The organism is Parafrankia discariae (assembly GCF_000373365.1).
Lineage (GTDB): Bacteria > Actinomycetota > Actinomycetes > Frankiales > Frankiaceae > Parafrankia > Parafrankia discariae.
In genome coordinates this window covers 42123-157465 of the sequence record NZ_KB891219.1, presented here as the reverse complement: position 1 = coordinate 157465, position 115343 = coordinate 42123, and the positions used below count along the sequence as shown (strand labels likewise).

Annotated in this window: 96 protein-coding genes; 41 read left to right on the top strand and 55 right to left on the bottom strand. The window is 72.8% G+C overall.

What is annotated here, in order from left to right:
- Positions 1–79 precede the first annotated feature (79 nt).
- Positions 80–1786, bottom strand: a complete 1707-nt coding sequence (locus tag B056_RS0117770) for a sensor histidine kinase (protein ID WP_154677109.1) — start codon at positions 1784–1786, stop codon at positions 80–82.
- A 994-nt stretch (positions 1787–2780) separates the two neighbouring features.
- Between B056_RS0117770 and B056_RS0117760 the strand changes: the two genes are divergently transcribed.
- Complete coding sequence (locus B056_RS0117760; protein ID WP_020572562.1) at positions 2781–3332, top strand: NUDIX hydrolase; 552 nt, start codon at positions 2781–2783, stop codon at positions 3330–3332.
- A 321-nt stretch (positions 3333–3653) separates the two neighbouring features.
- The gene (locus B056_RS0117755) at positions 3654–3980 is read left to right on the top strand and encodes an FDXHR family putative zinc-binding protein (RefSeq protein ID WP_456095368.1); all 327 of its coding nucleotides are present in this window, start codon (positions 3654–3656) and stop codon (positions 3978–3980) included.
- A gap of 291 nt (positions 3981–4271) precedes the next feature.
- Here B056_RS0117755 and B056_RS0117750 read toward each other — a convergent pair whose 3' ends face one another.
- Entirely contained in the window at positions 4272–5336 is a 1065-nt protein-coding gene (locus B056_RS0117750; RefSeq protein WP_018503210.1) for an Rv2578c family radical SAM protein, read from the bottom strand.
- A 69-nt stretch (positions 5337–5405) separates the two neighbouring features.
- Positions 5406–6398, bottom strand: a complete 993-nt coding sequence (locus B056_RS0117745) for a helix-turn-helix transcriptional regulator (RefSeq protein WP_018503209.1) — start codon at positions 6396–6398, stop codon at positions 5406–5408.
- Between the two features lie 61 nt (positions 6399–6459).
- Between B056_RS0117745 and B056_RS0117740 the strand changes: the two genes are divergently transcribed.
- The 6 genes from B056_RS0117740 (at position 6460) to B056_RS0117715 (ending at position 11408) form a co-directional block, all read left to right on the top strand.
- Positions 6460–7056 carry a pyridoxamine 5'-phosphate oxidase family protein gene (locus B056_RS0117740; RefSeq protein WP_018503208.1) on the top strand — a complete coding sequence of 199 codons (597 nt, stop codon included), beginning with the start codon at positions 6460–6462 and terminating at the stop codon, positions 7054–7056.
- 148 nt (positions 7057–7204) lie between these two features.
- Positions 7205–8398, top strand: coding sequence for a thiolase family protein (locus B056_RS0117735; RefSeq protein ID WP_018503207.1), 1194 nt, complete (start codon positions 7205–7207; stop codon positions 8396–8398).
- 97 nt (positions 8399–8495) lie between these two features.
- A complete protein-coding gene (locus B056_RS0117730) occupies positions 8496–9605 on the top strand; it encodes a CaiB/BaiF CoA transferase family protein (protein ID WP_018503206.1) in 1110 nt (369 codons plus the stop codon).
- Positions 9578–10216, top strand: coding sequence for a TetR/AcrR family transcriptional regulator (locus tag B056_RS0117725; protein WP_018503205.1), 639 nt, complete (start codon positions 9578–9580; stop codon positions 10214–10216). Before B056_RS0117730 ends, B056_RS0117725 begins: the two co-directional genes overlap by 28 nt.
- A complete protein-coding gene (locus B056_RS0117720) occupies positions 10123–11025 on the top strand; it encodes a sulfite exporter TauE/SafE family protein (protein WP_407672388.1) in 903 nt (300 codons plus the stop codon). Before B056_RS0117725 ends, B056_RS0117720 begins: the two co-directional genes overlap by 94 nt.
- Positions 11026–11195: 170 nt before the next feature.
- Positions 11196–11408, top strand: coding sequence for a hypothetical protein (locus tag B056_RS0117715; RefSeq protein ID WP_020572560.1), 213 nt, complete (start codon positions 11196–11198; stop codon positions 11406–11408).
- A 196-nt stretch (positions 11409–11604) separates the two neighbouring features.
- Here B056_RS0117715 and B056_RS37005 read toward each other — a convergent pair whose 3' ends face one another.
- A complete protein-coding gene (locus B056_RS37005; RefSeq protein WP_230203048.1) occupies positions 11605–12198 on the bottom strand; it encodes a DUF4232 domain-containing protein in 594 nt (197 codons plus the stop codon).
- Positions 12199–12971: 773 nt separating this feature from the next.
- On the opposite strand from B056_RS37005, the gene B056_RS0117705 reads away from it, so the two are divergent.
- Positions 12972–14600 (top strand): CNNM domain-containing protein, encoded by a 1629-nt coding sequence (locus B056_RS0117705; RefSeq protein WP_018503201.1) that lies wholly within the window; start codon positions 12972–12974, stop codon positions 14598–14600.
- A complete protein-coding gene (locus B056_RS0117700) occupies positions 14597–15643 on the top strand; it encodes a hemolysin family protein (protein ID WP_018503200.1) in 1047 nt (348 codons plus the stop codon). Before B056_RS0117705 ends, B056_RS0117700 begins: the two co-directional genes overlap by 4 nt.
- Positions 15644–15720: 77 nt before the next feature.
- Here B056_RS0117700 and B056_RS0117695 read toward each other — a convergent pair whose 3' ends face one another.
- From B056_RS0117695 to B056_RS0117680, 4 genes are all read right to left on the bottom strand, one after another.
- The gene (locus B056_RS0117695) at positions 15721–17076 is read right to left on the bottom strand and encodes an ABC transporter substrate-binding protein (protein ID WP_018503199.1); all 1356 of its coding nucleotides are present in this window, start codon (positions 17074–17076) and stop codon (positions 15721–15723) included.
- A 254-nt stretch (positions 17077–17330) separates the two neighbouring features.
- Entirely contained in the window at positions 17331–18050 is a 720-nt protein-coding gene (locus B056_RS0117690; protein ID WP_018503198.1) for a VC0807 family protein, read from the bottom strand.
- Complete coding sequence (locus B056_RS42860) at positions 18047–18193, bottom strand: hypothetical protein (protein ID WP_018503197.1); 147 nt, start codon at positions 18191–18193, stop codon at positions 18047–18049. Before B056_RS42860 ends, B056_RS0117690 begins: the two co-directional genes overlap by 4 nt.
- Positions 18194–18206: 13 nt before the next feature.
- On the bottom strand, positions 18207–19025 hold the full coding sequence (locus B056_RS0117680; RefSeq protein WP_018503196.1) for a class I SAM-dependent methyltransferase: 819 nt from the start codon (positions 19023–19025) through the stop codon (positions 18207–18209).
- Between the two features lie 450 nt (positions 19026–19475).
- Between B056_RS0117680 and B056_RS0117675 the strand changes: the two genes are divergently transcribed.
- A complete protein-coding gene (locus B056_RS0117675) occupies positions 19476–22235 on the top strand; it encodes a WD40 repeat domain-containing serine/threonine protein kinase (RefSeq protein WP_018503195.1) in 2760 nt (919 codons plus the stop codon).
- Between the two features lie 211 nt (positions 22236–22446).
- Here the strand turns inward: B056_RS0117675 and B056_RS0117670 are convergent, their stop codons facing one another.
- The 16 genes from B056_RS0117670 to trpC form a co-directional block, all read right to left on the bottom strand.
- The gene (locus tag B056_RS0117670; protein ID WP_018503194.1) at positions 22447–25275 is read right to left on the bottom strand and encodes an Hsp70 family protein; all 2829 of its coding nucleotides are present in this window, start codon (positions 25273–25275) and stop codon (positions 22447–22449) included.
- A 284-nt stretch (positions 25276–25559) separates the two neighbouring features.
- Positions 25560–26558 carry a methylmalonyl Co-A mutase-associated GTPase MeaB gene (gene meaB / locus B056_RS0117665; RefSeq protein WP_018503193.1) on the bottom strand — a complete coding sequence of 333 codons (999 nt, stop codon included), beginning with the start codon at positions 26556–26558 and terminating at the stop codon, positions 25560–25562.
- A complete protein-coding gene (scpA, locus tag B056_RS0117660) occupies positions 26555–28777 on the bottom strand; it encodes a methylmalonyl-CoA mutase (RefSeq protein ID WP_018503192.1) in 2223 nt (740 codons plus the stop codon). The genes meaB and scpA overlap by 4 nt, the downstream gene beginning before the upstream one ends.
- Positions 28777–30681 carry a methylmalonyl-CoA mutase subunit beta gene (locus tag B056_RS0117655; protein ID WP_026239813.1) on the bottom strand — a complete coding sequence of 635 codons (1905 nt, stop codon included), beginning with the start codon at positions 30679–30681 and terminating at the stop codon, positions 28777–28779. Before B056_RS0117655 ends, scpA begins: the two co-directional genes overlap by 1 nt.
- 70 nt (positions 30682–30751) lie before the next feature.
- Positions 30752–31834, bottom strand: a complete 1083-nt coding sequence (locus B056_RS0117650) for a type IV toxin-antitoxin system AbiEi family antitoxin domain-containing protein (RefSeq protein ID WP_230203047.1) — start codon at positions 31832–31834, stop codon at positions 30752–30754.
- Between the two features lie 527 nt (positions 31835–32361).
- Positions 32362–33279 (bottom strand): sulfite exporter TauE/SafE family protein, encoded by a 918-nt coding sequence (locus B056_RS0117645; RefSeq protein WP_018503189.1) that lies wholly within the window; start codon positions 33277–33279, stop codon positions 32362–32364.
- A gap of 217 nt (positions 33280–33496) precedes the next feature.
- A complete protein-coding gene (locus tag B056_RS0117640) occupies positions 33497–33952 on the bottom strand; it encodes a tellurite resistance TerB family protein (RefSeq protein WP_026239812.1) in 456 nt (151 codons plus the stop codon).
- A gap of 265 nt (positions 33953–34217) precedes the next feature.
- A complete protein-coding gene (locus B056_RS0117635; protein WP_018503187.1) occupies positions 34218–34826 on the bottom strand; it encodes a L,D-transpeptidase family protein in 609 nt (202 codons plus the stop codon).
- A 387-nt stretch (positions 34827–35213) separates the two neighbouring features.
- Entirely contained in the window at positions 35214–37532 is a 2319-nt protein-coding gene (locus B056_RS0117630) for a PI-PLC domain-containing protein (RefSeq protein WP_018503186.1), read from the bottom strand.
- A 184-nt stretch (positions 37533–37716) separates the two neighbouring features.
- Positions 37717–38316: an adenylate kinase gene (locus B056_RS0117625; RefSeq protein WP_018503185.1), complete on the bottom strand. Its 600-nt coding sequence runs from the start codon at positions 38314–38316 to the stop codon at positions 37717–37719.
- A gap of 223 nt (positions 38317–38539) precedes the next feature.
- Positions 38540–39985, bottom strand: coding sequence for a glutamate synthase subunit beta (locus tag B056_RS0117620; RefSeq protein WP_018503184.1), 1446 nt, complete (start codon positions 39983–39985; stop codon positions 38540–38542).
- A gap of 235 nt (positions 39986–40220) precedes the next feature.
- Entirely contained in the window at positions 40221–44855 is a 4635-nt protein-coding gene (gene gltB / locus B056_RS0117615; protein ID WP_018503183.1) for a glutamate synthase large subunit, read from the bottom strand.
- Between the two features lie 474 nt (positions 44856–45329).
- Entirely contained in the window at positions 45330–46487 is a 1158-nt protein-coding gene (gene lgt / locus B056_RS37000) for a prolipoprotein diacylglyceryl transferase (protein WP_035751817.1), read from the bottom strand.
- Positions 46488–46613: 126 nt separating this feature from the next.
- Entirely contained in the window at positions 46614–47468 is an 855-nt protein-coding gene (gene trpA / locus B056_RS0117605; protein ID WP_051105662.1) for a tryptophan synthase subunit alpha, read from the bottom strand.
- 116 nt (positions 47469–47584) lie between these two features.
- Complete coding sequence (gene trpB, locus B056_RS0117600) at positions 47585–48901, bottom strand: tryptophan synthase subunit beta (protein WP_230203071.1); 1317 nt, start codon at positions 48899–48901, stop codon at positions 47585–47587.
- Positions 48902–49130: 229 nt separating this feature from the next.
- Positions 49131–49937, bottom strand: a complete 807-nt coding sequence (trpC, locus tag B056_RS0117595) for an indole-3-glycerol phosphate synthase TrpC (protein WP_026239811.1) — start codon at positions 49935–49937, stop codon at positions 49131–49133.
- A 983-nt stretch (positions 49938–50920) separates the two neighbouring features.
- On the opposite strand from trpC, the gene B056_RS0117590 reads away from it, so the two are divergent.
- A complete protein-coding gene (locus tag B056_RS0117590) occupies positions 50921–51163 on the top strand; it encodes a hypothetical protein (RefSeq protein WP_018503178.1) in 243 nt (80 codons plus the stop codon).
- Between the two features lie 3 nt (positions 51164–51166).
- On the opposite strand, the gene B056_RS0117585 is transcribed toward B056_RS0117590, so the two are convergent.
- The 7 genes from B056_RS0117585 to priA form a co-directional block, all read right to left on the bottom strand.
- Entirely contained in the window at positions 51167–51805 is a 639-nt protein-coding gene (locus B056_RS0117585; RefSeq protein ID WP_018503177.1) for a Trp biosynthesis-associated membrane protein, read from the bottom strand.
- Positions 51802–53370 carry an anthranilate synthase component I gene (locus B056_RS0117580; protein ID WP_018503176.1) on the bottom strand — a complete coding sequence of 523 codons (1569 nt, stop codon included), beginning with the start codon at positions 53368–53370 and terminating at the stop codon, positions 51802–51804. Before B056_RS0117580 ends, B056_RS0117585 begins: the two co-directional genes overlap by 4 nt.
- Positions 53370–53858 carry a phosphoribosyl-AMP cyclohydrolase gene (hisI, locus tag B056_RS0117575; RefSeq protein WP_018503175.1) on the bottom strand — a complete coding sequence of 163 codons (489 nt, stop codon included), beginning with the start codon at positions 53856–53858 and terminating at the stop codon, positions 53370–53372. Before hisI ends, B056_RS0117580 begins: the two co-directional genes overlap by 1 nt.
- A 127-nt stretch (positions 53859–53985) precedes the next feature.
- Positions 53986–55752: an ABC transporter ATP-binding protein gene (locus B056_RS0117570; protein ID WP_018503174.1), complete on the bottom strand. Its 1767-nt coding sequence runs from the start codon at positions 55750–55752 to the stop codon at positions 53986–53988.
- Positions 55749–57872, bottom strand: coding sequence for an ABC transporter ATP-binding protein (locus tag B056_RS0117565; RefSeq protein WP_018503173.1), 2124 nt, complete (start codon positions 57870–57872; stop codon positions 55749–55751). The genes B056_RS0117570 and B056_RS0117565 overlap by 4 nt, the downstream gene beginning before the upstream one ends.
- 321 nt (positions 57873–58193) lie before the next feature.
- Positions 58194–58958: an imidazole glycerol phosphate synthase subunit HisF gene (hisF, locus tag B056_RS0117560; protein WP_018503172.1), complete on the bottom strand. Its 765-nt coding sequence runs from the start codon at positions 58956–58958 to the stop codon at positions 58194–58196.
- A complete protein-coding gene (gene priA, locus B056_RS0117555) occupies positions 58955–59707 on the bottom strand; it encodes a bifunctional 1-(5-phosphoribosyl)-5-((5-phosphoribosylamino)methylideneamino)imidazole-4-carboxamide isomerase/phosphoribosylanthranilate isomerase PriA (RefSeq protein ID WP_020572557.1) in 753 nt (250 codons plus the stop codon). The genes hisF and priA overlap by 4 nt, the downstream gene beginning before the upstream one ends.
- A gap of 109 nt (positions 59708–59816) precedes the next feature.
- Between priA and B056_RS0117550 the strand changes: the two genes are divergently transcribed.
- From B056_RS0117550 to B056_RS0117540, 3 genes are read left to right on the top strand one after another with little or no spacing between them, the layout of a single operon-like run.
- On the top strand, positions 59817–60701 hold the full coding sequence (locus B056_RS0117550; RefSeq protein WP_018503170.1) for an ABC transporter permease: 885 nt from the start codon (positions 59817–59819) through the stop codon (positions 60699–60701).
- Positions 60702–60703: 2 nt separating this feature from the next.
- Positions 60704–61618 (top strand): ABC transporter permease, encoded by a 915-nt coding sequence (locus B056_RS0117545; protein WP_154677092.1) that lies wholly within the window; start codon positions 60704–60706, stop codon positions 61616–61618.
- Positions 61619–61623: 5 nt separating this feature from the next.
- Positions 61624–62610 (top strand): ABC transporter ATP-binding protein, encoded by a 987-nt coding sequence (locus tag B056_RS0117540; protein WP_018503168.1) that lies wholly within the window; start codon positions 61624–61626, stop codon positions 62608–62610.
- 46 nt (positions 62611–62656) lie between these two features.
- Here the strand turns inward: B056_RS0117540 and hisH are convergent, their stop codons facing one another.
- The 4 genes from hisH to hisD are packed head-to-tail and all read right to left on the bottom strand — an operon-like array spanning position 62657 to position 66615.
- A complete protein-coding gene (hisH, locus tag B056_RS0117535) occupies positions 62657–63271 on the bottom strand; it encodes an imidazole glycerol phosphate synthase subunit HisH (RefSeq protein WP_018503167.1) in 615 nt (204 codons plus the stop codon).
- Complete coding sequence (gene hisB / locus B056_RS0117530; protein WP_018503166.1) at positions 63268–63855, bottom strand: imidazoleglycerol-phosphate dehydratase HisB; 588 nt, start codon at positions 63853–63855, stop codon at positions 63268–63270. The genes hisH and hisB overlap by 4 nt, the downstream gene beginning before the upstream one ends.
- Before the next feature lie 34 nt (positions 63856–63889).
- Entirely contained in the window at positions 63890–65323 is a 1434-nt protein-coding gene (locus B056_RS0117525) for a histidinol-phosphate transaminase (protein ID WP_018503165.1), read from the bottom strand.
- Positions 65320–66615, bottom strand: a complete 1296-nt coding sequence (gene hisD, locus B056_RS0117520) for a histidinol dehydrogenase (protein ID WP_026239808.1) — start codon at positions 66613–66615, stop codon at positions 65320–65322. The genes B056_RS0117525 and hisD overlap by 4 nt, the downstream gene beginning before the upstream one ends.
- Before the next feature lie 122 nt (positions 66616–66737).
- Here hisD and B056_RS0117515 point away from each other — a divergent pair, with 122 nt between their 5' ends.
- A complete protein-coding gene (locus B056_RS0117515; RefSeq protein WP_018503163.1) occupies positions 66738–67472 on the top strand; it encodes an O-methyltransferase in 735 nt (244 codons plus the stop codon).
- A 2-nt stretch (positions 67473–67474) separates the two neighbouring features.
- On the opposite strand, the gene B056_RS36995 is transcribed toward B056_RS0117515, so the two are convergent.
- From B056_RS36995 to B056_RS0117490, 5 genes are all read right to left on the bottom strand, one after another.
- Positions 67475–67978, bottom strand: a complete 504-nt coding sequence (locus B056_RS36995) for a DUF2071 domain-containing protein (RefSeq protein ID WP_051105656.1) — start codon at positions 67976–67978, stop codon at positions 67475–67477.
- Between the two features lie 69 nt (positions 67979–68047).
- Positions 68048–69475, bottom strand: coding sequence for a hypothetical protein (locus B056_RS42855; protein WP_154677091.1), 1428 nt, complete (start codon positions 69473–69475; stop codon positions 68048–68050).
- Between the two features lie 51 nt (positions 69476–69526).
- A complete protein-coding gene (locus B056_RS36990) occupies positions 69527–70408 on the bottom strand; it encodes an SAM-dependent methyltransferase (RefSeq protein ID WP_230203045.1) in 882 nt (293 codons plus the stop codon).
- A 316-nt stretch (positions 70409–70724) separates the two neighbouring features.
- Entirely contained in the window at positions 70725–71696 is a 972-nt protein-coding gene (gene ppk2, locus B056_RS0117495; RefSeq protein WP_018503159.1) for a polyphosphate kinase 2, read from the bottom strand.
- A 216-nt stretch (positions 71697–71912) separates the two neighbouring features.
- A complete protein-coding gene (locus B056_RS0117490; RefSeq protein WP_230203044.1) occupies positions 71913–72383 on the bottom strand; it encodes an NUDIX hydrolase in 471 nt (156 codons plus the stop codon).
- Positions 72384–72602: 219 nt separating this feature from the next.
- Between B056_RS0117490 and B056_RS0117485 the strand changes: the two genes are divergently transcribed.
- The 7 genes from B056_RS0117485 to B056_RS0117455 are packed head-to-tail and all read left to right on the top strand — an operon-like array spanning position 72603 to position 79646.
- Positions 72603–73613 carry an acyl-CoA desaturase gene (locus B056_RS0117485; RefSeq protein WP_018503157.1) on the top strand — a complete coding sequence of 337 codons (1011 nt, stop codon included), beginning with the start codon at positions 72603–72605 and terminating at the stop codon, positions 73611–73613.
- Between the two features lie 27 nt (positions 73614–73640).
- A complete protein-coding gene (locus tag B056_RS0117480; protein WP_018503156.1) occupies positions 73641–73904 on the top strand; it encodes an acyl carrier protein in 264 nt (87 codons plus the stop codon).
- A 2-nt stretch (positions 73905–73906) separates the two neighbouring features.
- Positions 73907–74836, top strand: coding sequence for an SAM-dependent methyltransferase (locus B056_RS0117475; protein WP_018503155.1), 930 nt, complete (start codon positions 73907–73909; stop codon positions 74834–74836).
- The gene (locus B056_RS0117470) at positions 74833–76155 is read left to right on the top strand and encodes a cytochrome P450 (RefSeq protein WP_018503154.1); all 1323 of its coding nucleotides are present in this window, start codon (positions 74833–74835) and stop codon (positions 76153–76155) included. Before B056_RS0117475 ends, B056_RS0117470 begins: the two co-directional genes overlap by 4 nt.
- Positions 76152–77939, top strand: a complete 1788-nt coding sequence (locus B056_RS0117465; protein ID WP_018503153.1) for a fatty acyl-AMP ligase — start codon at positions 76152–76154, stop codon at positions 77937–77939. Before B056_RS0117470 ends, B056_RS0117465 begins: the two co-directional genes overlap by 4 nt.
- A gap of 1 nt (position 77940) precedes the next feature.
- Positions 77941–78414: a PaaI family thioesterase gene (locus B056_RS0117460; RefSeq protein WP_018503152.1), complete on the top strand. Its 474-nt coding sequence runs from the start codon at positions 77941–77943 to the stop codon at positions 78412–78414.
- The gene (locus tag B056_RS0117455; RefSeq protein ID WP_018503151.1) at positions 78411–79646 is read left to right on the top strand and encodes a cytochrome P450; all 1236 of its coding nucleotides are present in this window, start codon (positions 78411–78413) and stop codon (positions 79644–79646) included. The genes B056_RS0117460 and B056_RS0117455 overlap by 4 nt, the downstream gene beginning before the upstream one ends.
- Before the next feature lie 72 nt (positions 79647–79718).
- On the opposite strand, the gene B056_RS0117450 is transcribed toward B056_RS0117455, so the two are convergent.
- Positions 79719–80534: an alpha/beta fold hydrolase gene (locus tag B056_RS0117450; RefSeq protein ID WP_018503150.1), complete on the bottom strand. Its 816-nt coding sequence runs from the start codon at positions 80532–80534 to the stop codon at positions 79719–79721.
- 476 nt (positions 80535–81010) lie between these two features.
- Here B056_RS0117450 and B056_RS0117445 point away from each other — a divergent pair, with 476 nt between their 5' ends.
- Entirely contained in the window at positions 81011–82264 is a 1254-nt protein-coding gene (locus tag B056_RS0117445; protein WP_026239806.1) for a cytochrome P450, read from the top strand.
- Between the two features lie 30 nt (positions 82265–82294).
- Here the strand turns inward: B056_RS0117445 and B056_RS0117440 are convergent, their stop codons facing one another.
- Genes B056_RS0117440 through B056_RS0117425 form a run of 4 tightly spaced genes read right to left on the bottom strand, consistent with a single transcriptional unit; the run spans position 82295 to position 86693 of the window.
- Entirely contained in the window at positions 82295–83515 is a 1221-nt protein-coding gene (locus B056_RS0117440; RefSeq protein ID WP_018503148.1) for an ABC transporter ATP-binding protein, read from the bottom strand.
- Between the two features lie 43 nt (positions 83516–83558).
- Positions 83559–84470 (bottom strand): carbohydrate ABC transporter permease, encoded by a 912-nt coding sequence (locus B056_RS0117435; RefSeq protein WP_018503147.1) that lies wholly within the window; start codon positions 84468–84470, stop codon positions 83559–83561.
- On the bottom strand, positions 84457–85401 hold the full coding sequence (locus B056_RS0117430; RefSeq protein ID WP_018503146.1) for a carbohydrate ABC transporter permease: 945 nt from the start codon (positions 85399–85401) through the stop codon (positions 84457–84459). Before B056_RS0117430 ends, B056_RS0117435 begins: the two co-directional genes overlap by 14 nt.
- A gap of 2 nt (positions 85402–85403) precedes the next feature.
- On the bottom strand, positions 85404–86693 hold the full coding sequence (locus tag B056_RS0117425; RefSeq protein WP_018503145.1) for an ABC transporter substrate-binding protein: 1290 nt from the start codon (positions 86691–86693) through the stop codon (positions 85404–85406).
- 573 nt (positions 86694–87266) lie between these two features.
- On the opposite strand from B056_RS0117425, the gene B056_RS0117420 reads away from it, so the two are divergent.
- Entirely contained in the window at positions 87267–88370 is a 1104-nt protein-coding gene (locus B056_RS0117420) for a winged helix DNA-binding domain-containing protein (protein ID WP_026239804.1), read from the top strand.
- Positions 88371–88453: 83 nt separating this feature from the next.
- Here B056_RS0117420 and B056_RS0117415 read toward each other — a convergent pair whose 3' ends face one another.
- Positions 88454–89065, bottom strand: a complete 612-nt coding sequence (locus B056_RS0117415; RefSeq protein WP_084647178.1) for a PaaI family thioesterase — start codon at positions 89063–89065, stop codon at positions 88454–88456.
- Positions 89066–89248: 183 nt separating this feature from the next.
- Here B056_RS0117415 and B056_RS0117410 point away from each other — a divergent pair, with 183 nt between their 5' ends.
- A complete protein-coding gene (locus B056_RS0117410) occupies positions 89249–89860 on the top strand; it encodes a TetR family transcriptional regulator (protein WP_035751881.1) in 612 nt (203 codons plus the stop codon).
- 393 nt (positions 89861–90253) lie between these two features.
- On the top strand, positions 90254–92302 hold the full coding sequence (locus tag B056_RS0117405; protein WP_018503140.1) for an MFS transporter: 2049 nt from the start codon (positions 90254–90256) through the stop codon (positions 92300–92302).
- A gap of 45 nt (positions 92303–92347) precedes the next feature.
- Here B056_RS0117405 and B056_RS39540 read toward each other — a convergent pair whose 3' ends face one another.
- Positions 92348–92791: a patatin-like phospholipase family protein gene (locus B056_RS39540; protein WP_230203042.1), complete on the bottom strand. Its 444-nt coding sequence runs from the start codon at positions 92789–92791 to the stop codon at positions 92348–92350.
- Between the two features lie 271 nt (positions 92792–93062).
- A complete protein-coding gene (locus B056_RS44490) occupies positions 93063–93791 on the bottom strand; it encodes a pyrophosphohydrolase domain-containing protein (RefSeq protein WP_230203041.1) in 729 nt (242 codons plus the stop codon).
- 131 nt (positions 93792–93922) lie between these two features.
- Between B056_RS44490 and B056_RS0117385 the strand changes: the two genes are divergently transcribed.
- Positions 93923–94564, top strand: coding sequence for a CatB-related O-acetyltransferase (locus B056_RS0117385; protein WP_018503139.1), 642 nt, complete (start codon positions 93923–93925; stop codon positions 94562–94564).
- Between the two features lie 115 nt (positions 94565–94679).
- Here B056_RS0117385 and B056_RS0117380 read toward each other — a convergent pair whose 3' ends face one another.
- The 4 genes from B056_RS0117380 to B056_RS0117360 form a co-directional block, all read right to left on the bottom strand.
- Positions 94680–95678: a LacI family DNA-binding transcriptional regulator gene (locus tag B056_RS0117380; RefSeq protein ID WP_018503138.1), complete on the bottom strand. Its 999-nt coding sequence runs from the start codon at positions 95676–95678 to the stop codon at positions 94680–94682.
- Between the two features lie 75 nt (positions 95679–95753).
- Complete coding sequence (locus B056_RS0117375) at positions 95754–96884, bottom strand: NAD(P)/FAD-dependent oxidoreductase (RefSeq protein WP_018503137.1); 1131 nt, start codon at positions 96882–96884, stop codon at positions 95754–95756.
- Between the two features lie 141 nt (positions 96885–97025).
- Complete coding sequence (locus tag B056_RS0117370; protein ID WP_018503136.1) at positions 97026–98150, bottom strand: CaiB/BaiF CoA transferase family protein; 1125 nt, start codon at positions 98148–98150, stop codon at positions 97026–97028.
- A gap of 339 nt (positions 98151–98489) precedes the next feature.
- The gene (locus tag B056_RS0117360) at positions 98490–99212 is read right to left on the bottom strand and encodes an HAD family hydrolase (protein WP_035751866.1); all 723 of its coding nucleotides are present in this window, start codon (positions 99210–99212) and stop codon (positions 98490–98492) included.
- Between B056_RS0117360 and B056_RS42850 the strand changes: the two genes are divergently transcribed.
- On the top strand, positions 99205–99369 hold the full coding sequence (locus tag B056_RS42850; protein WP_018503133.1) for a hypothetical protein: 165 nt from the start codon (positions 99205–99207) through the stop codon (positions 99367–99369). The two genes, B056_RS0117360 and B056_RS42850, sit on opposite strands and share 8 nt — an antisense overlap.
- Positions 99370–99578: 209 nt before the next feature.
- Here the strand turns inward: B056_RS42850 and B056_RS36970 are convergent, their stop codons facing one another.
- Complete coding sequence (locus B056_RS36970) at positions 99579–101129, bottom strand: vanadium-dependent haloperoxidase (RefSeq protein ID WP_018503132.1); 1551 nt, start codon at positions 101127–101129, stop codon at positions 99579–99581.
- A 431-nt stretch (positions 101130–101560) separates the two neighbouring features.
- Here B056_RS36970 and B056_RS42845 point away from each other — a divergent pair, with 431 nt between their 5' ends.
- A complete protein-coding gene (locus B056_RS42845; RefSeq protein WP_018503131.1) occupies positions 101561–101716 on the top strand; it encodes a hypothetical protein in 156 nt (51 codons plus the stop codon).
- On the opposite strand, the gene B056_RS0117340 is transcribed toward B056_RS42845, so the two are convergent.
- Positions 101703–102851 (bottom strand): PP2C family protein-serine/threonine phosphatase, encoded by a 1149-nt coding sequence (locus tag B056_RS0117340; RefSeq protein WP_018503130.1) that lies wholly within the window; start codon positions 102849–102851, stop codon positions 101703–101705. The genes B056_RS42845 and B056_RS0117340 overlap by 14 nt on opposite strands.
- A 324-nt stretch (positions 102852–103175) precedes the next feature.
- Here B056_RS0117340 and B056_RS0117335 point away from each other — a divergent pair, with 324 nt between their 5' ends.
- The 9 genes from B056_RS0117335 to B056_RS0117295 all read left to right on the top strand — a co-directional run bounded on the left by B056_RS0117335 (position 103176) and on the right by B056_RS0117295 (position 112146).
- The gene (locus tag B056_RS0117335; RefSeq protein WP_018503129.1) at positions 103176–104018 is read left to right on the top strand and encodes an alpha/beta hydrolase family protein; all 843 of its coding nucleotides are present in this window, start codon (positions 103176–103178) and stop codon (positions 104016–104018) included.
- A 303-nt stretch (positions 104019–104321) separates the two neighbouring features.
- Positions 104322–105425 carry an AvrD family protein gene (locus B056_RS0117330; RefSeq protein WP_076784717.1) on the top strand — a complete coding sequence of 368 codons (1104 nt, stop codon included), beginning with the start codon at positions 104322–104324 and terminating at the stop codon, positions 105423–105425.
- A gap of 64 nt (positions 105426–105489) precedes the next feature.
- Positions 105490–106203, top strand: a complete 714-nt coding sequence (locus B056_RS0117325) for an AAA family ATPase (RefSeq protein ID WP_026239802.1) — start codon at positions 105490–105492, stop codon at positions 106201–106203.
- 44 nt (positions 106204–106247) lie between these two features.
- Positions 106248–107315: a beta-ketoacyl-ACP synthase III gene (locus B056_RS0117320; protein ID WP_018503126.1), complete on the top strand. Its 1068-nt coding sequence runs from the start codon at positions 106248–106250 to the stop codon at positions 107313–107315.
- 18 nt (positions 107316–107333) lie between these two features.
- Complete coding sequence (locus tag B056_RS36965; protein WP_018503125.1) at positions 107334–107594, top strand: acyl carrier protein; 261 nt, start codon at positions 107334–107336, stop codon at positions 107592–107594.
- Between the two features lie 371 nt (positions 107595–107965).
- Positions 107966–108595: an FMN-dependent NADH-azoreductase gene (locus B056_RS0117310; protein ID WP_018503124.1), complete on the top strand. Its 630-nt coding sequence runs from the start codon at positions 107966–107968 to the stop codon at positions 108593–108595.
- A gap of 46 nt (positions 108596–108641) precedes the next feature.
- Entirely contained in the window at positions 108642–109709 is a 1068-nt protein-coding gene (locus B056_RS0117305) for an NADPH:quinone reductase (protein WP_018503123.1), read from the top strand.
- A gap of 53 nt (positions 109710–109762) precedes the next feature.
- The gene (locus B056_RS0117300) at positions 109763–111103 is read left to right on the top strand and encodes an MFS transporter (protein WP_018503122.1); all 1341 of its coding nucleotides are present in this window, start codon (positions 109763–109765) and stop codon (positions 111101–111103) included.
- Complete coding sequence (locus B056_RS0117295) at positions 111100–112146, top strand: TIGR03560 family F420-dependent LLM class oxidoreductase (protein WP_018503121.1); 1047 nt, start codon at positions 111100–111102, stop codon at positions 112144–112146. Before B056_RS0117300 ends, B056_RS0117295 begins: the two co-directional genes overlap by 4 nt.
- 29 nt (positions 112147–112175) lie before the next feature.
- Here B056_RS0117295 and B056_RS0117290 read toward each other — a convergent pair whose 3' ends face one another.
- Entirely contained in the window at positions 112176–112586 is a 411-nt protein-coding gene (locus B056_RS0117290; protein ID WP_026239799.1) for a VOC family protein, read from the bottom strand.
- A gap of 95 nt (positions 112587–112681) precedes the next feature.
- Here B056_RS0117290 and B056_RS0117285 point away from each other — a divergent pair, with 95 nt between their 5' ends.
- Positions 112682–113728 (top strand): helix-turn-helix transcriptional regulator, encoded by a 1047-nt coding sequence (locus B056_RS0117285; protein WP_018503119.1) that lies wholly within the window; start codon positions 112682–112684, stop codon positions 113726–113728.
- A 190-nt stretch (positions 113729–113918) separates the two neighbouring features.
- On the top strand, positions 113919–115343 hold a 1425-nt coding region (locus B056_RS40750), incomplete at its 3' end, for a WD40 repeat domain-containing serine/threonine protein kinase (RefSeq protein ID WP_076784716.1).

The following is a 115343-nucleotide window of genomic DNA, read 5'->3' as shown; positions in this document are numbered from 1 at the left end:
GTCCTCGGACCCGTCGGCGACAGCCCGGACGGCCGGTGCTGGACGTCCTCGCCGCGCCCGCGGCGGGGGGCTGGCGGGGCTACGGCAGCGGAACCGCCCAGCGCAGCCGGGTGCCACCGGAGGGACCGGGGGTGATGTCGAAGGTGCCGCCGAGCTCCTCGGCCCGGCTGCGCAGATTGCGCAGGCCGCTGCGCCGGCCGGTGTCGCTCAGCCCGACCCCGTCATCGGTGACCTCGGCGCACAGCCAGCCCTGGCCGACGGTGACCGACAGCTCCACCCGGCTGGCCTGGGCGTGGCGCGCCACGTTCGACAGGCTCTCCCGCGCGACGGCGAGGAGGTGGTCGGTGACGTTCCCCTCCACCGCGGTGTCGAGCGGGCCGTCCACCCGCAGACGCGGGCTGAAGCCGAGCGCCTCGGCGATCTCCTCGACGATCTCGCCGAGGCGGGCCCGCACGCCCGGCCCGCCGGTGCTGCGCCGCCCGCGCAGCTCGAAGACCGTCGAACGGATCTCCCGGATGGTCGCGTCGAGGTCGTCGACGTAGGTGGTGAGCCGGCCGGCGGACTGCGGGCGGTCCTCGGCGGCCGCCATCCCCTGCAGGCCCAGCGCGACGGCGTAGAGCCGTTGCATGACGTGGTCGTGCAGGTCGCGCGCGATCCGGTCGCGGTCCTCCAGGACGAGCAGCCGGTCACGGGTCGCCCGGGAGGCGGCCAGGCCGAGGGCGACCTGGACGTGCCCCGCGAACGTCGCCGCCATGTCGAGGTCGCCGTCGGCGAACGGCCGGCCCGAGCGCCCGCGGGCCAGCATCACCGCGCCGGTCCGGACCTGGGCCCCGACCAGGGGGATGACCATCAGCGGACCGATGTCGAGGTCACCGAAGCCGGTGCCGCCCGGCTCGGCCGCGGCGTCGTCGACCAGCAGGGGCCGCCCGGCCGCGACCGCCCGGCCGACGAGGGTTCCGGCCGGCGGCGCCGACTCGCCCACGAGGTGATCGGCCCGTAGGCCGTCGGCCGCGTCGACGAGCAGTTCCCCGCTCGCCCCGTCGGCGAGCAGGACGCACGCCAGGTCGGCGTCGGCGACCTCGCGGGCCCGCCCGACGATCAGCGCGAGGGGATCCGGCCCGTCCGCCAGCAGGTGGCGCATGATGTCCGCGGACGCCTGGAGCCACTGCTGGCGGCGCTGCGCCGCGCCGAACAGCCGAGCGTTCTCGATCGCCACGCCGGCGCTCGCGGCGAGGGCCAGGACGAGCTCCTCGTCCTGCGCGGTGAAGCGGCGCCCGCCGCGCTTCTCGGTCAGGTAGAGGTTCCCGAACACCTCGCTGCGCACCTTGATCGGGACACCGAGGAACGTGCGCATCGGCGGATGGCCGGGCGGGAAGCCGACCGCGTGCCCGTGCGCGGCGATGTCGTCGAGGCGGACGGGCCGGGGCTCGGCGGTCAGCAGCCCCAGCACCCCCTCGCCGCGGGGCAGGTGGCCGATCCGACCCACCAGGTCGGCGTCCATTCCGACGTGGATGAACTGTTCGAGCCGGCCGTCGCGGGCGATCACGCCGAGCGCGCCGTAGCGGGCGTCGACCAGCTCGCAGGCGGCCTCCGCGATCCGCCGGAGGACGATCTCCAGGCTCAGGTCGGAGGCGACCGCGCGGTGCGCCCGCAGCAGGCCGCGCAGTCGGCCCTGGGTGGTCATCACCTCGTGCGCGCGCTCGACGAGCTGCGCCATCAGCTCGTCCAGCTCGAGGCGACCCGGACGCTCGGCCCCGAACTCGTCGAACTCGTCCGGGACATCCATGATCTTGAGGCTCCCGGTGGTCTCCTCGGCGTCCCGAGCCGTGAGGATCTCCTGGATCTCGCGTATTTCCCGGATCTGCTGAATTTCGTGGATCTCCCGGATCTCGTCGATTCCGGCGCCGGTGCCGGCACCGCCGGCGGCACCAGCGGCACCGGTGGCGGCGCCGGAATCACCACCGAGGCGGTGATCGCCGCCGACGCCCTCGGGCCACGGGTCCATGGTCTAAAGACGCTATCGAACATCAGCGCACCGCCCGCCCCGACCGATCACCCCCGAGACGGCCGAGCGGACCGGGCGCGGACGTCCCGTCCCAGGTGGGGGCGCTGTCGACCGGGCCACGACCGGTCACGGAAACGGATACCGAACAGGCTCATCGCGTGGGGCCTTTCGGCACCCCCGGTGGCGGTCGGGCCGAACTGTCGGAGGTCGCGCCTCCCGTGCTCACCGCGGTGGGTCGACGGCGACCCCATACCCACACGAGCCGATCACCCACACGACGAACGCCTCCCGCGGGCTGGTGCACGCCGCCGCCACCGCCGAGCAGCTCGGCTGGGTCGCACTGTCGTGCGGGCTCCCGCTCGCCGTGTTCGGCCACTGACGATGCCGGATGTACCGCGGCCGGAGTCGACCGATACCCGAGGTGGTCCGACGGGCCCGGAGGAAGGCCTCGAGCGCACGTGCAGCGACCTCTTGCATCAGTTTCTGCATCCGTCCTCTTGCAACTGCACGTACGGACCTCGATGATCTGTTCTCAGCCTGAAGTACCGGGAACCGAGCCAGACGGTCCGTGGAGGCAGTTTTGACCCTTGATCAGCCCGTCGTTCGCCGCGGACAGGCCGCCGTTCCCGGGGCAGCCGCCACAGCCGAAGGACGACCGGCGGCGAGGGCCCGACATGTGCGTCACCGGCGGGGCCGGCACGGTGCGCGCCGGTAGCCGGCCTTGTATCCGTCGCGTTCCCTCTGCCTCCCGGTCGACCTTCATCTGATCATCGTCATGGATGACACGGTGCTCCTCACCACCCGCGACGCACGAGCCGGGCGGGCGGCCATGACGGCCCGCGACGCCATGCCCCGGCAGCCGCGGCCACCCGCGGACTCAGCCCGCCCGGAGCCGCCGGCGCCGGTGTGGCGGCTGCCCGGCGGGCCGCTACGGCTGGGCGAACCCGCGCGGGAGACGGCTGTGCGCCTGGCCGCGGAGATCGCCGGCCTCCGGGCCGACGAGGCGGAGCTGACGCTCGCCCACGCCGCGCACCACCGGCTCGCCGGCGAGGAGCGGGTGTCCCTCTACTTCACCGCGCGCCACTGGGACGAGGCCGTCGGCCAGCCGGCGGGCGGGCCCGCGGGCGAACCCGGCGAGGAGGTGCCGGAGGCGGCCCGGACCTGCTGGCGCCCACTGGCCGGACTCCAGGCGGACCTGGACCCGCTCGACCGCACCGCCCTCGCCCACTGGCGGCACGGCGAGCGGTACTCCGAACCCGGGTGGCATCCCGTCCGCCCGCCGACACCCGGGGGGCTCTCGCCTCTCGACGCGCTGCGGGCCCGCTGACACCCACGCGACCCGCCGGTACTCCGCCCTCCGCCGACACCCGCGCCATCCACTGACACCCGCGCCGTCCGCTGCGGCCGTCGCACGCCGCGGCGGCGGCCTGCGGCACCCCGACGCGCCCAGCGTCCCCACCACCCCCGACAGCCACACACTATTTGGATTCGAGTGGATACGAAGAGTCATATTCCTGGCAGACTTGCCCGTTAGTAGCCCCCCGCATGGTTGGCCGGCCGACGAAATCGTTACGGTCGATCCCGCATATGCGGCCCGGAGTACTGGGCAAGCGTAAAGAATCGGCTCGACGGCGACGGGCCGCGCGAAGTGCGGATTCGTCCGCAATCAACGAGGGGGGGTTGGCTCTTGGCCGGCCGCGACATCGACTATGACCGTCCGACGCTCATCGGATGCGGTCGCTGCGATGTGCGTTGGACGGCGCTGACCGCGGCGCACTGCCCGACCTGCCACGAGACCTTCGTCGGCTACGCCGGCTTCGACGCGCACCGCGACAGCGGGCGATGCCTCGCCCCCGGTGAGGCCGGCCTGCGCTCGGACGGCGGCTACTGGCGCAGGGAGGACGAACGGTCCCCGGGCCGGCTGGTCACGATTCCGCGCCAGGTCACGACCGACACGGTCGCCCGTCCCGCGTGATCCCTCAGGCAGGTACCGGCGACACCGGTGGCGGCCGCCACCGGGGCGGCGTTCGGCGTTCGACGCCGGGCCTTCGGGCGTCGAACGCCGAACGCCGGCCGGGTTTCCTGCCGATCCCTGCCCACAAGAGGTGATTCCCCACCGGTTGCGCAGGACGATCAGTCATAGGCCGTGGATTCGGCGCAGGTTAGGCTCGGCACCGCATTACGTGCCGCCCGCGGTTCGACAGAAGAATCACGCAGCGTGGAACCGGGGTGGCCCGAGCCCGCGCGTCGGGAACGGGTGGGCCGGTCAGGACCCGAAGCCTGGCAGGAGAAGCTGATCCTCCACCGGGGCCCGGCCGGCCGCCGCTGTGGACACGGCTGTAACGGCACGTGTCGGAGTACGGCGGACGGCCGGCGCGGCCGCACCGGCGAGACCGTGGCGACCGGCCAGGTCCCGAACCTGAGCGGAGATCCGCTCGGTGTAGGCGCGCCGCGCGTAGGAGCCCCCGCCGTAGAGGGATCGGTACAGCGGAAGGAGTTCGGGATGGTGCTCCCCGAGCCAGCCGAGGTACCACTCCCGCGCCCCGGGCCGCAGATGCAGCACGATCGGCGTCACGCTGGCCGCGCCCGCCGCGGCGATGCCGCGCACGGCGCGCTCCAGCGCCGCCGGCGAGTCACTCAGGCCGGGAAGCACGGGCGCCATCAGCACCCCGCACTCGATGCCGGCGGCGCCGAGCGCCGCGCAGACCTCCAGCCGGCGTCGCGGGCGGGGCGCACCCGGCTCGACCGCGCGCCACAGGTCGTCGTCGACGAAACCGACCGAGACCGCGGTGCGGACCTCGGTGACGGCGGCCGCCTCGGCCAGCAGGTCGAGGTCCCGCAGGATGAGCGTGCCCTTGGTGAGGATCGAGAACGGGTTCGCCGCGTCACGCAGAGCGTCGAGCACCCCCCGCATGAGCTGGTAGCGCCCCTCCACCCGCTGATAGGGGTCGACGTTCGTGCCCAGCGCCACGGACTCGCCGCGCCACCCGGGCGCGGCCAGCTCGGCCCGCAGCCGCTCGGCCACGTTGACCTTGACGACGATCCTGGAATCGAAGTCGAGGCCGGTGTCGAGGTCGAGGTAGGAGTGGCTGTTGCGGGCGAAGCAGTACCGGCAGGCGTGTGAGCAGCCCCGGTAGGGATTGACCGTCCATCGGAACGGGACGCGCGACGCCGCCGGGACCCGGTTGAGCGCGGACCGCGCGTGGATCTCGTAGAAGGTCATTCCGGCGAAGCCCGGGGTGTCGAACGTCCGGGTCACCGAGGCGCGGTCGAGCAGCCCGCGCCTCGGGGCGTCCGCCGGCTCGACGAGGCTCAGATTCTCCCACCGCACCCCACCATTAGAACACACGTTCGACATTCGTGGGGCCGGCGGTGGGCGGGACCGGGCCGCGCGGGCGGCTCAGCCGGGCGCCGGGGCGACGTTGTTCTCCGCCGTCCGCCGGGCCGCCCGCACCAGGGCCGCGCGCAGGGAGTCGGGGGCCAGCACCCGGACATGCGGGCCGAGCGCCCAGAGCTGGCTCTCGGCGACCTCGGGGCCCTCGAACCAGACCTCCAGCTCCCGCCAGCCGTCGGCGTCGGGCTCGCCGGCCGTGGTCAGTGCCCGCTGGCCGGCCGGCGGCCCGAGCACCGCGGGCAGGCTCCGCAGGCCCCGCGGGGACAGCGACAGCCGCGCCGGCCAGCGCAGCAACGAACGCGCGAAGTCCTCGTTCGACGACGCCCACCACCGCGCCAGGTGGAAGTCTGCCGGCCGGACGAAGCGGCCCGCCGGCCCGGCCAGGACCACGGCCTCGACGATCCGGCCGATCCGGTAGCTGCGCACGGCGGACCCGCAACGGGCCACGAGATACCAGACACCGGCTTTGAGGACCAGGCCCAGCGGCTCCAGACAACGCTCCACCGTCCGGTCGGGCCGCCCATAGCGGACGGTGACCCGCTGCCCGGACCAGACCGCTCCCGCGACGACCGCCAGGTGCGGCACGGGTTCCGCGGAACCGAACCAGCCGGGCGCGTCGAGGTGGAAGCGTTCCCGGACCCGGCCCGCCCGCGCCCGGAGCTCCGGGGGCAGCGTCGCGAGGATCTTGGTCTGGGCGGCCGCGGCGACCGCCTCGAGGCCGAGACCGCCGAGCACGTCCCCGCCGGCCCCGGCGAGCAGCAGCGCGGAGGCCTCGTCGCCGGTCAGCCCGTCCAGGTTCGTCCGCCAGCCCTCGACGAGGCGGATCCCGCCACGCGGACCAGGCTCGGACCACAGTGGAACACCCGCCTCGGCGAGCGCGGCCACGTCCCGGCGCACCGTACGGACGGACACCTCGAACCGGGCGGCGAGCTCCCCCGCCGTGGCCCGGCCATGCGCCTGCAGATGGAGCAGCAGAGCCATCAGCCGGCTGGAACGCATCAACCGAAGGTAACCGCGGACCCGGACAGAAGATGTCAGGGTCCGCGGTGACGATGGGCCCATGACGACGAACACGAACACGACACCAGGCACGAGCAGGGACACGGACACGGACACGGCGAAGGAACGGCCGGCGCACCCGGCGGCCCCGGCGGGGGTGAGCTGGGGCGAGGTCGAGGCCGCCGAGCCCGAGTTCGCGCGGGCGGTGCGGGCGCGGTTCGCGGCCTTCCGCCATCACGTGCTGGCGACGCTGCGGGCCGACGGCTCACCCCGGGTGAGCGGGCTCGAGGCCGAGTTCCGGCTGGGTGAGCTGTGGCTGGGCGGGATGCCGGGCGCGCGCAAGTCCGACGACCTGCTCCGTGACCAGCGCTTCGCGTTGCACGCGAACCCGGGCCCCGGAACGGACATGCACGGCGGGGACGCCCGGATCGCCGGCCAGGCCGGATGGGTGGACGACCCGGACACCCGCCGGCGCTTCGTCGAGGAGGTCCACCCGCCGACCCCGTTCGACCTGTTCCGCGTCCGGATCACCGAGGTCGTCCGCGTCTGGATGGATGACGAGGAGATGGTCGTCGAGACCTGGCGGCCCGACGGCCGCGGCCTGCGGGTGCTACGCCGGGGCAACGACACCCCGGTCCGCGAGCAGTCCGGCCCGTGAGCAGGGGCGGCGCCGCGGCGCACCACGGGTGGCCGGCAGCCCGGCGGCGTACTCCTTGACCCTGGAGACGGGGCGCTCGTAACGTCCGAGAAGTCCCACTGAGCGAGCGCTAGAAAAGCATCGTGCCGGCGGCCGGTGAGGGAGTCCCATGGAGAACGCAGTCATCGTCGACGTCGTGCGCACCGCCTCAGGGCGAGGCAAGCCGGGCGGCGCGCTGTCCGAGACCCACCCCGTGGAGCTCCTCGCCACGACGCTGAAGGCGCTGACCAGTCGGAACGACTTCGACCCGGCGCTCATCGACGACGTCATCGCCGGGTGCGTCGGCCAGGCCGGCGAGCAGTCCGCGAACATCGGCCGCAGCGCGGTGCTCTCCGCCGGCTACCCCGAGTCGGTGCCGGCGACCACGGTCGACCGGCAGTGCGGCTCCAGCCAGCAGGCCCTGCACTTCGCCGCGCAGGGTGTGATGGCCGGCGCCTACGACGTCGTGGTGGCCTGCGGCGTCGAGTCGATGAGCCGGGTCCCGATGCGCTTCGCCGCGGTGGGGAAGGACCCGCGTGGGCCGGGCATGGTCGCCCGTTACCCCGAGGGCCTGGCCAACCAGGGCATCGGCGCCGAGCTGATCGCCGCCCGCTGGAAGCTGACCCGCGAGGAGCTCGACGAGTTCTCCGCGCTGTCGCACCAGCGGGCCGCGGCGACAGCCGAGGCCGGCGGCTTCGACAACGAGATCGTCCCCGTCGAGGCGCTCGCGCCGGACGGCAGCACGTTCACGCACACCGTGGACCAGACCGTCCGGCCGGGCACCACGGCCGAGGGCCTCGCGGGCCTCAAGCCGTCCTTCTACACCGAGCAGTTCGCGCAGCGGTTCCCGGAGATCGGCTGGCACATCACCCCGGGCAACTCCTCCCCGCTGACCGACGGCGCGTCCGCCGCTCTGATCATGAGCGAGTCGAAGGCCGTCGAGCTCGGGCTGCGCCCGCGGGCCCGTTTCCACGCCTTCGCCCTCGCCGGCAGCGAGCCGCTGATCATGTTGACCGGCCCGGCCCCGGCCACCCGCAAGATCCTCGCCCGGTCCGGCCTGCGGATCGACGACATCGACGCCTACGAGGTCAACGAGGCGTTCGCGTCCGTTCCGCTGTTCTGGGCGAAGGAGTTCGACGCCGACCCGGCCAGGCTGAACCCGCGTGGCGGCGCGATCTCGCTGGGCCACCCACTGGGCGGCTCCGGCGTGCGCCTGATGGCGACGATGGTCAACTACCTGGAGGCCACCGGCGGGCGCTACGGCCTGCAGACCATGTGTGAGGGTGGCGGCATGGCCAACGCCACCATCATCGAACGCCTCTGACGGCGCCGTTCCGCGGCGCCGTCCCTCGGCAGGCGTTCCCGCCGGCGAATCCGCATGTTCGCAGGCGTCTCTGTTCTCAGTCATCCCTGGAGGAAGCGTGACCGGTCCGCTGAGCGGATTGCGGGTCGTCGAGCTCGCCGGCATCGGCCCCGGCCCGCACGGCGCGATGATCCTCGCCGACCTCGGCGCGGACGTCGTACGGATCCAACGGCCGGAGCTGGGTGACGGACCCGCGGATCTGCAGTTGCGCGGCCGGCGCATCGTGCAGGTGGATCTTCGCTCCGCCGAGGGACGCGAGCAGGTGCTGGGTCTGGTCGAACGGGCCGACGTGCTCATCGAGGGCTACCGGCCGGGCGTGGCCGAGCGGCTCGGCCTCGGCCCGGCGGACTGCCAGGCCCGTAACCCCCGCCTGGTCTACGCGCGGATGACCGGGTGGGGGCAGACCGGCCCGCTGGCCGAGCGCGCCGGTCACGACATCAACTACATCTCGCTGACCGGCGCGCTGCACGCCATGGGCGAGGCCGGGCAGCGCCCGCCGCTGCCGTTGAACCTCGTCGGCGACTACGGCGGCGGTTCGATGTTCCTGCTGGTGGGAATCCTCTCGGCGCTGCTGGAACGGGAGCGGTCCGGTGCCGGTCAGGTGATCGACGCCGCGATCGTGGACGGCACCAACGTCCTGGTGCAGATGATGTGGGCCTGGCGTGGCATGGGCGACTGGCACGGGTTCGGGGACTGGTCCGACGAGCGCGGGGTGAACCTGCTCGACGGCAGCCGGCCGTTCTACGACACCTACATCTGCGCCGACGGCCGCTTCGTGGCCGTCGGGCCGCTGGAGCCGCAGTTCTACGCCCGACTGCTGGAGGTGCTCGGTCTCGCCGACGCGGACCTGCCCGGCCAGTTCGACCCGACCGGGTGGCCGGTGCTGCGGGAGGCCTTCACCACGGCCTTCGCCGCCCGCACCCGCGACGAGTGGGCGGAGATCTTCGCGGACACCGACGCCTGCGTCACGCCGGTGCTGAGCTTCGCCGAGGTGGCGGACCACCCGCACATGGCCGCCCGCGGCGCCGTCGTGCACACCGACGGGACGGCCCAGGCCGCACCCGCGCCCCGCTTCTCCCGCAGCACCACCTCGTTGCCGGGCCGCGCGGTGGTCGGCGATCCGGCTGCCATCCTGGACGAATGGGCGAAGTCACCGTCAGCGGTCTGAACCGGGCCGGGGCGCCCGTGGACTGGCGCAGTTACGACCCGCCGGACCTGCACCCCATCCTCGCCGGCGCGCTCGCCGCCTTCTACGAGCACGGCTACCACGGGACGACGGTGCGTGACATCGCCCGCCGGGCCGGAGTGACCGTCCCCGCGCTGTACTACCACTACGCGAACAAGCAGGGCATCCTCGTCGCGCTGCTCGAGATCACCGTCGTCGAGGTCAACGAGCGGGCCGGCGCCGCCGTCACCGAGGCCGACGACGGGCCGGTGCCCAGGTTCGCCCGGCTCATCGAGGCGGTCGTCCTGTTCATGTCGAACCGGTTCGCCCTCGCCTATCTGGACACCGAGCTGCGCTATCTGGAGCCGGTGAACCGCCGCCGGTACGCGACGCTGCGCAAGAAACTCGAGAACCTGCTCCTGGAGATCCTCGCGGACGGGAAGACGACCGGTCAGATGACGGTCGACAGCCCCCGGGACACCGCCCGCGCGCTGCTGGGGATGTGCCAGGCCATCGCCGGCTGGTACAACCCGGCCGGCGAGCTGTCCCCCGCGCAGATCGCCGCCCGCTACGTCGACATCGCGCTGCGGACCGTGGGCGCGGTACCGCGCTGACCGGGGCCGACGTCGCGCTGCTGCTCGGGGCGGGTGTCCTCGCCGGGATCACCAGCACGGTGGCGGGCCTGGCGTCGCTCGTCTCCTATCCGGCGCTGCTCGCGGTGGGACTGGAGCCGCAGGACGCGAACATGACGAACTCGGCCGCGCTCATCTGCGTCGCGCTGGGCGCGGCCGCGGGTTCCCGTCCCGAGCTCGCCGGGCAGACGCGGCGGATCGCCCGGTACGGCGCGGCGACGCTGGCCGGTGGGGCGACCGGGGCGGTCCTGCTGCTGACCACCCCCGCCCGGGCCTTCGAACTCGTCGTCCCGTGGTTGATCCTCGGCGCGGCCGGACTCCTCCTGCTCTCGCCGCGCATCATGAGCACGGCCGGCGGCAGTGCCGGCACGGCCAGGGACGGCGGAGCCCGCGCGGCCAGGGATGACGAAGCCGGCGGACCGGCCCGGGGTGAGCGCCCGGCGATGCTGCTCGCCGTGTTCGGCGTCGCGATCTACACCGGGTACTTCGGCGCGGGCGCGGGCGTCGCACTGTTGGCGATCATGGTGATCGCGATCCCGGAGTCACTCGCCCGGGTGAACGCTGTGAAGAACGTCGCGTCGGGCTTCTCGAACGTGGTCGCCGCCGTGATCTTCGCCGCGCTCGGGTCGATCGCGTGGGGAGCGGCCGTGCCACTGGCCGCCGGGCTGCTGGTCGGTGGGGCGGTCGGGCCCCGGATCGTCCGGCTCCTGCCGGCGCCGCTGATGCGCTGGATCGTCGCCGCGGCCGCGACCGGACTCGCCGTCTCCCTGGCCCTCGACGCCTACACCTGAACGGGCACAGACCGGACACGCGCCCCGGCTCTCCTCGAACCCGCCCGTCACATGAATGCACGATGGAACGGCCGTGGGTGACGTCAACCAGGATATGAGGATTAGAGCGGACGCGACCGGGTATTCGGCAGCGCAACGGACAACCAGCCCCGCCGAAGAAGGAGCCCCCGATGGCAACCCGGGTCCGCACCCGTGCCTACAGCAGCGTGAGCCTCGGATTTCTCGTCTACCTGGCCATCGGCCTCATCATCACCATCAGCCAGGACTACTGGGATGTGACCGACTGGGACGGCGCGACGCTGCGTCATTTCTTCACCGCGGCGGTGGCGACGCTCGCCTGGCCGCTGTCCATCTTCTACTCTTTCGGCCTTACTCCGCGGTGATTGCGGGAGTCCGGACGGGTCGCGCCCGTCCGCGGCTCCGCCGACGTCCGGCCCAGGGCGGTGGGAGGTCCGCGGGGTCACGCCGAGCAGGGTGGTGACCCCGCGGGCATCGCCGCCGCACCCGACCGCCGCTCCCGCGGCCACCCGACCGGAATCCGGTCCGGTGGCCGGGAGAGACCTCAGGTGGAACAGAACCTCAGGTGAACGGGCCGATCCCGGCGAGCGGGTCGACGGCGAGCGGGCTGTCGATGACCGGGTGAAACGCCGTGACGCGCAACGCGGTCCACTCCCCCACGGTGAACCCGCCGGCCTCGGTGAACCCGGCGACCTCGAGCGCCTCGTCCCCGTCAGGCGGGATGACGGACAGGCCGGCGGCTGCCGCCCCGGCCGACCGGGCCGCCACGAGACCCGCGCTGGTCCCGGTGAGGCCCGCGGTGGCCCGACCGCCAGGCCGGAGAGTCACTGACCGACCGCGTGAACCGTCGGCCACCGCCGGCTCCCCCACCGCCGCGCCGGCCGCGTCCACCTGGAAGACCGCCGGATACCCGGCGAGCGCGCACGCCCCGACTCCCTGGTTCACCAGCACGAGTTCCCCGTGCAGCTGGCCCGCGCCACCCTGCGCGGCGGTCAGCTCCGCGAACAGATCCGTCGACGAGCAGGCCTCGAGCCGCCCGGCGGCGCCTGGCACGGCGTCGGCGGACACGGCGTCGGACGGGCGGGCGGTGGCCACGGCCCGGGCGGGAACACCGAGCCCGCTGGCGAGACCGACCGCGAGCCCGGTGACGAGCACACCGACCACGGTGGACGACCTGGCGGTACGAAAGCCCCGGTCCGACGCGGAGCATTCCTTTTCCGGACCGCATTCCGGCACCATGACGAATCTGGCTGTCTCCCCGACGGGGTCGGATTCGAATCCGACCCCGTCGGGGAATCCGCCGGTCGCGGCGACGGATTGCGCTGCCACGGGAAATTCGCTGGTCCGGGCCGGGAGAACCGCCCCGGACCGCCGGAGGGAGATCCCCGGCCGACACATCGTCAACCGGCCGTGGGTGGATGAAGAAAGACGCATGACGCCCTCCCGGATCCCCCGATCTGTGGGCTCCGCACCGGCATGCCGCGCGTGCCGATCACTTTCCCCGTTCCGGGCCGCGCCACACCCGTCCGGCGGCGATCCCGGCCACGCCGCGCCAGGACAGATCCGTCCGGACCGGGCTTCGCGGCCCCCCGGACGTCCGACCGGAAACCCCCGGAGGTCCAACCGGCGCCCCCGGACGTCCGACCGGTCGCGGCCCGCGGCAACCGCCGCCGGCCCCGCCCACGCACGCTCTGCGCGCCGTACCACGGCGTAGCCCCCTGGACCGACGTACATCCCACAGGCCATGGTGAAACGGTCCGCTTCCGGCGCGCGTTGAACCAGCGCGACGGGGGTAGGCAGGTCCGCAGGGCGGCCACCGAGGACGGGCGGCCGCCCCACCCGACGGAAGGGATCATGAAAAGCTCCGAAGAAGCCGGATGTAGTTCCGGCCGACCCACGCGTAGGGAAGCGCCCGCGGGGGTCGATCGGTGACAGAGGCGCTCCTCCTGCTCCTCAGCTTGGCGCTAGTCATCATCTGCGGCATCTTCGTCGCGGCCGAGTTCGCGTTCGTGACGGTGGACCGGCCCACGGTCGAACGTTCCGCGGCGGACGGCGACAGTCGCTCGGCAGGCGTACTCACCGCACTGCGAAGCCTGTCCACTCAGCTCTCCGGCGCGCAGCTGGGCATCACCATCACCAACCTGGCGATCGGATTCCTCGCCGAGCCCGCCATCGCCGATCTCCTTGAGGGCCCCGTCACGGGTCTCGGCGCCTCCGCGGGCCTGGCACGTGGCCTCTCCGTGGCCCTGGCGCTGGTACTCGCGACCGCGTTCACGATGCTGTACGGCGAACTCGTCCCCAAGAACCTGGCCATCGCCAGGCCGCTGGGGACGGCGCGCGCCGTCCAGCGCCCGCAGCGGCTGTTCACCCGGGCGACCGGGCCGGTGATCCACTCACTGAACAACACCGCGAACGCGCTGCTGCGGCGGGTCAACGTCGAGCCGCAGGAGGAACTGGCGTCGGCGCGTTCGCCGCAGGAGCTGTTCTCGCTGCTCGGCCGGTCGGCCGAGCACGGAACGCTGCCGCGGGAGACAGCGACGATCATGCAGCGCTCGCTGACCTTCGGCGACCGGGTCGCCGAGGACGTGATGACCCCCCGGATGCGCATGCAGTCGATCGACGCGGACGCTCCCGTCGCCGAGGTGATCAGCGCGGTCCGGCGGACCGGGCACGCCCGCTTCCCCGTCATCGGCGACGGCAGTGACGACGTCGTCGGACTGATCCACGTCAAGCACGCGGTGAGCGTGCCGGAGGAGCGGCGCGACACGGTACAGGTGCGCGCCGTGATGATCCCCGCGGCGACCGTGCCCTCCTCGATGCCCCTCGAGCCGCTGCTGGAGACGCTGCGCTCGGGCGGCCTGCAGATGGCGATCGTCGTCGACGAGTTCGGCGGGGTCGACGGCCTGGTGACGGCGGAGGACCTCATCGAGGAGATCGTCGGTGACGTCGTCGACGAGCACGACCGGGTCAGCCCCCGGGCACTGCGCCGCCGGGACGGCAGCTGGCTCGTCTCCGGGCTGCTGCGCCCCGAGGAGGCCAGCGAGGTCACCGGCCTGCCGATCCCGGCCGACGACGCCTACCAGACGCTGGGCGGCCTGATGTCGCGCACCCTCGGGCGCATCCCCGGCACCGGCGACACGATCATCCTGGACGGCCTGCGCTACGAGGTCGAGCGGATGGACGGCCGCCGCGTCGACCGCATCCGGCTCGACCCGCGCGGCGACACCGCGACGGACCCGGCACGGGCCGACATCGCGGAGCAACCCTCCACGCGGCCGCCGGACATGACCCCGCCGGCCCCGGCGTCATCGGACACAACGCCGTCGAGCACGGCCCCGGCAGGCACGACCCCGGCGGGCACGGCGCCGTCGGACACAGCACCCGCGGGAACGACATCGCCGGACACAGCACCACCGGCGGACACAGCACCACCGGCGGGCGCGAAGCCGCCGGGCGCCGGGTCCGGACGGGCCCGCGGCCGGGACCGCGTCGACGACGCGGGCCGGCGCGGGCCGGCGTCGTCCGTCTCCGCCGGGGTCAGGGAGGCCGAGCGATGAACGACGTCGTGGCACTGGCCGTCACCGTGCTGCTGCTCGCCGGCAACGCCTTCTTCGTCGGGGCCGAGTTCGCGATCATCTCGGCCCGCCGGGACACCATCGAGCCGATGGCGCTGGCCGGTTCCCGGGCGGCGAAGGTGACCCTGAAGGCGATGGAGAACGTGTCGCTGATGCTGGCCGGGGCCCAGCTCGGGATCACGGTCTGCACGCTGGGTCTGGGCGCGCTGAGCGAGCCGGCCATCGCGCACCTGCTGGAGGGGCCGTTCGAGGCCGTGGGCCTGCCGCTGTCGCTGCGCCACCCGGTGGCGTTCGCGATCGCGCTCACCGCCGTCACCTACCTGCACGTGGTGATCGGCGAGATGGTCCCGAAGAACATCGCGCTGGCCATGCCGGACCGGGCGGTCCTGTTGATGGCCCCGCCGCTGGTCGCGGTCGTCCGGGTGGTGAAGCCGGTGATCTCGATCCTCAACCGGATCGCGAACCTGTCCCTGCGGGCGGCGCGGGTCGAGCCCAAGGACGAGGTCACCAACGTCTACACCCGCGACGAGGTGGCCGGGCTCATCGAGGAGTCACACCGCGAGGGCCTGCTGGCGGAGGACGAGCACGACCTGCTGACCGGCGCGCTGTCGTTCGACGAGCGCACCGCGCGCAGCGTCCTGCTCCGCCCGGACAGCCTGGTCACCGTGCCGCCGTCCATCACCCCCCGCGAGGTCGAGCGGCTCGCCGCCGACACGGGCTTCACCCGGTTCCCGGTCCGCGGGGACGACGGTGACCTCGTCGGCTACCTGCACCTCAAGGACGTCCTGGAGAACCGCGAGGACCGGCGCTCGGCGCCGGTGGCGGCCAAGTGGATCCGGCCGCTGGTCCGGGTCGGGGCGGATGACAGCCTGCGCACGGCGCTGGCCACCATGCAGCACTCGGGATCGCACCTGGCCCGGCTCTCCGACGGTGAGGGCCGGATCCTCGGCCTGGTGGCCCTGGAGGACATCCTCGAGGAGCTGGTGGGCGAGATCCGCGACGAGGCGACCCGCCAGCGCGTCTGAGACCGGCGCTGGGCCGGCCTGGCGCCCGGCCCAGCGCCCGGCCCCCCGTCAGCGCGACCCCCGTCAGCGCCCGGCTGTCAGCTCAGCGCCTCGCCGCACAGGGCCATGGGCATCTGGACCTGGAACGCGTCCGCGGCCGGGGACACCCGGACCACACTCACGCAGGCGGTGGGTGAGGACTTCACCGCGAGGTCCACCGGCCTGGGCAGCAGGCCGTCGGCGTCGTAGTCCGCCACCTTGCGCAGCGCGGCGATGTAGCCCGCACGGGTGGGGCACGGACCGGCCTCGGCCAGGCCCCGCAGGAAGAGGTCGGCGGTCATCCAGCCGACCAGGCCGGTGGTCTGCTCCCGGCGCTCGATCTGGGGGGCGTAGCGCGACATCGCGTCGAGGTAGCGCTTGTGCGCCGGGGTCCCCGCCTCGAAGGGCACGAAGTCGACGAGGAAGAAGCTGCCCGCCAGGCCCTGTGGACGGCGGTCGAGCAGGCCGGGGTCGTACCCGATCGGCACCATCACGACCTTGACGGTCGCCCCGGCCTGCCGGGCCGCGGTCGCGACGTCCGCGAGCGCCTGCGGGGGCACCACACCGGTGATCATGTCGGCGTTGGCCGCGCGGACCCGGGCCGCGGCGGCGTTCAGGTCGAAGCCGGTCGGCGTCCAGTCGATCGTGTCGACGACCTCCACCGAGCCCGCGCGCAGGCTGTGGCCGATCCGCTCGTCGATCTGCCCGGAGGCGGGGATCTGATCGGTCCGCAGCAGGACCGCCCGGGTGGCGCCGTGCGCACGGGCGAACACCCCGAACACCGAGTTGCCGAGCTGGCCGCCGAGGACGTTGGAGTAGCCGAAGGCGTTGTCGCCGCTGGCGGTGAGATCCTGGCCGATGGTCGGCACGCCGCGCTCGGCGAGGTAGCTCACCGCCTCGGCCGCGATACCGCTGGTCCCGACGATCGCGAAGACCTGGTCCCGGTCGACGAGCAGTCGGGCGCCGCGCAGGGCGCCGTCGGACGTCGACTCGTCGTCGCGCCAGTCGTACCGCACCTGCCGGCCCTCGACGCCGCCGGCGGCGTTGACGACCCCGAGCCTGGCGTCGATGCCGGCCCGGAACGCGCGGGACAGCGGCGAGCCCGAGCCGGTGTCCGGGTAGAGGGCTCCGAAACTGACCGCGCCGGAGGTGACCCCCGGCGTCGGCGCGCACGAGGCGGGGGCCCCGGACGTCTCGTCGGCGCCGCCGGCGACGCACCCGGTGAGCAGGATCGACCCGGCCAGGCCCAGCCCGGCGGCGACGGCGGCGATCCGCCGCGGTGGGCGGCGCCGGCGCGCCCGGTCGGCCCGCGGCACGCCGACCGGAGTGAGCCGAGTGACCGGGCCGACCGGAGCGACCGGGCCGACCGGGCCGGCTTCTGGCGCGCGCCCGGTGGGAGTCGGTCGGGTCGTCATCGGCTCTCCTGATGTCCGGGCGCCGCGACAGGTGCGGGCGCCGCGATGCGCGGGCGGGCGGAACCTCCTGGGCCGGTCCCGTCCGAACGCGGCTCCGGCACACCGTGCGGGCGGTACACCGGGCAGCCGACGCACCCGGAAAAGGGGTATACCGGGACACTAGGTACGGCTATGGGCAAACCGACTCGGCAAACCGTACAACATCACGGCAGCCAGGCCCAGCGACCGCGACCGGACCGGCCCGCGCCGGCCTCTCAGTCCGCGGGCCCGACCGGGCGCGGACCCGCCAGCGAGGCCCACAGGCCGACCCGGGCGAAGTAGACCTGCTGGATCACCTGCAGCCCGACGAAGGTGACCACGGACAGTGCGGACCCGAGGGCGGGAACCGCGTCCACCGGCAAGGTGAGCGCCATCGCGAGCCGCACCGCGGCGTCGGCGAGCATCCCGGCCGCCCACAGCCCGGTGGCGAACCGCCAGGCCCGGCGGAACACCGCGTCACCTGCCCAGTGGACATCCCAGGAACCGACGTCGAACCTGGCCCCCCACGGCGTGCGGCCGAGCATGTCGCGGGCCAGCACGAAGGCGAGTGGACGGCGCGCCAGGAACGAGCCGAGGAACACCAGGCCGATCGCGGCGGTGAAGAACGCGCCCTTCGCCAGCAGGAACCGCGGGCTGCCGGTGATGGCCGAGATCAGCACGCTCCCCGCCAGCACCGCCAGGACGAAGGCGGCGAGCGCGTCGACCCGGCGGTGCCGGACGATCTGGTGCAGGCCGAAGACGGCGGTCGGCACCGAGGCGAGCAGAAGCGCCGGGCCGGGCGCGCATCCCACGCCGCGGAGCAGGTAGTAGGCGGCGACCGGAACGACCAGGTCGACCGCGATGGCGGCGATCTCCCGGCCCGGCGTGGAACGCGGCGCCACGGGCTCCGGCCGCGCCTCGGGTGGCTCGGCCGCGCGTGCCGGCTCGGCTGTCACGGTGGGGCCGGCCCGGAATCGGCGCGGGTCGCGCGTTCGAAGAGGGTCGCCAGCTCCCGCGCGTAGGCGGCGACGTCCAGCGCGGGGTCGCCGGCCAGCAGGAACGTCGGGCCCCTCACCGAGCGCTGGATCGTCGTCGCCATGACCCGGACCAGGTCAGCGGCGCGGGCCGGAGGCGACGACCACCGCCATCGACGGGGCCCACCAGTAGCTGCAGTCCGCCGGCGGCCGCAGGCCGTCGACGACCCGGACCGAGAACGTCTCGAAGTGCTTCAGCAGCGCCCGCTGATGCCGGCGGGACAGCGAGTCGATCTCGTTCGAGTAGTAGGTGAACGACCCGTCGTCGGTCAGGTGCGCGGCGGCGTGCGGGAAGAAGTGCTCGGCGAACGTGGCGTCACGCACCACGTAGTCGTCCACCTCGTGCTCGTCGAGCGGGTAGGTGTCGAACAGGATGCCGTCGAACCGGCCCAGCCCCGGTAGCGCGTCCTGCCAGCGCCCCGGCACGATCTCGACCCCCCGCCGCCCGTCGGCCCCGGCCCAGGCGCGCGCCGTGCCGGCGACGTCCGCGTTCGCCTCGATGATCGTGTGGGTGGCCGGCCGCAGCTCCTGGACGAAGCCCGCCGAGATGCCGAGGCCGAAGCCGACCTCACACACCGAGCCGCCGGGGCGGGTGGCCGCGCGCGCCAGCGCCAGCATCAGCGGGCGTTCCCAGGTCTGCATCACCTCCTGGCCGGAGACGAGCAGGGTCCCGTCGGCGACGGTCGGGGTGGCCTCGTCGACCGCGGTGTCGATCTTCGGACGGGTCACGCCCGGGACCATCCGCGGGGCGACCTCGTCGAGCGCGCCGATGTCGGCGACGAAGTCGTCCAGCGCCCGGCCGAGCAGCCACTGTCGCGGCTCGTCAGCCACCGGCGCCAGCAGCGTCTCCGCCGTCGGGGTGAGCGTGACCTCGAACTTCGCTGCACGGCGGAGCACGTGACCTCCCAGATCGACATCGTCGGGGCGAACCGGCCGGCGGCCCGCGCGCACGAACGCACCGGCGACCGGCCGGGATGCACGGTATCCGGCATCAGGCACCGATCCGACCGGTTCGGTCGGGTCCGCGCGGCGAACAGGCCTGCCAGACCTGGGATCTCGCCAATCAGCGTGCCGTAGGATCGACTCGGTGCGGTGTGCACTGATGATCTTTGTTGAGTGACCGCTGTCGATCGAGCGGCCGGCGGCACGCGACGATCATCGGTGTGGCTCGCGGGTCGGAAGATCGGCGGGTGGCGCACTGGCCGACCGGGTGGGGGCGGCGCTTGGGTCCGGCGCGCCGGACGGCGGCGTCGGGCCCGCCCGCGCCGGGTCGTCGACCTCGGCAGCCCGCGGCTGCCGTGACAACCGCAGGAGTGGGGCCGCGTGACCGGAGCTACACCACCACCGGTGTCCGGGAACACCGCGCGCCCGTTGCGGTCCGAGGACCCGGTACAGCTCGGCGCCTACCGGGTGGTGGGCCGACTCGGCCAGGGTGGGATGGGTGCCGTCTTCCTCGGGCAGGCGCCGGACGGCACCGCCGTCGCGATCAAGGTGATCCGCCCCGAGCTGGCCTCCCGGCCGGAGTTCCGCGCCCGCTTCGCCCGTGAGGCCGAGAGCGCCCGCCGGGTCCGCCGTTTCACCACCGCGGCCGTGCTCGACGCCGACCCGAACGGGCCCCAGCCGTACCTGGTCACGGAGTTCGTCGAGGGCCCGACGCTCTCCCGTCACGTGGCCGCGCGGGGCCCGATGCGGCCGGCCGATCTCGAACAGCTCGCGGTCAGCGTCGCGACCGCCCTGTCGGCCATCCACGCCGCCGGCATCGTGCACCGCGATCTCACGCCGGCCAACGTGCTGCTCTCCCCGGTCGGCCCGAAGGTGATCGACTTCGGGCTGGCGCGTGAGTACGACACGATCAGCGACCTGTCCCGCAACGTGAAGCAGGCGATCGGCACCCCCGGTTACATGTCACCGGAGCAGATCCTCGACCTGCCGATCACCGCCGCGGTCGACATCTTCGCCTGGGGATCAATCATGATCTTCGCGGCGACCGGGCACCCCCCGTTCGGGCAGGGCCGGATGGAGGCCGTCCTCTACCGCATCATCAACGAGCCGCCGCAGCTCGACGGCGTGACCGGCGAGCTGCGTGATCTGGTCGAGCTCGCGATGGGCAAGGATCCGGCCAGCCGGCCGAGCGCCGAGGAGCTGCGGGTCTCGCTGATGGGCGGGGTGGCGATCCCCGACCGGAACGCGGCGCCCGGGTCACCGGGCGGCGCCGAGGGCACGGCGGAGGCGTCCCGCGGTCGTCGCTGGTCCCGCGGCGGGCGCCGCGACCGCTCGGCGGCAACCCCGGGAACCGCCGGCGGAGCGGCCGCGGGCAGAGCCGGTCTGAGCGGGCCGGTCGGACCAGGCGACGCGACCGGAGCGGGCGGCCCGGCCGGAGCAGGTGCCGGCGGAGGCGCCGCCGGGAGCGGAATCGGGGGCGCGGGCGGAGGCCGTGGCGGGAGCGGAACCGCGGCGGCGGCGCACGGGCCGCTGACCCACGCGCCCCGGGCCGGTGCCGGGCCCGCGCTGGGCACCCCGCCGCCGGCCTCGTCGTTTCCCGGCGTCTCCTCGCCGGGTTCCGCCCAGCCCCGCACACCGTCGGGACCGATCTCCCAGCCGCCTCCCTACCCATTGTCTCCCGCGCCCCACGGCCAGGGCGGTCAACCGGCCGGCGGGCCGGGAGCCGGTGGGCGGGGGTGGCCCGGAGGGCCGGCGTCCGCGGGGCCGCTCGCGCAACCACCCGGGTCGTCCGGGCCGGTGTCACCGGCGCCGGGTGCCCCGACCGGATCGGAGGAAGGCGCCGGAACCGGTCCGCCGCAGGGCGCGGAGTCCGGGCCCGGCTCCAGGCGCCGCACCATGGTCCTCGCCGGGTTCGCGGCGCTGCTCGTCGCCGCCGTCGTCGTACCGGTCGTCGCCCTCGGCGGTGGCGGTGGCGGCGATGACGTGTCGAGCGCGGACCGCGAGGCCGTCGCCGCGCGCCTCGCCGCGACCGCCGCGGCCAGCCGCGCGCAGGACCCGGCGCTCGCCGCGCGGCTGAGCCTCGCCGCCTACCGGATCGCGCCCGTCCAGGCCGCCCAGGACGCCATGGTCGCCTCGTTCGCCGGCGCGTCCGCGGTGCGCACGCCGGCCTCGGCCGTCCCCCATCAGGATGTGGCCCTCAATCCCGCCGGCACCGTCCTCGCCGCCACCGGCGCGGACGGCGCGTTGCGGCTGTTCCACCTGACCGACGGCGGCGAACCGACTCTGATCAGTGAACGCCCCTCGGACGATTCCTCCGAGGGCATCGCGTTCACCGGCGACGGCGCGCGGATCGCGACCGGCGGAACGCAGAGCGCGGCCCACCTGTGGAACGTCACCGATCCGGCGAACCCCCAGCAGGTCGCCCAGCTGGACGGGCTGTCCCGTCCCGTGCAGGTGGCGTTGTCCGCGGACGGCTCGCTGCTGGCCGCCGCCGCCGAGGACGGCACGTTCGGCCTGTGGAACGTCTCGAACCCGGCCGCGCCCGTGATGCTGCGCCTCCAGCTCAGCAACACGGTGATCACGGACATGGCGCTGACCCCGGACGGGAAGCTGCTGGCCACCGCGGGGATCGGTGGTGATGTCCAGTTGTGGAACATCACGGACCCGCGCAAACCGAGCCGGGTGGGGGTGGCGTCCGGAGCGGTCGGCGCGGTGAACGCCGTCGCTTTCAGCCCGGACGGCCGCCGGATGGTCACCGGTGGCGACGACCGCACCGTGCGGGTCTGGGATGTGGGCGACCCGACGGCCATCCACCTCACCAGCGAGCTGCACGGCCACACCACCCCGGTCAACGCCGTCGTGTTCGGTGCCGGCGGCCAGCCCGTCAGCGGTGACCAGGCGGGTGTCGTCGCCTACTGGGACATTTCGAGTTCCGCGCCGATGGTCCAGGTGGGTGCTCTGAAGAGCCCGGTCCTCGCCCTGGCGACGGACGCCGCGGACGACCGGCTCGCGCTGAGCACCGAGTCCGGGCAGGTCTCGGTGTGGTCGACGGACGCCGCGAAGCTCACGACGATCGCCTGCGCCGACCCGGGCGCCCGCATAAGCCGGGCCGAATGGGATCAGCGGATCAGCGAGCTCCCGTTCCGGGACCCGTGCACCACCTGATCTCCGCCACCACGTGATCTCCCCCACCGACTGATCGACGACGCCCCCGCGGGAACGCGACAACCTCGCGGGGACGGCGAAGGGCGCCCGCCGCGGGCATCGGGTGCCTGCGGCGGACGCCCTTCGCGGCGAGCCGGTGGAGCCGATCAAGCTGTGGATCTGTGGATCTGTGGAGCTGTGGAGCTGACGGAATGGAACCGAACCGCGCGGATCAGGCCGGGACGGCTGGCACGCCCTTCGTCAGCTCGTCGACGCGGGCCACGTTCTCGTCGATCGTGCTCTTGGTCCGCGGGACGTAGTGCGCGTCGAAGGCGATCTTCTCGCCGTTCTCCATGTAGTAGCGCATGAAAGCGGCGGCCGCGGGCTTCTGCAGTGAGTCCTTGCGGGCGTAGACGAACACCGGCTTGCACAGCGGGAGGTAGAACCCCGTTCCGGCCGTCACCGCGTTCGGCTCGACGCAGCCCTCACCGTTGTCGATCTCCAGGCCCTTGAGTCGGGGCCCGAAGGTCTCGAAGGTCGGGAAGTCCAGGAAGCCCATGGCCAGCCGGTCCCCGGCGACGTCGTTCGCGACCCCGCTCAGGTCGGTCTCCTGGTACGGGCGGGACCGGGAGCTGGAGTCGTTCACGGTCGAGTTGAACACCTGCGCCTGGACGGTGTTCCGGGACGGCCCCACGAACGTGATCGGCTCGTCCGGGAAGGACGAGTCGATCTGGTTCCACCGGTTGATCGTCGAACCGGCGTCCCACACCTTGCGCACCTGGTCGAGGGTCATGCAGCGGGCCCAGGTGTTCTGCGGGTTCACCACGATCGGCAGGGTGTGGTGCGCGACCTCGAAGCCGACGATCTGGTCGGCGCACCCGGGGTCCTTCGAGAAGGACGGGTCGAACTCGAAGGACGCGCCGGCGATGTCGATGTCACCCGCGCAGAGCTTGGTGAAGCCGTCCTCCGTCGTCGACGCCTCGACGTTCACCGTCACGTTCTGCTGGACCTTGCGGAAGCCGGCGTAGGCGGTCTCGGTGATCGGCGCGACCTCGCTGGAACCCGCGACGAGCACCGTGTTGGGTCCGGGGGTCGGGGCGGCGGGCGGCGCGGTCGTCGCCGCGGGCGGCGACAGCGTGGCGGCGGGCGCGGCGATCGGCACGATGCCGTTGGACGGCGTGTCGTCGCCACCGCCGGTCAGCACGATGCCCAGGGTGGTGCCGGCGGCGACGAAGACGATCGCGGCGACCGCCGCGGCGATCGTCGCGCGCGACCAGCCGCCGAACAGCCCGCCACGCGGAACGGCCCGGGTGCCGGCGGAACTCCCACCGGCGGAGCTCCCACCGAACGTCCCGGCCTGGGACGGTGTCGGCGCGGCCGACCGGGGATCATGGCCGCCGGCGATCCCGGTGACTCCGGTGACTCCACTGGCCGCGGACGCTTCCGTCGTCCCGGACCCGCCGGGCGTGGCCACCGCCTGGGTGCGGTCACCGCCGGCCGACGAGCCGGCCGCCACGGTGTGCGCGGCGTCGCCGTAGGGGTACGGGCTGCTTCCCCAACCACTCTGGTACCCGGCTCCGGACGGGTCCCCAGTGGGAATCGCGCCGGTGGGTGGCGGTGTTCCGGGGCCGCCGCGGGAGATCAGGGTGTCGTCCGCCGAGCCGCCGTGGCGGCCGATCGCCGTGGCGTCGGGGTCGGCGGCGGGCGGCTGCCCCGTCCGGTCGGGCCATGAGGTGTAGCCCAGGCTGCTGGCGCTGACACCGGCGGCCGCTCCGCCGAACACCGCCCCGCCGGGGGGAACCAGCCCGCTGGACGTGTCGCCGTCGCCGGCAGCCGACCGGCCGCCGGTCGACGCCACGGCGCCGGGCGGCAGGCCGGCCGGCGGGACCGAGCGCAGGGGCGGGACTGAGCTCAGCGGCGGAGCGGAGAGGATCGGCGGGCTGCTGTCCGGTGGCCGGATGACCGAGGTGACCTCCTCGTGGGAGGCCTGCGCGGCCAGCCGCGCGGCGATCAGGGCCGCGCCGGTCGCGATGTCGTCGTCCGAGCCGTACTCCCAGCGGGTGACGGCCGGGAACGCCGCCCGCATCTGGGCGGCGACGATCGGCATCCGCGCCGCACCGCCGTAGAGGAGCACGGAGGAGAGGTCCTCGGGGGTCGCCTCGCCCGTGCGCAGGGTCCGCCGGAACGCCCGGACCGTGTCGTCGACGACCGGCGCGACGAGGGTCTCCAGGTCGGCGCGGCGCAGTACCACCGACGTCGCGGGCCGGCCGGGGAGTTCGAGGGCGACCTCGATCTCGTCCTCCTCCGCGAGGTACTCCTTGGCCTGGGCGCACTCCGCGCGCAGCCGGGCGAGCGCCGCGCCGACCGCGGGGTCGGCGCGGTCGAGCCGCTCCCGGCCGGCGCCGGCCTCGGCCAGCACCCGCTCGACCAGCAGCTCGTCAAAGTCGGCCCCGCCGGCGTGGTTCACCCCGACCGAGGTGCCCAGCTGCTGGAACCCGAACGGGCTGAACGACAGCACCGCCGCGTCGAAGTGCCCGGCGCCGAAGTCGTAGACGCCGACGAGGTCGACCGTTCGGGTCCCCGAGCGGCGGGCGAGCAGGGTGCCGATCGCGTCGGCGGCCGCGCAGGTCGTGACGGGTACCGAGACGTCCGAGAGGTGGCTGACGGCGGAGGCGAACACCTCGCGGCGGTGCGCGGGCCAGGAGGCGGGATGGGCCACGACTATCTGCTCGGGCTCCTCGCCCCGGGCCGCGACGACCTGCCCGACCAGATGGCCGACCAGCCGGGCGAGCAGCCCGTCCGGGCTGTACGCGGCGCCGCCGACCAGCAGGTGGCCGGGCTCGCCGAGCCGGCGCAGGAACCCGCGGGCGGCACGGTCGGGATCGGTGCGGGCCCGCCGCTCCGCCGCGCGCCCGAACAGCACCCCGCCCGTCTGCGGCATGTACAGGACGGACGGCACGGCTCGGGTGCCACCCAGGCTCAGCACGGCGGGCCAGCCCCCGTCCGTGGCGGCGACGATTGTGGTGGCCGATCCGACGTCGATGCCAAGCTGGTAACCCACTGGTCCTCCGGGTGTGCTCGTTCGCCGCCCGCCACGGCAGACGATGCACGCCGCGCGGTCCCCCGGCCCGCCCCCGATGCCCCCGACACCGTCAAAGCGCGAAACGGGTCGTTTAACAGTCAACGAAACAGGCCGACCGGCACATCGTAGGCGTACAGACCGACGTTTCCCTATCCGGTACCGGACATTGGCGCGAGGCCCGAGCCGGCGCCGGAAAGACCTTCCAGCGCGGCTCAACGCCGCTCACGTCGACCGGTCGGGCACCGCCTCGACGGCCGCCGGGGCTAACCGGACTCGAATGCCCGCAGGATCACGTCGGCGGCCAGTGTCGGCGTCAGCTCGCCGTCCTCGACCTGGCGTTCCAGGTCCCCGGTCAGGTTCGCGACCCGCGGGTCGTCATGCAGGCGGGACAGCAGCCGGTCGTGCACCATCGCCCACATCCAGTCGACCTGCTGGCGGCGGCGGCGGGCGGCGAGCTCACCGGAGGCGTCGAGGGTGTCCTGGTGTTTGAGGACCTGCGCCCAGATCGTGTCCAGGCCGGTCCGTTCCGCGGCGCTGCAGGTCAGCACCGGGGTCTGCCATTCCCGCGCGCCGCCCTGCAACAGCCGGATCGCCCCGGCGAGCTCTCGCGCCGCGCGGCGCGCGTCGAGTTCGTGCGGCCCGTCCGCCTTGTTGACGGCGATGACGTCCGCCAGCTCCAGAACGCCCTTCTTGATGCCCTGAAGCTGGTCGCCCGTCCGGGCCAGGGTCAGGAACAGGAAGGTGTCGACCATGTCGGCGACCGTGGTCTCGGACTGGCCGACCCCGACCGTCTCGACGAGCACCACGTCGTACCCGGCGGCCTCCATGATGACCATGGCCTCGCGGGTGGCCTTGGCGACGCCGCCGAGGGTCCCCGCGGTCGGTGAGGGCCGGATGAACGCGGCCGGGTCGGCGGACAGGGCCTCCATCCGGGTCTTGTCGCCGAGGATGCTCCCGCCGGTGCGGGTGGACGACGGGTCGACCGCGAGCACCGCCACCTGGTGCCCGGCCGCGGTGAGCGTCGTGCCGAGCGCGTCGATGAACGTCGACTTGCCGACCCCGGGGACGCCGGTGATCCCGACCCTGCGGGCCTTCCCCGCGTGCGGGAGCAGGGTCACCAGCAGCCGCTGGGCGGCCTCCCGGTGGTCGGATCGGGTCGACTCGACCAGTGTGATGGCGCGCGCGACCCACATCCGCGACGACGCGAGGACACCGTCGACGTACGCGGCGACGTCGACGGGCCGGCGGGCCAGTGCGGTCAAGGCGCCGCGGTGTGGCCGAGCTGGTCGGACAGCGTGGCCAGCAGTTCGATCGCCGCGTCCGCGATGACCGTGCCGGGCGGGAAGATCGCGGCGGCACCGGCGGCGCGCAGCGCGTCGAAGTCCTGCGGCGGGATGACGCCGCCGACGACGACGAGGATGTCGTCACGCTCGAGCGCCGCCAGCTCCTCCTTCAGCGCCGGGACCAGAGTGAGGTGCCCGGCTGCCAACGAGTTCACGCCGATGATCTGGACGTCCGCCTCGACGGCCTGGCGGGCCACCTCGGCGGGCGTCTGGAACAGCGGGCCGACGTCCACGTCGAAGCCGATGTCGGCGAAGGCCGTGGCGATCACCTTCTGGCCGCGGTCGTGCCCGTCCTGGCCCATCTTCGCGACGAGGATCCGCGGGCGCCGGCCCTCGGCCCGCTCGAAGGCCGCCGCGGCCTCGCGGGCGGTGGCGATGTTCTGGGCCGGCCCGGCCTCATCCCGGTACACACCCGAGATCGTACGGATCTGACCGGAGTGCCGCCCGTAGACCTTCTCCAGGGCGTCGGAGATCTCACCGACGGTCGCCTTGGCGCGGGCGGCGTCGACGGCCAGTGCGAGCAGGTTGTGCCCCAGGTCGGACGGCCGGTTGCCCTCGCGGGCCGCGTCCGCCGCGGCGGTCAGCGCGTGCAGCGCCGCCTCGACGGCCCCGCTGTCACGCTCCTCGCGCAGCCGGCGCAGCTTCTCGATCTGACCGACCCGGACCGCCGAGTTGTCGACCTTCAGGACGTCGATGGCCTCGTCCGCGTCCACCCGGTACTTGTTGACCCCGACGAGCGGCTGGCGGCCGGCGTCGATGCGGGCCTGGGTGCGCGCCGCCGCCTCCTCGATGCGCATCTTCGGGATGCCGGCGTCGATCGCCTGCGCCATCCCGCCGGTCGACTCGACCTCGGTGATGTGCGCCCAGGCCTTGCGGGCCAGGTCGTAGGTGAGCCGCTCGACGTAGTGGCTGCCGCCCCACGGGTCGACCACCCGGGTGGTGCCGGACTCCTGCTGGAGCAGCAGCTGGGTGTTGCGCGCGATGCGGGCGGAGAAGTCGGTGGGCAGCGCCAGCGCCTCGTCGAGGGCGTTGGTGTGCAGCGACTGGGTGTGCCCCTGGGTGGCGGCCATCGCCTCGACGCAGGTGCGCACGACGTTGTTGAAGACGTCCTGGGCGGTCAGCGACCAGCCGGAGGTCTGCGAGTGCGTCCGCAGCGACGTCGAACGGGCGTTGGTCGGCCCGAACTGGTTCACCAGGCGCGCCCACAGCAGGCGCGCCGCGCGCATCTTGGCGACCTCCATGAAGAAGTTCATGCCGATCGCCCAGAAGAACGACAGCCGGGGAGCGAAGGCGTCGATCTCCAGGCCGGCGCCCAGGCCCGCCCGGATGTACTCGACGCCGTCCGCCAGCGTGTAGGCGAGCTCCAGGTCGGCGGTCGCGCCCGCCTCCTGCATGTGGTAGCCGGAGATGGAGATCGAGTTGAACCGCGGCATCCGCTTCGAGGTGTACGCGAAGATGTCCGAGATGATCTGCATCGACGGCTGCGGCGGGTAGATGTAGGTGTTGCGGACCATGAACTCTTTGAGGATGTCGTTCTGGATGGTGCCGGCGAGCTGCTCCGGCGCCACCCCCTGTTCCTCGGCGGCGACGATGTACAGCGCCAGGACCGGCAGCACCGCGCCGTTCATGGTCATCGACACGCTCATCCGGTCCAGCGGGATGCCGTCGAAGAGCTGGCGCATGTCGTAGATCGAGTCGATGGCCACGCCGGCCATGCCCACGTCGCCGGTGACCCGCGGGTGGTCGCTGTCGTACCCGCGGTGGGTGGGCAGGTCGAAGGCCACCGAGAGGCCCTTCTGGCCGGCGGCCAGGTTGCGCCGGTAGAAGGCGTTCGACTCGGCCGCGGTGGAGAACCCCGCGTACTGGCGGATCGTCCACGGCTGGGTCACGTACATCGCCGGGTACGGGCCGCGCAGGTAGGGGGCGATGCCCGGGTAGGTGCCGAGGAAGTCCAGGCCGGCCGTGTCGGCCGCGGTGTACAGCGGCTTCACCGCGATGCCCTCTGGGGTGTCCCAGGTCAGGGCGTCGGCGTTCTTGCCGGTGGCCTGCTCGAGCGCGACCCGCCACTGGGCCTCGTCGGCGTCCGCGCCGATGGGTGCTCCGAGCGCGATCTCGGCGAAGTCGGGGATTGATGACATCAGGCCACTCCCGCCTCTGCGAGGGTCGTCCGCAGCACCTCGACGGCGTTGCAGCCGGTGAAGACGTACCCGCTCACGCCCGCCGCGGCGTCGGTCTCCGCGCGCGGGCCGGCCTTGCCCGCCAACCAGATCCGCGCGGCCCCCGCCGCGCGCAGCGCCTCGGCCACCGGGGCCGCCCACTCGGCGTACACCTTGTCCCCCGAGCACAGGCAGGCGACCTTCGCGCCGGACGCGGTGAACGCGGCCGCGATCGCGGCCGGATCCGTGCCGGTGCCCGAGTCGGGTGTGGCCAGCCCACCGGCCTGGAACAGGTTCGCGGCGAAGGTCGCGCGGGCGGTGAACGCCGAGGCTCCGCCGAGGGTGGCCAGGAAGACCGCGGGCCGGGCACCGGTGGCGGCGGTGTGCGCGTCCGACCGGGCGCGCAGCGCCTCGTAGTCCTGGTCGTAAGTGATGATCGGCAGCCCGGGGCCGCCGTCACCCCCGGCCGTGACGGTCGCCGTCGGCGCGGCGGGCCGCTCGGGGAGCTTCTCGCCCAGGTTGGGGAACTCGCTGACGCCGGTCAGCGGGTCGCGCCGGTGCGCGATCGCGTCCGCGCGGGCTGCCCAGGTCGCGGCGAGGCGGGCCCGCAGCGAGCCGTCCGCCAGCGTGGCCGCGATCCCGCCGGCACGCTCGATCTCGGTGAAGACCGCCCACGCCGCCTCGGCGAGCGAGTCGGTGAGCGACTCGACATACCAGGAGCCACCAGCCGGGTCGATCACCCGGATCAGGCTCGACTCCTCCTGCAGCAGCGTCTGCGTGTTCCGCGCGATCCGGCGGGCGAAGTCGTCGGCGAGCCCGAGCCTGGCGTCGAAGGGCAGCACGGTGACCGCGTCCGCTCCGCCGACCCCGGCCGCGAAACAGGCCACGGTGGTGCGGAGCATGTTCACCCAGGGGTCCCGACGGGACATCATCGCGGACGAGGTGACCGCGTGCTGGCGCTGCGCCCGCTCCGCGGGCGCGGCACCGCACACCTCCGCCACCCGGGCCCACAGCCGCCGCGCCGCCCGCAGTTTGGCGATCGACAGGAACTGGTCGGCGCTCACCGCGTAGCGGAACTCGAGCTGGCCGAGGGCCTCGGCCACGCTCAGCCCGGCGTCGGTCAGCTCCCGCAGGTAGGCCACACCGGTCGCCAACGAGGCGCCGAGCTCCTCGGCGTCGCTCCCGCCCGCATCGTGGTAGGTCCGGGCGTCGACGACCAGCGTCCGCAGGCGCGGATACTCGGCGGCGACGCGCGGGGCGAGCGCACGGGCCACGCTGAAGTCCGGCGCCGCACCGGTGCGCGCCGCGAGCCCCAGCGGATCCGCGCCGAGCACGCCGGTGAGCTGGGACGCCGGCACACCCCGCTCGTCGGCCAGCGCCAGGAACGCGGCGGACGCCTCCCCGGTGAGCGCGCCCGCCTCCAGGACGACCGGGGCGAGGTCGAGGTAGACCTCCCGCAGGACCTCGGCGAGCCCGTCGAGGGGCAGCCCGGCCGGACCGAGCCGCAGCCACAGCGAGGTGACGCCGTTCTCCAGGTCGGCGAGCACCGCCTGACCGCCGGCCTTCGGGTCGGGGTGGGTGTGCAGCGCACGAACGTCCCAGCCGTCGGTGTTGGCGCCCTGCGGGCGGCCGCCACGGACGAACGGCGCCAGCCCCGGCAGACCCGAGCCGGCCACGCCGGCGGCGTCCACGGCGTCGTACAGCGGACGGATGCGGATGCCCTCGTAGGTCGAGGTGGCGATCAGCTCCTCGGCCTCGCCCGGGGCGGTGTCCTCGCCCGCGACCCCCGACTTTCGCAGCACCCCGAGGACCAGCCGTCGCCAGTCATCCCTCGTCGAGTCCGGAAAATCGGCGGCGAGCGCCAGCTCCACCGGTGGAACGGTCATGGGACGGATCGTAGGGGCCCACGGCCCCACGAGCCCGGATTGTTCCTCCCGTCACAGCTTCCCCGGCCGGTCACGGGCCTGCCGCCAGCCATCCGGTGACCGAGGTGACGACCTTCGCCGGTGTGCGCAGCACGTCGGCCCAGGTGACCCGCCGGACCCGCCAGCCCAGATCCAGCAGCTGGTTCTGCCGCTCGCGGTCCCGGTGAAGGGCCGGCGGCAGCTCGTGGACGGCTCCGCCGTCCGCCTCGACATCGAGCATCTCGCCGGGCCAGGCGAGGTCGAGCCGGGCCAGGAGTCGCCCTGTGCCGTCGGTGACGGGCCACTGCAGGCACGGTGGGGGCACACCCGCGTCGTGGAGCAGAAGCCGTAGGCGGGTCTCGAGCACGGACTCGGCCCGGCCGTCCGCGAGCGGCCAGTAGGAGGCCACCCGACGGGCACCGGGGCGCTTCGCGCAGGCCGCGACCGCCTTGTCGAGCCCCGTCACCAGCCGGCGGTGCAGCGCTGCGTCGATCATCGCGACGGCGTCCTCCCGCGAACTGGCCAGAACGAGGTCGGCGAGGGTGCGGTCCGGCCCGGTGACGGGGATGCCGTCGAGATCGACCAGCTCGCCGGCCTCGACCGGCCCGAAGTGGCTGACTGTTCCTTCCAGCTGCCTCCTGGATCCGTGAACCGGCAGCCGCAGGTGCACCGGCTCGTCGTCGGCGGGCTGGGGAAGGCCCGCGAAGCCCAGTAGCCGGCCGGCTGTCACGCCACACGCCACCGCGCCGGGACGCGCCAGAAGCGCGGCGCGAACCCGCACCCGAAACGGCAACCGGGCTTTCGCCGCCGGGTAGGAGCCATTGACGGGTGGGCCGGGGAGATCGACAGCCAGACCGGATGGATCGGCAGCCGCGTCGGTGCTCGCGCCGGTGGCGGTCGCCCCAGGAACGGTCCGCCGCCTCGGTACGGAGTGTGGCGGCCGACCGTCAGCGGAGAGGCGGCCGCACGCCTCGTCCTCGGCGCTCGGCATGGCGCCGGGGAGGGCGTAGATGCCCTGGCGGGCGCGCAGCCACATCCCAGCGCGCACCAGGTGCCGCAGGAGATCCGGAGTGAGGCCCGCGCCGAGGGCCTGTCGGGTGGTGATCAGCCCGTGCTGGCGGCGAGCGATGTACACACAGCTTCCCAGCCCACCGTCGTGGCTCCGGTGACCCTGGCGGCTCTCCTGGCTCCCATTCCGCCGGTTCGCCGGGTAGCTCGGGGCGTTCGGTCCGTTCGGCTTCTTCGACACACGGGCACTTTCGTCCGACGGAGCGAAGACGTCCAATGGGCGAAAAGACGAAATTCGTGTGCCATTCGGAAGTTTTCGACGAGTCCCCTACTCGCCCTTTGATATCCACCTCGCCCCTTCGGGGCTGAATCCCGCCGGATTCGACCCCGAAAAGGCGAGAACGATAGCAAAGGGCGAGCGGGAGCATCGGCGATGACGTGCTTCCAGACGATATTCAGGACACACCCGGTTCACCGCATTACCGGCCCCGACTCCGGCCACCGAGCACCGAGCCACCGGCCACCGGCCACCGAGCACCGGCCACCGAGCACCGAGCCACCGAGCACCGAGCCACAGGGCACCAGCCCCGGGCACCGAGCCACCGACCCCAGGCCCCAGGGTGCGTCCGCCTCACCGGAGGCCAGGCGGGATCGTCAGCCGCGGATCAGCAGGACCAAGGCCACGACCAGACCGAGCACGACCACAGCCGCGCGCAGCGCCGGCGCGGGAAGCCGCCGGGCGACCCGCGCGCCGAGGACCCCGCCGGCCGCCGACGTCACGACGAGGATTCCGGCGTACGCCCAGGACACCTGAGCGGTGACGAGAAAGACCACAACGCCGATCGCGTTCACACCGAACGAGAGCAGGGTCTTGAGGGCGTTCGTCCGCTGGAGCTCGTCGACCAGCAGGATGCCGAGAACACCGAGCAGAACCACACCGAGGCCGGCCCCGAAGTAGGAGCCGTACACCCCCGCCACGAACACCCCGACCCGGGTGGGCCAGGTGACGGCCCCGACGGACGGTTCGCCCCTGACCGGCCCACCGGCGGCCGGCTCGTCAGCGACCAGCCCACCGGCAACCGGCGTGCGGGCAACCGGCCCACCGGCAACCGGCGTGCCGGCGACCGGCCTGCCGGCAGCCGGCTTCCCGGGCTCCCCCCGGGGGGTGGTCACCAGAGCGGCCGCCCGGCGGCGGGCGACGAGTGCGGCCAGCCTCGACTGCGCGGCCAGGAGGAGGCAGGCCACGATCACCAGGAACGGCACGGCGGACCGGAAGCCGTCCGACGGGGTGAGCAGCAGGACGACCGCGCCGACGAGGCCACCGAGCATCGCCGGTGGCCCGAGCGCCTTCAGCCTGGACGTCTGCCCGCGCAGTTCCCGCCGGTAGCCCAGCGCGCCGCCCGCGTACCCGGTGACGAGCCCGACCGAGGAGGTGATGTTGGCGGTGAGGGCGGGCAGGCCGGTGGCGAGCAGCGCCGGGAAGGCGATCAGGGTGCCGCCGCCCGCCACGGCGTTCACACCCCCCGCGAGCAGGCCGGCCCCGGCGACGAGAACAGCGTCGGCTGGTCCCACCTGACCTCCGTCCGGTCGTGACGAGCCGCTGACCGGCCGGAGCGCCACCGGGCGCGCCGGGCTGGAAGCGACGGAATCACAGTCGTCCGGACGGGTGGCCGCTGCCAGGGATTGCGACCCAGATCATGATGGGCGGGCAGGGGCGGCGGGCCGGCGACCGCCGATGATTCTCAGGCGACCAGGCCGCGAGGAAGTGGAGAGCGCCGGCCCGCGGCGGTCAGAGGTCGAACTCCTCCGGGTTGATCCCCACCGCGAAGCACGCCTCGCGGACGATCGCCTGCTCGGTCTTGTCGAAGTTGCCGTCGGCGCCGCCGATGACAATGCCGATCTGGATCACGGCGCGGGCCTCGGTCGGCTTCTTCTTGACCTTGCCGATCTCCTGGAGGATCGAGACCTTGCCGAAGTCGAAGTCGGCCTGCAGCTTGCCCAGGTAGTCGTTGAACCGGCGCTGGAGGTCGTCGGCCGGGAAGTTCGACAGCACGTCGTTCCCGACGATCAGCGACGCGACCCGCTGTCGCTCGACCGGGTCGATGCTGCCGTCAGCCGCGGCCACGAGCGCGCACATCGCCATGCTGGCGTCACGGAACGCACCGCTCTTGAGATCGTTCTTCTTCGCGTTGAGCTGCCCCTGCATGCTCTGCGCGGACTGTCGTAGCTGGTTCCAGATCGGCACCTGTGCTCCTTTGCCGGTGGCGTGTCCGGTGTCACGAGGATCCCGGCGTCGTTCGCTCACGAAGGTCGCGGGGCCGGACGCACCCGACCGGAGTCGGGCGTGCCGGGTCGGTCCAGGCCCGGTACGGGACCGGGCCTGAATCAGACAAGACTCCCACGAGGTGAACGCGCGGACCGCGGACGACGCTCCCCACCCGGCCCGTCAACACGATCACGCCGGGATCGGGTCATGCTCAGGCCCGGCCGCGGGCATCCGGCCGGGGCCGTCAGCGGACCAGCACCGTCGTCCCGATCGCGCCGATCCCCGCCGCCCACAGCCAGTCCATCGCCTCGTTCGTGACCCGGACGCAGCCGTGGGACGCCGCGCGCCCCGGCACGGACGCGTAGCCGTGTACGGCGATTCCGTCGGTGTGGAAGTACTTCGGCCGGTACAGGCCGCCGAGCGGGCCCGGGTCGACCCCGTCGACCTGCCGGTACACGTGCCAGGTACCCCGCGGGGTGTCGGCGAGGAGGCGTTGGCCGCGCACCTCGTACCAGCGATCCGTCCCGGTCGAGGTGTTGAGGATCTCGCGGACCGATCCGTCCTGGACGACGAGCAGCAGCTGGCGCGCGACGTCGACCTCCAGTGCCAGGCCGAAACGAGTCACGGCCAGCGGCCGGGGGCCCTGCCGCAGCGAGGCCCAGGTGGCCGGGCCGACCAGACTGTCACGCTCCAGGTCGCCGACCTTCTGGGCGGCGAGTACGGCCTGCGCAGTCAGGGCTCCGTAGATCCCGTTGGGCGTACCGAGCCAGTAGCCCAGTTCGACCAACCGCCGCTGGAGCGCGAGCACGGATGTTCCCCGGTCACCCGGGCCGAGCGGCCCGGGCAGGTCCATTCCGATCGCGGGAACCGGCTCCGGCGGAGCCGGCGGTGCGGGCAGGACCGGTGGACCGGGAACGACGGGTGAACCGGGAACAACAGGCGAACCGGGAACAACGGGAACAACGGGCGCGCCCGGTGGGCCGGGAACGAGAGCGAGGCCGGGACCGGCGGGCACTCCCGCCAGAACGGCGGACATCACCAGTGTTCCCGTCACCGATCTGGCGTGTTCGAAACGGCGAGATCTGCGCCGAGGATCCATACCACCCATAGCCGTATATTGCCCTGGGCTCAGTAAACGTTCTCCGCCGGGGATGTCCCGTCTTCCGCACCGACAATGCGCTGCCTGTCATTCAGAATTATGAATCAGCCGGATAGCCTTCGACATTCACGAACAAAACGGTCAGTTGGCGGCGTTCAACTGGTCGACCGCGGCGGCGGCGTCGCCGATGTTGACGAAGTCGACCGCGACGAAGGTGGGGCGCCGGCCCTGTTCGGTCTCGCACTGTTTGGACCGTGTGAGGATCCGGTCGGCACGATTCGCGACCACGGCGGCCTGCCGGCTGGGTGCCGCGTCCGTCACCCAGTTGTTGAGCAGGAGCAACGGCGATCCCGCGGCTCCCCGCAGGCGGGCACAGCCGGTCAGTTTCTCCGGGGAGTCGACCGAGAACGGGGTGTCCGACGCGTAGCGGTAGAAACTGCGCAGGAAGGTCCCGGGCAGGTCCTGGATCTCGGTGAAGACGACCAGGCGCCGGCCGGAATCGACCATCTCCCGCAGGGTGGGCCACTCGCCGTCCTCGTCGGCCGGAGGGGTGACGACGACGCGGGACAAGCCAGCCTGCGCGACCGCGCCGGCGATCTCCGGGGCGGGCACCTCGTCCTGAATGATCAGCGTCACGACCTCGGTGGGATTGCGGTCCATCCAGTCCCTGACCTTGCCCAGCTCCGTGGTCAGGTCGAGCGCCCCGAGCTGGCACAGGTTGTGGCACAGCCACAGCCCCGGCCGGGCTGACCGGGCGTTGCGGGTCAGCGGCTCGATGGCCGCCCGGGTCGAGGGCGGCAGCGTCTCGAGGACGGCGTCCACCTGCTCGGGTGTCGTCCAGTGATGGACGTCGAGCAGCAGGCCGCGCACTCCGAGGTCGAGCTGGTGGACCAGCGACGGGTCCTGGGTCGGGCCGAGGAAGCGGTCCTCGCTGGTCGCCATCGCGTTGTGGGTGGCCAGATAGGTGACCTCGTCGTACCGGCTGTCACACAGCCGGACCTGGCTGTTGCACAGCTCCCGGGCGTTCGCCGCGGCGCCCGGGAAGGCGACCCAGGTCAGCCCGATCATCAGCGGGGCGGCCACGGCGAAGCCGGCGGCGAGCCGACGGCGCCGGCCGGCCCGGCCCCAGCGCGCGGAGAGCGCCACGAGCAGCGCGCCGCCGAGGATCACCAGCCCCACCACGAGGGTCCAGACGACGATGCGCAGGTAGTCGGACTCGATGTCGGCGTACGCGTGCCGGGAGAAGTCGGCGAGCACCGCGCCGGCCCCCAGCGGCAGCGGGCCGCCCGGCTTCTCCAGGGCGAGCAGCGGGTTCGGCAGCAGCATCCGCAGCACCACGCCCAGCACGCCGGCCGCGAGCCCGGCGACGACGACCGCTCCCGCCAGCACCCGCGTCCGGGACCGGCCGCGAGCGGCGGCCAGCGCGACGATCGCCACGCAGATCAGCCCGGCGAGGCCCAGCAGCGCCAGCGTGAGGCCGTCGAGCGCCGCCGCGACGTCGTGCAGCCTGGAGACGGCGCTGATCGCCGGCTCGTCGCGCAGGTCGGAGAGGCGGACGCCCAGGTCGAGCACCGCACCGTCGGTGAGGTGGGCGCGCATCTCACCGACCGCCCGCTCGTCGCCCTCGAACAGCAGCGGGCCGACCCGGGCCAGCGCTCCGGCCACGTCGCCGGAGCGCAGGTCCGCGCGCAGGGGGGCGGCCACCGCGTCGCGCTCCGCCGGCTTCAGCCGGCCGAGCACCGCCTCGACCACCCGGTCGGTGTCCTGTGCCGAGAGTTCCATGGTGGGCAGCGCGGTGGGCGGGCGGCCGGCGACGATGTCGTCGAGCGCGTCGAGGACGGAACGGGTGAACTGGGTGACCGACTCGACCTGGTAGCTGGTGCCGGTACCGATCTCGCCCGCGATGTAGCGGTTGGCCAGGCCGGAGATGTTGCCGAAGATCGGGGTCAGGTCGACGCTGAACTCGACGTCGCCCTGGCGGGCGCGCAGGTAGTCGACGATGCGCCCGATCTGCTCGTCGGTCATCGCCTCGACCGTCGACGGTGGCAGCACCGTGCGCAGGTTCGCGGTGACCAGGCTGGGGTCGACGGGCAGGCCGGAGAGCAGGGACTCGACAGCGGGGTCGGGCAGTACCTCGGTGTAGAGGCGGTCGTAGGCGTTCGCCTCGGTGAGCGCCTGGGAGTAGAAGTCGGCACTCAGGACGGTCGTGCGCGAGGTGGAGAGCACGACGAAGGGCAGCCAGACGAGCGCCAGCAGCACGGCCAGCCCCCACTGGGCCGCCCGCCGCCGAGGGCTGTCCCGCGGGACCCGCCCCCCCGGGGCCCGGGACCACCCGGCGCCCGAGGCGCGACCGGGGCTGCCGGAACCGCCGGGGCTGTCCGGGCCCGCGGAGTCCGAATCGGCCGCCTCAGCCGTGGCGGAGAGACCGCCGTCCCTGGGCGCGGGCAGGCCGTGCCCCACAGCGGGGGTGGAACCCGCCGGAGTCTCAACCCCGGCGCCGGAAGTGGCCGCCCGCCGGCGAGCGCGCGCCCGGATCCCAGAACCCATCCGGTCATCCCCGAACTATCGCCGCGTGCCGTCACTGACGGGTCCAATTTATCCCGCCATGGGATCTCCCGACCCGTCCGGACACCCGGAGGTCACGTCAGGGACGAGCCGCCCGGAGCTCGGGATGGGCCGCAGCCGCGAGGATCTCCTCGACCCGGGCGGCGACCTCGTCCGGTGTGCCGGTGCCGTCGACGGTGCGCAGGATTCCCTGCTCGGCGTAGTGGCTGCGCAGTGGGGCCGTCTCCGCCGCGAAGACCTTCAGCCGGCGCCGCGCCGTCTCCTGGGTGTCGTCGAGACGCCCCTCGGAAAGCGAGCGCCGGGCGATCCGGGCGAGCACCTCGGTCTCGTCGACGTCGAGGTCGAGGACCATGTGGAGCGGCCCGCAGGTGGCGGTCAGCATGCGGTCGAGCGCCTCGGCCTGCGGCAGTGTCCGGGGGAAGCCGTCCAGCAGGAATCCCACCCCGCAGTCGATGCCGGTGGCGAGACGCTCGGCGACCATGTCCAGGACGATCTCGTCCGGGACGAGCTCACCGGCCCGGACGTAGTGCTCGGCCCGCCGGCCGAGCGGTGACCCGGCGGAGATCTGCTGGTCGAAGAGCTGACCCGTCGAGATCGCCGGCAGGCCGTGGCGCGCGCTGATCCGCGCGGCCTGGGTCCCCTTGCCGGCGCCGGGCGGGCCGAGCAGCACGAGCCTCATGGCCTGCACGGTACCGGTTGGTTGGCCTCCGGTAGAGGTGCCGCGACGGTGAACCAGGGCAGACCGGACGCGGCGCGGGCGAGTCCCCCAACGGTTCACCTCCCCAGCAGGCGAAATCCACCCCCGGTCACAACCGGGGGCGCACGGACGGGTGGACGGGTCCGCCGGCCCACCCGGACCGGCGGACGAGGACACCCGACCGGACACCCGACCGGGTCCGCGGTCAGGGCCGGCGGGTCGGCAGGATCGGAGCCGGCAGGTCGGTCGTCCCCGTGAGGTACCGGTCGACGGCGGCGGCCGCCGAGCGCCCCTCCGCGATGGCCCAGACGATCAGGGACTGGCCGCGGCCCATGTCACCGGCGACGAACACGCCGGGCACCGACGTCGACCAGCCGAGGTCACGGGAGACGTTGCCGCGGGCGTCCAGCTCGACACCGAGCTGCTCGAGCAGGCCGGGACGCTCCGGCCCGACGAAGCCCATCGCCAGCAGCACCAGGTCGCACGGCAGCTCGGTCTCGCTGCCCTCGACCTTCTGGAACCGCCCGTCGACCATCTGGACCTCGTGCATGAGCAATGCCCGCACGTTGCCCTCGTCGTCGCCGACGAACCGCTCGGTGGAGACGGCGAAGACCCGCTCGCCGCCCTCCTCGTGCGCGCTGGAGACCCGGTAGACGATCGGGAAGGACGGCCACGGGTTCGCCGGCGGCCGGGTGGCCGGCGGGCGCGGCATGATCTCGAGCTGGTGCACGGACAAAGCGCCCTGTCGGTGCGAGGTGCCCAGACAGTCCGCCCCGGTGTCACCACCACCGATGATCACGACCCGCTTCCCGGCCGCGGAGATCGTCGTCTCGGCCAGGTCCCCCTGCTGCACCCGGTTCGCCGGGACCAGGAACTCCATGGCCAGGTGGATGCCCTTGAACTCCCGCCCGGGGACGGGCAGGTCACGCCCCACCGTCGACCCGCCGGCCAGGACGACCGCGTCGTAGGACGAGCGCAGCTCGTCGGCGGTGATGTCGACGCCGACGTTGCACGAGGTGACGAACGACGTCCCCTCCGCCTCCATCTGCGCCAGGCGGTTGTCGAGGACCCGCTTCTCCATCTTGAACTCGGGGATCCCGTAGCGGAGCAGGCCACCGACGCGGTCGGCCCGCTCGTAGACGACCACCTCGTGGCCGGCCCGGGTGAGCTGCTGGGCGGCGGCCAGGCCGGCCGGGCCGGAGCCGACAACCGCGACACGACGGCCCGTGCGCACCGACGGCGGCACCGGGACGACCGCCCCGTCCGCGATGGCGCGGTCGATGATGGTGACCTCGATCTGCTTGATGGTCACCGGGTCGTCCCCGATGCCCAGCACGCAGGCCGCCTCGCACGGCGCGGGGCAGAGCCGCCCGGTGAACTCCGGGAAGTTGTTCGTCGCGTGCAGCCGTTCGATCGCCTCGGACCAGTCCGAGCGCCGGGCGAGGTCGTTCCACTCGGGAATGATGTTCCCGAGTGGACAGCCCTCGTGACAGAACGGGATGCCGCAGTCCATGCACCGGCCCGCCTGGTGCCGCAGCGCCGGTTCCGGGAACGACTCGTACACCTCGCGCCAGTCGGTGATGCGCACGTCCACCGGGCGGCGCGTGGGCAGCTCCCGGCGATGCTTGAGAAAGCCAGTCGGGTCAGCCATGCCGCTCCTGTCGGTTCCATGAGGCCGCTGTGACGTGTCCGCCCCGCGTGCCCCTGACGGTTCGGGTACGCCGGGGCGTCGCGTTCTCGGCCGTGATGTCGGTCGACGTTCGTTCGGTCGGTCAGTCGGTCGGTGGTCCTGGGGTCACGACGACACGGAGAATCGCCCGCGGAGAATCGTCCTCCGAAATCCGCGCTCGCGCGAAGGATCGCCGCGAGGAGAGCCGCCGCGCCGGTCAGACCCGGGCGGCGGCCATGATCGCGTCTTCCACCGACAGGCCCTGCTCCTCGGCGCTGCGCATCGCCGCCAGCACCCGCTTGTAGTCCTTCGGCATGACCTTGACGAAGTCCTCCTGGGCGTCGGCCCAGTTGCCGATCACCCGGGACGCGATGGCCGAGCCGGTCTCCCGGTAGTGCTTCTCGACGACGGCGCGCAGCGCGGACCGGTCGTCGTCGTCGAGCGGGTCGACGTCCACCATCTCGGTGTTGATGCGCTGGCTGACCGGCTTGTACAGGTAGGCCACGCCACCGCTCATCCCGGCCGCGAAGTTGCGGCCGATCGGCCCGAGAACGACGACCGTCCCACCGGTCATGTACTCGCAGCCGTGGTCGCCGACGCCTTCGACCACCGCGGTGGCTCCGGAGTTGCGCACGCAGAACCGCTCGCCGACGATGCCGCGGAAGTACGCCTCGCCGGCGGTCGCGCCGTAGAGCAGCACGTTGCCGGCGACGGTGTTCTCCTCGGCTCGCAGCGGCGACTCCTTCGGCGGGAAGACGATGATCCGCCCGCCGGAGAGCCCCTTGCCTGCGTAGTCGTTGACGTCGCCTTCGAGGGTCAGGGTCATCCCGCGCGGCACGAACGCCCCGAAGCTCTGCCCGGCGGAGCCGGTGAACCGCAGCGAGATCGTGTCGTCGGGCAGCCCGGCGGCCCCGTACCGCTTCGTCACCTCGTAGCCGAGCATGGTCCCGACCGTCCGGTTGACGTTGCGGATCGGCATCTCCAGCCAGACCGGACGGCCGTCCTCGATGGCGCCCTCGCAGAGCTGGATCAGGGAGTTGTCGAGGGCCTTGTCGAGGCCGTGGTCCTGGCTGGCGGTGCAGTGCAGCGAGCCGCCGAACGGCCGCTCCGGGGTGTGCAGCAGCGGGGTGATGTCGAGCCCGGACGCCTTCCAGTGGTCGATGGCGGCGCGGGCGTCCAGCAGGTCGACCCGGCCCACCGCCTCGGCGATGCTGCGCAGCCCGAGGGCGGCCAGGTGCTCCCGGACCTCCTCGGCGATGAAGGTGAAGAACGCCTCGACGAACTCCGGCCGGCCGGTGAAACGGGCGCGCAGCTCCGGGTTCTGCGTCGCCACGCCGACCGGACAGGTGTCGAGGTGACAGACGCGCATCATCACGCAGCCGGCGACGACGAGCGGCGCCGTGGCGAAACCGAACTCCTCGGCGCCGAGCAGCGCGCCGACGACGACGTCCCGCCCGGTCTTCATCTGGCCGTCGACCTGGACGACGATCCGATCACGCAGGCCGTTGAGCAGCAGCGTCTGCTGGGTCTCGGCGAGGCCGAGCTCCCAGGGGGCTCCGGCGTGCTTGAGCGAGGTCAGCGGGGAGGCGCCGGTGCCACCGTCGTGGCCGGAGATCAGCACGACGTCGGCGTGCGCCTTGGAGACACCCGCGGCCACCGTCCCGACGCCGACCTCGGCGACGAGCTTGACGTGCACCCGCGCCTTCGGGTTGGCGTTCTTCAGGTCGTGGATGAGTTGGGCGAGGTCCTCGATCGAGTAGATGTCGTGGTGCGGCGGCGGCGAGATCAGGCCCACGCCCGGGGTGGAGTGCCGGGTCCGCGCGATCCACGGGTACACCTTGTGCCCCGGCAGCTGACCGCCCTCGCCGGGCTTCGCGCCCTGCGCCATCTTGATCTGGATGTCGTCCGCGTTCGCCAGGTACTCGCTGGTCACGCCGAACCGGCCGCTGGCGACCTGCTTGACCGCCGAGCGGCGCAGGTCGCCGTTCTCGTCGGGGACGAAGCGGCGCGCGTCCTCGCCGCCCTCGCCGGTGTTCGACTTCCCGCCCAGGCGGTTCATCGCGATCGCCAGCGTCTCGTGCGCCTCGGCGCTGATCGAGCCGTACGACATGGCGCCGGTCGCGAACCGCTTCACGATCTCCGACACCGGCTCGACCTGGTCGATCGGGATCGGCGCCCGCCCGCCGGTACGCAGCTCGAACAGCCCGCGCAGCGTCGCGTTCTCCCGGGACAGGCCGTCGACCTTCGCCGTGTACTGGCGGAACAGGTCGTACTGGCGGCTGCGGGTGGCGTGCTGGAGCAGGAAGACCGTCTCCGGGTTGAACAGGTGCAGCTCGCCCTCACGCCGCCACTGGTACTCGCCGCCGACCTCGAGGGTGCGGTGCGCCAGTTCGGACGGGACGGTCGGATACGCGCGCCGGTGGCGGGCCGCGACCTCCTCGGCGATGACGTCGATGCCGACGCCGTCCAGCCGGCTCGGGGTGCCGACGAAGTACTGGTCGACGAGCTCCTGGGCGAGCCCGATCGCCTCGAAGACCTGGGCGCCGGTGTAGCTCGCCACCGTCGAGATGCCCATCTTGGACATCACCTTGAGCAGGCCCTTGCCGAGGCCCTTGATCAGGTTCTTCTCGGCCTGCTCGCGCTCGATGCCGGTGAGCTCGCCGCGGGCGAGCAGGTCGTCGATCGACTCGAACGCCAGGTACGGGTTGACCGCCGCCGCGCCGTACCCGGTGAGCAGGGCGATGTGGTGCACCTCGCGGGCGTCGCCGCACTCGACGATCAGGCCGACCTTCGTCCGGGTCTTCTCCCTGATCAGGTGGTGGTGGACGGCGGCCGTCAGCAGCAGCGACGGGATCGGCGCCTTGCGCTCGTCGGAGTCGCGGTCGGAGAGGACCACGATGCGGGCACCGTCGGCGATCGCCTCACTGACCCCGGCGCAGATCTCCGCCAGGCGCGCGGCCAGCGCCGCCCCGCCGCCGGCGACGTCGTAGAGACCACGAACGGTCACCGAGGCGAACCCGGGCATGTCACCGTCGTCGTTGATGCCGATGATCCGCGCGAGCTGGGTGTTGCTGATCACCGGGAACGGCAGGTACACCATGCGCGCCGACGCCGGGGACGGCGCGAGCAGGTTCCCCTCCGGGCCGAGGGTGCGCCCGAGGCTGGTGACCAGCTCCTCCCGGATGGCGTCCAACGGCGGGTTGGTGACCTGCGCGAACAGCTGGGTGAAGTAGTCGAACAGCAGCCGCGGCCGGCTGGAGAGCACCGCGACCGGGGTGTCGGTGCCCATCGACCCGATCGGCTCGGCCCCGGTGCGGGCCATCGGGCCGATGATGATCCGCAGCTCCTCCTGGGAGTAGCCGAACACCTGCTGGCGGCGCATGACCGACGAGTGCCCGTACAGGACGTGCTCGCGCTCGGGCAGGTCGTCGAGGGAGATCAGCCCCGCGTGCAGCCACTCCTCGTACGGGGCGGCGGTGGCCAGCTCGGACTTGATCTCGTCGTCGCTGACGATCCGGCCCTGCGCCGTGTCGACGAGGAACATCCGGCCCGGCTGCAGCCGCCCCTTGCGCACCACCCGGTGCGGCGGGATGTCAAGCACGCCGACCTCGGAGGCCATCACGACCAGGCCGTCGTCGGTCACCCAGTACCGGGACGGGCGCAGGCCGTTGCGGTCGAGCACCGCGCCGATGACCGTGCCGTCGGTGAACGCGATGGACGCGGGGCCGTCCCAGGGCTCCATGAGCGCGGAGTGGAAGCGGTAGAAGGCCCTGCGGGCCGCCTCCATCTCCTCGTGGTTCTCCCACGCCTCGGGGATCATCATCAGCACCGCGTGCGGCAGCGACCGGCCGCCCAGGTGCAGCAGCTCCAGCACCTCGTCGAAGCTGGCCGAGTCGCTGGCGCCGTCCGCGCAGATCGGGAACAGCCGGGACAGGTCACCGGGGATGAGGTCGCTGGCCAGCAGCGCCTCGCGCGCCCGCATCCAGTTGCGGTTGCCCCGCACCGTGTTGATCTCGCCGTTGTGCGCGATCAGCCGGTACGGGTGGGCCAGCGGCCAGCTCGGGAACGTGTTCGTCGAGAACCGGCTGTGGACCAGCGCGATGGCGCTGGTGAACCGCGGGTCGTCGAGGTCCGGGAAGTAGGCGGAGAGCTGATGGGTCGTCAGCATGCCCTTGTAGACGATGGTCCGCGACGACAGCGAGGGCATGTAGACGCCGGTCTCCCGGCGCACCCGCTTGCGCACGCAGAAGGCGCGGCGCTCGAGCTCCATGGCGTCGAGGCCGCCGGGCCCGGTCGTCGGCGCGGAGGGATCGGCGGCGAGGGCCGCGGTACCGGCCCCGCCGGCGCTGTCAGCGCCGGTGACCTCGGCGTCGCCGGGCGCGACGCGCGGCCGCGTCGGCGTGCCGGGCAGCATGAGGAAGATCTGCCGCATCCAAGGCTCGACCTCGCGGGCGGCGTGGCCGACGATGTGACTGACGGTCGGGACCTCCCGCCAGCCCAGGACGCGCAGGCCCTCCTGACGGACGATCCGGCTGATGGTCCGCACGGCGTCGTCGCGCTCGCCGGCGACCTGCGGCAGGAACACGGTGCCCACCGCGTACCGGCCGGGCGCCGGCAGCGCGAACTCGACGACGTCACGGAAGAAGCCGTCCGGGACCTGAACGAGGATGCCGGCGCCGTCACCGGTGTCGGGATCGCTGCCCGACGCGCCTCGATGGTCGAGGTTGCGCAGCACGGTCAGACCCTGATCGACCAGCTCATGACTGCGCCGGCCGTGCACATCGACGACGAAGCCGACGCCACACGCGTCGTGTTCGAAGGTGGGGTCGTAGAGACCTTGCGCAGTCGGCATCCGGCGGTGTCCTGTCCATCTTCAAGGGCCGATGGGAGCGGACGACGCTGTCCGGAGGGCGGCGCGGCGAGATGACGGGCTGGTCGCCAGCTCCACGCCTGTACCGAGTGTGCCATGAGCGCGCCGGATCCGCCGTGATCGCTAATGTCCTCCAGGTCACAGCAAGATGACGGCAGATTTCCTGGACGATCAATGAAGTTCAGGTAAAAGGCACCAACGATAGGAAATGTCACAGCAAGGCAACATCGTTGTCACCGAACGCGTCACCCGCCGACCGGGACGGGACGGACAGCCGGCCCGGGTGACGGCTCCCTACCGGTCCGCAGTGTACGGATCTCGGCCGCCGGCGGCCGAGATCCCGGAACATAAGACCGGCTCAGGCCGCCGGGGTCGACCCAGGTCGCCGACCCGGGCGCGGGACGACCGGCGGCCGGGTCAGTGATCCACGCTGCCGGGCGAGGCCGCGCGCCCCGGTCACTGGTCCTGGGCGGACGGCGCCGTCCGGCCGGGCTCGGCTGGCTCGGTGAGCGGGTCACCGCCGCCGACCGCGCCGCGGGCCGGCCCGGCGGGGCCACCTGGCCCGGCCTGGCCGTCGACCGGCCCCGTGCCGGGAGCGACCGCGGGGCCACCGCCGGCGGTGGCCCCGCCGGCAGTCGTGCCGCCGATTTCCACCGCGGAACCGACGGCAGCGCCGACCGGGGTGACCGCGTCCGCGGCTGCCGTCCCGTCGTCACTGGTGGCCGCGTCCGCGGTGGCCGTGCCGACGGCGGCCGGGTCGCCACCGGCAGCGCTGCCGGTGGCGGCGGCGCCGGTCCCGGCGGGACCGGTCCAGCCGACGTCCGGGTCGATCGGGCGACGGACCAGCGCCAGCGCGAGCAGCGCCAGCAGGAAGACCACGATCGAGACCCAGATGTTGACCCGCAGCCCGAGGATCTTCTCGGCGGTGTCGATCCGCAGGGCCTCGATCCACAGCCGTCCGATGGTGTAGAGCGCCACGTAGAGGAAGAACAGCCGGCCGCGACCCAGTCGCCACCGGCGGTCGACCAGCAGGAGCACCCCGGCGACCGCGAGGTTCCACAGCGATTCGTAGAGGAACGTCGGGTGGTAGGTCGCCACCCCCGGGATCATCTGGTGGGCCGGGTCGATGCGGACCGCCCAGGGCACGTCCGTCGCGCGGCCGTAGAGCTCCTGGTTGAACCAGTTCCCCCAGCGCCCGATCGCCTGCGCGAGGGCGAGGCCCGGCGCGAGCGCGTCGGCGAACAGGCCGAACGAGACCCGCATCCGGCGGCAGGCGATCCAGGCGCCGAGCGCGCCGCCGGAGACCGCGCCCCAGATCGCCAGGCCGCCGTTCCACACCTCGAAGACGGCCAGCAGATCGCCGTCCGTACCGAAGTAGGCCTCGGGGCTGCTGACGACGTGGTAGATCCGCGCGCCAACGATCCCGAACGGGACCGCCCAGTACGCCACCTCACTGGCGATCACCGGATCCGCGCCCCGGGCTCGCAACCGCCGGGCCGTGACGGCCACGGCGACGATGATCCCCAGGACGATCATCAACGCATAGGCCCGCAACGGGAGCGGTCCCAGATGGACGACCCCTCGGGAAGGACTCGGTATCGCAGCGAACACCACGAGCGTCAGGCTATCTCCCCGCCATCGGCCGGCAGCGAGGCCAGCCCGCCGACTGCCCGGAGACCCCGCGCGGCCACGCCACCGGCCGCCCGGAGGCGGGTGGAGCGGCCGCCCGGAGGGCCTCGTCTAGACCGTGGCGGAACGCACGCCGGCGGCGAGCTCGACCGCCAGCCGCTCGATCGCGTCGACGCCGTCGGCACCGCCCCGCGAATCGGCTGCCAGGGCCCGGACCAGCGCCGAGCCCACGATGACACCGTCAGCGAAGCCGGCCACCTCGGACGCCTGGGCACCGGTGCTGACTCCGAGGCCAACCGCCACCGGCAGGTCGGTGACCTCCCGCACCCGGCTGACCAGGCCGGCCGCCTTCACCCCGACGGCGGAACGCGCCCCGGTGACACCCATGGTCGACGCCGCGTAGACGAAACCGCCGCTGTGCGCCGTCACCAGCCGCAGCCGCTCGACGGTCGAGCTCGGCGCGACCAGGAAGACCGGGTCGAGGCCGTGGGCGGCACTGGCCGCGAGCCACGGGCCGGCCTCCTCCGGCGGCAGGTCGGGGGTGATCGCCCCGGCACCGCCGGCGGCGGCGAGGTCGGCGGCGAACGCCTCCATGCCGTACCGCTCCACCGGGTTCCAGTAGGTCATCACCAGGGTGGGGGCCCCGGTCTCGGCGACCGCCTCGACCGTGCGCAGCACGTCCCTGGTGGTCACACCGCCGCGCAGCGCGATGTCCGCGGCGTCCTGGATGACCGGGCCGTCCATGGTCGGATCCGAGTAGGGCAGGCCGACCTCGACGACGTCCACACCCGCCGCGACCATCGCCCGCATCGCCACGATGCCGCGCTCCACCGTCGGGAACCCGGCCGGGAGATACCCGACGAGCACCGCCCGCCCGTCCTTGCGCGCGGCCGCGAAGGCCTCGTCGAGCCGGCTCGGCCCGCCGGGCCGGGCCGGGCGCCCGGACTGCTCGGGCCGGCCGCGCACCGGCCCGTCAGCTGCCAGTTGGTCGGCTGCCGGCTGGTCCTGGGCCCGTGTCTGCCGGGCCGACTGGTCGTGCGCCACTTGACTCCGCACCGTGCGTCCGTTCCTCGTCGTTGTCGTCAGGCGGACGGTTCGGTGGCCGGGGCTGCGCCCTCGCCCCGGGACTCGGCGTCCGTGTCCAGCAGATCGAACCAGCGGGCGGCCGTGTCGACGTCCTTGTCTCCCCGGCCGGAGCAGTTGACCAGGACGACGGCGTCCGGCCCCAGCTCGCGGGCCACCTCGAACGCGCCGGCGAAGGCGTGTGCGCTCTCGATCGCGACGAGGATGCCCTCCGTTCGCGCGACCAGCGCCAGTGCCTCCATCGCGGCGCTGTCGTCGACCACCCGGTAGCTGGCCCGGCCGGTCTCGTGCAGGAGCGCGTGCTCGGGGCCGATGCCCGGGTAGTCGAGGCCGGCCGAGATGGAGTGGGAGACCTGGGTCTGCCCGTCCGGGTCCTGGAGGAGGAAGGTCCGCATGCCGTGCAGGACCCCGGGCGCGCCCCCGGCGATCGCCGCGGCATGGCGGCCCGTCGCCACTCCGTCGCCGCCGGCCTCGCAGCCGATCAGGGCGACCTCGGTGTCGGGGATGAAGCGGTGGAAGACGCCCATCGCGTTCGACCCGCCCCCGACACAGGCGACGACGGCGTCGGGCAGGCGGCCGAGCAGGTCGAGCGTCTGCTGGCGGGCCTCCACGCCGATGATCCGCTGGAAGTCGCGGACCATCATCGGGAACGGGTGCGGGCCCATCACTGACCCGATGCAGTAGTGGGTCGAGTCGACGGTGGCCACCCAGTCGCGCATGGCCTCGTTGATGGCGTCCTTCAGGGTGCGGCTGCCCGACGCGACGGGGACCACCTCGGCACCGAGCAGGCGCATCCGCGCGACGTTGAGCGCCTGCCGGCGGGTGTCCTCCTCGCCCATGTAGACGACGCACTCCAGCCCCAGCAGGGCACAGGCGGTGGCGGTGGCCACGCCGTGCTGACCGGCGCCGGTCTCGGCGATCACCCGGGTCTTGCCCATCCGGCGGGTGAGGAGGCACTGCCCGAGAACATTGTTGATCTTGTGTGAGCCGGTGTGCGCGAGATCCTCGCGCTTGAGCAGGATGCGCGCGCCACCGATCCGCTCCGTGAGCCGGTCGGCCGAGGTCAGCGGGGTGGGGCGCCCGGCGTAGCTGGCCAGCAGGCGGTCGAGCTCGTCGACGAAGGCGGGGTCGACCCGGGCGGCCGCGTAGGCCGCCGTGAGTTCGTCGAGCGCCGCGAACAGCGCCTCCGGGACGAACCGCCCACCGAAACGGCCATAGTGGCCGGCCGTGTCCGGTACCGCCTGCCAGTTCCCCGCGGCCTGGGCGGCCGACCAGGCGCCGGCCTCGACCGAGCCGGTCGCGCGGCCCGGGTCGATGGCACTGCTCTGATCGATGGCGGAAGCCGGGTCGGAGGTCAGGTCGGCGGTGGTGTCGACGGATCGAGCTGTCACGGCCCCGACTGTACCGGCGCCCACCCCCACCGAGGTGACGTGCGGGACCGGGCCGCCGCCCGGAGACGCTCCGAGCACAGAGCACCGATTGGACCAGGGCCCGGCGGCGACCGCTCGCCCGACCGCCCGGCACGACGCCCGGGCGGTCGGCGGGTCAGTGCGCGATACGGGTGGCGGGGTGCGTTCCGGCGGTCACGAGATCGGCGACGAACTGGCGCGGGTCGCCACCGGTCACGGCGGCCTCCCCGACCAGCACCGCGTCGGCCCCGGCGCCCGCGTACTGGAGCAGGTCACGCGGGCCGCGCACGCCGGACTCTGCGACCTTCAGGACCCCCTGCGGGACCATCGGCGCGAGCCGGGCGAAGGTCTCCCGGTCCACCTCGAGGGTGCGGAGGTTACGCGCGTTGACCCCGACCAGCCGGGCGCCCGCGTCGAGGGCCCGCAACATCTCGGTCTCGTCGTGCACCTCGACCAGCGCGGTCATCCCGAGCGACTCGACCCGTTCGAGCAGACCGATCAGCCTCGGCTGATCGAGCGCGGCCACGATCAGCAGGACCATGTCGGCGCCATGGGCCCGCGCCTCGAGGACCTGGTACGGGGAGACCACGAAGTCCTTGCGCAGGACGGGGATGTCGACCGCCACCCGGACGGCGTCCAGATCGGCCAGCGAGCCGCCGAACCGCCGCTGCTCGGTGAGGACGCTCACCGCCGCGGCGCCGGCCTGCTCGTAGAGCGAGGCGAGCGCCGCCGGATCGGCGATCGTCGCGAGCGCGCCCCGGGACGGTGAGCGCCGCTTGATCTCGGCGATCACCGATACCCGCGGCGCGCGCAGCACCGCCAGCGCGTCCCGGGGATCGGGTACCCGCTCAACACGTTGTTTCAGAGTTGCCAGGGACGTTTCCCGCTCACGGACGGCCAGATCTGCTCTGACCCCGTCGAGGATCTCCTCGAGAGCGTTCATCGCCCCGCACTCGCGCCAGTCGCGGCCATGCCGCCGATGGTAGGGCAGTCTCGAGCCCGAGGCCCGTCGCCCCCACCCACGGAGCCGACCCGTCACGATTCGTGGTTGTCCATATGTTGACCATCCAGGCGGCCACGACTCTGACGTCGACGTCGAGGCCAGACCAACCCGAGAGATCTCGGTAGGAGTGACGGAGCCCCAGCCCACGGTGGTGGTGCTCCCGTTGGCCCCGCCACTGGACGCACTCGCGCGACCACGGCACGACACCCGCGCGGACACCTCGCGACACGCCCACGCACCCGGCACTTTGACGGTCCACCGTCGACCCGTATCATCGAACACACGTTCGAACGCGGTTCGAGTGCGAGTGGATTCGGGAGGCGCGCGTGGATTCGGGAGGCGCGATGTGGAGTGACGAGCCGAGATCTCCAGACGCCGCGGACGCGGCGCGGAAGTCAGATGCGACCGGCCCACCGGCCCGCCGGGGCGGCTCGAAGCGGTTCGTCGCGGCCTGGTCCGCCGCCGCCGTGTGGTCAGCTCACCGGGTCTCCAGCGGTGTCCCCGCCCCCGCCGGGCCGCCCGTTCCGAGTGCGCCGGAAGGTGGCGCCGACGAGAGGATCGGCCGGAATGCACGATCATCATCTCGAGTACCCGACGCGGCGCCGGAACGCCCGACGCCCGGCCGCCTCGCCGCAAGCCCGGGGAACCTCGCGGCTCCCCAGCCCACGGGCCCGGCGGCCACCGGCGCAGCGGGTGCCGCGGGCCCCGCTGCGGCGAGTCCCGTGGCCTGCGGATCAGCGGGCGGGGCGCCGCCGCTCCCTGCTGCGCCAGGTGCCCAGGCCGAGACCGGCCATGGCGATCCCGGGAGCCGTGGGGCGGCTGAGGGACGTTCCGGCGGCACGGGTCGGATTGGGCTCACCAGCACGCCGGACACGCCCGGCCGCCCCGCGCGGCCAGGCCCGGCGCCGGCGTTCCGCGAACCTGTGAGCGATCCCGAGACGGAGCACGACCTGCTGATCGCGCAGGTTCAGGATCTCGACCGCCGCATCGCGCGGATGGACGTGCTCATCTCCCTGCTCGAGGCGGACATCGAGCGCAACGACCTGACCCTCGCCGCCCTGGCTGGCCAGCGACTCCGGATCACGGCGGCAGATCCCGAGCAGAAGGTCACCGACGCTCCCGCCTCCCCGGCGGAACGCACTCCCCGTCCGAGAGGAGAAGCCTGATGGTCAGGTGGGGTCCTGGCCCCGCTCGATGGCGTCCCAGGCGTCAGCGGGTGCGGCTGCGCGGGCCTGGTAGCGGCCGGACATGGCCGGCCAGGTCCCGGCGCGCGCGACGACGACGACACCCGTGATCGCGAGCACGAGACCCCCGAAGGAGGCGAGCCATGGAGCCATGGTCCGGGAAAGATCGAGGATGGTCGGATCCCCGATGGGGACGAGCGCCCTGACCTCGTCGGTCCCCCGCACCGCGGCCATCGGGTCCAGGGCGATCCCACCGGCGACCAGGAGGATCGCGACACCCGCGCCCGCCACGAGCAGGCCCACCAGGGTCCGCCCCACGCGCCGGGTCGCGATGATCGCCACGGTGGCGGCGAGCCCGAGCAGTGCCAGCGCGGTGGCGGCCGGGGCGAGCGATCCGCCCGACCACTTCACCGGCAGGGGCGCCGCCACGGCGGAGGCCTGCCCGCCGGTGCCGGCCTGAACTCGCGCCGAGACCCAGGTCGCACTGGCGCTGAACAGAACGAGGGCCGATCCGACCAGGCACGCGACCATGGCGAGCCCCCGCTCCCGGCGAGCGCCGGACGCGGAGTGGGCGGCAGGCACGGGGCGGGCGCCGGACTCGGGCAGGTCGGCGGATGCTGTCATGCCGGCGGGCGGAGCGACTCCGCCACCTCGATCGCGCGGAGAACCGCCGCGGCCTTCGTCCGGCTCTCGAGATCCTCGGTGTCGGGGACGGAGTCCGCCACGATCCCGGCACCGGCCTGCACGTAGGCCATGCCCGAACGGAGGACGGCTGTGCGGATGGCGATCGCGGTGTCGAGGTCACCGCCGAAGTCGAGGTACCCCACGACCCCGCCGTACAGGCCGCGTCTCGTCGGCTCGAGCTCGTCGATGATCTCCATGGCCCGCACCTTGGGCGCTCCCGACAACGTCCCGGCGGGGAAGGTCGCGGCGAGGACGTCGACCGCGCTGCGCTCGGGCGCCACCTCACCGATCACGGTGGAGACGATGTGCATGATGTGCGAGAACCGCTCGACGGAGGCGAACTCGACCACCCGCACCGATCCGGGCACGCAGACCCGCCCGAGATCATTGCGGACCAGGTCGACCAGCATCACGTGCTCGGACCGTTCCTTCGGATCGGCCAGGAGCTGGGCGGCCAGTTCGGCGTCGCGTTCCGGCGTCTCGCCCCGTGGCCGGCTGCCCGCGATCGGGTGCAGCAACGCCCGACGCCCGGTGACCTTGACATGCGCCTCCGGCGACGAACCGACCACGTCATGATCGGCGAACCGCAGCAGGTACATGTACGGGCTGGGGTTCGAGGCCCGCAGCACCCGGTAGACGTCGAGGGCGTCGGCGGTGGTGGGGCGCTCGAACCGCTGGGAGATGACGATCTGGAAGCACTCCCCCGCCCGGATCTCCTCGATGGACCGCTCGACGGCGTCGTGGAAGCCGCCGGGCGGGGTGGCGGAGGCGAAGTCGCGCACGCCCGCGGCCGCGCCGGTCGTGGTCGCCACGGTCGGCTCGCTCCACTTGCCGAGATCCGCCGTCATCACCTCGATGCGGTGCACCGCGTCGTCATAGGCGGCGTCCAGCTCCGCCCGCCGCGCGGCCGGTACGCCCGCCGCTCCCGGGCCAGCCGAACCGGCCGGTTCAGCCGGTTCCCCGGCGCCGGTGAAGATGTTCGCGACGAGCTGGCACGATCCGTCGGTGTGGTCGAGGACGGCGAGGTCGGTCGTCAGGAGCATCCGCAGCTCGGGCAGCCCGAGATCGTCGACCGCCCGCGCGGGCAGCCGTTCGATGCGCCGGACGATGTCATAGGAGAGGTAGCCGACCAGGCCGCCCAGCAGCGGCGGAGTGCCGCTCGGCCGGGCCGAGCAGAGCTGGCGTTCCACGGCGCGCAGCACCTCGAGCGGATCACCGTCGAGTGGGACACCGGGCGGCGGGGTTCCGTCCGTCCAGGCGGCCTGCCCGTTCCGTTCGGTGAGCGTGGCAGCGGCACGGACACCGACGAAGGAGTAACGCGACCACACGCCCCCGTGCTCGGCGGATTCGAGCAGGAAGGTCCCCGGGCCACCGGCCAGCTTGCGATAGACCCCGACCGGCGTCTCGCCGTCGGCGAGCAGGCGGCGGGAGACCGCGACGACCGGCTGGCGTGCGGCGAGCTCGTGGAACTCCGCCCGGCTCGGTGTGATCTCACCGGTTGTCATCACGGTGCTCCCGTCGTCGTCGGCGCCGCTGCCGGCATGGACATGGGCGTGGAGGTTGGCGCCGGCGCGGGCGCGGAGGTCGGCGCGGGCGCCGACCCGAAGGTCGCTGCCGGGGGCGGCAGGGGCCGGGCACCACCGGCAGAAAGCTCGCGACCGGTGAAGCAGGTGTGTGTGCCGGTGTGGCAGGCCGGGCCCACCTGGTCCACCCGGACCAGCACGGTGTCGCCGTCGCAGTCGAGCGCGACCGACCGCACCCACTGCACGTGTCCGCTGGTGTCGCCCTTGACCCAGTACTCGGCCCGGCTGCGACTCCAGTAGGTGGCTCGGCCGGTGGTGAGGGTCCGGTGCAACGCCTCGTCGTCCATCCACCCGACCATGAGGACCTCGCCGGAGTCGTACTGCTGGGCGACGGCCGGGAACAGACCGGAGCCGTCCCGCTTGAGCTGACGGGCGATGGCGGGATCGAGATCGGAGGCACGCGCGGTCACCCGCCCATTCTGCCCGCCACGGCCGGACGGCCTACAGGTCACCACGACGGTCGGGCCGGGACCCGCCCGACCGGGGTCCCCCCACCGGGCCGCGGCGCCGGCGGCGCAGTCGGCCCGAGCGGCGCGGTCAGTGCGACAGGACGCCGGCTGCCCAGGACTCGTGCAGCCGCCGGTAGACCCCGGGCACGGCGACCAGCTCCGCGTGCGTCCCACGCTGGACGACCCGGCCGGCGTCGACCACGACGACGTCGTCGGCGGCCTCCGCGGTGGAGAGCCGGTGCGCGATGGTGACGGAGGTGCGCCCCCTGGTGAGTTCGAGCAAAGCCGCGGCGATCCGCATCTCGGTCGCCGGGTCGACGGCGGAGGTCGCCTCGTCGAGGACGAGCAGGTCGGGGTCGGCGAGCTGGGCACGGGCCAGCGCGACCAGCTGGCGTTCGCCGGCCGAGAGCAGTTCGCCGCGTTCCCCCACCGGGGTCGCGATGCCGGCGGGCAGGCCGGCGAGCCAGTCACCGAGGCCGAGCTGCCCGAAGGCGTTCACGATCTCGGCGTCGGAGGCGTCCGGGCGCCCGTACCGGACATTACCGGCGACGGTGAGGTCGAACAGGAACCCGTCCTGCGGCACCATAACCACCCGGCCACGCAGCGAGTCGAACCGCACCTCGTTCAGCGGGACCCCGCCGATCAGCACCGTCCCGTCGGTGGGGTCCATGAGCCGGGTGAGCAGTTTGGCCATCGTCGTCTTGCCGGAGCCGGTCTCGCCGACGACGGCCACCCGCCGGTGCGGCGCGAGGTCGAGTGTCACGTCGTGGAGCACCGGCGGGCCGCCGGGGTAGGCGAATCCGACGTGGTCGAACCGCACGCCCAACGGCCCGTCGGGCAGCCGCACACCACCGGTGTCCTCGGCCGGGTCGCGGACGTCCGACGGGGTGTCGAGGACGTCGAGGACCCGCCGCAGCCCGGCGAAGGCGTTCGCGCCGTCGTTGAGGACCTCGGTCAGCGACTGGATGGGCATCACGAACAGCGTGAGGAGGAACAGGAAGGCCACCAGCTGCCCAGTGGTCAGCGACCCGTCGACGCCGATCGCCACCCCGACGATCACCACCCCCGCGGTGGTCAGCGCGGCGACCGTCTCGACTCCCGCGAACACCCCCGCCACCAGGGTCTGCGCGTGGGTCTGCGCGGAACGGTAGTTCTCCACCGTGCCGTCGATGCGCCGGGAGGTGCGGTCCTGCGCGCCGTAGGCCCGCACGACCTGGGCGCCGACCACCGACTCCGAGATCGCGCCGAGCATGTCACCGACCCGCTCCCGCACCCTCCCGTACCGCACCGCCAGCCGCTTCTGGAAGCGTCGGGTGGCGATGACCAGCGGCACGAAGAACGCGTACACCAGCAGGGCCAGCTGCCAGGAGTAGACGAACATCAGAACCGTGGCGATCAGCATCTGCCCGGTGGCGACGATCAGCATGACGCCGCCGAACTGGAGGAACTGCGACATCGTGTCGATGTCGCTGGTGACCCGGGAAGTCAGCGAGCCGCGCCGCTGCTCGGACTGGCTGAGCATCGACAGGTCGTGCACATGACGGAAGGCCCGGACCCGCAGGGTGGCCAGCGCGCTCTCGGAGACGCGGTAGAGCCGCACGTTCATCCGGAACGCCGCGACCGCGGTGATCAGGATGGCGACCGCGGCGAGCCCCACCGAGACCCCGACGAGGCCGAGGTCCGCGCCGCCCTCCCAGACACCGCGGTCGAGCGTCTGCTGGACCACGACGGGGATCACCACCTTCCCGACGGTGGCGGTCACGGCGAGGGCCAGGGTTCCGGCGATCCCGGCGGTCAGCTCCGGTACGAGCCGACGCAGCCGCCCCCCGGTCGCCCACAGGCCGTCGGAGCTCATCGCGCGCCCTCCTGGTCCGGAACCGTCAGTACTCCGACCGGGGCCGTGTCCGCGGGCACCTGGTGATCCGCGGGCCTGCCCCGTGCTCCCCGGCCCGGCCCGTAGCCGGTCCCGGTGTCCGTGTCCTCGTCCTGCCCGGCAGGCCCGTTGTCCTCGGCGGCCTCGGCGTTCTCGTCGTAGGCCGTCAGCAGCTCCGCGTAGCCGGGCGAGCTGGCCAGCAGCTCCCGGTGGGTGCCCTGCGCGGTGACGCGGCCGTCCTCGATGTGCACGACCTCGTCGGCGAGCTCCACGGTGGACCGCCGGTGGGCGACGATCACCACCGTGGACGCGCCCGCCCGCTCCCGCAGCCCGGCGAGGATGGACGCCTCGATCCGCGGGTCGACGCTGGACGTCGCGTCGTCGAGGATCAGCAGCCTCGGGTCGCGCACGAGGGCGCGGGCGAGGCCGATCCGCTGGCGCTGCCCGCCGGAGAGCGTGGTCCCCCGCTCACCCACCCTGGTGTCGAGGCCGGCCGGCAGGGCGCGCACGAAGCGCTCCGCCTGGGCCCGGCGCAGGGCCTCCCACACGACCTCGTCGTCGACGTCCAGACCGAGGGCGACGTTGACCCGCACGGTGTCGTCGAACAGGAACGTCTGCTGCGGGACGAGCGCGATCGTGCGGGTCACCTCCCCCAGGGCCAGGTCCCGCAGGTCCACACCGTCGATCCGGACGGCGCCCGTCTGGGGGTCGACCAGGCGGGCGAGGAGGTTCACCAGGCTCGACTTCCCGGCGCCGGTGCGCCCCGTCAGCGCGACCACCCGGCCGGGGGCCACGTCGAAGGTGACCTCGCGCAGCGCCGGCCACACCGCCTCGGCGGCCGGCGACCTTGCGGCGGGGATGTCCGTGGAGGTGTCGTCCGTAGCGGTGTTCGTAAAGGCGTTCGTGGCGGTGTCCGTGACGTCATCGTGGTCGCCGGCGGACTGCACCGGGTAGCCGTAGCCGTAGCCGACGCCGGCGACGCACAGCGCCGCCGGGCCGGAACCGGTGAGGACGGCGGAGCCGTAGCCGAGGCCACCGCGGGCCGTGAGCACGGCGTCCACCCGCTCGTGCCCGACGACGGACCTGGGCAGCTCGCCGAACACCCAGCCGATCGCCCGGATCGGGAAGGCCAGCACGGTGAACAGGTAGGCGACCCGGACCAGCTCGCCGACGGTGAGCGAGCCGCTGTCGATGCGGACCGCGCCGACGACGATCACGGCCAGCACGCCGAGGTTGGGCAGCGCCTCCATGACCGGGTCGAACATGCCCCGGACCTGGCCCGCGCGGACCATCGCGTCACGCAGCTCGCCGGCCTTGACCGCGAAGCGGGCCGTCTCGTCGGCCTCCCGGCCCAGGGTCTTCACGACGAGCGCGCCGTCGAAGGACTCGTGGGCGACCCCGCTGACCTCGGCGCGCAGGCGCTGGGCGCGGCCGTAGAGCGGCGACACCCACCGGCCGTAGACCACGTTGACGACACCGAACGCGGGGAACACGACGCAGCCCACCAGGGCCAGCAGCGGGTCGGTCGCGATCAGCAGGGCCAGCGCGGCGGCCAGCATGACCAGCACGCCGGCGGCGAACGGCAGTGGCGCGATCGGCGCCCAGGTGGCCTCGACGTCCGCGTTCGCGTTGGACAGCAGTGAACCGGTCGAGTGCCGCTGGTGCCAGGCGAGCGGCAGCCGCAGGTACTGGCGGGTGACCCGGCGCCGGTAGGTGGCCTGCAGCCGGTACTGCATCATGCCGGAGACCAGGCGGCGGAAGAACATCCCGACCGCCCGGCCGAACCCGATGCCGACCATGATCAGCGCCGCCGCGACGACGGCGCTCCAGTCGGCCGCGCCGTCGTCGATGCTCGGGACGAGGACGCGCTCGGTGATCTCGCCGAGGGCCAGCGAGCTCGCGACCGTCGCCAGCGCGTAGAGGGAGCTGCCGGCCAGCGCGACCAGGAAGACCTTCGGCTCCTCCCGGACCGCGATCACGAGGACACCCAGCCCACGTCTGATCACCGTGGGTGAGCCGGCCGCGGCGAGCCGGGCCGCCCCGGCACCGCCGGTCGCCGCCACCCTGCGGGTCGCCTCGCCGGACGCGGGGTCACCGGGCACTGAACTCCTCCGTTTCGCGGTTACGGGTCGCCGCGGAACCGCGGTACACGGCATCACCGGACGCCGCGCGCCGCCCCCCGGACGACGTCGCCATAGGTCGCCAACGCGCAACCCGGCGGTAACAGTCCCGGCAAAACCCCTGCTCAGCGAATCGGCGCAGGGACGATCACCATCCGGACGGCCGTGGGGCGCCCGCCATCCTGATCCATGGGAAGCCCGGCGACCCGGCAACAGCCGACCCGACCGCTGATGGACAACCGGTGTTAGGCCGGCGTTCGAAGGAAGGCGGGAGAGGCGAGGGAGGCGTTCGAAGGCAGGCCGTCAGCGCACCGCGATGGCGGCGTCGCGCAGCACCTTCTTCACTTCGGAGATCCGCAGCCGGCCGAAGTGGAAGACGCTGGCGGCCAGCACGGCGTCCGCCCCGGCGCCGACGGCGGGGGCGAAGTGGTCGAGGCTGCCGGCGCCACCGCTCGCGATCACCGGGACGTCCACCGCCGCGCGGACCGAAGTGATCATCTCCAGGTCGTAGCCGTCCTGGGTGCCGTCGGCGTCCATCGAGTTCAGCAGGATCTCGCCGGCGCCCAGCTCGACGGCCCGCGCGGCCCACGCGACCGCGTCGATGCCGGTGCCCTGGCGCCCACCGTGGGTGGTCACCTCGAAGGTGGGGCCGCCCGGCTCGCGGGAGCGGCGGGCGTCCACCGAGAGCACGATGCACTGGCTGCCGAACCGCAGCGCGCACTCGCGGACCAGCTCCGGGCGGGCGACGGCGGCGGTGTTGATCCCCACCTTGTCGGCGCCGGCGCGCAGCAGCCGGTCGACGTCGTCGACCGAGCGCACCCCGCCGCCGACGGTGAGCGGGATGAAGACCTGCTCGGCGGTGCGCCGGACGATGTCGTACGTGGTCTCCCGGTTACCGCTGGACGCGGTGATGTCGAGGAAGGTCAGCTCGTCCGCGCCCTCGGCGTCGTAGAGCCGGGCCATCTCGACGGGGTCGCCGGCGTCCCGCAGGTCGGTGAAGTTCACGCCCTTGACGACCCGCCCGCCGTCGACGTCGAGGCAGGGGATCACCCGGACGGCGACGGTCACGGCGCGCCCGCCGCGGGCCCCTCCGCCACGGACCCCTCCGCCGCGACCGCGAGCGCCTCGGGCAGGGTGAACGCGCCGGCGTAGAGCGCCTTGCCGACGATGGCGCCCTCGACACCGGGCACGCTCGCGATCACGCGCAGGTCCGCCAGGGAGGAGACACCGCCGCTGGCGATCACCGGCCGGGTGGTCGCGGCCGTCACGGCCCGCAGCAGGTCGACGTTCGGGCCGGTGAGGGTGCCGTCCCGGCGGACGTCGGTGAGCACGTACCGGGCGCAGCCGTCGGCGTCGAGCCGGGCGAGCACCTCGTAGAGCTCGCCGCCCTCGCGGGTCCAGCCGCGGGCGGCGAGGGTGGTGCCGCGGACGTCGAGGCCCACGGCGATCCGGTCACCGACCCGGTCGATCGCCTTGCGCACCCACTCCGGGTCCTCGAGGGCGGCCGTGCCGATGTTGACCCGGGCCGCGCCGGTGGCCAGCGCGGCGTCGAGGGAGGCGTCGTCGCGGATGCCGCCGGAGAGCTCGACGGCCACGTCGACGGAACGGACGACCTCGGCGATCAGGTCCCGGTTGGACCCGCGGCCGAAGGCCGCGTCGAGGTCGACCAGATGGATCCACTCGGCGCCGTCGCGCTGCCAGGCCAGCGCCGCCTCGCGCGGGTCGCCGTAGGAGGTCTCGGTTCCGGCCTCGCCCTGGACCAGGCGGACGGCCAGGCCGTCGGCCACGTCCACCGCGGGGAGCAGCGTCAACGTCACCGCTCCACCCTACGGGTCGCCCCGGCCCGCGAGGAGACGCGCCATCGGACCACACGAGTTGACACAACCGTGGATCCTCCGGCCACGGATCGCTCTAGCGTGGTCGGCGATGACCTTCGACGTGGCAGGCCGGGCGCCGGCGCCCGGAGCCAGTGCGCGTGCCCTGGCCAGCGCGCGGATGTGGGGATTGATCACGTCCGCCGGCGCGCGCCGGTATGTCACCTACCGGGCGGCGGTCGTGGCCTCGGTCATCTCCAACATCGTGCTGACCGTGCTGCGGGGCCATCTGGCGCTGGCGGTGTGGGAGCAGCGCCCCGGGCTGGCCGGCTACGACATCACCTCGGCGGTCACCTTCGCCGTGGTCGGACAGGCGCTCGTCAGCACCTTCGCCGTGTTCGGCGGCATGATCGACCTGCCCTGGCGGGTGCGCCGGGGCACCGTCGAGACCGACCTCGTCCGGCCGGTGGGCTTCCAGCGGTGGTGGCTCGGCCTGGAGGTCGGGCGGGCCGGGGTGTACCTGGCGACCCGCGCGGTGCCCGCGGGTGTGGTCGGAGCGTTCCTGTTCGACCTGCGGCTGCCGGGGTCCGTCGGCACCGGCGCGCTGTTCGCCGCGAGCCTCGTGCTGGCCCTGCTGGTCAGCTTCGGCCTGCGGTACCTGGTCGCGCTCAGCGCGTTCTGGCTGACCGACGACCGGGGGGTGCAGGCCGTGGCCGCGCTCGTGATGATGTTCTTCTCGGGCGCCGTGCTGCCGCTCGGTCTGTTCCCCGGCGCGCTCGGGACGATCGCCGGGCTGCTGCCGTTCGGGGCCGTCGTCCAGGCGCCGATGGACCTCTACCTCGGGTCGACGGCCGGCGGCACGGCCTACCTGGGCAGCACGGCCGGCGGCCCGGAGCGGATCCTCGCCTACCAGGCGACCTGGGCGCTGCTGCTGAGCCTGGCCGGCCATGTGCTGACGACCGCGGCGCTGCGCCGGCTGGTCGTCCAGGGAGGTTGACCGTGACCACCGACGAGGCCGCGGCCACCGCCACTACCACCGCCGCCGCCCCGCCGATGGCCGGTGCCCACGCGACGGCCGCCGACAGCGGCGCGGGCGGCCGGCTCGGGCTGCTGCGCGCGGAGGTGGGCCACTACCTGCTGCTGGTCGGCGCCGCCTTCCGTTCCGCGGCGCAGTACCGGCTCTCGCTCGTCCTCTACACCCTCGTCGAGATGGCCGCGACGGCGCTGGACCTGGCCGCGATCGGCATCGTGTTCGCCCACCTGCCCGACCTGGACGGCTTCTCTCTCACCGAGGTCGCCTTCCTCTACGGGACGTCCGCCCTGGCGTTCGCCGTCGCCGAGGCCGCGGTCGGCCCGCTGGACCGGCTGGGCTGGACCGTCAAGGACGGCGATCTGGACCCGATGCTCACCCGCCCGGTCAGCGTCCTCGTGCAGGCCGCGACGGCGGACTTCTCCCCGCAGCGGCTCGGCCGGGTGGCGCAGCCCACCGCCGTCCTCGTGATCAGCCTGGCCGCGCTGGACGTCCCGTGGACCCCCGGCCGGATCGCCACCGTCCCGGCGATGATCGCCAGCGGGGTCGTGATCAGTGTGAGCCTCGCCCTCGGCACCGCGGCGGTGCTGTTCGTCGCCCCGGACGCGTCGACCGCCGTGAGCGCCGTCCGGCAGGGCGCGGAGCTCGCGACCCAGTACCCCCTGACCGTCTACGGCCGTCGGACGGCGCTGCTGATGACCGTGGTGCTGCCGATCGCCTTCGTGAACTGGCAGCCGGCCCTGTTCGTGCTCGACCGGGCCGACCCTTTCGGCCTGCCGGGGTTCACCCGGTTCCTCTCTCCCGCCGTGGCCCTGGTCACCGCGGTCCTCGCCGCGACCGTCTGGCGGCTCGGCCTGCGGCACTACCGCGGCACGGGGAGCTGAGCGCCATGGCCGACACCGCCGGCGGCGTCATCGACGTCGAAGGAGTCAGCAAGACGTTCGTCGTGCGGCGGCGGGCCGGCTGGATGCGCCGGGAACGGGTGGACGTGCCCGCCGTGGTGGACCTGTCGTTCACGGTCCGGGCCGGCGAGATCGTCGGCTACCTGGGCCCGAACGGCGCGGGCAAGAGCACCACGATCAAGATGCTGGTCGGCATCCTCACCCCGTCCGGCGGACGGCTGCGGGTGGCCGGGCTGGACCCGTCACGGCAGCGCCTGCGGCTCAGCCGGCGCATCGGGGTCGTCTTCGGCCAGCGCTCGCGGCTGTGGTGGGATCTCCCGCTGCGCGACAGCTTCGAACTGGTCCGCCGCATCTACCGGATCCCGACACCGCGGTACCGGGACAACCTTGAGCACTTCGTCGACGTGCTGGCACTGGCACCGTTCCTGGAGACCCCGGTGCGCCAGCTCTCGCTCGGCCAGCGGATGCGCGGCGACATCACGGCCACGTTCCTGCCCGACCCAAAGATCGTCTATCTGGACGAACCGACGATCGGCCTGGACGTCGTCTCGAAGACGGCGGTCCGCTCGTTCCTCGCCCGCACCAACCGCGAGGCGGGGACGACGATCGTGCTGACCACCCACGACATGACCGACGTCGAGCAGCTGTGCCGGCGGGTGATGGTCATCGACCACGGCCGGCTCGGCTTCGACGGCGATCTGGAGGCGTTGCGCGAACGCCTCGGCGGCCTGCGGACGCTGCGGGTCGACCTCGCCGAGCCGCGCCCGGCGATGACCGTCGCGGGAGCACGCGTCGTCCGGGTGGACGGCGCCCGGCAGTGGCTGGAGTTCCCCGCGGGCGACAGCGCCGCGCCGCTGGTCAGCGAGATCGCGGCCCGCTACCCGCTGGTCGACCTCTCGGTCGGCGAGCCGGCGATCGAGGACGTCATCGCCCGCCTCTACACCACCGACCGCCTCACCCCCGGCGCGCTCTGACCACTCTCTGATCACTCGGAGCCGAGGGCAGGGCCGGCGGCCGCGGTCAGCTCAGGGTGCTCAGCCAGTTCCGCAGGACGTGCGCGCCGGCGTCGCCGGACTTCTCCGGGTGGAACTGGGTGGCCGCGAGCGGGCCGCGCTCGACCGCGGCGGCGAACGCCTCGCCGTGCTCGGCGACGGTGTCCCCCGCCCGCGCCGCCGCCGCGTAGGAGTGCACGAAGTAGAAACGTGTCTCCGGATCGACGCCCTCGAACAGGACCGACTCCGGCGGGGGGGTGACGACGTTCCAGCCCATGTGCGGCAGGACCGGCGCCGACAGCCGGCGCACGCTGCCCTCGAGCACGCCGAGGCCCTCCGTGCGCACGCCGTGCTCGTCGCCGAGCTGGTAGAGGATCTGCATGCCCACGCAGATCCCGAGGACCGGGCGGCCGGCCGCGAGCCGCTCGCGCACGACCGCGCCGCCGCCGACGGCGTCCACCCCCGCCATGCACGCCGCGAACGCGCCGACCCCGGGGACGACGAGCCCGTCGGCCGCCCGGGCGGCGGCGAGATCCGCCGTGACCGTCACCTCGGCGCCGACCCGGGCGAGCGCCCGCTCGGCCGAACGCAGGTTCCCCGAGCCGTAGTCGAGGACGACGACGTCCGGGCGCGGGCCGCTCACAGCACGCCCTTGGTGGACGGCACGCCGGCGACCCGCGCGTCGAGCGCCACCGCGTCGCGCATGGCCCGGGCCACCGACTTGAACTGCGCCTCGACGACATGGTGGGCGTTGCGCCCGGACAGCACCCGCACGTGCAGCGCGATCCGCGCCGAGGCAGTGATCGACTCGAAGACGTGCCGGGTGAGGGTGGTGTCGTAACTGCCGATCAGGCCGACCAGCTCCGGCTCGACGTGCACGCAGTAGGGCCGGCCGGAGAGGTCGACCGCCGACTGCACCAGCGCCTCGTCGAGCGGCACGGTCGCGTCCCCGAAACGGCGGATGCCCGCCTTCTCCCCGAGGGCCTCGCGCAGCGCCGCGCCGAAGGCGATGGCGGTGTCCTCGACGGTGTGGTGGGCGTCGATGTGCAGGTCGCCCTCGGTCCGCACGGTGAGGTCGAAGCCCCCGTGCTTGCCGAGCTGCTCCATCATGTGGTCGAAGAAGGGGACGCCCGTCTGAGCCGACGCCAGGCCCGTCCCGTCGAGGTCGAGCTCGATCAGGACGTGCGACTCCTTGGTCTTGCGCTCGACGCGTGCGGTGCGTGCCATGGGTTCCCTAGTCAGTCGGTCGGCGGTCAGTCGGTCAGGAGCTGATCTCCGCGGCGGCGCGCAGCAGGGCCGGGCGGGCGGTGAGCACCCGGCGCAGCGCGTCGAGGAAGGACTCCGTCTCGTTGGGCAGCCCGGCCGTCACCCGCAGCCAGCCGGCCAGGCCGACGTCGCGGACGAGGACACCGGCGTCGAGCAGGCCCTGCCACACGGCCCGCTGGTCGGTGAAGTGGCCGAACAGCACGAAGTTGGCGTCGCTCGGCGCGGTCGCGCAGCCGAGTTCCGGCAGGGCCCGGACCAGCAGGTCGCGCTGCGCCTTCACCGCGTCCACGGTGCCGAGCAGCTCGTCGGCGTGCGCCAGCGCGGTGCGGGCGACCGCCTGGGTGAACGACGACAGGTGGTAGGGCAGCCGGACGAGCTGCAGCGCGTCGACGACCGCCGGATGCGCCGCGAGGTAGCCCACCCTGGCACCGGCCAGCGCGAACGCCTTGCTCATCGTCCGGGTGACCACCAGCCGGGGGTGGTCGGGCAGCAGGGTGAGCGCGCTGGGGACCCCGGCCCGGCGGAACTCGCCGTAGGCCTCGTCGACCACGACTACACCCGAGCCGACCTCGGCCATGGCGTCGCAGGCCGCCGCGATGACCTCCGGGCCGAGCGCGGTGGCGGTCGGATTGTTCGGTGAGCACAGGAACAGCAGCGCCGGGCGGTGCCGGCGGATCGCGGCGGTCACCCGGTCGGCGTCGAGGGTGAAGTCGGCCGCGCGGGACTCGGCGGCCCAGCCGGTCGCGGTCGCCAGCGCGATCAGCCGATGCATCGAGTAGGACGGCTCGAAGCCCACCGCCACCCGCCCCGGACCGCCGAACGCCTGGCAGAGCTGCTGAAGGATCTCGTTCGACCCGTTGGCCGCCCACACCTGGGCCGCGTGCACGCCGAAGCCGGCGTCCGGGGTCAGGTAGTACGCCAGGTCGGCGCGCAGGGCCTCGGCCTCCCGGTCGGGATAGCGGTTGGCCTCGGTCGCGGCCAGGGTCGCGGCCTTGCCGAGCGCGTCCACGAGCCCGGCGGACGGCGGGTGCGGATTCTCGTTGGTGTTCAGCCGCACCGGGACGTCGATCTGCGGCGCGCCGTAGGGGGACATCCCGCGCAGGTCGTCCCGCAGGGGCAGGTCGTCCAGGGTGACGGACCGCCACGGGCCGCGGTCCGCCGGGGTGGCCGCGGCGGAGCGCAGCCGCCCGCGGCCACCGACGGGCGCGCCCTGGCCGGCCGGCGCCCCGGGGGGCGCGACGCCGGGACCGGCGGTGTCGATCAGCCCGGCGGCGTCACCCGGCCCGGCGGCACCGCCCGGAACAGCGGCGTCACCCGGCCCGGCGGCATCGCCGAAACCAGCGGCGTCGCTCGGGCCGGTGCCGTCACCCGGCCCGGCGGTGTCGCCCGCGGGGCGGGTGTCGCCCGCCCCGCTGATGTTCCCGATCATCGGGCCCGTACCTCCACCGCGTCGACGTGGGCGGTCAGGTCCTCGGCTCCGCCGAGCGCGGCGATGCGGGGCGCGATGTCGGCGAGCGCCGCGGAGTCGCACTCGACGACGTGGACCTGACGCTGGAAGGCGGACACGGCGAGGCCACTGGAGTGCCGCGCGGTGCCGCCGGTGGGCAGAACGTGGTTCGAGCCGGCGAGGTAGTCCCCGAGTGGCACGGGCGCGTAGGCGCCGACGAAGATCGCACCCGCGTTGCGCACCCGGGCGGCGACACCCGACGCGTCCACCGTGTGGATCTCCAGGTGCTCGGCGGCCCAGGCGTCGACGACCGCGAGACCCGCCTCGACGTCGGCGACGATCGCCACGGCGCCCTGGCCGGCCAGGGCCTCGGCGACCCGCTCCCGGTGCCGGGTGACGGGGACCTGCTTGTCGAGCTCGATGTCGACGGCGTCGGCCAGCTCTGGCGACGTCGTGACCAGCAGGCAGGCGGCCATCGGGTCGTGCTCGGCCTGCGCGATCAGGTCGGCGGCGACGAAGTCGGCGCGGGCCGAACCGTCGGCGAGGATGGCGACCTCGGTCGGACCCGCCTCGGCGTCGACGCCGACCAGGCCGCGCAGCAGGCGCTTCGCCGCGGTGACGTAGACGTTGCCCGGGCCGGTGACGACGTCCACCGCCGGGCAGCTCTCGGTGCCGTGCGCGAACATGGCGACGGCCTGGGCGCCGCCGGCCGCGTAGACCTCGTCGACCCCGAGCAGCGCGCAGGCGGCCAGCACGACCGGATGCGGCAGGCCGCCGTTGTCGACCTGGGGCGGCGAGGCCACCGCCAGCGAGGCGACACCGGCCTCCTGCGCGGGGACGACGTTCATGACCACGCTGCTGGGGTAGGCGACCCGCCCGCCCGGCACGTAGAGGCCGACCCGGCCGACCGGGATCCAGCGTTCGGTGACCGTCGTGCCGGGGGCCACCTCGACGACCACCGGCTCCCGGAGCTGGGCCCGGTGCACCAGCCGCGCGCGGCGGATCGCCTCGGTCAGCGCGTCGCGGACCGCCGGGTCGAGGGCCGCGAGCGCGTTCGCGAGCGCGGCGGCCGGGACCCGCAGCTCGGCCGGGCGGACCCGGTCGAAGCGCTCCGCGGCGTCGAGGACGGCCGCGTCGCCACGGTCGCGCACGTCGTCGCAGACGGGGCGGACCGCGTCCATGGCGACGTCGACGTCCACGGCCGCCCGCGGGAAGAGCCGGCGGACGTCCGACGTGGTGGGCTGCGCGGAGCGCAGATCGAGCCTTCTGAGCACGCCCACGAGAGTATCGGCCCGACCGGCGGTCCGAACGATGGAAGCCTTCGGGAATACCACACCGTGATACGGAACGGGGCACGGCGGCACCGGATCCGGCCCGAGCCGGGTAACCTGCGGCGGTGAGCTCCAGTTCGGACACCAGCCCTGATGCGGGCACCGGCTCCGCGGCGGCCGCCGCCAACGGCGCGGGCACGTTCGACGGCAAGTCGGGCTTCCTGTCACGGCCGCTGCACGGCTACCTGACGGCGCACGGCTCCCCGCCCGACGCCGTCCTGCGGGACCTGGCGGCCGAGACGGCGGCGCTCGGGAACGTCTCCCGGATGCAGATCCCCGCCGAGCAGGGCTCGCTGCTGACGATCCTGACCGCGGCGCTCGCGCCGTCCCGGGCGATCGAGATCGGGACGTTCACCGGTTACTCCGCGCTGAGCATCGCCCGCGGCCTGCCCGCGGGCGGCCGGCTGCTGTGCCTCGACGTCAGCGAGCAGTGGACGTCCGTCGCCCGCCGCTACTGGGAACGCGCGGGGGTGGGTGACCGCGTCGAGCTGCGGCTGGGGCCCGCCGCCGACTCGCTGGCCGCGCTGCCGGCGGAGCCGACCTTCGAGCTGGCCTTCATCGACGCCGACAAGACCTCCTATCCCACCTACTACGAGCTGCTGCTGCCCCGGCTGAAGCCGAACGGCCTGATCATCGTCGACAACGTCCTGCAGTCCGGCCGGGTCCTCGACCCCGCCACGACGGAGCCGAGCGCCGTCGCCGTGCGCGCGTTCAACCGGATGGTCGCCGACGACCCCCGTGTCCAGGTGGTCGTGCTCCCCGTCGCGGACGGCCTGACCATCGCCCGCAAGCTGCCGTAGCCCTACCGTTCCGGACGGCCGATCCGGACGTCGACCCCGGGTGAGTAGTGCGCCAGTGGCTCGCCGGGCAGCGGCAGCAGTCCGGTGGCGCGGACGAGATCGTCGTCGATCTCCTCCGGGTGGGCCCGCCACAGCGGCCAGGGCTCGTGGTGAGCCCGCACCGCCCGGTGACTCGATCCGGTCGAGCTGAACACGATCCAGCGCGCCGTGAGGAAGTGGTCGAGCGGGCCGAGCTCGCCGGGCTGGTAGCGCGGACCGATCCGGATCCGCACCCGGCTCGACGTACCTCGCGGTCCGGGCCAGCGGCGCCAGGACTCGTACCGGATCTCGCCGGGCTCCCCGGGCGGCCCGCCGGCCTCGGTGAGCGCCGTCGTGGCCCAGAGGTACGGCAGGCGGAAGCCTGTGCGCGCCACCAGCACCGCGCCGAGCCGGGCGGCCTCCAACGAGATGACAGGGCGGTCCGACCAGTCGCGCCCATCCGGCAGACTGGGACGATCCGGACACATACCGACATCGTCGCACCGGATGACTCAGGTCGCATCGGATGTCCCATGTCCCAGATCGCGCCGGACGGCTCAGTCCCCGCGCCCCGCGGCGTCCGGGCGCTCCCGCTCAGCGGGACGCTCCGCCCCACCACGGTCCGCCCCACCGGGGTCCGCCCCACCGGGGTCCACCCCACCGGGGTCCACCCCACCACGGTCCGGCTCACCGAGAGGCCCGGTCCTACCGAGAGACTCGGGCTCGGCGAACCCACCGGCCGCGCCGGGCCACCAGCCGCCGGGCCAGCCGCCGTCCGGCCAGGCGCGGCCGGCAGGCCACGACGGGTCCGGCCAGCCGCGGGGCACCCAGTGCGAGCCGGCGAGGCCGGGCGGGAACTGCCGCCAGTACTGCTCGCGGCGCCGGCGCATCCACCAGAATCCACCGACGAGGAGCGCGCCGGCCAGGGCGGTCAGCGCGGTACCCGACAACCCGGTGAACGGCAGCTCGCCCCCGGCCTGGCCCTTCCCGGTTCCGCCGGGTCCGCCGGGCGGACCGCCGGCGGCGGGAGCCGGGGGGGCGGTCGGGGCCGCGCCGGCGGGCGCCGTCGTGGACGGCCGTTCAGACGCCCTGGCCGCCCCGGCCGCCTCGTCCGCCGCCGCCGCCTCGTCCGCCGCCGCCGCCTCGTCCGCCGCCGCCACCTCGTCGCCCGCGAGATCGCCCAGGGTCAGGCCGCCCAGTCCCGGATTGAGGCCTCTGTTGGCGACCACTGTGGCGCTCTGCTGGCTCTGGAGAAGCTGCAGGAGCGCGATGATCTCCCCCAGCGTCACCCCGGTGGGAGTGGGGGTAGGGGTGGGGGTGGGGATGGGGATGTCCTTCGAGGGCCTGTGCCCGCTGTTCCCGTAGTCGGAGTTGTCGGCGTCATCGTCCGCCCCCGCCGGGGACCCGACCACGAGAACCGTCGCGGTGAGGGTGAGCGGGGACGTCTCGGCGGCCGGGAGCGGGACCGCGCCCGGGGCGGCGATCGGAGCCGCGGCCGGCGGGGCACCGACGCCGGCCGCGGTGAGCAGCTTCGTCCCCAGCGACGTGAAGCTGACCGGGACCGCGATCCTCCCCGCGGCGTCCGCCGTGGTCGCGTCCGACGGGACGCCGTTGGCCGCGATCTCGACGAGCGTGCCCGGCACGAAGCCGCACCCGCCGAATGTGGTGCTCTCGCCGACCAGCAGGCGCGAGTGGCCCACCCGGCCCGAGCCGCACCCGGGAGTGGCCAGGGCCGCCGCCGTCCCCCCGGCGGAAACGGGAACGGCGCCGGGAGCGGGCACCCCGCCGGCGGGGTCGGTCCCCGCGGTCGGCCCCGCGGTAGCTGTGGGGACTCCGGGGGCCGCGGGGGCCACGACGGCCCCCGCGGCCCCCGCGAGCAGGACCCCCACCGTCACTATCAGTAGCAGGATGACGGCCAGGGCCGCGCCCAGCGCGACCGGCCGCCTGCTGGACGGGACAGCTCCCGGACATGCGGGCACACTCATTGACGACCCCCACCGTCGCGGCTGGCGGCCGAGCCGTCGACAACCGGCAGCCTAGGAGCGACTACTCTCCGTGTCCACGACCCGCTGAGGTCCCGAAGAGCCGGCGGGCGGCAGAGCGCGGCGCGCCGTGACCAACAGGCGCCCGGCGCCCAGCCGGTAGGGCGTGCCGTCCGGATCGGAGTGGCGTCCGATGTCGGTGAAGCCCGCCGCGTCCAGCAGGTCACCGATGTGCCCGCACGTGTAGACGTGGTGGACGGCGGTGGTGTCCAGCACCTCGTCACCGCGGGTGAACCGGTACCGGCTGAGCATCCGGCTGCGGGCCACGTCGTAGTCGACCGTCGCCTCCGCCGTGATGTCCCCGGTGCGCATGACGCGGGCCTCGCCGGTGAACCCGGGCAGGACGGACTCCGCGGTCGCGCCGAAGTCGAGGACGAGGCCCCCGCCGGGGCGCACCGCCGCGGCGAGAGAACGGACGAACTCCGCGGTCTGTGCGGGGGTGAGGTAGCCGAAACTGTTACCCAGGCACACCGCCGCGTCGAAGGAGCCCGACGGGGCGATCTCCCGCATGTCCCCGAGGACGAACTCGACGGCGGTGCCCGCGGCCGCGGCGGCGCGGCGGGCGTGCTCGATCGCCTCGGCCGACAGGTCGACGCCGGTCACCCGGTGGCCGCGCTCCGCCAGCGCGAGGCTGTGCCGGCCGCTTCCGCACGGGACGTCGACAATCCGCGACCCCGGCGCGAGCCCGAGACGCGTCTCGACGAAGTCGATGTCGGCGGCGGTCATCTCCGGCGTCGCCACGCGGCGCCAGAACTCGTTCGGCAGTTCGGTGAAGAACTCGGTGAACCACTCGGGCGAGGGTTCGCCGATCTGGTCGGTGAGCTGAGCGGGGAAGGACTGAGCGGAGGAAGAAGGAACAGAAGAATGTGCGGACAACGCCGAGATCTCCTTGCTGGTGCTCTACAGGGTGACGACATATGTCACCGGGCACCAGGAGTCACGCGCCGCGTCCCGCGGTCAGCGCTGAGCGCCACCGCGCCGGGTCGACGGGTGACCTCCGGAAGCCCGGGACTGTTCCCGGGCAGCCATGGCTTCCTCCACTGTCGGCGCCCGCCGTGCGTGGCGGAGCGCTGTCACGGTCACTGTACGACGCCCGCCGCGAGGCGTCCAAGGCATTTCCCGAGCCGGCGGCCAGCACGACCAGCACGCCCGGGACCGCCCGTGGGGCCGAGCGGTCAGAGCTGACGAGCGGTCAGAGCTTCGGGAACTGGCGGTCGGCCTGCTCGCCGGTCTCCAGCAACCCGGCGGCCGCGCCGACGATCCGCGGGTCGGGACGGCCGATGACCGACTCGTCCCGGCCGGGGTAGTCCAGCCGGGAAAGCACGTAGCGCATCGCCTCGAGCCGGGCCCGCTTCTTGTCGTTGCTCTTGATGACCGTCCACGGCGCCTCGGGGATGTCCGTGTAGAAGAACATCGACTCCTTGGCCTCGGTGTAGTCGTCCCACCGGTCGAGGGCCGCGAGGTCCACCGGGCTGAGCTTCCACTGCCGCACCGGGTCGATCTGGCGGATGAGGAACCGCGTCTGCTGCTCCCGGCGGGAGACCGAGAACCACAGCTTGATGAGGTGCATGCCGCTGCGGACGAGCATCCGTTCCAGTTCGGGCGCCTGGCGCAGGAACTCCCGGTACTCCTCCGGGGTGCAGAAGCCCATCACCCGCTCGACCCCGGCCCGGTTGTACCAGGACCGGTCGAACATGACGATCTCGCCGGTGGTGGGCAGGTGGGCGACGTAGCGCTGGAAGTACCAGGACCCGCGCTCGGTCTCGGTCGGCTTCTCCAGCGCGACGACCCGGGCGCCACGCGGGTTGAGATGCTCGGTGAACCGTTTGATGGTGCCGCCCTTGCCGGCCGCGTCGCGCCCCTCGAAGACGAGCACGAGCCGCTGTCCGGTGTCCTTCACCCAGTACTGCAGCTTCAGCAGCTCGATCTGCAGCAGCCGCTTGTCCCGCTCGTACTCGTCGCGGGAGAGCCGCTGCGCGTACGGGTAGTTCTCCCGCCAGGTGTCGATGCTCGTCCCGTCGGGCCGGAGCAGAATCGCGTCGTCGGCGTCCTCCTCGACGACCGTCAGCGAGCGGACGTCCGCGCCGAGGTACTCGACCGGGAGCGGGTCGGAGGCCTCGAGGGCGGGGCGCAGACCCGGATTCTCGGTGGTCAGGTCACTCATGGCAGCCTCCGGTGGCGGTAGCGGGACGTCGTCGGGCAATCGCAACGCGCCCTGCCCCCAACGCGCCCTACCCACTTCGGGGGCGGCGCAGGCCGAAAGGTCCCGCGGCGCCCCGGTCGTCCTCCCCGATCCCACCACCGACCTGGCTGGACGGACCGCGCCGAGCTGGGTGTTCATCACCTGTTACCCCGGATGAACACAAACCGACCGGCCCGGTCAGCGGGTCCGCGGCGGCGCCGGGAGGCCGCGGCCGAGGGCGGCGAGACCGGCGGTCACCAGGTGCCGCAGGAGCTCGGGACGGCGCCCGGGGCGGCGGGCGAGGAACTCCGCGGGCGGCAGCACGACCCGGCCGGCCGACTCGTGCGTGCGCTCCCAGGGGGCGAGCTCGGTGACCAGCGCGGCCCGGACCACCATGTACGTCAGATCGTCCGGGCCGAACAGGTCGGACCGGACGACCTCGACGGGCACCAGCTCACCGAGCCTGATCCGGGTCTCCTCCCAGGCCTCCCGGCGCACGGTCTGCTCGACGGACGTCTCGTCGGCCCGGACGTGCCCGCCGGGCAGGTCGAGGCCACGGGCCAGATCGGCGAGCACCAGCCCGCCCGCCGGCGTCACGGCGACGACGCTGGCGCTGGTGACGGCGGCGAACGGCGGGTCCACCGCCGGCCCCAGGAAGGTGAAGGTCACCGCGTCCTTCGCCCGGCCCGCCGTCGACCGCCGATCGGCCGCCCCGGCGCTCACTGCCGGCCCGCCCACATCGTGACCACAGGACCTCCCGAGGAATCCCAGGTTCAATCGCGCGATTCGCATCTCCGTCGGAGCCTACAAAATCCCGCCGGCCCGCTGTTACGCTGCCGCCACCTGAATGACGACCTCGAGCGGGTACTCAGGAGGAACGGTTCAGAAATGGCAGAAGCCCAGCGTGCGGCCGAGATTCCCGATCCGGCCGCCGAAACCGGGGACGCGAGACCGGCTCCCCGCCGGAAGACACTCAGCAGCCCCTACCTGCACCGCCTCCAGCGCCGCCATTTCCTGCTGTTCGACATCATCCCGATTCTCGGCACCATCGCCGCTCTTCTGTTTCTCACCGTGCACCCGTTCGGCCCCACCGAGCTCGGGCTGCTGGTGGGAATGTGGCTGCTGACCGGGCTCGGTGTCACCGTCGGCTATCACCGGCTTTTCACCCACCGTACCTTCAGGACAACGCGCGGCGTCTCGTCCGTGCTCGCGGTTCTGGGCTCGATGGCCGGCCAGGGCGGGCTGGTCTCCTGGGTGGCCCTGCACCGGCGGCACCACGAATGCAGTGACCGCGACGGCGATCCGCACTCCCCCAACCTCGCCGGCGGCGGGCTGCGCGGCCGGATCCGCGGGCTGGCGCACTCCCATTTCCTGTGGATGCGGCGCCACGAGTACCCCAACATCGCCCACTACGCTCCCGATCTGCTGCGAGACCGCGCGCTGGCCCGGATCGGGCGACGTTACGACTACTGGGTCCTGCTGGGCCTGCTGATCCCGACGCTCGTCGGCGGCCTGGTCCACCGGAGCTGGACCGGGGCGGTGAGCGGGCTCCTCTGGGGCGGCCTGGTACGGATCTTCGTTCTCGAGCACATCATCTGGTCGATCAATTCATTCCTGCACATGTTCGGCACCCGGGCCTTCGACTCCCGGGAGAACAGCAGGAACGGCGGTGTCTTCGGGCTGCTGACACTGGGCGAGTCGTGGCACCACAACCATCACGCCTTTCCCGAATCCCCCTCCTTCGGCCTGGCCTGGTACCGGCTGGACCCGGGGTACTGGCTCATCAGGACCCTCGCGGCGTGCGGCCTCGCCTGGGACCTCAAGGTTCCGTCCACGGAACGCATGGCCGCGCGAAGAGTGCCGAGAACCGCCGGGGCCGCGATCGGCCCGGCGGCATAGGAAGCGACACCAGTGGAGGGGACAAACATGGAGTCGACACAGGCAGAGATCGCGAAATGGTGCCGGGAGTACCTCGCCGGCCTTCTCGAGGTCCCCGCGGAAACCCTCGACCTGGACGCCGACTTCGATCGCCTGGGCGTCGACTCGGCACTGGCGGTGTCGCTGCTCACCGAGGTCGAGGACCGGTACGGCGTCGAGCTCGACGCCGAGGAGCTCTTCGCGAATCCCAACCTGAACGCCGTCGCCGCCCGCCTGCACGAGCAGCGGCAGGCGCAGCGACTGGCGACCTGACCGTGACGCTGACCGACGAGAGCGACCGTCCGACCAGAGCAGCCGAGGCGGCCGCCGCCGTACGCCACCACTACGACGTCGGGAACGAGTTCTTCGCGCTCTGGCTGGACCGGTCCCTCACCTACTCCTGCGCCATCCGGGCGGCGGACGGGACCTCGGACAGCGACAGCGACACCCTGGAGACCGCGCAGGAGCGGAAGCTGCGGTTCCACCTCGACGCGATCGACGCCGACGCGGCGCGCAGCGTGCTGGACATCGGCTGCGGCTGGGGCTCGATCCTGGAGCGGCTGTCCGGCGAGCGCGGGGTGGCACGGTCGGTCGGCCTCACGCTCAGTGAGGAGCAGGCGGCCCACGTGCGCTCCCGCGCCCTGCGCGGGGTGGACGTCCGCACCGAGGACTGGCTGCACTACTCCCCCGACGACCGCTTCGACGGGATCATCTCGATCGGCGCGTTCGAGCATTTCGCCCGGCCCGAGGACTCCCCGGCCGAAAAGGCGCGGCGCTACCGCGAGTTCTTCACCCGGACGAGGTCCTGGCTGGACGACGGGGGCGCGCTGTCGTTGCAGACGATCGCCTACGCGAACATGTCCAGCGCCGAGGCGAGCCGCTTCATGCAGCAGGAGATCTTCCCGAACGCGGAGCTGCCCACCCTCGCCGAGATCGTGACCGCGGCCGAGGGGGTCTTCGAGATCCAGTCGGTGCACAACGGCCGGCTCGACTACGCCTGGACGTGCGAGCAGTGGGCCCGTCGCCTGCGCGCCCGTCGCGAGGAGGCCCGCCGGCTGGTCGGGCCCGAGGTGGTCACCCGCTACGAGCGCTACCTGAAGCTGTCCTCCGTCGGCTTCCGGATGGGAAAGATCTGCCTGCTCAGGATCGTGCTGCGCCCCTACCGGGACCGCTACTTCGCGGCCGGGGAGGTGCCGCGGGGATGACCCCACGGGCGCAGGAGACCACCGGCGCCGCGGCCGCGGCCGGCGGCACCCCGGCGGGAGGCGCCCCGGCGGGAGGCGCCCCGGCGACGGTCCGCTTCAACCCCTTCGGCGCGGAGTTCCGCCGCGATCCCTATCCGCTGTACCGGCGGATGCGCGAGGCGCAGCCCGTCCACCGCACGATGGGCATGTGGGTCCTGACCCGGCACGCCGACGTGCAGGGTGTCCTGCGGGACCGCACGTTCAGCGCCGGGCTGATCCCCCGGCTGGTCAGCCGGCGGGCCGCCCAGCTGACCCGGGCGGACGTCGACCGGGTGGTGCGGCTCGGGGAGAAGTCCCTGGTGTTCACCGACAACCCGGACCACGCGCGGCTGCGCGGTCTGGTGAACCGGGTGTTCACCGGCCCCGAGGTGGCCGCGCTGCGTCCGCGCGTCGCGGAGATCGCCGGTGATCTCGTGCGGCGCGCCGTGGCCGCCGGCGGCATGGACGCCGTCGCCGACCTCGCGGCGCCGCTGCCCGTCACGGTCATGTGCGACTGGATGGCGCTGCCGGCCGACCTGCGCGCGCGGGTCGGCCCGTGGACGCACGACATCCGGTTCCTGCTGGAACCCGGGCTGATGCGGGCCGGCGACCTCGAGCATGTGTGCGACGTCGTCGAGGCGTTCGCGCGGGCCCTGGACGAGGTCGTCGCCGAGCGCCGGGCGCGGCCCGGCGACGACCTGATCAGCCGGCTGCTCGCGGCGCGGACGGCCGGCGGGGACGCGCTCACCCCCGAGGAGCTGATCTTCGTCTGCGTCATGTGCTTCGTCGCGGGCAACGAGACCACGAAGTCCCTGCTGGGCAACGGTCTGCTCGCGCTGCTGCGGCACCCGGACCAGGCGGCCCGGCTGCACCGCTCGCCCGAGCTGGCCGGCGGGGCCGTCGCCGAGGCGCTGCGTTACGACAGCCCACTGCAGATGACCAAGCGCGTCGCGACCCGCGACGTGGAGGTCGACGGCCGGCGGATCCGGGCCGGCGACCAGGTGCTGCTGTGCCTCGGCGCCGCGAACCGCGACCCGGCCGTGTTCGACCGGCCGGACGAGTTCGACATCACCCGCGCGACGAAGGCGCACCTGGCCTTCGGCCACGGGATGCACGGCTGCCTCGGCGGTCTGCTCGCCGAGATGCAGGCCCAGGTCGCCTTCGAGTGTCTCTTCGGGGCGACCACCCGCGTCGAGGCGCGGACCGACCAGCTCGAGTGGCAGGACCACAGCTCGATCGTCCGGGGGCTGCGGCAGCTCCCGGTCACACTCCACGCCGCCAACACCGCCGCGCCGCGATGACGCGGCTGCTTCCCGACGTCCTGCGCGCTCGCGCGGCGCTCGAACCGGCGCGGACGGCCTACGTCTTCGTGAACGAGCGGGAGGAGGAGACCGCCACGGTGACCTACGGCGAGCTGCACGCCCGCGCGCTCGCCGTGGCCGGTGAGCTGTCCCGGGCCTGCGAGCCCGGCGACCGGGCGCTCCTGGTGTTCCCCCAGTGCCTGGACTTCGTCGTCGCGTTCTTCGGCTGCCTCTACGCGCGGGTGATCGCGGTGCCCGTCCACCCGCCCCACCGGGACGGTGTGCAGGACTCGACCCGCAGGATCGTGGATGACTGCGAACCGGCCGCGGTTCTCACGCTCGCGGCGATGGCCGAGCAACTCCGGGCTGCCCTGGCATCGCCACGCGGTGCGGCGGCCCTGATTCCCGTCGACCGGACTCCCGCCGACCGGGTTCCCGCCGGCCCCGCGGACGTCGACCCCGCGGACGTCGACCCCGCCGGCATCGCGTTCCTGCAGTACACGTCGGGCTCGACGTCGGATCCCAAGGGCGTCATGGTCTCCCACGGGAACCTCGCCGCCAACGAGGAGATGATCCGGCGGGCCTTCGGGCACGACCCCGACTCGACGGTGGTCGGCTGGGCGCCGTTCTTCCACGACCAGGGCCTGATCGGCAATGTCCTGCAGCCGCTGTACGCCGGAGCCACCAGCGTCCTGATGTCCCCGACCGCCTTCATCCGGTGGCCGCTGCTGTGGCTGTCGCTGATCTCCCGGTACCGCGCGCACACCAGCGGCGGCCCGAACTTCGCCTTCGAGGCCTGCGTCGCCCGCGCCGCCCGGGGTGGGGTGCCCGATCTCGACCTCAGCTGCTGGCAGGTGGCCTTCAACGGCGCGGAGCCCGTCCGCCACGACACCCTGCGGCGCTTCGCCGAGACGTTCGCGCCGCACGGGTTCGACGAGCGGGCGCTCTACCCCTGCTATGGCCTCGCCGAGGCGACGCTGCTGGTGACCGGCAGTGTGAAGGGCCGCGGGGCGCGGGTGGTCGAGGCGGCCGCCGAGGACCTGCGCGCGGGCCGCTACACGCCGGCGCCCGCGGGTGGCGGCAGGACCCTGGTCGGTTCCGGGGCCCTCCCGCGGGACGGCGCGCTGCGGATCGTGGACCCGCGCACGGGTCGCTCCGCCCCCCCGGACCGGATCGGGGAGATCTGGGTCGCCGGGGACCATGTCGCACAGGGCTACTGGAACCGACCGCCGGCGAGCGCCGAGGCCTTCCGCGCCGAGCACACCGACGAGCCCGGCCGCGACTACCTGCGCACGGGGGATCTCGGCCTGGTGGTCGACGACGAGCTGTACGTCGTGGGCCGACTCAAGGACCTCGTGATCATCCGGGGCCGGAACCACTATCCGCAGGACCTCGAGCACACGGCGCAGTCCGCGCATCCCGCGCTGCGGCCGGGCGGGTGTGCCGCGTTCTCCGTTCCGGGTGCCGACCGGGAGAAGCTCGTCATCGTCCAGGAGGTCAGGGGGGAGTTCCGGCGGCGGGCCGACCCGGTCGAGGTCGCCGGGGCCATCCGGGCCGCGGTGGTGCGTGAGCACCAGGTCTCCGTCGGGGATCTCGTGCTGACGCTGCCGGGCCGGCTCCAGAAGACCACCAGTGGCAAGATCATGCGGGCCGCGGCGCGGCGCCGCTACCTGCGGGACGCGTTCGACCGCTGGACACCGCCGACCGGCCCGGTCACCGAGGCGCCCACCGGGCCGTCCACCGAGCCGTCTCTCCACTCCGACAGCCCGCGGGAGAGGACCTGAGATGGACTCGCCACGAGCGCCGAACCCCGACTTCGAGCGGGCCGTGGCGGACGCGGTCCTGAGCATGCCGGCGGCCCGGCATCTCGGTTTCCAGGTCGGCCGGCTGGCCCCGGGCGAGGCCGAGCTGGTCGCGCCGTACCGGGCGGAGCTCACCCAGCACGACGGGTTCGTCCAGGGCGGCGTGCTGGGCGCCCTCGCGGACTTCGCCGGCGGGTGCGCGGCCGGCACGCTGCTGCCGGCCGGCTGGGCCAACATGACCATCGACTACACGGTCAAGATCGTGGCTCCGGCGCGCGGGGACCGGATCGTCGCCCGCGGACGCGTCGTCAGGGCGGGTCCGACGATCAGCGTCGCCGCCGCCGACGTCTACAGCTCGGCGTCCGGCGGCCGGGAGGTCGAGACGCTGTGCGCGACCGCCCTCGTCACCCTGCGCAACATCAGACTCCCCGACCCGAGGAGGGGCGCCGAGCGGTGAGCGACACCCGAACCCCACCCGCCACCAGCGAGCCGTACGTCTTCAATCCGTTCGCCGACGGTTTCGCGGAGGATCCCTACCCCCACTATGCCCAGCTGCGCGAAAGCGCGCCGGCTCACCGGCATCCGCTGGGATTCTGGCTTGTCTCCCGGTACGAGGATGTGGCGAGCATCCAGCGCTCCGGGCATTCCGTCGACGAACGGCACATCACCGAGCTTCCGGAGTGGAAAAGCGAGTCGCGGACCCTGGGAAAACAGAACCGGCTCATGCACGGCCTCTCCATGCTCGACCAGGACCCGCCGAACCACACCAGGCTGCGCCGGCTGGTGACGAAGGCGTTCACCCGGCGCGCCGTCGACGCGCTCGAAGGGCGGATCGAACGCATCGTCGACGACGCTCTCGACCGGATGGCCGAGGCGGGCCGGGTCGACCTCGTCGCGGAGCTGGCCTTCCCGCTCCCGTTCACCGTGATCTCCGAGCTGCTGGGTATCCCGGTGCTGGAGCACGGCAGGCTCCGCGAGCTGACCGGGACGATGGTGCGAGCCCTCGAACCGCTGCCCGACCCGGGGCTGCAGGCCGAGATCCGGGCGGCGAACGACGAGGTGGCCGCCATCATGCGCGCGGTGACCGACTGGAAACGTGACAACCCCGGTGACGACCTGCTGACCGCGCTCATCGGCGCGGAGCACGACGGTGACGTTCTCAGCGCGGAGGAGCTGGTCGCACAGGTCATGCTGCTGTATGTCGCCGGCCACGAGACGACGGTGAACCTCGTCGCGGGCGGGATCCTCACGCTGCTGCGCCACCCCGACCAGATGCGCCGGCTGCGCGGCGAGCCCGGGCTCGCCGCGAACGCGGTGGAGGAGCTGCTGCGCTACGACAGCCCGGTGCACCTGATGCGGCGGATCACTCTGGAGCCGCTGTCCGTGCGCGGCACGGAGATCCCGCCCGGCGTGTTCGTGACGGTGTGTCTCGCGGCGGCCAACCGGGATCCCGACTTCTGGGGCCCGGACGCCGACGAGGTCCGCCTCGACCGCGCCGACGCGCACCGGCACGTGTCCTTCGGCGCCGGGATCCACCACTGTGTGGGCGCGGCGCTGGCCCGGCTGGAGGCCCGGGTGGCCATCTCCCGCTTCGTCGGGCGATTCCCCGCGCCGGTGCTCGAGGACGTCCGCTGGAACGGCCGGATCAACGTCCGCGGCCCGGCCTCGCTGACGGTCGCCGTCCGGTAACGGCGTCCCGGACCGACGGCGGTCCGGACCGCCACCGGCGTCCCGGGCCGGCGGCGCCCTGGAACGGTGGGATCACGCCCCGGCGACGAACCCGCGCAGCAGGCCGGTGATGACGTCGGGCCGCTCCAGCGGGCTGGTGTGGCCGCAGTCGGCGACGACCTCGAGCCGGGCTCCGGGGATGCGGGCCGCCATCCGCTCGGCCCGCTCGGGCGGGGTGGCCACGTCGTCGGCGCCGACGACGACGAGCGTGGGCACCGCGATCCCGGGGATCTCGCGGTCGACGGGCGGGCGGTCGGCCACCGCGAGCACCGCCTTGCGCAGGGCCGAGCGGTCGGCCCGGCCGAGCCGGCCGGCCCACTCCTCGACGACGGGCCGGCCGGCCGGGTCGGCGAGGAAGGCGGGGCCGAACATGGTCGGACGGACCCGGCCGAGAACCGGCCCGACGCCGACCAGCCGGGCCACCCAGGCCAGCCGCCGGTAGGCGCCGGCCGCGCCCGGCTCCTCGGCGTCGGCGCTCGAGTCGAGCAGCGTCAGCGACCGCAGCAGCTCGCCGTGACGGGCCGCGATCCGCAGGCCGACGAAACCGCCCATGGACAGCCCCACCCAGTGCACGGGCGCGACGCCCAGCCGCTGGATCACGGCGACCGCGTCGGCGGTGAGGGTGTCCATGTCGTACCCGGCGCGGGTCGGCGCGGTGTCGCCCTGGCCGCGCCAGTCGAGGGTGACGCAGCGGTAGCGCTCGCGCAGCGCCGCGACCTGCGCACGGAACACCCAGCCGCCGAAGAGCAGGCCGTGCCCGAACACGATCGTCGGCGCCTCCGGCCGACCCGCCGGGAAACCGGTGTCTCCATAGGCGATCGACACGCCCCGGACGTCGACAGTCGCCACAGCTCCTCCGCCTCCTTCTCGCGATCTTCTCCCACGGCGGGACGCGGGCGCCCCGGCGACCCACTCTGACATTCTCCGCGACATTCATAAATCATGTGGTTAATATGTTGGGAAGTAAGATCTAAAAGATTTTCCTATGATCAGCGACGGCGATTCGGGTGCGTGCTCCGGCGGTCCCGCGGTGATGTGCCGGTCAGCGGCGGCCGATCCGACACCGCCCGGCCCCGGCCCCGGCGCGGCGCCGGCCGCCCGCACGGCGCCCGGCATCACCGGCGCGGCCGCCGACGAGCGGGGACGACCGCGAAGGACCGACGACCGCGAAGCACTCTTGCGGCCGCACTCACTTTCCGGCTATTGTCACCGAAAATTGGTAGTCAGGTGATTTGGCGGTCAGATGAAGAAATCGCAAGCCCCGAAATCGCGAGCCCCGCAATCACACGCCCGGGTCCTCTTATCCGAGCGAGGCTGACATGGCGATGAGCGACGCACCGGTCCTCGATCCCCGACGGATCCGCGAGCTGTTCGATCTCCGTGGTGAGACGTACGCCGCCCGCGGCGGGGCCTTCGAGGCCGACATCTACCCGCGGTTCCACCGGCTGCGCGAGACCGGTCCGGTGCATCCCGGCATCGTCGGTCCCCTGGCCGGATTCCACGGCGACGCGTTCTTCCCGGGCCTGCCCTATCCGGAGCTGCCGCACTTCTCGGTCTTCGACTACGCCACCTGCCAGGCGGTTCTTCGGGACGCGGACACCTTCACCACGGCGCCGGCCGTCCCGGGTTTCGAGAACGAGCGCAGCGAGACCGTCCTGCTCTTCATGGACGGCCCGCGGCACCGCCGCTACCGTGCTCTCGTCCAGCCCTCGTTCGTACCCAGGCAGGCCACGTGGTGGGTCGACCGGTGGATCAGGTCCACCGTCCATCTGCTCATCGACACCTTCGAGGCCGCCGGCCGAGCCGACCTCAGCGTCGAGTTCTGCGCCGCCATTCCGCTGCTCACCATCTGCGGCAGCTTCGGTGTCGGCGCCGCCGACGCGCTGCGCATCAAGGCGGCGGCCACCTCGGACGGGCGCAGCCCCGACACGTTCGTCGACATCGTGATGCCCATCGTCGCGGCTCGTCGCCGCGATCCGCAGGACGACCTGATCAGCGTGCTCGCGCAGGCGGAAATCAGGGACGAGAACGGCGAGCGTCACATCCTCACCGACGAGGAGATCCTGGGTTTCGCGTTTCTGCTGCTGACCGCCGGCTCCGGTTCGACCTGGAAGCAGATGGGCATCACGCTCCTCGCGCTGCTGACCCATCCGGCATGGCTGGAAGCCGTCCGCGCGGACCGCGCGCTGCTGCGCCCGGCGATCGACGAGGCCATCCGCTGGACGCCCACGGACCCGATGTTCTCCCGTTTCGCGCGGGTGGGCACGACGCTGGGTGGGGTCGCGATCCCCGCCGGGTCGGTCGTCCATCTGTGCTTCGGCGCGGCCAACCGCGATCCGGCGCGCTGGGAGCGTCCGGACGAGTTCGATCCCGCCCGCCCGGCTGGTGCGCACCTCGGCTTCGGCGGTGGGCCGCACATCTGCCTCGGGATCCACGTGGCCCGCGCGGAGATCCAGACCGCGGTCTCCGCCCTGCTCGACCGGTTACCCGGTCTGCGTCTCGACCCGCGGGCCGAGACACCCCGCATCATCGGGATGTACGAGCGCGGTCCGTCCGCCGTGCCGGTGGTGTGGCGGTAGGCGGCACCACCGGCCCGACAGCGGGACCGGCTAGTCGGCGGGACCGTCAACGCGGTGGCCGGTGGTCGCGTCGAACAGATGCAGATGCGCGGCCGCGACCGTGGTCCGCACCCGGTCGCCGACCACCGGCTGGTCGACGCCGGCCCGGACGGCCACCGACCAGCGGCCGAGCTCCCCGGCGCAGTGCACGACGACGGCGTCGCCGGTGAACTCGACGACGTCGACCACCCCGTCGGCGCGCAGCCCTGGCCCGCTCGGCTCGCCCCCGGCGGCGGGTCCACCGTCCGGCAGCCGGTCGAGGACGCCGTCCCCGGGGCGCCAGCCGAGCCGGACCTCGGCCGGCAGCCCGCCGCCGGGGATGACCGCCCGCAGACCGGGCGCGGTCAGCTCCGTTCCGGCGGGATGCGGGCCGGTCCGCACGTCGTGCAGGTTCATCGCCGGGCTGCCGACGAAACGGGCGACGAAGACGTCCGCCGGGCGCCGGTACACCTCGCCGGGCGTGCCGGACTGGACGACCTTCCCGGCGTTCATCACCACCAGGTTCGTGCCCATCGACAGCGCCTCGAGCTGGTCGTGGGTCACCAGGACCACGGTGTTGCCGAGCTCCCGGTGCAGTCGGACGAGCTCGGCGCGGGCGTGCTGGCGCAGCTGGGCGTCCAGGGCGGACAGCGGCTCGTCGAGCAGCAGCACCGAGGGGCGGCGGACGACGGCGCGGGCCAGGCCGACCCGCTGGCGCTCACCGCCGGAGAGCTGCGCCGGCCGGCGCCCGCGCAGCTTCTCCAGGCCCAGCATCGCGCACGCCTCGGTGACCCGTCGGGCGATGTCGGCCTTGCTCGGCCCGTCGCGCCGGTTGTGGCGAGCCTCCAGCCGCAGGCTGAACGAGATGTTCTGCTCGACGGTCAGGTGCGGGTAGAGCGCGAAGTCCTGGAAGACCATCGAGACCCCGCGCCGCCCCGGCGCGACGCCGGTGACGTCCACCCCGCCGATCACGACCCGGCCGGAGTCCGGGGTCTCCAGGCCCGCGATGACGCGCAGCCCGGTGGACTTGCCGCAGCCCGACGGCCCGACGAGCACGGTGAACGAGCGGTGCGGGACGTCCAGCCGCGGCACGTCGAGAACGGTCTGCCGGCCGTACCGCTTCGTGACACCGTCGAACAGGACGCCGGCGCCGTCCGGGCCGAGGTCGTTCGCGACGGCACCGTCCGGGACACGGACGTCCGCCAGCGGCGGTGGGCTCGTGGTCGAGGTCATCGGGACATCCCAATCATCGGGGCAGTCGCAGTCGTCACCGGGGTTATCGCAATCCGGCCTGGAGGAAGGCGTCGGCGATCCGCCGGGACGCCAGGAAATAGGCGGCGACGACCGGGAGCGTCGCGAGCATCGCCGCGGCGAGCATCGGGCCGTGTTCCGGTCCCTCCGCGGTCGCGAAGAGCAGGAGCCCCATCTGGATCGTGGTGTGCTCCGGGCTGGGCGCGGCCAGCGAGGGCCACAGGTACTCGTTCCACGTCGTGATGAACACGACGATCCCGACCGCGCCGAGGGCGGGGCGCAGCAGCGGCAGCACGACCTGGCGCAGCGTCTCGGCGGGCGACGCCCCGTCGAGGGTCGCGGCGGCGATCAGCGTCGGCGGTATCGCCTTGATGTGCTCGCGCAGCAGCAGGACCGCGAGCGCGCAGGTCGCGAGCTGCGGGACGACCAGGCCGACGAAGCTGTCCCGCAGGTCCAGCCGGCTGATCATCAGGAAGTGCGGGATGATCAGCGACTGCGGGGGGACGACGAGGGCCACGGTGACCAGCCCCAGCACCAGCCGCTGGCCGCGGTGGGCGAAGCGCACGAACGACCAGGCCGCCAGCACCCCGGCGACGAGGTGCAGCAGGGTCACCCCGATCGCGGTGACGAAGGTGTTGACCAGCAGCCGCCAGATCGGGAACTCCCGCAGGGCGTACCGGTAGTTCTCCAGCGTCCCGGGGAACGGCAGCGGGCTGGCGTTGTAGATGTCGCTGCCGGGCTTGAACGAGGCGGACAACGCCCACAGCAGCGGGAACAACATGACGAACGCGGCCAGCAGCAGCACCGCGTGCCGCCCCACCGCCGCCGCCCGGCGCCCGGACCCCCCGCGGCCACCGGTCCGGTCGTGCCCACTGGTCCGGGCGTCGTTTCCGGTCGGTGCGTGGCTTCCGGCCAGCGCGTGGCTATCCGACGACACGGCGTCTCCTCAGCAGGGTCGACAGCCCGAACAGCGCGGTGAGGATCAGCACGATCAGGACCGCGGCGGCGGCGCCCGTCCCGGCGTCGAAGAAGGTGAACGCGTAGGTGTACAGGCGGTAGTAGACGTTGTCGGTGCTGGCGTCCGGGCCGCCCTGGGTCAGCACGGCGATGTTGGTGAAGGTCCACTGGCCCGCGAAGACCACGCAGAGGAACGACAGCAGGACGGTCGTGCCGGCCAGCTGCGGGACCACCAGATGCCGGGTGATCTCCCACTCGGTGGCCCCGTCGATGCGGGCGGCGTCGAACGCGCGGCGGTCGAGCGCGGCCAGCGCCGCGCCGTACAGCAGGATGTTCAGCGCCACGAACCGGCTGGACGTGATCAGTGAGATCGCCCAGAGGGCGGTGTCGGGATCGCCGAGCCAGTCCTGCTCGGGCAGGCCGACGGCGCCGAAGACCTGGTTCAGCACCCCGCCGAGCGGGTTGAGCACGAACCGCCAGGACAGCGCCGTCGCCACCGGCGCCAGGACGACCGGCAGGAACAGCAGTGACCGGTAGTTGTCGCTGGCCCGCCCGGGTCGCTTCCACAGCATGATCGCCAGTGCCATCGGGACGATGGTGGCGAACGGCAGCAGCGCCAGGACGTAAAGCCCCGTCCGCGCCAGCGCGTGCGGGAACTCGGGCTCCTCCACCAGGCGGCGGTAGTTGTCCACGCCGACGAACGTCTTGTCCGGCGACACCAGGTCCCAGTCCAGGAGGCTGAGCACGGCGGTGAACACCAGCGGCCCGTAGACGAAGACGAGCAGCGAGATCAGGACCGGGGCCTGGTAGGCCCACGGCGTCAGTCGGGCGCGGACGGCGGCGGCGGGGACACGCCTGTTGGCGTGCCCCCGCGCGTCGAGCGTCGAGGCGCCTGCCTCGAGGGTGCTCATCGTCAGGCGCTGAGCTTCCGGATCTTCTCGGCGACCGAGGTGAGTGTCGGGCCGGGGTCCGCGCCCCGCAGCACGATCGGTTCGACCGCCTCGTCCTGCAGTGCCACGACCGCCTGGTTCGCCTTCTCACCGCGGAAGGCGGTGTACGGGGCGACCGTGTCGAGCTGCTCCAGCGACGGGGCGAGGAGCTTCACGATCGCCGAGTCCGCCAGCTTGGTGGCGACGGACTCGCGCAGCGGCAGGTAGCCGATCTTGGAGGTGATGATCTCGAAGCCGGCGTCACTCGTGACGAACTTGATGAACTCCCAGGCCGCCCGCTTGTGGGCGTCGTCCTTGGCCAGCACCGCGAGACCCGCGCCCGAGTAGGTGGGCCGGGCGGGCTTCGAGCCGAAGGTCGGGAAGCTCGCGGTACCCAGCTCGAACTTGCCGTCGGCGGCCTTCATCGCGCTGGCGAGGACGGCGGTGCTGGTGACGAGCATGCCGAGCTTGCCGCTGGTGAAGGCGGCCAGCGCCGTCTCGGTGTTCACCGCGGGCATCGCGCCGGACTTGACGAGATCCTGGATGCCCGCGAGCGCGCCGACCGCCGCCGGCTTGTCGAGGGTGACCTCACCGTTGGCGTCGACCAGGCTGCCGCCGTTGCCGTTCACCACGGACTGGGTGAGGAAGTCGGACTTCGCGGAGTCCACGACGCCGTAGTAGACGCCCTCGGACCCGGTGCCCTTGATGGCCAGCCCGGCCGCCTTGACCTCCTCGAGCGTCGCCGGCGGCTTCGCCGGGTCGAGCCCGGCGGCCCGGAAGAGGTCCGCGTTGTAGTAGAGGACCGGGATCGACATGGTGTAAGGCATCGCCTTCACCTGGCCGTCGACCGACACGGCGGACAGGATGCTCTTCGAGATCCCGGCGACGTGCTCGTCCCATTCCGCCGCCGGCGGGATCTCCTGGACGGGCACGATCGGCAGGGCCTGCACGGCCTCGGCCATCTTGCTCCAGCCGACCTGCGCGACGTCCGGCGGGCTGCCCGCCGCGGTGTCGGTGCGCAGCCGGGTGAGAACGTCCTTGGTCGCCACGCCCTGCGGCTCGACGGTGATGTTGGGGTGCGCCTTCTCGAAGGCGTCGATGAGGGCCTGCGTCCCCGTGCCGCCCAGTCCAGGCGTGCCGTAGTTGTACGAGAGGAACTTGATGGTGACCTTGGTCGCGCTGTCCAGCGGAGCTATCCCACCGGTGGTCGCGGCGACCTCAGTGCCCGAGCCATCGTCGCCGTCGCTGCTGCCGCATGCCGCCGCGGCGAACACCGAAACGGCTGCGAGCAATGCGGGAATCAGCCGCCAACCACGCACGCGCCCTGTCCGGCCTGTCATACTGTTACCTTTCCAAGGTTCGTGCACACCCGTGTCACCGGTGTGCGTGAGGCCACTGCAACGCACTGGTAGAGATAAAACGCACTGGTGGAATCGCATGGGCGCACCGTGCCGGCCCGCCTTCCGATCCGCGTCCGGCGGCGGGATGTCGCCGCGATTCCCAAGGTCCAGGTGAAGCATGACGGCCGGTCCCCCCGAGCAGACAGGCAGGCGGATCCCTGGGAACGGAACCGATGCCCGTTCCCCCGCCCCCCTGCGCACCGGACCCGAATCGGGCTGTTCGGGCCGCCGCGAGCAATCGTGCTACCGCGGATTCCCGATCGCAAACGTAACTTCGAATCCGATCATCACGTAATCCAATCGACGCCGACCCCTAAAGCATCCGGCCAATACACCGATAAACGCCGGATGAACAAAACGGGTCGAGTGGATGACAGCCGCCGGCCGCGGGCGGCCCGCGGCGGACGGCGGGCCCGGTGACCACGCGGGACCTGGCAGGCTGACGGGATGGCAGGTCGGGACACGGCGCCTGACGAGGTGGCGCCCGCGGTCGCCGCCGCCCGGCTGGCCGCGCAGGGGCTCGCGGGCACGGCGCGGTGCACGGCCGTCGACGCGGTGGCGCATCTCCTCGCGGTTCAGGCGCAGGACCCGCGCGGCATGCGGCTGACGATCAGATCACGGGTGGCCGGTTCGCACGCCACCGACGTCGACGCGGCCCTGACGAGGGACCGCTCGCTCGTTGTCACCTGGCTGAACCGGGGGACGCTGCACCTCGTCCGGGCCGAGGACTACTGGTGGCTGCACCCGCTGACCGCCCCCCGGACGCAGGCCCAGATCCGGCGCCGGTTCACCGACGAGGGCGTCTCCCCCGCCCAGGCCGAGAAGGGCGTCGCGGTCGTCGAGCGGGCGCTGGCCGCCGACGGGCCGCTGGGCCGCGGCGCGCTACGCGAGCGTCTCCGCGGGGCCGGCGTACCGGTGGACGGGCAGGCGCTGATCTACGTCCTCATCGAGGCGGCGGCACGGGGCCTGGTCGTGCGCGGCCCGGTCACGGGAGGCGACCAGGCGTACGTGCTCGTCCGCGACTGGCTGGGCCCGGCGCCCGAGCCCCGCGGGCGCGACGACGCCCTCGCCGAGCTGGCCCGGCGATACCTCGCGGGCCATGGACCGGCAACCGACCGCGATCTCGCCCGCTGGGCCGGGCTGCCGCTGGGGGACGTCCGCCGTGGCCTGGCCGCGATCTCCGCGGACCTGGCCGACCGCGACGACGGCCGCGCGCAGCTGCGACGTCCACCCGGCCCTGGACCGGCAGCCCCCGCGGGCGGCGACGCCCGGATGGCGCCGCCGAGGCTGCTCGGTCAGTTCGACCCGGTCCTGCTCGGCTGGGAGTCACGGGACTGGATCGTCGGGCCGCACCGCGGCATCGTCACGTCCAACGGCATCTTCCGCCCGTTCGCCCTGGTCGAGGGCCGGGCGGCCGGCACGTGGGCCGTCCGTGGCGGGCGGGTCGAACTCACGCCCTTCGCCCCGCTCTCCGCCGCCGTCACCGAGGCGCTGCGTGCCGAGGCCGCCGACGTCGAACGGTTCCTGCGCCCGGCCGGTCGACCGGGCTGAGCGGCTCGTCCGGCGCCGGTCCCGTCCACTGCCGGTCTCGGTCGATGCCGGTCAGCCGATGCCGGTCTCAGTTGGTGCCGGTCTCAGCCGGCGCCCATGACGAGGCAGGTGCTGCTCGCGGTGGCCACGACCCGGCCCTGCGCGTCGCGGACGTCGCACTCCGCGAACGCCGCCCGGCGGCCGGGACGAGTGACCCATCCGTGCACGGTCAGCGTGTTCACCCGGCCAGGGAGAACCTGGACCGGGCGGACGTAGTTGACCTTGATCTCAAGAGAGGTGTACGCGACACCGACCGCCAGTGTCGTGTGCACCGCGCAGCCCGCCGCGGTGTCGAGCAGCGTGCAGACGAGACCACCGTGGACGAGCCCGATCGGGTTGTACGCGGACTCGTCCGGCTCACAGGTGAAGACCACGTCACCGACCTCCGCCGTGACCGGGCGGAAGTCGAAGACCCGGGAGATCGGCGGGGGCGGGACGGTGCCGTCGACCATCGCCCGCAGGAACTCCAGGCCGGACATGGCCAGGCTCGACCGCGCGCTGGCGGCCGGGTCGTACCAGGTCACGGTCTTGCTTCGCGGCTCACCCCACCCCTGGTCCGGGTCCGTCGGCGCGGGCACGGCCGGCGGCGGGGCCTGGGACGGCGGCTGGGGCTGGGACAACAGGGACGGGGGCTCATCGGGCACGGTGGGTGGCATGGCCAGGAGCCTAGCCACCACGACCGCCTGAGTTGGGAATTACTACTCAGGTGGACCGGCCGATCCGAGGGCAACCTCCCGGCACGCGGTTACTGTTGTTCGAGGAACGGCGACTGTTCGAGCAACAGCACCGCCGGCTCGTCAGGACGACCCGCCGTGGCCGCGGCCGAGAACGGACGGACGATGACCCCGACCTCGTATGCGTCCCGGGCCGACACGACCCGGGCGCGGCTGCTCGCGGCCGCGCTCGGCGCGTTCGCCGCGAAGGGGTTCCACGGCACGACGACCCGGGACATCGCCGCCGCCGCCGGCATGAGCTCCGCCGCGCTCTACGTGCATCACAAGTCCAAGGAAGAGCTGCTCTACCTCATCTCCCGGACCGGGCACCAGGACATGCTGGCGTTCCTGCGCGAAGGCCTCGCCACCTCGGGCGACCCCGTCGAGCAGCTGCACCGCCTCGCCCACGACTTCGCCGAGCTGCACGCGCGCAACCACACCACCGCCCGGGTGATCAACAACGAGCTCGCCGCGCTCAGCCCGGAGCATCTCGCCGAGATCCGCGCCATCCGGCAGGAGATCACCACCGAGGTCCGGGCCATCGTCGAGCGCGGGGTCGCCGCGGGCGTCTTCATCGTCGCCGATCCCGCGATGACGGCCACCGCCCTGCTCTCCCTCTCGATCGACGTCGGGCGCTGGTACCGCGACGGCGGACCCTGGACCCCCGCGGAGGTCGGCCGCCGGTACGCCGAACTGTCGCTGCGCATGGTCGGGGCCGCCAGCCCGCCCCGAGGCTGACCGTGGTCAGCCCGCGAGCCGACCACGGGCAGTCCGCGAGCTGACTCACGGGCTGGCCCACGGGCGGTCCGCCCGCCCGCAGCCGAATGCCCCCGCCACCCGCACCACACCCCCCGCCACCCGCGCCACGTCCACGGCCGTCCGGGCACGCGTGCGCCCAGATGACGGATCAGAGCGCTTCTGCTACCTAGCGAAACATTACTAATCGCTTGCTTAGCTACCATGCGCTCGCTTATCGTGCCCAAATGTGGCGGACGCCACATCACTGTCGGTCGCCACCACATTCCGGCGCACCGCGGGTGCGACCCGACGTCCCGGCCGTTCGGCCCGCCTCCGAGTCGATCCCAGCCCTCCGAACCGGCCCGCAGAAACCAAGATCGTGGAAGGACCTCCATGAGCCTGACGACCGACTCGCCGGCCGGGGCCGACGCCCCCGCCTTACCGGACGGCATCCGCCGGCTCTGGGCCCGCCAGCTCGCCCACTACCCGGGCACCGGGCCCCGCCAGCTGTACCTGGCCATCACGGTCATCGCCGCGATCTTCCTGTACTACGCCCTGTACGTGCAGGGCGCGGTGGCGACGCAGATCATCACGGCCTTCGACTTCTCCTTCACGGCCTTCGTCTTCGTGAGCGTGATCGGCAACGCGGTCGGCGCCGGCGCCTCCCTGTTCGCCGGCCTCGCCGACCGGTGGGGCCGGGCGAACCTCGTCGTCGGCGGCCTGCTGCTCGTCGCCCTGATCGCCCTGTTCGGCCTGCCGCACGCACCCGGACAGGCCGGGTTCACCGTCATGTACGCGATGCTGTGCTTCGTCGAGGGCATCGTGCTGGTGGCGACGCCCGCGCTCGTCCGCGACTTCTCACCCCAGGTCGGCCGCGGGGTGGCGATGGGCTTCTGGACCCTCGGGCCGGTGCTGGGCAGCCTGACGGTGACCATGGTGTCGAGCAACACCCTCGACGCCCACCCCGACTGGCGCTTCCAGTTCTACGTGTGCGGCGTCGTCGGCCTCTTCGTGTTCGTCCTCGCCGCGCTCGGGCTGCGGGAGCTCACCCCCGCCCTCCGCGATCAGCTGATGGTCAGCCTGCGGGACCGGGCACTGGTCGAGGCCCGCGCCGCCGGCCTCGACCCGGAACAGGCCGGCCGGGAGTCCTGGCGCCGGGTGCTGCGCTTCGACGTCCTCGGGCCCGCCTTCGCGATCAGCATGTTCCTGCTGCTGTACTACATCCTGGTCGGCTTCGCCGTCGTCTACTTCGCCACCGTGTACGGCTACCCGGAGGCACGGGCCAACGCACTCGCGAACTGGTACTGGATCTCCAACGCGATCGCCCTCGTCGTGGCCGGGGTCCTGTCCGACCGGCTCCGCGTCCGCAAACCGTTCATGGTCCTCGGGATGGTGGTCAGCCTCGTCGGCAACATCCTGTTCGCCCTGGCCGCCACGGAACCGGACACCGGCTACTACACGCTCGCGGTCTACTTCGTCCTCAGCGCCTCGGGCAGCGGCATCGCCTACGTCGCCTGGATGGCGAGCTTCACCGAGACCGTCGAGCGGCACAGCCCGGCGGCGACCGCCACCGGCCTGGCGCTGTGGGGCTGGACGCTGCGCCTCGTCGTGAGCGCGGCACTGATCATCTTCACGTTCGTGCTCCCGGCCACCTCGGTCCTCGTCGACCAGGGCGCCCGGGTCGAGCACATCGTGGCGGAGCACCCCGCCGAGGTCGCCGTCCTCTCCGCCGTCGACCCGGCCGCCTCCGCCACCCTGGCCCGCGATCCGCGGGACGTCGGGGCGCTGTCCACGGCACTCGGCCAGGTGGCCGCCCAGCAGGGCGCCAGCCCGGCGGAGGCCGAGGCCGTGTCGACGGCCGTACGGGAGCGGTCCCGGGAACTGGCCGCGGCGCAGGCGATAGCCCCGCCCACGCTGGCAGCGCTGCAGCAGAACCCGCGCGACCTCGCCGCCGCCGGGTCCGCCATCGGCGACATCTCCCGGGAGCTGGCTGTCGACCAGCCGACGGCGGTGCGGCTGCTGACCAGCCTGGCCGATCCGGAGGTGAAGTCCGACCTGGCCCTCGTGCAGCGCTACGGGGGCGTGCTGACCGAGGCGGAGGCGGCCATCGCGCCGGACGACCTCGCCTACCTGTCCGAGCACGGATCCGACGTGGCCAAGGCGCAGGAGGACAACCCGGGGCAGTGGCAGAACTGGTGGTGGGTCTGCGTGGCCGGCCAGGTGGTCTTCCTGCCGTTCGTGTTCGTCATGGCCGGCCGGTGGAGCCCCCGCCGGGCCCGCGAGGACGAGCGCGCGCACGAGGCGATGGTCGAGCGCGAACTGGCCGCCCTCCACTCCGGTACCGCCGTGGACCGGGCCGGCGGACCCGGCACCTCCCCGGCGACGGCCACCGCACCGCACCGTTCGGAAGGAACCGTTTCGGAGGGAACCGCCGAGAACTGACCACCCGGATCCCATGCCGGGCGCGAGGTCCCGGGCAGGTCGGTCTCACCGCGGGCCGACCTGCCGGCGGATGACTCCGGCGGCCGTCCGGGCCTGGTTCACCCCGGCCTGGTGGACCGGCCGCCAACGGCTCCGGTCGCCCGGGTCGGCGCCGTCGGCGAGGTGGATGTTGGCTCCGCCGCCGAGCGCGCCGTCCATGTAGCGCCGGCCCGCGATCGTCACCGGCGGGTAGGCGGCGGGCATCGCGCAGCTCGCCGCCACGGCCGAGGCCAACGGGACACCGCTGCCGCGGTCCCAGACCACGGGCCGGCCGGTCTCGACGTCCACGGCGGTGATCAGCAGCCGCCGGTCCGGCCAGTCGCGCGCCCCGATCAGCCACGCCATCCGGGCGACGTGGGTGTCCTCGGGAATGGTCGGGGCGGTGAGCGCGATCCGGCCGACGCGACGGACCCGGTCCGGATCGGCCTGATCTGCGAGGATGGCGAACACCTCGCCCGTCAGGCCGGAGTCCGGGCCCGCCCGCCGAGCGGCCGGGCCGTGCCCACCAGCCCACCCGGCCCCAGGACGACCGCCGCGCCATCGGGAAGAGTCACGCCGACCAGCGTCGGGGCTGAAGTCGGGTTCAGGTCAAGGCCCGCCGGCTACGGCCCGCCGGTCTCCCGGGGCGCCGCCGGCGGGAAGCCCAGGACGGCGGCGACGTCGGCCGGTCGGAACGTCAGGCCCTTGACCGCCTTGCCGCCGTCGGGATGCGCCTCCTTCGTCAGGTTCGCCCGGTGGATCTCGGCGAGGACGGCGTCGAGCGGGATCCCCCGTACCGGGCGGCCGTGCCGTAGGCGACGTACACGACGTCGGCCAGCTCCTGGGCGAGGCCGACCAGGTCGTCGTTCTCGTCGGCGGCGACGGCCTCGGCGGCCTCCTCGGCCAGGAACTCGCGCCGCAACCGGCGGGTCGCCGCGTCCTGGAGGCGGGGCGACGCAGGCAGGTCGTCGCCGAGCGCGGCGTGGAACTCCCGCACCATCGCCATGACGGACGGCGCGGTGGGAGTGCCACGCCCGCGGCCGGCCGGCCCGACCGGCGCCGCCGGTGACCGCGCACCCGGTACACCCGGTGCCGGCGACGCCGTCTCCCCGGAGACCGCCGAGACCAGCCGCGACGTCTTGGCCAGCACCTGGTCGCCGAACCGCCCGGCCCAGGAGTCGGTCAGCGACGCCGCCGTGACGAGGGCGGAGAGCGCGACGTCGAGCAGCTCGTCCACCAGGTTCTGCTCCGAGGCCCGGGGTTTGCGCGGGTTCTGGCCGCGCAGGCCGATCAGGGCCGCGCTCGCCTCGCCGCACTCCTCGACCAGCTTCAGGACCCGCAGCGCCAGGCCCTCCCGAGGCTCGATCCCGTTCCGCGCGTCGCTCACGTCCAGCGCGCGCACGGCGGCGTCGATCGCCGCGACGGGAAGCACGGGGTCGGACGCCGCCGGCCGGTCCGGGAGGGAAGTCACCGCGCCGACGCTACCGGCGGGGCCCGCACGCCTGATCACCGACCGAGACGCCGCCGCGGGCGGGGCGCGGTCCGGGTGGTCCGCGCCGCCGTGATTGAGTCTCGCCGTGGCCTGATGGGAGGTGGTTCGTGATGGTGGACGTGCCCGCCGATCCGACCGTGCTGCACCCGGTCCCCGGGCAGCCACGGGTGGTGCTGCTCAAGCCGCTGTGCGTCTCGCCGCTGATCGAGGTCGGGGAGTTCTCCTACTACGACGACCCCGACGACCCGACCGCCTTCGAGACCCGCAACGTGCTCTACCACTACGGGCCGGAGAAGCTGGTCATCGGCCGGTTCTGCGCGCTGGGCGCCGGCGTGCGCTTCATCATGAACGGCGCGAACCACCGCCTGGACGGCCCGTCGACCTTCCCCTTCCCGATCATGGGTGGCTCCTGGGCCGAGCACTTCGACCTCATCACCGGCCTGCCCGGCCGCGGGGACACCGTGGTCGGCAGCGACGTCTGGTTCGGCTACCGCGCCACGGTGCTGCCCGGGGTCCGCATCGGCCACGGCGCGATCATCGGGTCCGGTTCGGTCGTCGTGGACGACGTCCCCGACTACGGCGTCGTCGGGGGCAACCCGGCGCGGCTGCTGCGCCTGCGCCACAGCGCGGCGGACGTCGCCCGCCTGCTGGCGCTGGCCTGGTGGGACTGGCCGCTCGGGCACCTCGCCCGGCATGTCCGCACCGTCATGGCCGGCAGCGTCGACGACCTCGAGGCCGCGGCCCCCAGGTAGCCAGCCCCCAGGTGGCCACCCGCCGGGTGGCCAGCGGCCGGGTGGCCAGCGGCCGGGTGGCCAGCGGCCGGGGAGTCGCAGAGGGCCCCGGCCGGGGGCGGCTCGAGGGGTGGGTTCACCCGCCGGTCCGCTCGCCGGCGGAGCCGCGGGCGAGCAGCGTCGGCTCGAAGACGAGCTCGGCCGCCCGCCGGCCCATCTCGTAGGAGGGCTGGGTGACCACCGTGATCCCGAGCGCGCTCGCCCAGGGGAAGTCGTCCATCGTGATGAACGCGATGTCGTCGGGGACGGCGAGGCCGCGCGCCGTGAGCGCCGTGTACACGGCGACGGTCAGCCGGCTCATGACGCAGGCGACCGCGTCCAACGGCGTTCCACGGGCGGACGCACGCGCGAGAAGCGTGCCGACGGCACGGTCGACGTCCTCCGCCGTCTCGGCGGCGGCCACCGCGTCCGCGGGCAGCGGATGCCCGAGCTCGGTGAGCGCCGCCCGCAGCCCGGCCGTGCGCTCGAGCTGCGACGGGCGATCGCCGGAGGTGACGACCCCGACGGAGGACCGCCCGCACCCGACCAGATGCGTCGCCATCAGGCGGCCGGCCCGGACGTTGTCCAGGCTGACCGCGTGCAGGTCGGGCGGCGGGTTCGGCACGGTCCGCGCGACGATCACGCACGGCGTGCCGTTCCCGGCCATCCGGCGGACGCCGCTGTCGGTCCGCTCGCCGGCGGTCACGATCAGGCCGCGCACCCGGTGCTCGTCCATCATCCGGACCAGGGCGACCTCGCGGGCGGTATCGCGGGCGACCTCGCGGGTGGCCTGCCGGAATGTGTTGGCGAGCATGACGAGGCTGTCGTTGGCGGCGGCCACGTCGTCGATGCCGCGGATCAGGCCGAGGTAGAAAGGGCCGCTCAGGTCACGGACGACAACGCCGATCGTGCTGGAGCGACCGGCGAAGATACTTCTGGTGAGCGCGTTGGGGCTGTACTCCAGCGCGGCGGCCGCCTCCCGTACCCGGATCGCGGTCGCCTCGGTGACGGCGCCCCCGTTGAGCACGCGGGAGACCGTCGCCGTGGAGACACCGGCCCGCGCGGCCACGTCACCGATGGTGACTCGCTTCGCCATGGTCGCTGTGCGTCCCTCCGAACGGTTCCGGCGCCGCCCGGCCCGGCCCTCGTGGCCGCCGGGGGCGGCATCGGATCATCTCACCGGCCCCGGCGGGCCGAACCGCTCGAACCGGAAGGCGGCCAGCTCGTCGCCGCGGTCCTCCCCCAGCACCTCCGCCGCGACCAGGTCGCCGGCGTGCACGCCGAGGGTCACGCCGCTGTGCGAGACGGCGAAGTGGAAGTTGGGCAGCTCGACCGCCCGCCCGAGCACGGGCAGGCCGTCCCCGGGAATGGGCCGTTCACCGATCCGGACCTCCGCCACCGTCGCGGCCCGGATTCCCGGGTAGAGCACCCGGGCCGCCTCGAGGATCGTCTCGACCGCCGACCCGTCCGCGCTCGTCACACCGTCGTCGGAGACACGTACCGCGCCGTCGATCGCCTGGGTGTGCAGCAGCAGCCGCCCGCCCCCGTCCGGCCGCAGGTGGACGTCGGGCGCGTGGATGACGCGGGACACCGGGGCGGCGACCGGGGAGGTGCGGACGAGCACGCCGCGGGTGTTGCGCATCGGCAGGTCCAGGCCGGCGAGCCCGGCGATCACGTCGGCGCGCGGCCCCGCGCAGTTCACGACCGCGGCCGCGGAGATCGAGCGGCCCGAGGCGAGGCCGACGGCACGCACCAGGCCGGCGGCGCGGTCCAGGCCGACGACCGGGTCGCCGGTCACCAGCTCGGCGCCCCGGGACACCGCGCTCGCGAGCAGGTGGCCGACCAGGCGGGCCGGTTCGACCCACCCCTCCTGTGGGAAGTAGGCGATCCCGTCCGCCGGCAGCGCGGCGGGATCGACCTCCGGTTCGAGCTCCAGTGCCTCCGCCCGGCTGAGCCAGCGCGCCTCGTACCCGTGGCCGACGACGGCGGCGACCCTCCGGCGCAGCCGCTCACGCTCCGCGTCGGTGGTCTCCCAGTGCAGGTTCCCGCCCTCGTGGTACCAGTCGCCGGCGGGCGCCTCCGCCGCCAGCCCGCGATGGGCGGCCATCGCCGCGACCCCGAAGGCGTGGTACGAGTGCGACTGCCTGCTGGAGGAGTTGATCCAGGCGAACGTCGCCCCGGAGGTGCCGGCCCCGGGGACCCCGGCCTCCACCACGACGACCCGGGCACCGCGGCGCGCCAGCGAGGCGGCGACCGCCGCGCCGTAGACACCGGCGCCGATGACGACCACGTGCTCAGCCATACCGCTCCTCATCCCTCGTCGGTGCCTCCGGTGGGAGGCTCGACTGTGAAACTAGTTTCAGCAACTAGTTTCACTGTGACCCACAGTGCTTTCTCGGTCAACCCACGCGGCACCCGGCGGCCCGGGGCGCCGGGGCGTGGCTCAGATGACGCCGTCGGCCCGCAGCCGGGCGAGCTCATCGGCGGGGACGCCGGCGGCCAGCAGGATCTCGTCGGTGTCCGCGCCGAGGGCGGGGGGTCCGGTGGTGGGCGTCGACGACCGGCGGCCCTCGGCGTCGGTGAGCCGGACCGGTGTCGCGGGCACCCGGGTGCCCGCGACGTCCACGAGGGCTCCGCGCGCCACGGCGTGCGGATCGGTCAGCAGGTCCGGGCCCTCGTTCACCGCGCCGATCGTCGCGGCGGGGTCGGACTCCACCCAGCGCGCCGCCGGCCGGGTGGCGAAGACCTTCTCGAAACGCTCGGCCATCGCCGCCTGCTCCTCGGCGGGGGCCGTCCGCCGGTCGGCCAGGTCGTCGGCGTCGAGGACACGGCACAGGGCACGCCAGGTCCGGGGTTCGGCCGCCGCGACGCTCACCCACCGGTCGTCGGCGCACCGGTACAGCCGGCGGCCCGCGGCCCAGCCCATCCTGGGCGCGCCGGCGGTGAACCGGGCCGGCAGGCCGGACAGCAGCCACGTGGAGGCGTCCGTGATCGAGGCGTCGACGAAGCATCCGGTGCCGGTCCGGGCGGCGCCGGCGAGCGCGGCGGCCACCGCCAGCGCCGCGACGGCCCCGGCCACGGGCGCCGCGATCACCGTCTGGGGCATCCACGGGAGCTGGTCGGCCATCGCGGCCAGCAGGCCGGACTGGCCGAGGAAGGTGATGTCGTGACCGGCCCGTCCGGCGTAGGGGCCGTCCGCGCCGAAGGAGGACAGCGCCGCCCACACCAACCGTGGGTTGACCGCGGCCGCCTGCGGATACCCGAAGCCCGCCTCCTCCATCGCGCCCGGGCGGGCGCTGTCGACGACGGCGTCCGCCCCGGCCACGAGCCGGCGGAGCACGTCGAGTCCCGCCGGCCGGCGGGTGTCGAGGGTGATCGAGCGCTTGCCCCGGTTGAGACCGATGTGGCCGGGCGACGTCCCGCCCGGACCTCGGACCGGGTCGCCGGCGCCGGGCGCCTCGACCTTGACCACCTCGGCGCCGAGGTCGGCCAGCAGCAGGGTGCAGTGTGCTCCGGGAAAGTGCCGGGTGAGGTCGAGAACGCGGATCCCGCGCAGAGGGAACGTCACCCACCCAACCAATCAGGTGAGGGAAGCCGGCGAACGGAACGGGCCGCCGGGCCGCGGGGTCGCGGGGCCGCCCAGGTACCGCATGATGCCGCCGGTCCAGGTCGGGAAGCCGGCGGCGAGGGTGGACGCCACATGGGCGTCCGACGGCGAGATGGTCAGGCCTTCGGCCAGGGACCGCCTTGAGGTCGAAGAAGTTGCGGCTCAGGTCCGCGGTGACCGGCTGACGCAGCAGCGCGAGAAACGCCTCGGTCTCGATCGGGAACGCGGCGTCCGGATCCACCGCGGCGCCGCGGACCGCGACGTCCAGGACGGCGCGGGAGAGCCCGGCGCGAAGCCCGCTCAAGCGTCCGGCGAAGGACGTCCACCGGTCGGCAGATAGCGGGCGAGCTGGTCGAGGGAGGTGATGCGGTGTGGCTCGTCGTACGGGCCGAGCCCGGTCCGGTCGAGGTGGACGGCGCGCAGCCCGGCCGCCCGGGGGGCCAGCACATCGAGGTCGTGCCGGTCGCCGACGTGCAGCACCGACCCGGCCGGCGTGCCGAGCCGCTCGCAGACGGTCAGGTAGGTCGACGGATGCGGCTTCGCCGCGCCCAGGGCCTCGGCGGTGAACACCGGGCCGACCCGCCCGGCGAGACCGATCGTCCGGACCTTCGCGAGCTGCTGGCGGTCGACACCGTTGGTGAGCACGGCCGTCGCGAGGCCGGCCCGGGAGACCGCGGCCAGTGCCGCGTCGACGTCCCCGAACCTGGCCCAGGTCGTCGCGTAGCAGGTCAGGTAGTCGGCGAAGAGCCGGTCGAGGTCGTCGTCGGTGCCGACCGGGTGACCGAGCCGCGGCAGGAACTCACGGAGCCGTCCGCGCCGCTGCCCGACGAAGGTGACCAGCCCGTTCTGCCACGCGGTGAAGTGCCGGTACTCCGCCGCGAACCAGGCGTCCACCAGGTCGTCCGTGACGGCGGCACCGAGCCGCGGGAGCCACTGGCGCAGCGCGGCGCGCGCCGAGCTGTCGTGGTCGAACAGAGTGCCGTCAAGATCGAAGATCACTGCCTGGAGCGGAGCCGTGGCCACCGTCCAGAGTCTGCCCGCCGGCGGCGGCGGTCGGGCTGTCACCGGCTCGATCCAGCCACTCGTCCAGCAGGGCGCGCTCGGCGCCGGTCAGCGCGGGCAGCTCCGGCACGACGGTCCGGAACGCGACGGTGGCCCGGCTCGGCGGGCCTCGATCTGACGGTGGAGGCCCCGGTCCGTTTCTGGTGCTCGACTCCTCTCCGTTTGATGTCTTCCTCGCCGTTTCAGACAGCACTCCCTGCAACATGCACTCCGCAAGGGCGAGAAGGGTGCCAAACGACGAGGGGGTCACTCCGACGTGCGGGGGTCTTGTCCGACAGAGGTCGGTCTGGCCGTGCCTACAGCGATCTCCTTTTGTTCCGACTCGACTCAGAGGCTGCCACACTGATTGCTCTTCGAGCCCCCGACGATGTTCGGCGCCCCGTCGTTGACAGGAGCAGGCTGATTACCAGAGCAGGACAGGCTACCGCCGATATGGTTCCCCGACACCACGATCGGCCGTTGCCCCGTCCTGTTATTGGCTATCAGCACCGAGGAACTGATGTTCGCGCGAGAAACCAGCACCTGGCCGGTTGTTCCGCTGACGCTGACCGACCCGCCGACACTGATGTCGCGGATGTGGACCCTGCTCGCACCACTGGCGTTGATCGACCCGCCGACGCTGGCGTGATCGGCGACGAAACCAGCACCACCCGAGACGTTGATCGAGCCGGTCACCCGGGCGCCTGGTGCCAGGCACGTGACACCCGTGGTCAGGTTCAGCGAACCCTGACGAGTGCCGGCCACAGTGCGATCACACGACTGGAAGTAGTTCGCGAATTCGTAGTCAGAGATCTTCTGACCACCCCTCGTACCCACCTCATTACTGGTACGGAAGTGCACCCCCACGTTAATCCGAGCATTGATCATCTCTCCTGCCATCTGAGAGAAGCTGGTGAAACGCCGGGTTGTGTTGGAAGAACGACTGAAGACACTGATCGCGCCTCCGGGGATGGTGTCACTGCCGAAGAAGTTCTCGAAGGCCCTCGTGTACACCCCACCGGCGTAGTTGTGGCCCGCCGGGTACTCCGGATGCTCCCATTCCGACTGGTCCTCCAACGGCAACCAGTTCAGGTCGGCTGCTGTCGCCGGGTTCCCATCCGTGTCAGCCTCGCGGATCGCCGTAACCGGCCGCCACCTGTGGTAGAGGTACTTGTTATGGCCAACCATTATCTGGCCGTCAGCGTCCGCGAGAGCCGCCATGGCGAAAAGGCGAGCCGTCTCTGACCCGTCGAGGCCCTGGCGTCGGGCGAGTTGCGCGGCGATCTCGTCCCACGGCGCCTGCTGCCAGTACAACCCGATATCAAGCTGCTCCGGTGTCCGCGTCGCGCTGGACTGCGACCCGAGGCTCTTGATCTCATTGAAGTCTGCCGCGTACTGTTGACTGGTCACCAGGATGGGCTCCTCGACCTGGAATCGCCCAACCCCGGGGATCAGGAACGGCTTCACTTTCCTAACCCAGGCATGGGAATCAAGTTGGTAGCTCGGAGGTACCGGCCGGAACTGCCCGGGGCCATTTCCGGTTGGGAACGTCTCGTCTTCCGCATTGCGCCCGTCGTTCTGCCGGGCGGCGAGCATCGCCGAGGCGGCCTCCTCACCCACAGCGATGCCACCGTTCTTGGCAGGACCGTCAGGAATCAAGGCGAGCGTCGACTGGTATTTGGAGTCAAGCATCGACGCCATATCCGGGAGGAGGCTCGACAACACCCGGTAGGAAGCAGTCGCCGCCGCCGCTCCCACAGAGTCGTTCGGATCCGCAGAGGGAGGTATGGCGACGTAGGCCTGATGAGCGCGGGAGATCCCGTTTATGGCGTCGTACACCGCACCGTTCACCAACGCCTTGTCGGGCGCGGAGACCCACGGCGGGGTTTCACTCGTCACGCCCTGTTGAAAAGCAGAAATCCGCTCGTCTGATACCAGTCGATGATTATATCTCTATCGGTTTCAGTTGATGCGGATGCGGGCGCCCCCGAGAGGACGACGACGGTGGCCGCGACCAGACAGGACAGAGTGGTGCCCAAAAATCCTTTACGGGATAAATGTCGAATTTTCATGCCTAGCTTCCTCCTCGCCGGCGACACAGGGATTCTTTGCTCGGGGGCCGACAGCCCGCTGCTATAAAGCAACACCTCCCAGCACGTCGTCGACGACACGCCACATGCGAGGTCCCGTAGCCACAGAGACCGAGAGGTGTAACCGGTCGTGTCACTGTAATGCCATCAGCGGGATTTTGGAACATCCTCACTATCACACTTCGACAGACGTCTCATCGAGGGAATAGTTTTCCTATACACGAAACCCGGAAGTCCGCAATGGTCGGAAACGGAGCCCCCGGGGCCCGGCCGGCCATGCTCCTGGGCATGTTCCGCGGGGAGTTCGCCGCCACCGGTCCGGAACTCGAGAACCCGCTCAAGCGCCCGGCGACGTCCGTCCGCTCGATCCTGGTCACGCTCACTACCCGGTCCTGAAATCCCCCGGCCCTGTCGATGTGGCCGCAGCCAGCTCGCCGCTGGCCGGTAGGGCCTGCTCAGCCCCCGGCTCGGGGCGCTCCATAGCGACGAGCGCGACGTCGTCGCCGAGCGAGCCGCCGGTCCAGCAGACGAGCGCGTCGACCAGGTTCGCGTTCGCCACCGGCAGCTCCGGGACGGCGAACGCGTCCGACACGGCCGGAAGCAGCGGGAAGAACTCCCGGGTACCGCGGCTGCGGGCCTCGACCAGGCCATCGGTGTAGAAGAGCATCCGGTCGGACCGGGCGACGAGGAAGTGAGCCGCGGCCGGCGCGGCACCGAGCCCGAGGGGCGGCTGTCGGTCGGCGGCACCGAGCGGCTCCACGACGCCACCCCGGACCCGCAGCGGGTCCGGGTGGCCGGCGTTGAGCAGCGACATCCGCCCGGCGCGGTCGATCTGGGCGACGACCGCGGTGACGAAATCCTCGCCCCGCTCGCTCCCGAAGGCGGCGACCTCGCTGTCGAGCGCCGCCATCAGGTCCGCCGGGTCCTCGAGCCGCCCCGCGAGCGCCCGGAAGCAGCCCAGGACCCGGCTCGCAAGCCGAACCGCCTCCAGCCCCTTGCCGCGGACGTCCCCCACCAGCAGCCGCACGCCCCATCGGGTGTCCACCACCTCGTAGAGGTCTCCGCCGACGCTGGCCTCCGTGGCCGCGCTCCGGTACAGGGCGGTGAACCGCAGGCCGCCGACGGCCGCCGGGACCGGGCTCAGAATGGCACGCTGCGCGACCTCGGCCACCCGCACGAGAGCGGTCAGCCGGCGCTCCCGGGCCCGGCGGACCCGGCTCGCGACCACGGCTATCCCGCCGCCGAGGGCGATGCCGGCGAGCCGGATCACCCGCGCGAGCTGGCCGCCTCCCGCACCTGGTTCCACGACCTGGTTCGCGATCTCCACCGCGCTAGCCCCGGCAAGCGCGACGAGCGCGTAGAAACCGGTCAGGCTGGGACCGACCGTGCTGGCGGCCAACAGCGGAGCCATGACCACGAGCGCGATGATGACGAAGGCGGGTCCGCCGGCGGCGTCGACGACGCAGACCGCCACGATGATGACAAGCGGGACCACCGCCGCTACCAGCGAACGGACCCGCCCGATGTTCACACCGAGCGTGGTACCCGTCGGGTGTGCCCCGACCCGCCCGAGCGGTCACCGGGCGGACGGTCCCGGGCGGACGGATACACGGTCCGGATACGCGGCGTCGGCCACACCCCGGGTCGGGCGCGCCGAACGCCGCCTGGTGCCGGCGGATCTCGGCCTGGACGTCGCTGACGAAGGCCGTCTACAAGGCGTGGTCGTCGGCCCACCGACGCCCCCCTCCTCCCCGACAGCTGGTGGTCATCGGCCACGGCGGGCCGGGACGACGACCTGTCTGCTGCCGGCAGATCGCTCTCCCCCCGGCGCGCCCGGCGCTCTAGGTTCGCCACCATGACAGAGGCGGTCACGGGCGGGAACAGCACACCGATCACCGGCTACGCGGCCGGCGTTCCGTTCACGGCGCTGCCGCCGGCCGGTGGCGCCGACGCCCCGGCACCACTGGTGGTGACCTGGCACATGATGGACGCGCCCCGTTCGGACAGCGCGTTCGCCGCCGCGCTGCCACTGGCCGACGTCCCCGCCTGGCGGGTGCATCTCGGGATGCCGCTGGTGGGCCGACGTCCGGTGGAGGGTGCCTACGAGGCCGCGCTGGCCGATCCGATGCTGCGGTACGTCGACCCGGTGGTCCGGCAGGCCACCGACGAGTTCCTCCCGGTGCTCGACGCGCTGGAGGACGAGCTCCCCCTGCTCGGCGGCCCGATCGGGATCGTCGGCGCGTCGCTGGGCGGGACGGTCGCGCTCAACGTGGTGGCCCGGCTGCCGGTGCAGATCTCGGCGGTGGCGCTGGTGAACCCGGCCATCCGGGCCCGGACCGTGGTCGACGTCTTCACCGCGGCGGCGGGGACGTCCTACGACTGGGGCGAGCGGGCGCACGCCGCGGCCGACCACCTGGACTTCGTGGCCCACGCCGGGCTGATCAGCGGCCGTAGGCCGGCGCCGGCGGTCCTCGTGGTCAGCGGGGAGCTCGACTACCCGGTCAGCCGCGCCGACGCCGGCGAGCTGGTGGCCGCGCTGCGGGCCGGGTACCGGGACCCGAAACGGGTCCGCCTGAGCACGATTCCCGGCCTGGACCACCCGCTCGCCGAACAGCCCGGACTCGAACCGGCACCGCAGATCCCGCTGGCCGGGGTCGTGGACCGGGTGGTCGGCGAGTGGTTCCGCGCGCACCTGTGACCGCTGTAAACGGAGATCCTTCACAACCACCATTCACAGCCTCGACCGAGCCGGTCGCCGTTGTTTTGCAACAAACGCGTTGACCATGGTGGCCGTATCCCGCTAAGGGCAATGCCACCGCACCCCGGAACAGACTTTGTCTGCAAGCCGACACGGAAAACGATCACGGCTAAGTAGCCACGGAGACGCCGTTCGAAACGCCACGGTTGTCCCGGAATCGCGGAGAGCGACAGGAGCGCGGAACACGGCAGGACCAAGCCCAGGGTGAAACCCGGAAGACCAGCCGGAAGGAAGGTGCTTTCTATGGGGGTCACCCGGACGAGGGAGGGAATCCTTTCCCTCGCGTCGGTGGACGACTATCTCGGGCCAGCCGACAGTCGTTTTTTCGGATCAGGCTACCGGCGGGTTGGCTACGCTTTCCGTGATGCCGGTTCCTTCGGCAGGACAACTGGGTCGACACAGGTGCGGGCTCGTTTCAGGATCGACTATCCGACGGACTGGTCCGTGAAGACCGGCGACGTCGAGCTGCGTCCGCACCTGTCCACGGTCGACGTGTTGATGCTGGCCGTCCGGGCCGCGATGAGCTGCGCGGCGCGGGCCTTCGAGCTGGTCGACCACGACCAGTTCCGGATCTGGCCCCGCCAGGTTGACGTCCGGGCGGGTACCGCTCCGGTCGAGGACGGCCTGGACGACGTCGAGGTCCGGGCGGCGCTCCGGACGACCGTCCCGCACCCGGACGCGCCACATCGCCGCGTCTCCGCCTTCGACTGCCAGGTCGGCGTCATGACCGCGCGGGTCGAGCTCGATCATCCAGCGGGCCGGGCCAAGGCGGCGGACAGCACGGGCACCGCGGACAGCACGGGCACCGCGGGCACGGAGAACACGGCGGACCGACGGTGGGACGAGCTACTCGGATCCAGCGACCCGGGCCCCTACGGTTCCGGCTACCGGCATCGCTGGCCGACCGTGGAACAGATCATCGCGAATGTCCCAGCGGCTCGGGCGGACGCGATGGCGCGGATGTCGCAGGCACCGCAGCCGGTACCGCAGGTACCGCCACCCCGTGCCGGGCGTCAGCCGGCGAGCGCTTGCCATCCGCCGGTCTCGATGATCGACTCGTTCGTCGTCGCGCTGCAGCTCGGCCAGATTCTGCTCTACGAGATGGACGGGCTGACCCGAACCGACAGCAACACGCTGTGGATGCGGCACACGAGAGTCTCCGCGCCGGGCCACGGGCGGCCCGCCACCGGCCCGGCATCCTCCGCCGGACCGTTCGCCGCCGCCGTGTCGCTGTCCAACAGCCGGCTGGTCACCGGCCGGGATGCCCACCGCTGGCGCACCGCGTCGATCGACGGCACCTGCGACGGGGTGGCTGTCCGGTGCGCGGTCGCCCACCGGCTGCCGTGACCGGCCCGGGGAACGCCCCGGCCAGCCCCTCCGTCCCGCTTCTCCCACAACTGGAGCTCACACGATGAGGCTTGGAATATCGGGAACCTACTCGGCGGGCAAGACTGTCACGGCGATGGCATTGTCCCACTTCACCGGGATCCCTCGGACCAGGGCGATGACGATGCGCGAGATCCTGCCCGAGGCAGCCCCTGGAAAGACTCTCGAACAGTGCACCGCCGCGGAGCTGCTCCAGATGATCGTCGTCCGGCACGTCGACCGGGCCGTACACGAGAGCAGGCTCTGGGACGGATTCGTCTCGGACGGCTCCTCGCTCCAGGAGTGGATCTACGGGTCGGTGCGGGTGACGGTCGGCATAAACCCGAACGCCTCGCTCCACCTCCGGGATCTCGAGACGGTCGAGCGGACTCCTGAGATCGAGTTCTTCGAATCAGTTATGAGCCAGCTCGGGAATGCATTCAAGCGGCATGTCAAAAGCACCTTCGATGCGTTCGTGCACCTGCCGAACGAACTCCCCCTGACCACGGACGGTCACCGTCCGGTCAATGAGCGGTTCCGGTCGATGTCCGACGAGCTGCTGATGAGGACGCTGACCGAGCTGGCGATTCCCTATCACGTCGTTGGCGGCTCGCTGCCCGAACGACTGGACACGATCGCCGAGATCTTCGCTTTCCCGCGAGTCATGGAGGTGGACCGCGCGGTGTCGCGTGCGCTCGAAGAATACGCACAGCTGGATGTACGCGGCGAGACCGAACGACTGCCCAGCCCGGTCGGTTGACGGCCGTCCACCGAGCAGCTCCGACACGGACAGGGGAACGGACAGTGCGGACACGAGCCGCGGTGGTCGCCGGTCTCGGCGGCTACCTTCCTCCACATGTGGTGACCAACAAGATGCTGGCCGAACAGCTGGATACATCCGATGAATGGATATATTCCCGGACCGGAATCCGACAGCGGCATGTCGTCTCCGCCGGCATGGCCACCAGCGACCTCGCGGTCGAGGCCGGCCGGCGCGCCCTGGCCTCGGCAGCGGCGACCGGCACCGCCACCGCCACCGCCACCGCGAATATGGTGATCCTCGCCACCACCACCCCGGACTACCCGTGTCCGGCATCGGCCCCGGACATCGCGTTCCGCCTCGGGCTCGGCCCCGTACCCGCGTTCGATGTCAGCGCGGTGTGCGCCGGATTCGTCTACGCCCTGGGCGTGGGAGCCGGCGCGATCTCGGCCGGACTCGCGGAGCGCGTCCTGGTCATCGGGGCCGAGGCGTTCACCTCCATCATCGACCCGCGGGACCGGACGACCGCGCCGATCTTCGGTGACGGTGCCGGGGCAGTCGTGCTCCGGGCCGGCGAGCGGACTGAGCCGGGCGCACTGCTCGCCTTCGATTTGGGCTCGGACGGACACCTCAAGGACCTCATCAGGGTGCCGGCGGGTGGCTCGCGCCAGCGGCTGACCGAGGCTGTTCCCGATCCTCGCGACTACTACTTCGCCATGCAGGGGAAGGCGGTCTTCAAGAACGCCGTCCAGCACATGACGGCCTCGCTGCAGGCGGCGCTGAGAAGCGCCGGCTGGGGCCTGGACGAGATCGACTGGCTCGTCGGCCACCAGGCCAACGTCCGCATCCTCCAGCTGCTCGCGGACCAACTCGGGGTGCGCCGGGAACAGGCCGTGGTCAACATCGACTCGGTCGGCAACACCTCTGCCGCGTCCATTCCACTCATGTTGGCGGACGGCACGGCGGCCGGGACGTTCGCGGTCGGCGACAAAATCGCCCTGACGGCCTTCGGCGGTGGGCTCGCCTGGGGTTCTGTCGTCCTGACCTGGCCGCGGATCGAGCTGGCCGGCGCTCCGCGGGACGCCGTCGAATCCATCAGCCAGCCAGCCTGAGAAGAACAGGAGAGACCCATGAACACGATGACGAGAATTCTGACTGATCTGCTGATCGACCAGTTCGGCCTGGCCGCCGAGGACATCCGACCAGAGATGACCTTCGAGGAGCTCGGGGTCGACTCGCTCGTCCTCACCGAACTCACGGTGATCCTGGAGAACGAGTTCGACCTCGTCATCGAGGACGGGGAGCTGACCGAAGGTCTGACTGTGCGCCAGGCCGCGCAGCTCGCCGCCGCCAGGCTTCCCGCCCCGACCACCCACCGGGGTGCCGCGTGACGCTCGTTCGCCGGACCGCGCGAATTCTTCCAGCAGCAAGAGACCACAAAATCAGCTACCTAATATAGGTCGGTAACCGTTTTTAGTTAACCTTGAAGATGGGTTCGAGTGGCGATCCCATCCACCAAGGACCACAGAATCATCAACGCCTCCCAATATTAATTCAACCTTGGTCGGCGTGAACCCTTGCCGGGCGGGACTTCATCGGGTTTAATGCCCAGTACGGTGCCCCACTCCCCCTCCCGGCGACATCTCCGCGAAACCCGCACGACAGCCACCGAATGCCCGAAATATGCCTGACGTCCGGCATTCAGCAGCTTCGGTCACCACCCTCATGAAACTCGAAAGACATTCCCAGAAAGGACGTCTCCATGAGCCGCCTGCTGCACGTGAGCGCGTCCCCACGCGACAGCGAGAGCCAGTCGCTCGCCATCGCGAACTCGTTTCTCGCAAGCTACCGGGACAGCAACCCGGAGGTAAAAATTGATTCTCTCGACCTTTTCGACGGGCACCTTCCCGACTTCGGCCGGGTGGCCGCGGCGGCCAAGATGGCAGCCTTCTCCGGGCAGGAGCAGACCCCTGATCAGGTCGACTTCTGGGCGCAGGCCCGGTCGGTTTTCGACCGGTTCGCCGCCGCCGAGACCTACCTGTTCAACATCCCGATGTGGAACGCCGGTGTCCCCTACGTCCTCAAGCAGTGGATCGACATCGTCACCCAGCCCGGCTGGGCGTTCGGGTTCGACCCGGTCGCCGGCTACTCCGGCCTGCTCGGGGGCGGCAGGAGAGCCGTCGTCGTCTACACCAGCGGTGTCTACAGCCCCGGTGTCCCGGCGTCCTTCGGCCTCGACTTCCAGTCGTCCTTCTTCGACGACTGGCTGCGTTTCGTCGGAATTTTCGACGTGACCGAGATCCGTTTCCAGGGGAACGCCCTGCTGGCCGACGGCGAGGCGGCCTTCGAGCAGGCCCGGCGTCAGGCCCGGGACCTCGGGAGGAGCTTCTGAGCCGATCCCGGCGAGAACCGACAACCGCAGGACGGTCGACAACCGTATGACAGTCGACACCCATACGACGGTCGACAACCGCATGGCGGCCGCGGTCTACACCCGTACCGGCGGCCCCGAGGTCATCGAGGTGGTGCGGCGGCCGGTCCCGCGGCCCGAACGCGGGCAGGTGCGGGTACGGGTCAGCGTGTCGGGGGTGAATCCCACGGACTGGCGGGCGCGCGCCGGGGAGGCGCCGGGCCGCCCGGTGCCCTTCGGAGCCCAGACCCCGAACCAGGACGGCGCCGGGACGATCGACGCCGTGGGAACCGGAGTCGCCCCCGAACGGGTCGGCCAGCGAGTCTGGGTCTGGGAGGCGGCCTGGCGACGGCCCGGGGGCACCGCCGCGGAGTTCGTCGTCGTCCCCGAGCATCAGGCCGTCCCGCTGCCCGACGGCAGCACGTTCGCGCTGGGCGCCAGCCTCGGGATTCCCGCGCTCACCGCGCACCGGGCCCTCACCGTCGGGGAGGGCGGGCCCGACATCCTGCGCCCGGCCGCGCTGGCCGGCCAGACCGTGCTCGTGGCCGGCGGCGCCGGGGCCGTGGGCCACGCGGCCATCGAGCTCGCCCGCTGGGCCGGTGCCGTGGTCGTGTCGACCGTCAGCTCGGCGGCGAAGGCCGAGCTCGCCACCGCGGCCGGCGCGCGACACGTCGTCAACTACCGGGACGGGAATCCCGCGGAGGCGATCCGTGCCGTGGCTCCCGCCGGGGTTGACATCGTCGTAGAGGTCAACCCGGCCGCGAACGCGGCGCTGAACCAGGCGGTCCTCGCCGAGCACGGCACGATCGCCGTGTACGCCTTCACCGCGGACCAACCCGCGCTTCACATCCCGGTCCGCCCGGCGATGTTCGCCAACACCAGGGTCCAGTTCGTCCTCGTCTACACGGTGCCGGCGATCGCGAAGGCGAACGCGGTACGGGCGGTTCAGGCCGCCCTGGCCGACGGAGCACTGCGGGTCGGCGCCGAGAACGGACTCCCCCTCCATCGTTACTCCCTGCGACAGATCGTCGCGGCCCACGCCGCCGTCGCGAACAACGTCGTCGGCAAGGTCCTTGTCGACGTGATCCCGCAGTAGCCCTGCCCCCGCGCGACACCTGTCGGTCCGGTGTCAGACGAAGGGTCCGCGACATGATGACCACCGGCGGCAGCCAGCCGTCGCCCCGGCGACTGCGGCTGCTCACTGTTGTCCTGGCCCTCACCTGCGGGATGAGCGCGGCGAACCTGTACTACGCCCAGCCGGTGCTGGACCTGCTCGCCGACGACTTCGCGGTGAGCCGGGGCACGGCCTCCCTCGCCGTCACGACCGGGCAACTCGGCTACATCCTCGGGCTGGTCTTCCTGGTCCCGCTGGGCGATCTGGTCGAGAACCGACGGATGGCCGCCTGGTTGCTCACCGGCGCGACCGCGGCGCTCGTCGGTGCCGCGTTGGCGCCCTCCCTGGGAGTCTTTCTCGGAGCCGTGTTCGTCTGCGGCGCCGCCTCCACCGTCGTGCAGATCCTGTTGCCGCTGGCGGCGCACCTCGCGCCGCCGGACAGGCGCGGTGAGACGGTCGGGCGGGTGATGAGCGGGCTGCTGCTGGGAATCCTGCTCGGGCGGTCCGTCTCGGGATTCCTGGCCGGCGCGTTGGGCTGGCGAGCCGTCTACGCCCTGTCCGCCGGGGCCATGCTCGCCGTGGGCGTGGTCCTCACCCGGACCCTGCCCCGCCACCAACCCGCGGTGACCATCGGGTACCCCGCGCTGCTCCGGTCGATGGCCGGGCTGCTCCGGGACGAGCCGATCCTTCGTCAGCGTGCCGTCTACCAGGCGTGCATGTTCGCCACCTTCACCCTTTTCTGGACGGCGATCGGATACCACCTCACCTCGGCCCACCACCTGAGCCAGCCCGAGATCGGTCTTTTCGCCCTCATCGGCGCCAGCGGCGCGGTCGCCGCCCCGGTGGCCGGCCGGTTGGGAGACCGCTCGCGCGGGCACACGGCGACCGGCATCGCCCTGGTCGCCGCCTGCGCGGCGATGGCGCTGAGCGGGCTCGCGCCGGACAGCCTGCTCGCGCTCGCCGCGGCCGCCGTCGTCATGGACATCGCCGTGCAGGTCACGCTGGTCACCGGCCAGACGGTCATCTACGCGACCCGGCCGGAGGCCCGGGCCCGGATGAACACGGTGTTCATCACCAGTTTCTTCCTGGGCGGCGCGGCGGGCTCGGCCCTGGCCGGAACGCTTTTCACCCGGTGGGGCTGGAGCGGAGTCGCGGCGCTGGCCGCGGCCGCTCCCGCCGGGGCCGCCCTGCTGTGGCTGTGGCACACCGGGCGCAGGCCAGGACGGGAACCACGCCCCCATCTCCGAGAGGAACCAATGGCACGCGCAGCGAAATCGGCGGATCTCCAGCACGAGTCCGTCGACCGCGACTCCCCCGGCACGGAGGCGACGCCGGCGCCCGGCGCCGCGCAGACATCACGGCTGGCCTCCCCGTGACCGCCGCGCCGGCCGTCACGCCGCCCGCCGGCGGTGCCGACACCGCCGGCCGCCGGCCGTTCCGCCTGGGCCTCCAGATTCCCCGGCTGCCGGCGGTCCCCCCGCACCGGCTCTTCGAACGGCTCGTGGAAACAGCCACCACCGCGGCCCGGGCCGGGTTCGACGCCCTGTTCGTGATGGATCACTTCCACCAGATCTCGATCATGGGGCCGGCCCACGCGCCCATGCTCGACAGCTACACGCTGCTGGCGGCGCTCGCCGCCCGGACCCGGGACGTGGGGCTCGGCGCGCTCGTCACCGGCGTCACCTACCGGAACCCGGCGCACCTGGCGAAGATCGTCACCAGCCTGGACGTCGTGTCCGGCGGGCGCGCGCTGCTGGGGATCGGCGCGGGCTGGAACCGCGAGGAGCAACTGGCCTACGGCTATCCCGACGTGACGCTCAACGAGCGCTACGCCCTGCTCGAGGACGCCCTGCGTATCGCCCGGGCCATGTTCGGCACCAGCCCGGCGACCGTGCCGGGCGACGCGGCCTCGATACACCAGGCGTTGAACGAACCCCAGCCGCTCCAGCCCGGCGGGCCGATGATCATGATCGGCGGAGGTGACGAACGGCGGACGCTCCGGCTGGTCGCCCAGTACGCCGACGCGACGAACCTGCTCGCCACCGTCACCGACATCCGCCGGAAGCTCGACGCGCTCGACGCGCACTGCGCGGACCTCCGCCGCGACCCGGCCTCGGTCCACCGGACCTGGGTGGGCACCGTCGTCACCGGGGTCGACCGCCGGGAGGCGGAACGGCACGCCGGCGCCCTGCCGGTCCTGCGCGGCGTACCCGACCTGCCTGCCGTGCTGGCGGACCAGGGCAGCCGCGATCGTGTCCGGCTCCTCTGGGGAAGCCCCGACCAACTCGCCGAACAGTCCGCCCGGATCCGCGGCCTCGGACTCGGCGGGCTCATCGTCAACATGCCCGCGCACCCCGACCGCCTCGACCTCATCGAAGCGGTCGGCGCGGCACTGGCTCCCGTCTGGAAGACGTCCTGAGAGATCCCGTGGGTGGCCGCCCGTCGCCTTCAGGCGGAGCGCGACCGACCGAACTTCGCGACAGCGGCCGGGGTCATCGGGGTGAAGACGTTGACGAGATTGCCGTCGGGGTCGCGGAACAGGAACGACCGGTTGCCCCAGGGCAGGGTGGCGGGCTCGCTGACGACGTCCTCGACGACGTTCGCCAGGTTCCGGTGGACGTCGTCCACGTCGTCCACGAGCAACTCGATGATCACGGAACGGTTGTCGGACGGGCGGGCCGCGTCCGGCGCGAACAGCGCGACGGTGCGGGTGCTGGCGATCGCGAGCGTGGCGCAGGTGGTCCTGAGCTCGGCGAAGTCCTCGTTGGACCAGTCCGCCCGCGCGCCGGTCACCTGTTCGTAGAAGGCGACAAGACGAGCGACGTCCCCGGTGATGACGCGGATCGACACGAAGCTCATGGTGATCTCCTGGTTCGGTTCGGCTGAGCCGTCGTCGCACACGCTAGAACCGATACAGGACAGAAACCGTCCGGTATTCGGGCTAAATTCCGCTGATGGTCCGACCCACCGCTCAGGTCCTCACCCTGCTGGAGCTCCTGCAGTCGGGTGGCACCAGGACGGTGTCCGAGCTCGCCGACCGGCTCGGTGTCGACGGACGCACCGTGCGGCGGTACGTGCGGCACCTGATCGACCTCGACGTGCCCGTCGAGTCGGTGCGCGGCCGCTACGGCGGGTACCGGCTCGCCGCCGGCTACCGCCTGCCGCCGCTCATGCTGAACGACGACGAGGCGCTCGCCGTGCTGCTCGGCCTGGTCGCCGGCCGCCGGGCGGGCCTGCTGGCGACGACCGGCGCCGCGAGCGAGACCGCGGCGGCCAAGATCCGGCGGGTCCTGCCCGAACGGCTCGCACACGGGCTGGACGCCGTGCTCGACTCCCTCGCCTTCACCGCCGCGCCCGCCGGGGCGACCGCCCACGGCGCCGCGCCGGGCACCGCTCCGGAGACCGCGGTCGTGCTCCCCGTCGCCGACGCGGTGCGCCATCACCGGCCGATCTCGATCAGGTACACCGCCGCCGACGGACGGCGCAGCGAACGCACCCTGCACCCGTACGGGCTCGTCGCCCACAACGGCCGGTGGTACGTGACGGGTGCGGATCTCGGGACCGGCGAGGACCGGACCTTCCGGTTGGACCGCATCGCGCACGCCCGGGCCCTGCCCGGCTCGTTCGAACCGCCCGACGGGTTCGATCCGGCGCGGCACGTCCTCGCCGGGCTGGCCCAGGCCCCGTACCAGCATGAGGTGACCCTGTGGATCCAGGGGACCGTCGAGCAGATCCGGGCCCGGCTTCCGGCCAGCGTCGCGACCGTCGCCACCGGGGCGGAGCCGCCGTCCACGGGAGCCGCCGATCCCGGGGCCGCGGGCTGGCTGCGGGTCGAGATCCGGGCGGAGCGGCTCGACTGGCTTCCCCCGGTGCTCGCGTCCCTCGACCGGCCGTTCGTCATCGAGCGACCGGACGAACTGCGCGGCCTCGTCCTCGCACTCGCCGACCGTCTCTCGGCCTCCGCCCGCGCGGACCGTCTCCCACATGATCGGAATCAGTGACGCCGGCGCCGCCGGCTCGACTCTCCCGCGGACAGGTCATGCGGGCCGAGCGTCTCCCACGAGCTTCGATCACAGGCCGCCCTGCTGCCAGGACAGGCACAGCGGTCGTTAGGCTCGCGCATCGTGTCAGGCGAAACAGGTGGTTTCGGGACGGACGTCAGTCGACGTCGTTCCTGGGGCAGGCCCCACCGTGATCGTTGATCGTGCGCAGGTGGCCGCGGCGCTGCCCGGCTACGAGCTGGGTGATCAGATCGGCGCCGGCTCGTTCGGGGTGGTGCTTGCCGGCTGGCACCGTCGCCTGGGGCGCGACGTGGCGATCAAGGTGCTGGCCACGCGGGACCGTTTCGGGCTGACCGCCGGTCTGGCCGCCGAGGCACGGATCCTCGCCGGCTTCGATCATCCACACATCGTCCGGGTGTACGACTACGTCGAGACCGATGACGTGCGTCTGATCGTCATGGAGATGCTGGCTGGAGGAACACTCACCCGCCACCAGGCGAACATCAGCCAGCAGGGGACCTGCGCGGTCGGCCTGGCGGTGGCCGGAGCCTTGTCGTGTGCGCACTCCAGGGGCGTGCTGCACCGCGACATCAAGCCTGACAACATGCTGTTCGATGCCGATGGGCTGCTCAAGGTGGCCGATTTCGGAATCGCCAAAATGGTAAGCGGTGCGGCAGCCACCGCGAGCTCGGTGATTGGAACACCGCTGTTCATGGCCCCCGAACAGATGGCGGGCGCCCGGCTGGGGCCAGGAACAGATCTGTACGCACTTGGAGTGGTCCTCTACCTGCTGCTGACCGGTGGACCTCCGTTCGATCCAGCTACGAATACGCAGTCTCCAGGCCTGAAGCACACAGACCAGAAAATCCCGTCACCAATCGGCATACCCGAGCCGGTGATGGCGACAGTCCTTCAGCTTCTTTCCGTGCTCCCGGCGGACCGACCGCCATCCGCGCACGCATTTGCGATCGACCTGGCGAAGGCCGCCGTCACCGCATACGGACCGGGCTGGATAGCCTCGTCCGGAGTGTCGCTACGACTCGACGACGATGTACGCGCCGCAGCCGAACGCCGAGCGGGGCCCACCCGACAGCCGCCACCTTCCGGCACCGGCACCGGCACAGTGTCATCTACGCATATGCCAGGCGGCACCCCCGAGGGCGAACCGGGCGGCGAGAACGTCGCCGGCCGCAGGCACCACGCACGGTCGTATCTCCGGCGCCACCGCCTCGTCATAATCGCGGCGCTCACCCTACTCGCCGTTGCGGGCACCGTCCTCGTTCCTATAGCCGCTCGCAGCAGGAATCCGCACGAACCTTTTCCTCGCCCCTCCACACCGGTAATTTCCCCCGGAGTAACACCGACCCCCGTCGCAAACGCACTGGGCCTGCCTTTGGTCGGCCACACCGACTGGGTGGCCTCGGTGGCTTTCTCTCCGGACGGCCGAACTCTGGCCAGCAGCAGCAAAGACACCACGATCATTCTATGGGACGTCACCGACCGGACCCGCCCCTACCGCATTGGCCCACCGCTGTCCGGTCACACCCTCGGGGTGATGTCGGTGGCTTTCTCTCCAGACGGCCGAACTCTGGCCAGCAGCAGCAGAGACACCACG

Excerpts from the sequence above, each read along its gene's own strand:
- B056_RS0117770 (WP_154677109.1), bottom strand. The coding sequence starts at position 1,786 with ATGGATGTCCCGGACGAGTTCGACGAGTTCGGGGCCGAGCGTCCGGGT.
- B056_RS0117760 (WP_020572562.1), top strand. The coding sequence starts at position 2,781 with ATGGATGACACGGTGCTCCTCACCACCCGCGACGCACGAGCCGGGCGG.
- B056_RS0117745 (WP_018503209.1), bottom strand. The coding sequence starts at position 6,398 with ATGCGTTCCAGCCGGCTGATGGCTCTGCTGCTCCATCTGCAGGCGCAT.
- B056_RS0117740 (WP_018503208.1), top strand. The coding sequence starts at position 6,460 with ATGACGACGAACACGAACACGACACCAGGCACGAGCAGGGACACGGAC.
- B056_RS0117735 (WP_018503207.1), top strand. The coding sequence starts at position 7,205 with ATGGAGAACGCAGTCATCGTCGACGTCGTGCGCACCGCCTCAGGGCGA.
- B056_RS0117725 (WP_018503205.1), top strand. The coding sequence starts at position 9,578 with ATGGGCGAAGTCACCGTCAGCGGTCTGAACCGGGCCGGGGCGCCCGTG.
- B056_RS0117715 (WP_020572560.1), top strand. The coding sequence starts at position 11,196 with ATGGCAACCCGGGTCCGCACCCGTGCCTACAGCAGCGTGAGCCTCGGA.
- B056_RS0117700 (WP_018503200.1), top strand. The coding sequence starts at position 14,597 with ATGAACGACGTCGTGGCACTGGCCGTCACCGTGCTGCTGCTCGCCGGC.
- B056_RS0117695 (WP_018503199.1), bottom strand. The coding sequence starts at position 17,076 with ATGACGACCCGACCGACTCCCACCGGGCGCGCGCCAGAAGCCGGCCCG.
- B056_RS42860 (WP_018503197.1), bottom strand. The coding sequence starts at position 18,193 with ATGGCGACGACGATCCAGCGCTCGGTGAGGGGCCCGACGTTCCTGCTG.
- scpA (WP_018503192.1), bottom strand. The coding sequence starts at position 28,777 with ATGTCATCAATCCCCGACTTCGCCGAGATCGCGCTCGGAGCACCCATC.
- B056_RS0117655 (WP_026239813.1), bottom strand. The coding sequence starts at position 30,681 with ATGACCGTTCCACCGGTGGAGCTGGCGCTCGCCGCCGATTTTCCGGAC.
- B056_RS0117635 (WP_018503187.1), bottom strand. The coding sequence starts at position 34,826 with ATGGACCTGCCCGGGCCGCTCGGCCCGGGTGACCGGGGAACATCCGTG.
- B056_RS0117625 (WP_018503185.1), bottom strand. The coding sequence starts at position 38,316 with ATGAGGCTCGTGCTGCTCGGCCCGCCCGGCGCCGGCAAGGGGACCCAG.
- B056_RS0117620 (WP_018503184.1), bottom strand. The coding sequence starts at position 39,985 with ATGGCTGACCCGACTGGCTTTCTCAAGCATCGCCGGGAGCTGCCCACG.
- gltB (WP_018503183.1), bottom strand. The coding sequence starts at position 44,855 with ATGCCGACTGCGCAAGGTCTCTACGACCCCACCTTCGAACACGACGCG.
- trpC (WP_026239811.1), bottom strand. The coding sequence starts at position 49,937 with ATGAACGCTCTCGAGGAGATCCTCGACGGGGTCAGAGCAGATCTGGCC.
- B056_RS0117585 (WP_018503177.1), bottom strand. The coding sequence starts at position 51,805 with ATGACAGCATCCGCCGACCTGCCCGAGTCCGGCGCCCGCCCCGTGCCT.
- B056_RS0117580 (WP_018503176.1), bottom strand. The coding sequence starts at position 53,370 with ATGACAACCGGTGAGATCACACCGAGCCGGGCGGAGTTCCACGAGCTC.
- B056_RS0117570 (WP_018503174.1), bottom strand. The coding sequence starts at position 55,752 with ATGAGCTCCGACGGCCTGTGGGCGACCGGGGGGCGGCTGCGTCGGCTC.
- B056_RS0117550 (WP_018503170.1), top strand. The coding sequence starts at position 59,817 with ATGACCTTCGACGTGGCAGGCCGGGCGCCGGCGCCCGGAGCCAGTGCG.
- B056_RS0117540 (WP_018503168.1), top strand. The coding sequence starts at position 61,624 with ATGGCCGACACCGCCGGCGGCGTCATCGACGTCGAAGGAGTCAGCAAG.
- hisB (WP_018503166.1), bottom strand. The coding sequence starts at position 63,855 with ATGGCACGCACCGCACGCGTCGAGCGCAAGACCAAGGAGTCGCACGTC.
- B056_RS0117525 (WP_018503165.1), bottom strand. The coding sequence starts at position 65,323 with ATGATCGGGAACATCAGCGGGGCGGGCGACACCCGCCCCGCGGGCGAC.
- B056_RS36995 (WP_051105656.1), bottom strand. The coding sequence starts at position 67,978 with ATGTGTCCGGATCGTCCCAGTCTGCCGGATGGGCGCGACTGGTCGGAC.
- B056_RS42855 (WP_154677091.1), bottom strand. The coding sequence starts at position 69,475 with ATGAGTGTGCCCGCATGTCCGGGAGCTGTCCCGTCCAGCAGGCGGCCG.
- ppk2 (WP_018503159.1), bottom strand. The coding sequence starts at position 71,696 with ATGAGTGACCTGACCACCGAGAATCCGGGTCTGCGCCCCGCCCTCGAG.
- B056_RS0117485 (WP_018503157.1), top strand. The coding sequence starts at position 72,603 with ATGGCAGAAGCCCAGCGTGCGGCCGAGATTCCCGATCCGGCCGCCGAA.
- B056_RS0117480 (WP_018503156.1), top strand. The coding sequence starts at position 73,641 with ATGGAGTCGACACAGGCAGAGATCGCGAAATGGTGCCGGGAGTACCTC.
- B056_RS0117470 (WP_018503154.1), top strand. The coding sequence starts at position 74,833 with ATGACCCCACGGGCGCAGGAGACCACCGGCGCCGCGGCCGCGGCCGGC.
- B056_RS0117465 (WP_018503153.1), top strand. The coding sequence starts at position 76,152 with ATGACGCGGCTGCTTCCCGACGTCCTGCGCGCTCGCGCGGCGCTCGAA.
- B056_RS0117460 (WP_018503152.1), top strand. The coding sequence starts at position 77,941 with ATGGACTCGCCACGAGCGCCGAACCCCGACTTCGAGCGGGCCGTGGCG.
- B056_RS0117445 (WP_026239806.1), top strand. The coding sequence starts at position 81,011 with ATGAGCGACGCACCGGTCCTCGATCCCCGACGGATCCGCGAGCTGTTC.
- B056_RS0117440 (WP_018503148.1), bottom strand. The coding sequence starts at position 83,515 with ATGACCTCGACCACGAGCCCACCGCCGCTGGCGGACGTCCGTGTCCCG.
- B056_RS0117430 (WP_018503146.1), bottom strand. The coding sequence starts at position 85,401 with ATGAGCACCCTCGAGGCAGGCGCCTCGACGCTCGACGCGCGGGGGCAC.
- B056_RS0117420 (WP_026239804.1), top strand. The coding sequence starts at position 87,267 with ATGGCAGGTCGGGACACGGCGCCTGACGAGGTGGCGCCCGCGGTCGCC.
- B056_RS0117415 (WP_084647178.1), bottom strand. The coding sequence starts at position 89,065 with ATGCCACCCACCGTGCCCGATGAGCCCCCGTCCCTGTTGTCCCAGCCC.
- B056_RS0117410 (WP_035751881.1), top strand. The coding sequence starts at position 89,249 with ATGACCCCGACCTCGTATGCGTCCCGGGCCGACACGACCCGGGCGCGG.
- B056_RS0117405 (WP_018503140.1), top strand. The coding sequence starts at position 90,254 with ATGAGCCTGACGACCGACTCGCCGGCCGGGGCCGACGCCCCCGCCTTA.
- B056_RS0117385 (WP_018503139.1), top strand. The coding sequence starts at position 93,923 with ATGGTGGACGTGCCCGCCGATCCGACCGTGCTGCACCCGGTCCCCGGG.
- B056_RS0117380 (WP_018503138.1), bottom strand. The coding sequence starts at position 95,678 with ATGGCGAAGCGAGTCACCATCGGTGACGTGGCCGCGCGGGCCGGTGTC.
- B056_RS0117375 (WP_018503137.1), bottom strand. The coding sequence starts at position 96,884 with ATGGCTGAGCACGTGGTCGTCATCGGCGCCGGTGTCTACGGCGCGGCG.
- B056_RS42845 (WP_018503131.1), top strand. The coding sequence starts at position 101,561 with ATGGTCGGAAACGGAGCCCCCGGGGCCCGGCCGGCCATGCTCCTGGGC.
- B056_RS0117335 (WP_018503129.1), top strand. The coding sequence starts at position 103,176 with ATGACAGAGGCGGTCACGGGCGGGAACAGCACACCGATCACCGGCTAC.
- B056_RS0117330 (WP_076784717.1), top strand. The coding sequence starts at position 104,322 with ATGGGGGTCACCCGGACGAGGGAGGGAATCCTTTCCCTCGCGTCGGTG.
- B056_RS0117325 (WP_026239802.1), top strand. The coding sequence starts at position 105,490 with ATGAGGCTTGGAATATCGGGAACCTACTCGGCGGGCAAGACTGTCACG.
- B056_RS36965 (WP_018503125.1), top strand. The coding sequence starts at position 107,334 with ATGAACACGATGACGAGAATTCTGACTGATCTGCTGATCGACCAGTTC.
- B056_RS0117310 (WP_018503124.1), top strand. The coding sequence starts at position 107,966 with ATGAGCCGCCTGCTGCACGTGAGCGCGTCCCCACGCGACAGCGAGAGC.
- B056_RS0117305 (WP_018503123.1), top strand. The coding sequence starts at position 108,642 with ATGACAGTCGACACCCATACGACGGTCGACAACCGCATGGCGGCCGCG.
- B056_RS0117300 (WP_018503122.1), top strand. The coding sequence starts at position 109,763 with ATGATGACCACCGGCGGCAGCCAGCCGTCGCCCCGGCGACTGCGGCTG.
- B056_RS0117290 (WP_026239799.1), bottom strand. The coding sequence starts at position 112,586 with ATGAGCTTCGTGTCGATCCGCGTCATCACCGGGGACGTCGCTCGTCTT.
- B056_RS0117285 (WP_018503119.1), top strand. The coding sequence starts at position 112,682 with ATGGTCCGACCCACCGCTCAGGTCCTCACCCTGCTGGAGCTCCTGCAG.